The sequence below is a fragment of the Clostridiales bacterium FE2011 genome, assembly GCA_017569305.1.
Taxonomy (GTDB): Bacteria; Bacillota; Clostridia; order Christensenellales; family Aristaeellaceae; genus Aristaeella.
The window spans coordinates 2,878,516-2,993,858 of sequence record CP069418.1 but is presented as its reverse complement, the minus strand read 5'-3'; the positions used below and the strand labels follow the sequence as shown (position 1 = coordinate 2,993,858).

Sequence of the window (115,343 nt, the reverse complement as noted above, 5' to 3'; positions counted from 1 at the left end):
TTTCCAGTGTGCAGCCCTTGACTTCCATCAGTGTCTTTTCCATGCCCCGTTCCAGATAGAAGTCGATTCTGGAGTCCCCATAGGTATATTCCGGAATAATAACGTCATACCCCTGCCGTTCCAGCCATTCCCGCACAACAGCATTCGGTGCCTGGCTGTCAATGTTGACCAGCATGCCGTTCTCCTTGCGGACGGTCACCAGGTCATACTTTGTCTTTCGTCCTTCCGTTCCCGGTGCGGTCAGCCAGACCTCCGCCCCGGGCAGGAGCAGTTCCCTGCACCGTCCCGTATTCTTGACGTGTACCGTCTCCCTGCGGCCGTCCATCTCCACATGGGCAATAAACCGGTTCGGCCTGTCCAGAAAAGTACCTTTTGTAATATTGCTGTATCTCATACACTTCTGTCTTTCAAATCAGTCTTTGGAAAAATATCTGCAGCCGAATCATATCATTGTTTTTGTCCATAGTGCAAGCCATCTGACAAAGGGGCTTTATTCCGTCTGTTGACATCCTGTAAAAGCATGATAGAATGACCGTTGCAATCAGTCGTTTGCCTGCCGGAAAGGTTTTATTTCAGGCCCGGACCGGCTGTTTATCTGGAAGAGGAGTCGTCAGAAACAAGTGCGGGAAAGAAGCAGATTTGACCGGTCCATGCTTGGTACGGTCTTCACCCTGGCCTGGCCTACAATGCTGGAACAGCTGACTCAGACAGCTGTCCAGTATATCGATACGGCAATGGTCGGTTCCCTGGGCACACAGGCCACAGCTGCCGTCGGTGCTACAGGCACGGTAAACTGGTTAATCGGCAGTGTCGTTTCCGCTGTTGGAATCGGTTTTCTCGCCTTTATCGCCAGGAAGATCGGTGCCGGCAGGCCGGACGAAGCCAGGAAAGCCAGTGCCCAGGCCTGTACCATTACCCTGCTGCTTGGTTCACTGCTGACCCTCCTGACGGTCATGGCTGCCGGTCATGTACCGGCCTGGATGCAGGTGGATCCCGCCATCCGCGGTCTTGCCTCTGAATACTTCCTGATCATCTATATCCCTATGCTTTTCAGGACAGCATCCATTCTGCTCGGAACCGTCCTTCGTTCCGCCGGAGACACCCGGACGCCGATGCGGATCGGCCTGATTGTGAACGGCATCAATGTAGTGCTGAACATCCTGCTGATTTATCCTTCCCGTACATTATCCGTTCTGAATCTCTCCATTCCCTTCCCGGGCGCCGGTCTCGGCGTGAAGGGCGCTGCTCTGGCCAGCGCTGCTTCCTTTGTCTATGGCGGCCTGGCCATGACGCGGGCCTTATGGAAGCATCCCTCTATCTCACCGGTCGGCCAGTCCTTCCGGCCTGATCCGGTGATCCTGCGTCCCTGCTTCCGGGTTGCCCTTCCGAATCTGGCCCAGCGCTTCGCCACTTCCTGCGGCTATGTGGTTTTCGCCTCCATGATCAATGCCCTCGGCGGAATATCCACTGCGGCCCATACCATCGCAAACACGGTTGAGAGCGCCTTCTATATTCCCGGTTGGGGTATGCAGACAGCCGCGGCTACCTTAAGCGGAAACGCTTATGGTGCAAAGGATCATGACAGGCTGAAACGTCTGGGAAGTACAATCCTGCCGCTCGAGGTAGGTCTGATGATCGTCTCCGGCGGCCTGCTCTTCCTGTTTGCAGAGCCTTTGGTCCGCCTGTTCAGTGCGGATGAGAATGTAGTCCGCCTGGGAACCACCGTCTTGCGCATGGTTGCGATCTCCGAGCCGTTCTACGGCGTTCCGATCGTCGTGGAAGGCCTGATGCAGGGTGTCGGAAAAACTACAGCACCCTTTGTTTACAACGTTATCTGCATGTGGGCTGTCCGGATTGCCGGAACCTTTGTTTGCACGCAGCTTCTGGGTCTGGGGCTGATTGCAGCCTGGGGCTGTATGATCGGCCATAACATGCTGCTTTTTGTTTTCTTTGTCTGGCATTATCTCACCGGCCGCTGGGATCCCTTCATCAGCCGGAAATAGCAATGGAGGTTACGCAAATGGATTTATCCAACCGGAATACAGATCCCAAAACCCGCAGGGAGCAGCTCAGGCAGCTGTATCTCAGCCAGAAGCAAACCCTGGACACGTTCCTGAATAACGGAGCCATTACAAAGGCCCAGTATGATAAATCCCTGGGTGACCTGACAAAGAAGATGGGAATAACTCCGGAAGAGGAATAAACCGTCTGAAGCCGAAAAAAGGCCTCTGTTTCTGTTGAAACAGAGGCCTTTTGTGTGCAGTTTCGTGGTAATGCCTTATCTTGCTTACACCGTTTCACCTTCGATGATTTTTCCGACTACGGTGACCTGCTTCGGTATGTGGGTATCCGGATACTCTATCGCGTCAATCAGCATGCTGAATACTTCCTGGGCAATCCTTGTGCAATCCTGGCTGAATGTTGTCAGACGTGGGGTAATAATCTGGCTCATAAGTGTTCCGTCATATCCAACCAGGGCAATATCTTCCGGCACCTTGATGCCCTTCGCATGCAGCCGCGCCATCGCGCCCACAGCGCTTCCATCATCCGGACAAAGGACGCAGGTAGGCCGGTCCGGAAGTTTCATCAGCTCAAGGATATCCTCCGTGCAAGCCACAGCGTTCTGGAAAAGTCCTTCACGAACATATTCCACCGGAACCCTGACGCCCAATTCAACACATGCTTTATAGAAACCGGCCAGGCGCTCACGACTGACCATTCCCTTCTGACCCTGGATAATGGCAATTTTCCGGTGCCCATGCAGGTATACATAGCGGACAATCTGTTCCATACTGGCCCGGTTATCACTGGTCACACAATCAACGCCTTCATAGGTGTGGTCAACAATGACCGTGGGAATGCTGCTGGTTGCAAGATGCATAATTCCGGCGGCATCGAAATCCGCCTGGACAACAATTACACCGTCCAGGCATCTTTGCCGGGCATTCTCATAATACTGCTGGCCTGTAAAGTCACCCCGGCCTATAAAGGTCAGGTCATATCCAAGTTTCTCCGATTCACGCCGGAGGGAATCGAAAAGGGTGCTGAAATACACATGGGTCATCATATCTTCATAGATGATACCAATGTTGTTTGATTTGCTTGTCTTCAGCGTCCTGGCGGCTGCATTCGGATAATATCCCATTTCTTTTGCCGTCTGGCAGATAAACGCAGTCCTTTCCTTGCCTTCATTGGTTAAACCGTTTAAAGCGCGTGAAACAGTCGCAATTGAAACACCGCATGCCTCAGCTATATCCTTCAGTCTGACCATATCCGAACCATTTCTTTCTGCTAGATTGTAATCGTTTTCTGCCATTGTTTATTGTAAACCAAGCTTGTTAATCTTGTCAACGATTACATAGTCATACTCAATGGATAGTTTTTGTTCTTTAAAGACAAGGGGACGGTTCTTTTGTCTTGTTGGAGCTCGGCGGGATTCGAATTCCGTTCGCTCAATGGTCGCCTGAAACCCTTGGAGCGGGTTCCGTTCTCCCTTTCGCACTAACAAACTCGCCTCACTTCCGGCTTCGCCGGACAGCACACCGTGCTGACATTCGGCTCCTTTGCCACTCCCTACGGTCGTATGGTTCGGATCCCTGCCTGGCTCAAACCAACAGAAAAAGCTCTCCACAAGGGAGAGCTTTTCTGCTTTATTCGTTTCTGTATTCTGTGTAAAACGGATGCATATCATCCAGCCGCAACAGCATGGGGCTTCCTCCGTCTGCCGCTCCGGTATCAATATCCACCCAGGTTTTCGTCACAAGCATCTGACCGTCTGCACCCACACCATACTCATGCGTCGGCGTATGACCGATAATGACCAGCTTGTTATCCCAGTATCTGTCTTCCAGGATCGGACGCGTCCACATCAGTTCAAACGCATCGTATTCATCCATTCTTTTCTCCGGTGCGAAATCCTTCAGTCCTCCATGCACCAGCACAAAGCGCTTCATCGGCACAGCTGTTTCCACATATATTGGAGCCGACCGGATATAATCCAGCAGCCTGTTCAGCTCTTCCGGATCTTTTTCCTTCAGTTTCATCATGTTTTCTATGGTGATAGAACTGCCGTTCCGGTTCCAGTGTTTCAAAGCGCGTTCCTGCTCCGGCGTCAGTGATTCTTCCTCTGCCTGGCTCTCATCCCTGGTAAACAGGAAATCGCATTTCAGCAGCATATCCTCATGATTGCCCTTGATGAAGGTCACATTCTCCTGCCGCATCATCCAGCGCAGCATAGCGATTCCACCATCGCCGAAGCGGTCAATCACATCCCCGATTACATACAGATGATCTGATGACGAGAAGCCCGCCTTTTCAAGCAATTTAAGAAATTGGTCCAGAGGAAATCCATGTAAGTCCGAAGTCGCAAAAAGCATTGTTGTTTCCAGTCTTTCTGATCGTTCTGGTATCACCGCGTTCATAACGCGTTTATGAATACTATCACACATACGTGCACAAAACAAGCCAACAGGACAAGGGAACGATTCTTTTGTCTTGTTCACAGGTCGTGGGTTCGGATCCCTGCCGGGCTCAAACCAACAGAAAAAGCTCTCCACAAGGGAGAGCTTTTTCTGTTGGTGAGCCCGGCGGGATTCGAACCCACGACCTTTTGATTCGTAGTCAAACACTCTATCCAGCTGAGCTACGAGCCCACATACTGTCCGTGACAGCTAAAGTATAATATCACAATGTTTTTGCACTGTCAACGTTTTTTTGCACCTTTGCATTTAATATCCTTCTCTGTTTTCTTGTAACTGTTCCCTCTTTTGGTTATAATATAAAGGTTGATTGAACTTTCAGGAGGTTTTTCATGGCTGTCAGTCATTCTATTCTTTCCGCCGTCTTCAGCGACGAGTCTCCGGATTACCGCTTCCCTTCCGAGCCGGACTGCGGGGATTCTGTCCGGATCCGTCTGCGGGTCGCCAAGGACAGTGCGGAGCGTGTTATTCTGCTTTTTGAGTCCATCACTGTCGGCACAATGATGTACAAGATCAAAAGTGATGACTTTTTTGATTATTATGAAGCCGGTATCATCTGCAACGAAAATGAGGTTATCTACCGTTTCCTGATTGAATGCCCGGACGGTACTAAAATCGCTTTTGACAAGAGCGGTGTCCGCGCTGATGAACATCATGTCCCGGATTATAACCCGGCATATGCCTTCCGCTTCATTCCCGGTTTTCATGTTCCAGACTGGGCTAAAGGCGCCGTTCAGTACCAGATCTTCCCGGATCGTTTCTGCAACGGAGACCCCTCCAATGATGTTGTGGACAATGAGTACTATTACACCGTTGGCCACTCCAAGCATATTGCTGACTGGGATGCCCTGCCCGGTGATACGGATATCCGCTGTTTTTACGGCGGCGATCTTCAGGGTATCCTGGATAAACTGGATTACCTGCAGGATCTGGGAATTGAGGTTCTTTACCTCAATCCGGTCTTCGTCTCCCCTTCCAGCCATAAGTACGATTGCCAGGACTATGAGCATATTGATCCCCACTTCGGCGTGATTACCGACGATATGGATCATGTCATGCAGGCCTGGGAAAAGCATAACGGTTATGCGCCCAAGTATATCCGCCGCGTCACCAGTAAGGAAAACCTGGAGAAAAGCGATGCGCTCTTTGCCACCCTCTGTCAGGAGCTTCACCGCCGGGGAATGAAGATTATCCTGGACGGCGTATTCAATCACTGCGGTTCCTTCAATAAGTGGATGGATCATGAAGGGATATATCTCGGAAAAGCCGGTTTCCAGCCGGGTGCCTACCAGAGCATCCACAGCCCCTATCGCTCCTATTTCCACTTCAACGACTCCGGCAACGGCAGAACCCCCATGTATGAGGGCTGGTGGGGCTATTCTACCCTGCCTAAGCTGAATTATGAAGATTCTCCCGATCTGTGCGAAGAAGTGTATAAAATCGCCGAAAAATGGCTTTCTCCGCCGTATTGCATCGACGGCTGGCGCCTGGACGTTGCAGCCGACCTGGGACACAGCACTGAATTCAATCATAAATTCTGGCAGACCTTCCGTGCCCGTGTCAAAGCTGTCAATCCCAATGCACTGATCGTTGCGGAGCATTACGGCGATCCTACCGCCTGGCTGAACGGCCGTGAATGGGACAGCATCATGAATTATGATGCCTTTATGGAGCCGGTAACCTGGTTCCTCACCGGTATGGAAAAGCATTCTGACTCTTACCGGGATGACCTGTACCAGAACGGCTCCGCCTTCTTCGGGATCATGGCGGACAAGATGTCCCGGTTCAAATATCCGTCCCTCATGTGCGCGATGAACGAGCTCTCCAATCATGATCATTCCCGCTTCCTGACCCGCACAAACCGGATGATCGGCCGGATCACCACTCTGGGTTCCGGCGCCGCAGCTGCCGGGATTAACAAGGGCGTTTTCCGGGAAGCTGTCACCATCCAGATGACCTGGCCCGGCGCCCCCACCGTCTACTACGCTGATGAAGCGGGTCAAGTAGGCTGGACAGATCCGGATAACCGCCGCACCTATCCCTGGGGACATGAAGACCAGAGCCTCATTGATCTGCACCGGGATCTGATCCGCCTGCGCCGTACCCTTCCCGTGCTGAAGACCGGTTCCATCAAGCCGCTGCTGGCTGATTACGGACGGATTGCCTACGCCCGTTTCACCAGTGATTCCCGCTGCGTGATTGCCGTAAACAACACCGGAAACCTGACGGACTTCAGGCTTCATGTCCGGGATGCCGGAGCGCCGGAGGGGGAAACCTTCCGTTGCTGCATCCAGACCACCCAGGACGGGCATCTGGCAAGCAACGAAGTCTGGGGCATCGTCACGGACGGCTTCCTTACCTTCAATCTCCCCCCGTTCTCATCCATTGTCCTGAGCAACGCGGTAATTGAAGGCAGCGAAAACTGATGAAATAATATGGGGATCGGAACAAGTTCCGATCCCCCTGCTTTTTGCACACCGGATATTACTCATACCTTTCGGTGTGCCTTTTTTCTTTCTGGCGGTACAATTCCTCGTCGCTTCTCTGGATGCATTCCTCAATGGTGGATAATCCGTTCATATGGATAACCACCGCTCCGCAGCTGGCCTCCACATTGAATGCCCTGTCTTCCTGCTTGTTCAGGGCTTTCAGCTGTTTCTGGAAGTCTCTCATAAACCGCTTGGCGGCCTGGTCATCCGCCCTGGGCATCACCGCCAGGAATTCATCGCCGCCCATACGGGCCAGGATAGTGTCCTTCGGGGCAGCCCTGCGGATCGCGTCACCCGTCAGGCGGATGGCGTAGTCTCCCGCCTGATGGCCGAAGGTATCATTGATCTGCTTCAGCCGGTCCATATCAAAACTGATAAAGGCCGCGCTTTCCCCCATGGCACACAGCCGCTGCCAGATTGGTGACAGCTGCTCTTCCAGGCCACGCCTGTTCAGCAGCCGCGTCATCACGTCCGTGATGCTGCTCAGTCTTCTTTCCTCATACAGCACCTTCAGCTCATCACGCTTATGCATATTGCTCAGTGCGCCGGAAAGAATGATATTCCAGTGCTGGAAAAAGTTCGTAGGCACTTCCCCGGGCTGGTAGTGGAACAGTGCATAACCATATGCCTTTTCCCGCTGGTGCAGCAGAACCAGGTACAGCACCTGCGGTTCATCCGCCCGTTCCGCCATCTCCGGCAGCAGCTTGCAGCGGTCAAAAGTAATCATCGGCATCCCGTGATCCTGCCGGTCTTTCATTACATGAACCAGGCAGGCTTTTTCTGTTTGTTCCTCCGCGAAAACAGGCTCGCCGTATACGTCTTTTCCTTTCTCAAACAAACACAGGTAATAGTCCCGCACCATCCTGGTATCATCCATCTTGTTCACCAGCACACGGTGCAGATCCTTCAGGTCATCGCAGGCGTTCAGCTCAATTGTCAGGTAAGTCATGCTGACTTCCCGGGAATTCATGTTGTCCACCAGTTCAGCCCGTTCCATGCTGGTTTTGACGTAGAAGTCTTCCCCGCGTCCGCCGCAGCCGCAGCTTTCCCCGAGGATCAGCTGCCCGCCAATGGCAATCCGCTTTATTTCTTTCTTCCCGTTTTCCCCGTATTCGCCGCGGATCTGCCTGTCCAGTTCCTCCATGGCTTTGGAAGCCATCTCTTCAAAATTCTGTTCAACAGTTGTCAGCATCGGCTCATTCAGCGCAAAGTTCTGCACGTTATCAAAGCCCGTAACGATGACGTCCTCCGGGATTCTCAATCCGTGCTTCTTCAGTGTCCGCATCAGCCCGATTGCCATGAAGTCGTTAGCGCATACCACCGCTTCCGGCCGGCGTTCAGTGTCGGAGAAAAAGGCTTCATAGGCCATATCTCCGCAGTTCAGCCACATGGTCCCATGGGCAATATCCTTCTCCTCGTCCACAGGCAGTCCATGCAGGGCCATTTCTTCTTTGTAAACCTGCAGCCGTTTTTCTCCGTCCGGGTGTCCTTCATAACCGGCAAGGAACACCACCCGTTTCAGTCCGTGATCCTCCAGCAGGTGCTTCATCAGCGGGCGGATTGCCAGGTTCTCATCCGTATAGACACAATCGTATTCTTCTTCCTGGTGTCGGATTGAAACAACGGGACATTTCGCTCTTCTCTTCAGCTCCTCATAAAGCTGGTCCCTGAACCCTTCGATCTCATAAGTGTCAGGCGCTACTATAATCCCGTCCAGCTGTTCAATCGGAGCAAAGGAGAACATTCCCCTTTCCTGGCTGTCATACTCATTCTGGCTGGAGAAAAAGCCAACTGTCGTGAAGATAATCACGTCATAGTTGAGCCGGTGTGCTTCCTCCTCCAGGGCATGATACACCGCATTGTCAAAAACCGTATAGGCTTTGCAAAGGAAGACTCCGATGGTCTTTCTTTTGCCGGCTATCATCTTTCCACCTCGTTCCGGGCACATATACTGTACCGTCCCGGATTCATATCGTTGACATGAAACCGGGAAACCGTCAGCTGGTGCCTTTTTATATTGAATATGCGTCTGATTGCGTGTAGGAAATATGTTGCGAAATCGTCTGGTTACAGCATTTCGTTTTTTCTTTCCGCTTTATGCGTTTTTCTTCTGTATGTCTGTGTTCTAAGTAACTCTTTTTGTTTTCGGATGCACGTTCTCGCTTTTTCTGCATATATTATAACACATTTCGGTGATATGTAAATTACATGATACGGATTTTTATTTGTTTTTCTTGTAACTTTTATGTAACTATGCGCTTTTCCCCACAAAAAAAGCATCCGGTATGATACCGGATGCCTGTTTATCGGTTATTCAGCTCTTCATGAATCGTGCCTGGCGTTCTACCGTTTCAGGATGAATAGCGTACAGGGAAGCCTGCTCCTTGTCGATCTTGCCATCCCTGAGCAGTTTTGCCAGTTCAGTATCCATGGACAGCATATCCGCACCGCCGCCGAAGATCGCGTTATCAATCTGATGCGTCTTTCCTTCGCGGATCAGGTTCTGGATAGCCGGATTGACGCACATGACCTCAAATACCGGATGCAGCGTTCCGTCCTTCGTCAGGATCAGCCGCTGAGATACAACCGCACGGAGCACCATGGAAAGCTGCGCCCGGATCTGGTTCTGCTGGTTGGCAGGGAAAGCGTCAATCACACGGTCAATCGTCTTTGCCGCGCCCAACGTGTGCAGGGAGGACAGCAGCAGATGACCTGTTTCCGCCGCCGTAATGGCAGTGGATATGGTTTCTATATCCCGCATTTCGCCGAGCATAATCACGTCCGGTGCCTGGCGCAGGGCCGCACGCAGTGCACGGGCAAAGCTCGATGCGTCTCCGGGAACCTCACGCTGGCTGACAATGCATTGCTTGTGCGGATGCAGATACTCGATGGGGTCTTCAATGGTAATAATATGGCCGCTGCGGGTTGCGTTAATCTGGTCTACCAGGCAGGCCAGCGTGGTACTTTTACCGTTGCCGGCAGGTCCCGTTACAAGAACCATGCCGCTCCGCAGATCAGCAAGCCGCATAACCACGTCAGGAATATTATAGGTTTTCGGATCCGGAACGCCGAACGCGACAACACGGCAGGTCATCGCAAGGGAGCCCCTTTGACGATACGTATTACAGCGGAAACGGCTCAGGTCACGTACGGCGAATGAAAAGTCATCATCGCCCTCGTTGATGAGCGTATCCTGTTCCCGCCGTGCCAGCTTGTATGCTCTTCCCACCAGCACAGCAATATCATTCGGCAGGGCCTTCTCTTCAGAGATCGGGATCATCTTGCCGTGTGATTTTGTCATGATATGGGATCCGGGCACAACAAACACGTCGGATCCATGATATTCCAATGCTTTTCTCAGGATATCATCGAGCGTTTCTACCATTCCCAATCATCCTCCGGCTCTTCAACTGCCAGCTTATGAGAGATCCATTTGGCCCGCTGCGTATCCTCAATGGGAAGCAGCTGTATGATACACTCAAGGTTGCGGTTGTCCAGGGGTTCGGTCCAGGTGACCCGGTCTTCATCCAGTGTCATGCCTTCCGGCAGCATTTCCTTTACTTTGTCCAGATATGCCTGCATATCCGTCGTTTCCTTCCGGGCAGATACCAGCACGCTGTCCAGCCGGGCGAAGTTCTGTTCGCTTTGCGCGTTCAGTTCATAAACCTTCTGTACCATTTCAGCACTTCTGGTGCAGAGATTATAATCGTTCTTCGCGGCGATCTGTGTCAGCATGGCAAGCATGCACAGGGAAAGCACCACCACAATCAGGATCAGGGACGCGGCGCCTGGTCCCAGGGCTATTTTACGCTTGTTCACGGACTCACCTCCCTGGGAATATACCGGGTGGAAGGCAGGGTAATCAGCGTCTGTTCTCCCTGAACGCCTGTGATTTCATAGGATCGGAGCGTTCCGGATTCGGTTTCTTCGCTTTTGAGAACCACCTTCAACAGGTATCCGTCCTTCTGCAGTTCCCAGCTGCCATCCTGGCCTGTAAATCCGTAAGATGCGAGTACGGCATCCGGATCATCCGAGGCATACAGATCCTCTGCGATGTTTTCGGCCTCCAGCATGGAAGCATTGATTGTGTGGGCCGTCCTGCTCTTCAGCTTGGCGCTGGCAAAGATCTGTACCAGAATCCCCGCGGAGCACATGAAGAAAAAGATTACAAGCAGCAGTTCAATCAGCAATGTATTGGAGCGGCTTCTGCTTTTCATTTCACTGCACCTCCCGTCCGCAATGCCATCCGGATGGTGCTCTTCGTACCGGCTGGTGTTTCCAGCTCCACCGTCAGCATATTGTTTTCTATGGAAGGTACAAAACCGTTCAGTTCACACAGGGACTCGCCGTTGTCAGGTTTGAATTCGACGCCTTCACTGTTATAGCTTTCCCACAGGAAGGAACGGGGTTCCCCGTCCAGGGGATCCGGATCCATCGCGCAGTACAGTCTCTTATAGTACTTCACGCCGTCATATTCATTAACCACTGACAGGGCAGTAATGTCATCACTCAGCTGCTCAATCTGTACGTCCCCGCCGTCCTCAGCCCATACGGCACTGCGGATCACCGCGGATGCGATCCGGGAATGATTGTTTTCTTCAGCACTGTCCACTGTGTTCTTGTAAATCTGAGCACCCATGGTCACCAGGAAGGCGCTCAGGCAGGCGAACAGGGACAGGAGCAGCAGGACAAATACGCTCTGGATAATACGGGGAGAACGGGAAACAACAGGCTTACTCACTTGTCCATTTTCCCTCCCCTCTCTGCAACCTTAATGGAAGGCATCAGGTTGGATGCCAGGGGCTCATAGAATACGTGATACTTTTCTTCGTTGTAGGACAGGTGATAATGCTCGCGCAGATACTCGAGATCGTCCGGATAGACGCCTTCCACGGCGTAGCAGGTCAGCGCCGCGTTTTTGACGGCGTCCCGTACGATCTGAAGCTCCCGTCCGTTGTTTTTGGTTGTGATACTGTTAATCAGCAGGACAAAAGAAAGAATCAGGACAATGAAAATGGCGATGGATGCAACATCTTTTTTATTCATTTTCATCTTCTTCCCTCCTCCCCGCTTTTCTTGTTTTGCACATCACAAATGAACATTGAACGCACACTCATTCAATTCTTCATTTTCATCTTTCATTCTTCACAGCGCTCAATGGCTTACATCGAGCCCAATACACCTGCCATCGGCAGCATGACGCTCAGCAGGATTGCGCCGATCACGATGGACAGCAGCGCAACCAGCGTCGGTTCCACAATGGAGATCAGATGATCCAGACCGTCTTCCACCTGTTCCTCATAGATCTCAGCGATCTTTTCCATCACCTGGGGCTCATGTCCTGATGCAGCGCCGACCTTCAGCATACGGTTATGGAAATCAGCAAACAGTCCGCTCTTGGACAGGGCTTCCTGGAAGGTCTGATCCTTCTTCATTTCATCGCGGATAAAGTTAACTTTATTAATGGATTCCTGGTCTGCCAGGGCGGCGGGTGCCATCTCCAGCGCGTTCTCCATCGGGAAACCGCTGTGCAGCATCAGTCCGAGAATACCGGCTACGCGGGAAGCTGAAAGCTTTTCTGTCAGTCTGCGTACCGGCGGGAAGAGATTCTTCAGGAAATGCATGACCTTGTCTCTCATCCTGGTTCTCATCAGGATCACAATCACGATCGTGCAGATCACAACAAGCGCAATCAGGCCAAGAACGATCCATCCGGCCCAGGAACCGATTTTCATCAGCACGGAGCCGCTTCCGGAAGCGTCAACCCCCAGGGACGCAAGCACCCGGCGGAAGATGGGAAGCACGCGCCAGAGGAGCACGCCGATAATAATCACAAGCATCACGCCGAGCACCAGCGGATAAGTGATCGCGCTGACAGCTGCAGAGCGGATGCGCCCTTCTCTCTGATAGTAGGTGGAAAGACTGACCATAATGTCTTCCAGGCGGCCAGTCTGCTCACCGATATCCACCATTTCGATCATATAGGAAGGCCATTCTTCCTCGTTCTCTTTCATGGCAACATAAAGAGAACCTGTTTCGTCTACGACTTTATACAGATTGGTATAAGGATGAACCTTGTCATTGCCTTTCATTTCGTCCTCGGCCAGCATTTCAATGCCGTCGCGGAGCGTCATGCCGGAGCTGAGCATCAAGGCAATCTGATCGCAGAAGCTGCTAAGTTCCTCCGAGGACATAATTCTCTTTTTCTTCTTTGTATCGGTCGCCATGATGTGATCCTCCAAATATATCGCTTTAACCCTATCGGATTAATAATATCTTTCTGTTGTATAAGCATCCGTCTTGGAGCTGGCATTCATTTCTGCGGTAGGATCGAAGAATTCGTTTTTGCCGTTCACCACCGCCACAACCCAGGCATGATAGGTATTGGAACCAACCGTACCAATCATCAGGCGGGCCGGAACCCCCTGGGACCGCAGCATCGCGCATGTCATTGCCGCCAGGTCCTGGCAAATGCCCATCTTGTTGTTCCAGCAGTCATCGATCTGGGGCAGCAGTCCGGGTTTGACTGTCACGCTCTTGATGTAGTCATACACAAAGTTCTTGAGCACATATTTGCAGATCGTACCGTAAATCTCGGTCTGATCTGTCATACCCTCACACAGCTTCTCAGCTTGCTGTACGCACGCTGTATTTTCATTGTAGGAGACATATTGATTCGGATACAGGAAACAGCTGAGCTCATCGGGCATCTTAACGTTCAGTTTAACGGTGCCCTCTTTGGAATATTTCTTCCCGCTCACGTTTTCAAAAAGAGAGATCTGATATTTTCCGTTGCCAAACTGTAGCGGGAAAACCTCATACTCTCCGTCACTGTTCAGGTCATAATTCAGTTTTGCTCCGGATGTGGCAATCTGCAGTTTCAGCCGCTTGGTAGTCTTTTTGGCCTTGACCATAATATAGCCTTCAGACATATTGCTGCAGTCAATGGTCATTTTGCCGTCTGTCTTGACGGTCTTTCCGGTTGCTTCTGGAAGATTCAGCCCGCATGCGGCAACAATCATTGCCGCACAAACCACAAGAACCAGCGCTGCGCAAATAATGAAGCGCGTCTTGCCCATTCTTGCGATCATAGCTATTTCCTCCCCTGTTGACCATATGTAAACCCAATATAGTCAGTTTAGCACAACTATATGCCTTTTGCAATAAATATAAGCACCAGCATAAACAAAAATCCCGCAGCCTTGCGGCTGCGGGATCGGATAACCGGATTACTTGTTCACAGCGTCCTTCAGAGCTTTGCCGGCCTTGAAAGCGGGAGCCTTGCAGGCAGCGATCTTCACGGAAGCGCCGGTGCGGGGATTGCGGGCAACGCGGGCAGGACGGTTCTTGGCTTCGAAGGTGCCAAAGCCGATCAGCTGCACTTTCTCACCCTTAGCCATGCTCTCAGCGATCACGTCCAGAACGGCGTTCAGAGCGGCTTCAGAATCTTTCTTGGTCATTTCAGTCTTGGCTGCCAGAGCAGCAATCAGTTCACCCTTATTCATTATGGGGACCTCCTTGAAAGAATTTTCAATTGTAGTATAACCATTCCAGTCCTTATGTCAAGTCTTTTTTTGCCGAAACGCCTTATTTTGTGCCATTCTGGGCGTTTTAGACACAAAATATGCCATGTTTTTGCCCTTATCCGTCTCTCTGGCACCCTTGCGCGCCCGGAACCCCTGTGTTATCATCTTTTCCGGGCTTTTTATGTAATTAAAGGAGTGAAAAACATGCTTCCGAAAATGATTGTTATCGAAGGGACCAACGCCTCCGGGAAAAGTTCCCTGGGCGTGAAGCTGGCTGCCCGTTTCGGAGGCGAAATTATATCTGCTGACTCCAGGCAGGTTTTCCGTCGTCTGGATCTCGGTTCCGGCAAGATTACCCCTGAAGAGATGGAGGGTGTTCCGCACCACCTGCTGGACGTCAGGAATCCCGGAGAATTCTTCTCCATGGCCGATTTCCAGCGCCTGGCTTATGAAGCCATAGACGATATTCTCTCCCGGGATCGTCTCCCCTTCCTGGTGGGCGGCACCGGCCTGTATGTGGACGCAGTCGCAGACGGGTATGAAATCAGCGATAAAGCGCCGGACCACAGTCTCCGTGCACATCTGGAAACCTTTGAAACGCCTGAACTCTATGAAATGCTGAAGCAGAAGCTTCCGGATACCGATATAGATCCCCGTAACCGTCACCGCGTCATGCGCGCTCTGGAAAAGCTGGAAGCCGGCGATGACCGTCCTGCCGGGAAAAATCCGCGTTATGAGCTTCTGAAGCTCGGCGTCACCTGGCCCCGTGAAATCCTGAAGCAGCGGATTGATGAACGTCTGGAGCGCAGGCTGCAGGAGGGCATGGTGGAAGAAGTCAAGGCCCTGCTTGATGAAGGTGTCAGCGAAGAGTTCATGGTCAAGCTTGGGCTGGAATACAAATACCTGACCTGGTATCTGACCGGTAAAATCGGTTATGAACAGATGAAGGAAGAGCTCGGCAATGCCATCAAAAAGTTCGCAAAACGTCAGATGACCTGGTTCCGCCGTGATCCCCGGATTCACTGGCTGGACATGTCAGCAGACCCGGTTGCCGAGGCATCCGACCTGATCGAGGCGTTCCTTTCCGAAAACGTATAATATCAAAAAAACTCCTGCGATTACCGCAGGAGTTTTTTTCACCATTCTTCTTTTTCATTCTTCATTTTTCATTGGATGAGCAGCTGATTACCTTAGTTGTTCATCCAAATACTGCGTATTTCCCTGTGCTCTGACCGCATAAGCCTGATACATGGCTTTCCACAGCTGTTCCCGCTGTTCCGGCGTCAGTTTTTCATCCGCCTTCATTCGTTCAATCATCTGTGCGGCCGGCACAGCAAGCCGTTTCTCCTTGTTCCGTTCCAGGGAAAAACCAAACAGCTTTCCCATGACCTGGCTATCGCCCTCCAGGAAGATTTCCGTATACTCACGGCAAAGCCGCAGCAGGTATTCCTGCTGCTTTTGTTTAGGATCCTCAAACTTCTGCAGGCAGCTGACCAGCTGCGGTGCCTCAAACAGCTGGGATCTCATGCTGTTCCGCTTTTCCTCGGAGAATTCTCCAGGCTTGCGATATAATTCCAGCACCCAGCATTTGATGATCGAAAAGTCAAGCGCCCAGCCTTTTTTCGGTCCTTCCTCTCCGATATAAAGGAGTTCCCACTCAATATCACGATCTCCCGGACATGCCTCCAGGCCTTTCAGCAGGATCTTCTTCTTTTCCGGATAACTGTTGATTGCCCGTGCTTTACGGATCCACTTTTCCGCTTCCTCATTCACAGTCTCAGGAGCTTTTCCCGCTGCCAGTTTTGTTCCGCAGTACGGGCAGAAGGCTGCTTCTTCATTCTCAATGGTTTTACCGCATTGTCTGCATATCATACTCATGTTGTCACCTCTGCAAGGCTTTGTTCTTTAACAAGCATATGTCATCGCGACGAAAAAAGCAACAAAAAACGGAAGAGCTTCCGCTCTTCCGTTGAAACAGTACCTTTATCAGCGCTGCTTTTTCTTGGACAGGATGTCAAACACCACGGCAGCCAGCAGCACGAAGCCCTTGACCACACGCTGATAGTTCGCGTCCAGATTGATCTGGAACATGCCCAGGTTGATCACGCCAATCAGAGTAGCGCCGATCACCATGCCCAGCACGGATCCGGCTCCGCCGCTGGCAGATACGCCGCCCACAACGCAGGCGGAGATGGCATCCATTTCGAAGTTCTTTCCGGCGTCAGCGTTTGCCGCGGTATACCGGGAAACAACCGTCATAGCGGAGATTGCTGTCAGGATTGCCATGTTCAGGTAAGCGATGAACATGATCTTCTTGGTGTTTACACCGGACAGGCGGGCCGCTTCGATATTGCCGCCCACCACATAGAAGTGACGGCCGATCGTGGTCTTGCTCGTAATGAAAGCGTAGAACAGAACCACCGCAGCAACCCACAGAAGAACCGTCGGAATACCGCCGGCATAAGCCAGTTTGAACATAACCAGCAGGATCACAGCAGCGCCCAGCACGCTCTTGACGATGTCCATACCGATCGTGTCAACTTCATAACCTTTCTTCAGCCGCGTCAGCCTGTTTTTGAAAATCAGAAGCACAACCAGCAGCGCGGCAACGATGCCCACAATCATGCACGGCACGTTCAACTGACCTTCAGGTGTTTTGAACAGCACACCGGAGAAGATGTTCAGGAAATCAGGCTTATCCTTGAAGGAAATCGAATTCGTAATGGATACGCTGAGAATAGAAGTTCCCAGGCCGCGGAAAGCCAGGTAACCGGCCAGAGTCGCGATCCACGGGGGTACACGCACATAAGCAATCAGGGCGCCCAGGCCGCATCCGTAGATGATACCGACCAGCAGCATGGCTACCAGGGACACTCCCGTGCTCCATCCCCAGATGACCATCATCATACCGCCGATAGCACCCAGCAGGCAGACAAACGCACCGCAGCTCAGGTCGATGTTACCGCCGGTAAGCATGCACATCAGCATACCGCAGCCGAGGATGTAAACATAAGCGTTCTGGTTAATCAGGGAGGCGAAGCTGGTCGGTTTGAACATCCGGCCGTTCGTCATAATTGTGAAGAAAATAAACACCAGGATCAGGATGATGAGCATGGCATTCTTTTTCAGCATGGAAACCGGGTCAGCTTTTCTGATATTGGATTGATTGATAACTTTTCCTTCCATTTTCTTGCCATCCTCCTTTCCTTACCGCTTCTGCCGCTTGGACAGCACGTCGAAGACAACCGCCAGCAGCAGCACGAGTCCTTTAACAACCTTCTGGTAGTTGGAGTCCACGCCGACCATATTCATGCCCTGGTTGATAACGCCCATCAGCACAGCACCGATAATCATACCGGATACCTTGCCGACACCGCCGTATGCGGAAGCACCACCGATGAAGCAGGATGCGATAGCGTCCATTTCATAGCCTTCACCGTAGGTGGGGTCAATACCCTTGGCACGGGCCGCAGTCAGGATACCGGCCAGACCGGCCATCAGGCCGATGCTGGCATAAGCGAACCAATACACGTTCCGGGTCTTGACGCCGGACAGAGCCGTTGCCTTCTCATTGCCGCCGACCGCGTAGAGATGACGTCCCATAGCTGTCTTGGTCGTAATGTACTGGTAAATCCCAAGCACCAGGGCAATCCAGATCAGCACCATGGGAATGCCTCTGTAGCTTGCCATCTGCCAGGTCAGGAAAAGAATCACGGCAGAGATAAGAAGGGTCGTGATGCTCTGTCCAATGATGGACTGATGGATGTTCAGTTTCTTCTGAACCAGGATCTTCCTGACAGTCATCAGGATATAGATCACTGTGGCTGCAATGCCAAAGATCAGACAGGTCAGGTTCAGGCTGCTTTCCGAACCCGTCATTTGCTTGATAAAGTCCGGAATATAGCTTGTCCGGCCGCTGCCGAAGAGGAACAGGAAAGTACTGTTGGTGATATCCACCCGGTATCCCTGCAGCACCACATTGGACAGGCCGCGGAATGCGTACATACCGGACAGGGTGGCAATGAATGCCGGCACATGCAGTTTAGCAATCCAGAAGCCCTGGAAAGTACCGATCGCAAGGCCGATGCCCAGCATAGCAATCACAGCGATCCACATGTTCACCTTGTTGTCCATCAGCACGCAGCCGACAGCCGCAGCAAAACAGACCACAGAGCCAACAGACAGGTCGATATTACCACCGGTCAGGATACACAGCAGCATACCGGCTGCCAGTACGAACACATAACCGTTCTGGGAGATCAGGTTGTTGATACTGCCGGGCTTGAGGGAGCCGCCGCCCGTAGCAATGGCGAAGAAGATCACCACAACCACCAGTGCGATTACCATGGTGTATTTCTGGAAAAAAGCGCCAACGCTCATCTTGTTTTCATTCATCGTTATGCACCCCTTCCCGACTGGAGGATTACAGCCATGATGCTTTCCTGGGTTGCTTCCTCCGCTTTCATTTCGCCGACAAACTTACCTTCGTTCATGATATAGATCCGGTCGCTCATACCCAGCACTTCCGGCAGCTCGGAAGAGATCATGACCACGGACTTCCCGGCAGCTGCCAGGTCATTGATGATGCAGTAGATCTCGTATTTCGCGCCGACGTCGATACCGCGGGTCGGCTCGTCCAGCAGCATGATGTCCGGTTCGGCGAACATCCACTTGGCCAGCAGCACCTTCTGCTGGTTACCGCCGGAGAGGTTGCCCACCAGCTGTTCAACTGTGGGGGTCTTGATCTTCAGCTTGTCACGGTATTCTTCTGCAACGGCGTATTCTTTATCACCGTCGATCACCGTGTGACTGGAGATCGCATCCAGGTGAGCAAGAGAAGTATTAACCTTGATGGACTGGCTCAGCACCAGGCCGTTACCTTTACGGTCTTCTGTAACATAAGCGATCTTATGCTTGATGGCATCTGCTTCGCTCTTCTTCATCTTGACCGGCTTTCCGTCGATCTTCATTTCGCCGGAGATATTGGTTCCGTAGCTCTGGCCGAAAATACTCATGGCCAGTTCCGTCCGTCCGGCGCCCATCAGGCCGTAGATACCGACAACCTCGCCCTTGCGGACGTACATGGAAACGTCGTCCACAACCTTGCGTTCCGGATACAGCGGATGGTGAACTGTCCAGTTGTTGATCTCCAGCTGAACGTCTCCAATGGTGACGCCTTCCCGTTTCGGGAAACGGTTGGTCATTTCGCGGCCGACCATGCCCTTGATGATCCGTTCTTCGGAAACCTGCTCGGTTCCGTGGTTGTCAATCGTCTCGATGGTCGCGCCATCGCGAACCACCGTTATCGTATCCGCTACGTAGGCAACCTCATTGAGCTTATGGGAGATGATAATCATGGTCATCCCCTGCTTCTTGAACTCAAGCATGAGGTCCAGCAGCGCGCGGGAATCTTCTTCGTTCAGAGAGGATGTGGGCTCATCCAGGATCAGCAGTCTCGCTTTTTTAGCCAGTGCCTTGGCGATTTCAACCAGCTGCTGCTTACCGGTACCGATATTCTTGACCTGAACCTTAGAGCTTTCGGAAAGGCCCACCATCTTCAGGTATTTATCGGCTTCGGAATAAGTGGTATTCCAGTCAATGGCAAGTTTATGCCCGCGCTCATTGCCCAGATACATATTCTCACCAATCGTCATTTCCGGAACTAGCGCCAGTTCCTGATGGATAATGACGATGCCCAGTTTCTCAGAATCTTTAATGTTATGGAATTGGCAGACATTTCCGTCGTAGACGATATCTCCCTCATAAGTGCCGTAAGGATAAATACCGCTCAGCACATTCATCAGGGTGGATTTTCCGGCGCCGTTCTCCCCGACCAGCGCGTGGATCTCGCCTTCTTCAACCTTGAAATTCACGTTGTCAAGAGCCTTGACGCCCGGGAATGTCTTGGTGATATTCCTCATTTCCAGCAAAATCTTTGCCATTGTTCTCCTCCAGCCTTTCATTTGGATGGAAAATAAATGTTTTCCTTAAACGATGCAGGCGGGCCAGGCCCGCCTGCATCTTAATTGGTTACCGGGAATTCATTACTGAAGCTGATCCTCGGTGTAGTAGCCGGAATCGATCAGGATTTCCTTGTAGTTTTCAGCGTTCGCGAACACGGGATCGCACAGGAAGGAAGGAACAACCTTCACATTGTTGTTGTAGGTCGTCTCGTCGTTCACGTCAACTGTTTCGCCAGCCAGGATCTGGCCAACCATCTTCACAACCTGAGCAGCCAGAGTACGGGTGTCCTTGAACACGGACATGCTCTGCTTGCCGGCGATCATGTTCTTGGTGTTGGCGATGTCGCAGTCCTGACCGGTGATGATCGGCCAGCCCAGGGTATCAACATCGTAGTTGTCTTCCAGAGCGTTGGTCACGCCCAGAGCGGTGGAGTCGTTGGAGCAGACCCAAGCGTCGATCTTCTTGCCGTCAGCATAGTTGGCGGTCAGGATATCTTCAGCGCGCTTCTGAGCAACGTCGGTCTTCCAGGTGGGGGTAGCAACGTCAGCGAACTCGGTCTGGCCGGAGGTCACAACGATCTTGCCTTCGTCGATGTACTTCTTCAGGACGGACATAGCGCCTTTGAAGAAGAAGCCCGCATTGTTGTCACCGGGGTCGCCGGCGGTGAATTCGAAGGTGAAGGGGCCAGCAGCATTCGCAAGGTCCAGAGCCTTTTCAACAAATTCGCCCTGCACGACGCCAACCTTGAAGTTGTCGAAGGTGGCATAGTAGTCAACGTTCGCGTTGTCCATCAGCAGACGGTCATAAGCGATAACCTTGACGCCCTTTTCAGCGGCCTTGTCCAGAGCGGCGCCGAGGGAGGAACCTTCGATAGCGGCGATAACGATAACTTCGCAACCGTCGTCGATCATGGTTTCAACCTGGTTCAGCTGGGTGGGAACGTCGTTGGAGGCGTACTGGAGTTCAGCTTCGAAGCCAGCTTCGGTCAGCAGCTTTTCCATGTATTCGCCGTCCTGATTCCAGCGCTGCAGGTCTTTGGTGGGCATGGACACGCCAACTTTGGCGGCCAGAGCGGAGGCACAGGACAGAACCAGCGCCAGAGCGAGTACCAGAGCAAGAATCTTCTTCATAGTATGGGTACACTCCTTTTTAATTTTTTTCCCGGATTGTTCATCCGGAAATGAACTGACCATATTTTACACTTTCAGATATCGTTTGTAAAGGCTTTTTCAAAAAAATTGGAAACGATACCGAAAGAAAACAATTATGTATTTCCTTGCTTTTGAGGCAAACGTTTTCACGATTTTGGACCCTGTTCCTCACTTTTTGCTTCCGTCTCTTGTGTCTCAAGGTCTACAGGATTCTGGTCCTGATCTTCCCTTCCTTTTTTCCAGGTTTTCCATGCTAAAACCAGCAGCGCTGCTCCGGCTCCGGCAAAGAAAACGATAGCCAGAATCTGTACCGCACGCGGCATGGTCGTCGGAACATTATCGATCAGGTTTTTCAGAAGCTCGTAGGCCAGGTAAAGAATATAACCGCCGGCGACAGCCATTATTGAAGATCTGCCCGTATTGTTATTCATAAGTGAACACATCCCATCCTGTTTTTTCTTCTTTTGTACCATTTTACATGCATTTCATTCAAATGCAAGCCAGCCCACTGATCTGTCTGCAACAGAAAGCGGTTCTTCCCTTCCGGGTAAGAACCGCCTGTATAACAGCTTCTGTGCCGTAACCGCGTAAAGCGGTTTACAGTTTAAACACTCCGGTGGCTTCCAGGACAATCAGGATCACCACGATGATCAGCAAAAGACTGATTACGCCGATAACCTTGTCCATCGTCTTTACGCTGACGTTGACGTGATCATACAGGGATTCCTTCTTGTCCTTGACTGCCTGGGAAAAGAAGCCCAGCTCCTTTTCCTTCTTTTCCAGTTTCTTTTCCCGTTCTTCCAGCGCTTTTTCCCGCTGTTCGAGTTCCTTTTCCTTATCCATAAGCCTTACTTCTTCGCAATATACTTGCGGATATCCAGGGAGACGGCCAGTACGATAACCAGGCCCTGCACCACATAGTTGTAATACGGGTTGACGCCCAGGAACTGCAGGATGATCTTCAGCAGTTCGAACACCAGCACGCCGATCAGGATCCCGGGAACCGTACCGATACCGCCTGTGGTGGAAACGCCGCCGATGGTGCAGCCCGCGATGGCTTCCAGTTCATAGCCCTGGCCCATGGAAGCGGACGCGCCGCCGGACTTTGCGGCAAGCAGGTATCCGGCCACAGCATACATGATGCCCGCCGTGGTATAGATCCGCATCAGGGTCCGGGTAGTGTTTACACCGGAAACCTCCGCTGCCACGTCGTTGCCGCCGATGGCGTACATGTACTTGCCGAAACGCATCTTATTGTAGATAAACCAGAACACAAGGCCGAATACCGCGGCCACAAACAGCAGGTAAGGCAGGTGGAATCCCCTCACGTTGCCGATGCGGCCGTTGATCAGGGTAGTATAGATCTTCTGGAATCCGCCGATAGGCTGGGCGTCGGAAATGACCAGGGAGATGCCGTAAATGATGGTCTGCGTGCCCAAGGTGGCAATAAAGGGCGGAACATGGAGCTTTGTCACGATAAAGCCGTTGATCAGGCCCCAGATTACGCCGAAGAGAACCACAACCAGGAAAACCAGACCGATGTTCATTTCCGGCAGGAATTTCCACAGGCGGCCGTTATAATCACCCCGCTGACACATAATGCCGGCGATAACCGCCGCGAAACCGACCTGGCGGCCGGCGGACAGGTCCGTACCCTTTGTGATCAGGCAGCCGGAAACGCCCAGCGCGATCAGGAACCGGATGGCGGTATTGCTGAGCAGGTTTGTGAGGTTGCCCCAGGAGAAGAAGTTCTCCACCGAACAGCCCACGATGATTGCCGCGATCAGCAGCAGGAAGACGATGGGATTCCGGGTGACAATCTTTACCAGTTTCGTTCCGAAACCGATTTCTCTGTTAGCTTCCATCTTCATTTCCTCCTTGATTATTGAAACTGCGTCGCGTAAGTCATGATACTTTCCTGCGTAACCTGACCTCCGTCCACAAAACCGGTTACCCGGCCGTCACACATGACCATGATCCGGTCCGACATGCCGATCAGTTCGCCCATCTCGGAAGAAATCATGATGATGCTCTTTCCTTCCTTGGCCAGTTCCGCGATAATGCAGTAGATTTCGTATTTGGCACCGACGTCGATACCGCGGGTCGGCTCATCCAGGATCAGCACGTCCGGATTGTTTGCCAGCCAGCGTCCTACCAGCACTTTCTGCTGGTTGCCGCCGGAAAGGGATTTGATCAGCGTTTTGGACGACGGGGTTTTGATATTCATCTTCTTCACGTTGTCCTGGACCAGCTGTTCCACCTTTTTACCGTTGATAAAGTATCCGTGATCCAGGTACTGGTTCAGTGAGGAGATGGAAATATTATCCGCCACGCTCAGGACACCCATGATTCCGCTTCCGCGCCGGTCCTCCGTCAGCATCGCAATTCCCTGGTCAATGGCGTCCTTCGGCCGGTTGATCGTCAGTTCTTTCCCTTTATAGAAAATCTGGCCGGTAGTGTGGGAACGGATTCCGAACAGGCCTTCCATCAGCTCTGTCCGCTGGGCACCCACCAGGCCGCCTACACCCAGGATTTCGCCTTTGCGCAGCTGGAAGCTGACATTCCGGAAGGACCGCGGATTGATGGAGGTAAAATCCTTCACCTCAAATACCACTTCCCCGGGAACGTTCTCCCGTTTCGGATACAGGTTCGTCAGTTCCCGGCCCACCATCAGGGTAATGATCTTGTCCGTGGTCAGTTCGCTGGCTTCCCAGGTACCGATGTATTTGCCGTCCCGCATGATGCTGACTTCATCCGCAATGCGGAGAATCTCATCCATCTTGTGGGAGATATATACGATGGCAACATTTTCAGCCTTCAGGTCTTCAATGATCCGGAATAGAGCCTCCACCTCATTGGCTGTCAGGGAAGAGGTCGGCTCATCCAGGATCAGCACCCGGCAGTTGGCCGATACCGCCTTTGCGATTTCCACAGACTGCATCTGGGAAACGCTCAGCTCGCCCACCTTCTGCTTCGGGTCAAAGTGCATCCTGACCTTCTTCAGCAGGTCCTCCGTATCGGCGTACATCTTGGCATGATCCACCATCGGAATGAAGCCCAGAGCCTTTTTCATGGGATACCGTCCGAGGAAAATGTTTTCCCCGACCGTCCGGGCGGGAATCGGCTGGAGTTCCTGATGCACCATGGCAATCCCCTTTTTCAGGGCGTCCATGGGGTCGCTGATCGTCACAGGCTCCCCGTCCATCAGGATCTGTCCTTCATCCATCTTGTAGATTCCGAACATACACTTCATCAGGGTGGATTTGCCGGCGCCATTCTCGCCCATCAGGGCGTGTACCTTGCCGGGCCGGAGCTTCAGCTGCACATTGTCCAGCGCCTTAACGCCCGGGAAAGACTTGCTGACGCCTGTCATTTCCAGTACGTATTCGGACATGAGGGCATGCCTCCTCTCATCTTGTTCTGTTCAGTGCCCTTTGATCCGGGTCCTTCCGGGGCACGGATCAAAAGGCGCTTTTGTTCAATATAGTCCTATTATACTCCGAAAAGGTGGGTGAGCCAATAGCCGGCTCACCCACCTGCGAATCATTGAATGATCTGCTTCAGCGGATGATCAATAGTTAGCTTCCGCATAGGCCTTGTCGACCTTCACGTAGTTAACCCAGTAGTAGTTCTGGATTTCTTCGCCGTTCAGCAGCTGCACAGCAACGTCAACCGCTGCATGGCTCTGGCCGATGTGGTCGTTCAGCACGGTACCGGTCATGTTGCCTTCCTTGATCAGGTCGATCGCTTCGGGCAGAGCGTCAACGCCTACCAGGTAGATGTCCTCGCCCACTTTGCGGCCGGCGGCCACAATGGCGGTGTGGGCGCCCAGCGCCATACCGTCGTTGTTGCAGAACACAACTTCAACCTTGTCGCCGTACTTGCTCAGCGCGTTCGCGCACAGTTCCTGCCCCTTGGTCTGATCCCAGTTGCCCACCTGGTCGTCCAGGCATTCCACTTCGATACCGGCATCGGTCAGCGCCTTCACAGAGAACTCGGTACGATACTGAGCGTCGATGTTTTCCGGGTCGCCTTCGATCATGATGTAGGAAACTTTTCCGTCGCCGTTGATGTCGCCCTTATTGTCCAGAGCGGCGATCATTTCACCCTGGTAGGTACCGGACTGACGGGCGTCAGCGCCGACGTAGCAAACCTGGGCGTTGTTCAGGATGCCTTCGTACTTCTCATCCAGCGTGTTGCCGTCAGCGTCATAAGCCAGGGGCTCACGGTTGATCAGCACCAGCGGGATACCAGCCGCCACGATTTCATCGATGACAGCGTCAGCGGAAGAAGTCTGCACCAGGTTCAGGATGATCACGTCCATGCCCTGGGTAATGAAGTTACGGATCTGGTTGGTCTGTTCAGCCATGTCGTTCTTGCCGTCCGCCATGGTGATTTCATACTTCACGTCGTCGGTTTCGAGGGTCTTGAAGTACGCTTCGATTTCATTCCGGTACAGGGTCATAAAGTTGTCAGTGTACTGATAGATGGATACGCCGACTTTGTAGGTCTTGGCTTCCGCGGAAGCGAAGCTGAAGCAGCTCAGCACCAGGATAGCAGCCAACAGGATAGCAAGGGTCTTCTTCATGTTACCGTCTCCTTAAAAATATTATTTTTTCATGCGGATCCACCGCATTGAAACCCGGATCAATCGGTACGCATTGTAACATACATTTGGTGGCAATTCTACCGTTTTGGACAAGTGCGAATGAATTCGAACTTTCGCCAAATAAAAACGTAACGTTTCTCTTTATGTGATTTAGTCTCTGTATTGTACATACAAAAAGGCTTCCCTCCACCACAGAGAGAAGCCAAAAGGAGAAGAATATGAGGATACCCTGCTAACACGCTTACTTAATGACCTTCAGTGCCTTGCGGTCGATGGTCAGTGCAACAAATACCAGGAACACGATACCCTTGATCAGCTGCTGCACCTGCGGCTCATAACCGAGAATGGACAGGCCGCTGTTGAGTACCGCATACATCAGCGTACCGATCACGATGTTGGAGAAGCGCACTTTTGCGCCGCCTGTAATCGGCAGGCCGCCCAGCACCAGGGAGATCAGGATCTGCGTTTCCAGCTGGTTGCCTGCTGTTGCGGTGATGGAACCGACTTTGATTACGTTGACGAAAGCGGCCAGGCCGGTCAGCGCACCGGCACTCACAAAAGCCAGGAACTTCACCCGGGCGGTCCGCACACCGGAGAACCGGGCTGCGGTTTCACCGGAGCCGACAGCCTTCACATCGTTGCCGATCCGGGTAAACTTAAACAGGAAGAAGGCGATCACCAGCACTGCCAGGGTAATGGTAATCTTCAGCCAATCCTGATCCAGCGCCTTGATGGCGTTGCTTGCGGGCACAGCGGTTTCTGTCGTGAAATATGCGCAGACACCGCGGAACAGGTACATAGTACAAATGGTAACAATGAAGCTCGGCAATCTGAACTTCACATGGAAGAATCCGTTCACAGCACCGATGAGCGCACCGGTCAGGATACCGCCGACAATCGCCAGCGGGATGCTGTAGAAGGACAGTGCGCTGACCACGATGGAAGCCACGCCCAGCGTGGAACCTTCCGTAAAGTCGATGGACCCCAGTGTCATGATAAAGAACACACCGGTCGCCACGATTGTCGGGTAATAAATCTGTGACAGCAGCAGCCGCATCTTCTTCGGCGTCAGGATCTTTCCGTTTGTCATGATATGCATGACCAGCAGGATCACCACAAAGCCGATCAGCGGAAGCAGCGCTTTCAGGCGGTCGCCTGTCAGGAAAGCGTGAAGTTTGGATTGTTCATTCTTTTCCACTTTGTTCTTGTCCATTCTTCCCGCCCCCTTTACACCATCTTCGCAATCAGCGCTTCTTCATTCAGATCCGGATCCCGCTGGAATTCACCGTTGATCCTGCCGTCCTTCATGACGAGGATCCGGTCCGACATACCCAGCAGTTCCGGAATCTCTTCGCTGATCATGATGATGGATCTTCCCTGTTCCTTCAGTTCCGCCATCAGTGCGTATATTGCCTGTTTTACCTTCACGTCAATACCGCGGGTCGGGGAATCCAGTACCAGGATCTGGCTGCCTTTGCCCAGCCATCGGGCCAGCACAACCTTCTGCTTGTTGCCGCCGGACAGATCGGAAACAAACTGGTTCACGTTCTGCATTTTGGTCTGCATGTTCTTCGCCTGTTCATTCGCGAAGCGCGTCATTTTCCGTCCATTCAGCAGGCCATGGTTGGACAGGTCCTCCAGGGAAGGCAGGACCACGTTGTTGCGGATGGATTCATTCAGGATAATGGACTCATTGTCCCTGTCCTTGGACGCATAGGCAATGGACTTTTTAATGGCTGTGGGAATGTCGTTGATTTCCGTTCCATCCGCCAGTGTCACCGTACCCTCCCGGTTCCAGGAGGCTCCGAAAACCGCCTTGCCGATCTCGTGCATGCCGCATTCGGACAAACCGCCGAAGCCAAGGATCTCTCCCTTATGCAGGTCAAAAGACACGTCTTCCAGTTCACCGTTCACCGTCACATTCCTCACGGAAAGCACGGTCTCGTCAGATACCGGCTGTCCGAAGTCTGTCCGGTAATAGGCGGAACCGATTTCCCGGCCCACCATCAGGCGCTTCAGGTCATCCTCTGTGACTTCCGAGGAAACCACGGTATCAATATACTCGCCGTCCCGCAGCACGGATACCGTGTCTGTACGGGCCAGCACCTCGCCCAGGTCATGGCTGATAAAGATGACTGTGCGGCCGTCCGCCCGGACAGCGTCCATAATCTTGTACAGTTCCAGACGGCCGTTCTGGCTCAGTGCCGTCGTCGTCTCGTCAATGACCAGGATCTTGGGCTTCATATAGGTTGCCTTGACAATTTCCACCAGCTTGCGGTCTTCAAAGTTGTAGTGGTCTATCATCACACCCGCCTTGATCCGTCCGAAGCCGTATTCATCCAGCAGCTTCTGTGCTTCCCGGTTCATAGCGCGGGTATCTTTGATTCCCTTGTGCATGAAAGGTTCTTCATGCCCCAGATAGATATTTTCAGCCACCGTCAGGCCGGACAGCGTGCCCATTTCCTGAACGATGATCGCAATTCCTGCATTGTTGGCATCCACCTGATTGCGGATATTCAGTTCCTTCCCGTCCAGCGTGAAGGTGCCTCCGCCGATGGAGTAGATCCCGCACAGCATCTGGCAGAAGGTGCTCTTGCCGGATCCGTTCTCCCCGATCAGACCCCGGACCTCGCCTGCGGCCACTGTCAGGGATACGTCATTCACGGCATGCGTAATACCGAAGCGCTTATCAATGTGCTCGGCAACGAGAATTGTCTTCTTTTCCATACGCACTGCCCTCACTTTACGACGCTGCCTCTGCTGCCGCGGGCAGTCAGGGCAACGATAATCAGCAGCGCCGCGCCTGTCACCACATTCTGGATGGTGGTCGGTGCGCCCAGCGCCACAAAGCCGCTGAAAATCATGGCGATGATGAACTCACCCACCACAATGGCGGTAATCGGCATACCGTATTTTTTGAACGCTACGCCGAAGAAAGTTCCCATCAGCGGCTGGAAGTTACGGCTCATGGTGCTCATGCCGGTCAATGCCGTCATTGTCGTGCCGTAAGAGACCGTCAGGATTGCCATGATCCCGACGAAGAAGTGAAGCAGCATAAAGCCGATCAGCTTGTACTTCTTCACGCTGATACCCATGTTCTTCGCGGTGAACTCATTGGAGCCGATCGCGTTGCAATAGGTACCGATCTTGGTATAGTTCAGGATGAAATACATCAGTCCGAAGGCCAGTCCGGCCAGGATGATGTTTCCGGGTGCGCCGCTGAAGAAGCGCAGTTCCGGCGCCAGCGTCTGCTTTACGCCGCCGGCCACAATCACAGCCACACACTCGAAGATCAGCATCAGACCCACCGTAACAATCATGGAAGGCACATTCAGCTGGTTGTACAGCGTTCCGATCAGCAGGCCGATCAGCGTACCGCATCCCAGGCATCCGACCACAAAGCCGATATAGCCGAAGTGCTGTGACAGGATCACGCCCACAATGGAAGACAGTACGATATTGGAACCGACTGCGAAGTCAAACAGGCCCATGACCACGATGAAATACAGGCCGCAGCCGCCGACTGAATAGATGATGGACGATTGCAGATAAGAGTAAAGATTGGCGGGGGAACCGAAATTATCCGGTGTCAGGATCTTGAATACAGCGTAGAAAAACAAAACCATCGCCGCCAGCATCATGACGCCGTAAGCTTTTGTTCCCTTCAGCTTCTGCAGTTTGGTGGGCATGTGCTTCGCTCCCTTTGGCTCCGGCGTAAACAGCCGGCCTGATAATCTGAACCTGTGAAGTTTTTATCGGTCTCTGTACAGTATAACATGAAAAGGTCAACATGAAAAACCGGGACGGTCACCGCGCCTGGTGACCGCCCGGATCAAATCGGATTATTTCGCGTGACGGGCCACGACGTCTTCAACAGACAGTCCGGCGCAGGCGGCAGCCAGGTCGTCGTAGGACAGCTCAGCCAGAGCCTTGATTTCGTCAGCGGTGTAGGGCAGCTGGTCTCCGGTGAAGTACGCGGCATAGTTGGCGTAGCTTTCGGGAGAGTCAACGAACATGTAGGGGAATACCATGTCATAGAAACCATCTTCGCTGGTGGCATAGTTGCCCTTGATGGCATTGTAGACCATCAGGAAGGCGAAGAAGGGGTCAGCATAGTGTCCGCCGGATTCGGCAGCCATCGCGCCGCTTTCGAGCTTGGCGTCCAGGTCAGGCAGGAAGTCGGTGGAAACCACAGCGATCTTGCCGGTCAGGCCCTTGGCTTCGATACCGGCGATAGCGCCCAGCAGGGTGTCTCCGCCGCCGCCGGCAACGATCAGAGCGTCGATGTCGGGATTGGCGTCGATGATAGCTTCAGCGGTCTGGCGGCCGGTGTCAGTGGTGGTACGGCCGTACTGCGGCTCAAGCAGTTCGATCTGATCATCAGCGTGAGCGGCATTCCACTCTTCAACGCCGGCCTTGTAGCCTTCCCAGCGGCCCAGGAACGTAGCATCGCCGGGTTCCCAGCCTTCCAGGCCGATCTTGCGGCAGCCCTTGTTGCCCAGGATGGTCACGAGGGTTTTGCCATTGTCGAATTCAGATTCATGCACAGCGCCCACATAGTACTTGGAAGCCTTGGCCTGAGCATATTCATCGGGGTTGGCTTCTTCGTTGATGACGCGGAAGAACTGGGCGACATACACTTCGTTCTCATCGCAGGTCTTGATAACAGAGCCCATTTCAGCGGAGGCGGAGTTGCAGATGATGATACCATCGCAGTCAGCCATCGCCAGGGTTTCGGCGGAAGCAGTCACCTGCTCAGAGATGTGAGCCTGGTCAACCCACTGGGTTTCAACGCCCAGCGCGTCGGCAGCGGCGTCAATCAGGCGCTTGCATTCGCTGCCCAGGGTGTCAGTGGAACTCCAGATGGAGATACCGATCTTGATTTTGTCTTCCGCATGAACGGCGCCGACGAGGCCGAGCACCATTGACAGTGCGAGTACGAGAGCAATGATCTTTTTCATAATACTTGTCCTCCTTGTTGATTATGATACTGTTAAACGAAGATAGATCATCTCCACTGAAGGCGCTCTGTATGAATTTGATCCATCCGTTTGATTTAGTAAAATTATAACAGACGCAAAAATGCGGTTCAACGAACCGCAAGTTGAATATTATTGGTTTGGTTTGTTTTCATTCGACGCGCCGGGTAGAAAAAACATATACCAGGTATAAAAAGCTTATACCTGGTATAAAAAGCTTATACCCTTTTTCTGAGTAATCAGTCGAACAGGTATCTGTGCAGTTCATCCACCGTTTTGAAATAGAGACCGCAGTTTGTTTTCATGAAGGTTTCAATCTGTGGAATATCGTTGGCCCATCCGGCTGCGGCGAAAGGAACGCCGGCTGCCTTTGCCATGTCATAGCCGGGCTTCAGGTCATCCACAACCAGTAGTTCTTCCGGTTTCAATCCGTAATTTTTCATGATCTGTTCCAGCGGATAAACGGACGGCTTACGCTGTTCCGGCGGGCATTCCCAACCGAAGATCAGATCCGGTTCCGGCAGGTTGTTTTCCCGGTAATCCCGCCTGATATAGTCTGCGAAGGAATGGCTCACTACGCAGATCTTCCCGCCCCTTCTCTTCTGCTCCAGCAGGATCTCCCGGATGCCGGGATAGGCTTTGGGAATATGATGCTTCACATATTCCTTCCAATATTCTTCCTCATCCATCATCTGCTCCCAGGTCATCCCACAGATGTTTGTGAACAGCTCGATCACGCCCGGGTCAAAGTTGTACCGGAAGTATTCCTCCAGCGTCAGGTGGACATTCGGAAAGTATTTTTCCATGTACTCGACAAAGCAGGGATAATGAACCGTCGCGGTGGAATTCACCGTGGTATCGTCATGATCCAGCACCAGGCAGGGATATTTCAGTTTCATTCGTTCATCCATAGTCTGATCGATTCCGTCACTTTCTGTGCCAGCAGGCGCTGGGTGATTTCGTTAGGATGGTAATCGGAGCCGTAGCCATCCCTGGCGGCATTCTGGTCTTCCAGCAGCAGCAGGCGGATCCGGTCATCCCCGGTTTCCCTGCGATACTGTCCGACTGCCTGTTCCAGTTTCGGGTTCAGGAGGGTGCCCATCACACCCAGCGCGCACAGGATCCTGGCTTGGGGATTATATTTCCGCACCACTTTCAGGAGCCGGACATATCCTTCCGCGTACTGTGTGCCTCTCGACTCGTCCGTTCCGCACCAGCTCATGTCGTTTGTTCCCAGGTTGATCACAATGTAATCCGGCTGGAACGCGCTGAAATCCCGGCTGATTTCCTCCGGAAGCTTTCCGTTTGCCAGCCGGTATCCGTTTCTTCCCTCTTTCTCATAGTAGGGAGGAAGCAGCTCCGATCCGTTGCAGACAGAAGGATCTCCCGTATAGCCGGATACAATGCCGTGGCCGGAAAAGCAGGTCATCACCGCGTCTGCTCCCAGGGCTTCCGCTGTGAGGCAGGCATATCCTTTCTCGGCGTTTTCCGTGGCAGTGGTGAAGTTTTCCGCTTCGCTCTTCCCTTCCACCCCGTATCCGCAGGTAATGGAATCACCGATAAATTCCATTTTCAGCGGTTTTGCCGGCAGCGGTTCAATGCTGCCGTCCGTCTCAATCTGCTTCAGGCACATCAGGCTCTGGGTGCACTCGCTCAGCTTGATCAGCCGGACCTCCACGCTCCGCTTTTCTTCTCCGGCAAAAGCCGTCACTGTTTTTTCCTTTGCGGTCATCCGGGCGTCCAGGACCTTCTCCCCGTCCACCCTCACCGCAAAGCGCGGCAGTATCGTTTCCATAGCCGGATTCAGCACCGTGTCATCTGCTCCCAGGACCAGCTTCACCTGTGTAGCGTCTGTCACCCGGAACCCGATCTCCGCTGCCGACGAGAGCAACCACAGTGCTTCCCCGTCATCCACAATATGTCCTAAAGTCTTTATCTCCATTTTGTTACTCATCGTCCAGGTTGCCCTTTCATAATGATGAATTATGAATCACTCTTCCGGCTTCTTATTCGTTTCTTCCAGCAGCTTCAGCGTCTCACCGAAATACTCTTCCACTTCCGCGTTCGTCAGCTTCATGGCTTTCTTCAGCATCTCCGGGATCTTCTTCGGTCTCACCCTGGCATAGTACTTTGTGGCATGAATATTCTTTTTCCAGTTTTCCATCTTCATATTCTTCCAGCGCTCTATGTGTCTCGGAAGAATCGGCTTAAGCACGTCGATCACATCGTCAAAATGCTTTTCCACGTTGTCCCAGCGGAACACCCCGGCCAGCAGTTCGCTTACTCTGTTCAGGAAACGTGCCTTCATTTCCGGCACCTTGAACAGTGCGTTCAGCGGTTCATGGCGGAAGCCCTGGATTTTGGCATTCAGGGGTTTGATATAGTATTCAATCGGTGTGGGATCAAGGTTCCGCCAGCAGGCCTCCACGTCAAAGAGCAGGTATTTCCATTTGCCGCCGGGCACCCGGTACACCCGGACGTTTGTAAAGTCCACATTGCCCAGGATAATCTCGTAGGCGGCATGGGTGAACATATTGTCAATATCCAGCCGTTCCTCCAGCCAGGACAGGTTCTCCGGTTTGTTCAGGTCGTTCTTTTTGCAGAAGTCACACAGTTCAAGCCAGTCCTTGTTATCCCCGTTCTGCAGGAATTCGTCCGTCCCTGTTCGCGCCAGGATATCAATATTGTCGATATCCGCTTCCTCTGTCACACCTTCATAAGCCGCAACAAAGTATTTGTTGATCTTTTCCCGCAGGTTGTAGTGCCCCCAGTACCGGCCGTTGATATAGACCTGGATCACCTCATGATCCTGGTACAGGATGTCCTGTCCCTCCGCCAGGCTGCTGGCGACAATATCCCGCAGCCGCGTCGCGTAGGTATCGCTGTTGGCCGCCCGCAGGAGCAGGCTCTTGTATCCCGCATAGTCCCTCGTCGGGAAAGGATTGAATGCAAACTGATCCGCTCCCCAGGCTTTCCGGGCATACAGGGCAATACTCTTCTGGCTGTTGATCCGTGCGCTGTGTCCGGAGCAGGTCATCGTCCCCGTCTGGCTGATCTCCTGCTTTCCGTCACTGTTGAAATATTCAATATGGACCGGATACTCATACCCCTTGGAATAATTGGGCACGCTGCCTGTTCCCTTTACCAGCATACCCGTCTTTTTGCTGAACAGGTATTTGTCGTCTGAAATCAGGGATACAATTGCGGTTTTAGGCGCGTCATCAATAAAATAGGTAGCCCCGGCAACCGGTGACGACACCGCGTTCTTCCGGAAGGCTTTCACCCGCAGAGGGGTGGTTTTTTTCAGTTTCAGTCCCTCTGCCGGGAAAGGTTTGCTCTTTTTCGTTGGGGTTTCTCCGTCCGTGGTGTAGTAAAGCTCTGTCCCGTCTTCTCCCCGGACTTCCACTGTCACGCCGCCTTCATAGAATCCGGCAGCCGTGATAATCTCCGGCTCCTGCAGCCGCCCGGAAAAAGCTTCCGCTTCATTCTTTTTCCCCCGGGTCGGGTTTTCAAAGAATCCGTACTCCCCGCCCCCGGACGGCAGTCCGTAGCTGACGTTGCCGTACTGCTCCGGCATTTTCAGCTTCTGGACTTCCTCCTCGTCCCGATCCGTCAGCCTCAGCGTCTCCCCGCTGGAAGAAATCTTGAAATCAGCGTAGAAGGTATCCCCCTTGCCGGGTGTTTTGTTTTCCGTCCCGGTACACCAGAGGGTCAGGTATTCTCCCGCCTTGATTTTTGTTCCTTCCGGAAACGTAAACTTGAACAGATCCTTCTTGCTGTCTGTAAAACCCCAGCCGGAAAGATTTTCCGTGCTGTCTCCGTCGTTATACAGTTCCACCCAGTCCCAGGCATGTCCGTTCTCATAATATCCGTTGGAGGCCATCACCTCATTGATGATCACATCCGCCCGTGCTGCGCTGGCAAATCCCAGAACAGCTGCAAATAAAAACAGACAGATGACAATGCCCACCCCTTGTTTGATCTTCATCTGCCTGACCCCTTTCGTATTGGTATAACAATATATCATTATGAATTATGAATTATGAATTGTGAATTAGTCTTTTCATTTCACATAATAATGCCGCGCGATCCATTTACTCAGTCCTTCCAGTCCGGGATACAGCAGCCGCTCGCTGATGTTCAGGCTGTCCAGCATATCCCGCACCCGCCACCGCAACTGCCGGTCAATCACATATTTGACCGTATGCTGCGTATATGCGTCCAGGAATGCCTCAATGTCTGTCATGCCCATCGGGATCACCGAGAAGAAGGAATACTGCATGATGATCCGGTCATTCGTGCTCGGCGGTTCGATAATGACCATGGACCGGTCTCCCATATCTTCGTCATACTGGTACAGGCTGTCCGTAATCTTCGTCAGCATCTCCACGGAGAACAGCGTCGTCTGTTCCCGCCCGATGGCCAGCCTGTACTTCTCCGGCAGGTGTTCAATCTGCTCATTCATGTCAATCCGCCATACCACGCAGTCATGGGCGTCCATTTCCTCCAGGCATTCTTCTGTCATGGCGAAATGCAGCGCCACCAGTGCGGAATGGGTCCAGTCCAGCAGCCTTGTCGGCAGGCCGTTGTGCTGTCCGGTAATCATCTGGTACCAGACGTTCCGGGCTACCGTAGGATCCTCCCGTACAGCATATTTGGCAAAATTGTTCAGGATAGCCGGTTCCAGCGTTTTCTGTTTTTCCTTGCAGCAGCGGCTCAGGCTGGTCGCCATTTTGTACTCGGAATCCGGCATTCCCCGGTACAGAAAACCGGACCGGTTCCGTTTCAGTTCCGGTCTGTAATCCTGTTCAGAAAGCAGCGGCATCAGGTCTTCCAGTGTCGTAATTCTAATCTCCTGAATCATGCCGTTTCACTCCTTCCATACAGGTTATTTTATCATAAAGGACGCATAAACAAAAGCGGCGCGTTCAGATCGAACGCGCGTTTTCTTTTCTGATCAGGAAGGAAAAATGAAAGTCTTTTGTCATGGGGTATTGGTATGAATCGCCGGCAATCGGTCCGCAGCTCCCGCTTCCGATCCCGGCCTGAAACAGGGAAACAGCCGCGTAAGTACCGCTGCGAACGATATCTTCCCGGTGACGCATTGAGATCAGTTCTCGGTCTGAATAGGGTTTAATGCCCAGTTCAAACGCGTTTCCGACCGCCTCAAAAATGTAAGTCTCCCGGCCGTCCGAGAGCGCGGCGAACCTTGTATCCGCCCGGTTTCCGGATTCCTGGGGCCGGATATAGGGTTCAGTCATATCGGATACGCTGCATTCCACATGAGCCACTGGCGCATGCTCTTTCATGTCCGCATAGCTTTCGCTGTCGCGGCCGTAGTAGGATATGCGGTCAAAGGTTTCGTCCAGACGGAACGCTTTGGCGTATCTCGGAAGCAGTGTCCTGCCCTTCACCGGGTGAAGCGTGCACTGTACAAGGACGCCGTCTTCGGTGCCGGTATAGGCTGTTGTTTCCTCAAAGCGCAGCTTTCCGCAGGCAAGAACCTTCCTGACCTCAATCCGCCCGCTTTCCCTGTCGATACCGGTAATCTTTTCCTTTGTGTCATAGAACCGCTGAACATGCAGAGCCTGGGGAATCATTCCCAGAAGCAGTGCGTCGTTATCCGTGGCCGCCCGGTAAAGCAGTGTATCCTCCCGCGCGGAATTCAGCGTGCCGAATGAAACACGTCCCTGTGCATCCACGGCAAAGTCCTTCGGAAGCGCCGTTCTTTTCAGCTCACCGGCTTTTCGGAAACACTCGTTCAGAATGAGCTGCTCGACAGACGCGGTCCGGCCTGTGACTGTATCCACCGTTTCTATATCGACGAAAAAGTCAGCTCCGCCGTCATGCTCCGGCAGTGGAATGCAAATGACTTTTTTGCTGAGAGGCGGCACGGAATAAGCTTCTTCATGGAAAAGCTCCCCGCCCGCGGAGAAGCGCAGAAAATACCGGCTTCCGTCAGAAAAAGCGGTTGTATTGAAGACCTCAAATCGGTTCTGACCGCAATAGCTGACCCGGATCGGCCGATAGACGAACCGTACATGCTTTGCTCCGGAAGACGGCGTCCTGTCCGGGAAGAAGAGCCCGTCGACGCAGAAATTCCCATCGTGCATATACTCGCCATGATCACCGCCGTATGTATAGCTCCCGTCCTCATGCCGGACCGCGTGGTCGTTCATCTCCCACACGCAGCCTCCCAGCAGGTTGTCATAGGCATAGATTTCTTTCCAGTAGCTCTCCACGCTGCCCGGACCAAGTCCCATGGCATGGGCATACTCACAAAGGAAATACGGCCTGTCCATAAACGCGCGCTGTTTATGCGTGCCCTCTCCGATCCTGTGCAGGTCTTCGGCCGGAGGATACATCTGGCTTGCTACGTCGTAAGCAACCTTTTTGGAGTGTACCGCTCCTTCATAATGAATCGGGAGTTCGGAACAGGATTTGATAAAAGCCGCCATCTCATCCTGGCAGGCATGCCCGCCGGATTCGTTTCCCAGGCTCCACATGATAATGGACGGATGATTTTTGTCCCGTTCAAACATCTGCTCAGCCCGTCTCACGTAGTGGGAAGTCCATTTGCGTTTTTTGCTGATCCTGCTGAAATCAGGCGGAAAAGTCATGGTTTGGGCGCCGTGCGTCTCGATATCCGCCTCGTCGATGATATAAATACCCAGTTCGTCGGCTAATTCCAGCAGAAGCGGGTCCGGCGGATAGTGGGAGGTGCGGATGGTGTCGATGTTGTACTCCTTGCACAGTTCCACATCCCTCACGATTTCCGCGGCGGTCATCGTATAGCCGGCGCCGGGCGTAGTATCGTGATGATTGACTCCTTTGAGCTTCAGCAAACGCCCGTTCAGCTTAAAGAGATTTCCCTCAATGCTGACGCGCCTGAAGCCAACCTTCGTGCTGACCGCGCAGCTTTCGGTTTCAAGCAGCAGCTCGTAAAGAACGGGGTATTCGGCGTTCCATTCCACTGGCTCAAGGTCTCCGAAGCTGACAATACTTGATTGTTCTCCGCAGATGGCAAGTGTCGCTTCTTTTTCAATGCCCGGACCTTTCAGCGAGATCCGGCAGGATGCTGCGCCAATACCTTGTACACTGATCTCTGCGCGATATCTTCCCCCGGAATAAAAAGGCGCGAAAGAGAAATCGAAAATATCCGTTTCATCACAGAGGAACAACAGCACGTCCCGGAAAATACCGTTGTTCCGGAACATATCCTGGCACTCCAGGTATGTTCCGGTGCACCAGCGATGAACAACGCAGACAAGCTCGTTCGCGCCCTCCGTAAGGAAGGGGGTCAGGTCGAACTCACAGGTATTGTGGCTTCCTTCCGAATAGCCGACATATGCGCCGTTCAGGTACAGGTCAATGCAGCTGGCCACGCCCAGGAAAGAAATAACGGCCTTTCCCGGCTTGTCCGTTATGTGGATAAAACGGCGGTACACGCCGACAGAATTGTATTCATCCTCCGGTGTGACCCAATGAAATCCCGGTCTGGTATCTGCGCCCATTGTGAAGAAGATCCAGCCGGTTTTTTCGGTCGTAGGAATCACTGGCGGTCTGAACGGAAACTGATATCGGGTGTTGAGATAGAATGGCTTTGCATAACCGGTAAACTGCCAGCAGGACGGAACCTGTATCCGGTCAAACGCCAGATTGTCCGTATCAAGCACCGCGGGCAGTTCCTTCGGATCCCGGTAAAAGCGGAAATCCCACTCACCGCTCAGCACCTCAGCCTTATCAGATCGGTATCTCTTTTCCCTGGTTTCTATTCCCTCCATCCGTTCCTTTCGGCTGAAGGGGATGAAATAGCTTCTGGAAGGCAGAGTATTGTCCTGAATCATATCAAAGTTATGATAATTCTCAGTGTTCAATACATATTTCATGTTCCGATCCTCCGCCCTGATGGTGCTCAGGTCAGCAGATTCCTGCCGATCTGCGTGGTTTCCCCGTCAATCACGTTTCTGACCCACTGCAATCCGGTGCAGCCTTCGCGCTCAAAGCGCATGAATTCCGGAATCCAGAGGCAGCAGTGGGAAGTCGCCCCGTTGGATTCGACCGGACGCCCTTTGATATCGTTGAAGTTGTAGTTATAAAGGAAATAGCTGATGTCGGGAATGGCGGCGGACAGGCGTTTCACCGTGCCGCAGATGATGCGTTCCATACGTTCCCCTGCTTCCGGCGGCCAGCCCATCTCTTTTTTCGTATCGATATAGTTCTGGTACCGCATCAGGACGCAGTCGCGCAGGGAGATCACATAACCGATCTTCACCCTGCCTTTTTGATGCGCATAGAGGTATTCCAGCCCGTCAGCCACCGGATCGCCGGTATGAAGCGCGGCGCCGATGGATTCCGGCACCTGCCAGAGCGTCTCGGCACATTCCTTTAAGTCAAAGTCTATGGCTGCCCCATCCACGATGCAGGTACAATCATCGCAGTCAGGGAAGCTCTCCAGGATGTCATTGCCGACCAGTGCCGTACCGAAACCGCCCGCGCTGCTGCCCAGCACAACCAGTTTCTCCGGATGCGGGCAGAATTGCTTTGCAAAATCGATACACTGATGCAGATTGATATTCCCGTGAGCACGGAAGATTCGCTCCTTCCCTTCCGGATCCGTATAGGTAAACTCCCCCGCCCCGCCGTGGAAATCGCCGGTGGCGTAGGGTACACACAGGAGACTCCAGCCGTAAAAGGGGCTCTTTTTGCTCTTCTCGTGGAACATGCCCAGCCGGGCATAGGCGTCCTTGCTGGGTTTGCACCAGCTGTCATAAAAGGTCGGATTGTTCTCATCGAATGTATCGCCGGAGGGGCGTGCAGCGGTATATTTGTCATAGGCGAAGCCGCCGCCGTCCAGCATAATGAGCAGCTTGTTTTCCCTGCCCATACGGAATAACCCGTGATAGCGGCTGCCGTCGCTGCAGACGGTGCCTTCCGGATAAAACCGGAAAAGATGATCCGGTCTGGCCGTTCCGTCATAGTCGTCCACCTTCTGGTAACGCTTCATATCGTACAGCAGGCGAATCCATTCCAGATACTTGAATATCATAGACTTCTCCTCTCAATGCCCGGCAAACGCCTTGAAAAATGCATTCCTGTCCTTTAATTCCTCAACGGTCCCTTCATCCTCGACGGTTCCGTTGCGCATCACGATCACATGCTGGGCCTCGGCTACGGTCCGATAGTTATGTGCAACGATGATGGCTGTCCTGCCCTGGATAAGGGCCTTCATACCGGTCCGGATCTTTTCTTCCGTCACGGGGTCCAGGTTGGCGGTCGCCTCGTCCAGGATCAGATAGTCCGGATTTTTCAGCATCGCCCTGGCAATGGCGATCCGCTGCTGTTCGCCGCCGGAGAGCTTCTCTCCGTTGAAACCGACGTTGAAGTCGAGTCCTCCCTCATGGGAGGCGATCAGGTCTTCCAGGCAGGCCAGGGAGATGACAGCCTGCAGCTCCTCTTCCTTAACATCCCTGACGCCATAGCAGATATTGTCGCGGATACTTCCTTCGAAAAGGCCGGCGTTCTGGCTGACAACGCCGAAGCGGTCACGCCAGGCGCGCAGGGACACCTCGTTTCCGTCCTCGCCGATCCGGATGTTTCCGCCGAAATCCGGATACAGGCGATTCAGCAGGCGCAATACTGTTGTTTTGCCGCTGCCGTTCGGGCCGACAATCGCTGTAATCTTTCCTTTGGGGATATGCGTACTGATGCCGTGGATGACTTCCCTGTCGTTGTAGCCAAAGGAGACCTTGTCCATACACAGATCCCCGGCTGCCGTAAACTCACTTTTTCCCTGATCCGGATCCTCTTCTTCTTCCTCCAGGATGGAGACGATCTTTTTGCTACCGCCCTTTGTAGCGGAGAACACGGACGGGAACTGAGCGAAGAACTGAAACACCAGAACCAGATTGTTTCCGTAAGCATAGAACGCAGCCAGCGCCGCACCGGACTGAACACGGCCGTTCCGGATGAGCATGCTGCCGATGAGAAAAGCAACGGTAAACAGAACGAAGATCAGAAAAGTCTGGCCGAACATAACAAGGGTATTGGCCATGGCGTTGTATTTGTCCGCCTCGTAACGATCCTCAATACAGCGAAGACCTGCCGCATTCTCCTTTTCCTCGCTGTTCATGGCTTTGATGAAGCGGATTCTGCCGAAGCGTTCTGCAAGAAAGGCGGTAAAAGCGGCAAGTTTTCCGGCCACATACACAGCCCCCCGTTCGCTGAAGCGGGCGGAGAAAAGCATAATGCCAATGGTGGCGATAAAGCCGATGAGCAGGTACGGAGTCAGTTCCCCGATGGCCGCCTCACCCGCCAGCACAATCGGAAGGAAAGCCAGCAAAGTAAAAATGAGCTGGAGCAGTTTAAAAGGCAGATAGGAATACTCCGGGTCTGATGTGACGCGGCTCAGAACCCTGTTGGGGCTTTCCCGGTCGTAGTAGCTGAACGGGAGCCGCATAACTTTCTTCCAGATCTTTTTCCGGATATTTGCCGCCAGCTCCACAAAGCCGAGATCAGCCACCACGCTGGCATAGGAAAACACATAGCCGAGGATACACATCAGCGCATAGGTGACAATGGGCGAAAAATTCTGGAATTTACCGACAGAGATCGCGGCCACAGTGTCAGCCTGCGACGCAACAATCAGTGTACCGACCAGGTACAGCAGCGATCCGAACAAGGTACGGAGCACGGGCAGCTTCACGCCCTGATAGAGGGTTCTCAATGGCTTCTTCGTCCTGATCGTGACGTTTTCCATTGCAAGGCTGGACTTGTTCTTCATTGTTTCGCCCCCTCTCCGGCCGACAGCAGGCTCCGGTATTCCGGACAGCAGTTCTTCAGCTCTTCATGGGATCCGCAGCCCATAACACGGCCCTTGTTAAGCACCAGGATCGTGTCCGCGTCCTGCACGGTGGAAAGATCGTGCGCAACAATGATCCTTGTCTTCCCTGCCGCGTATCGGTCGATCAGCGCGGCAATACGCCCGGACCCTTCATAATCCAGCGCGCTCGTAGCCTCATCCGCAAGAACCATTTTAGTTCCTGCCAGCAGCATTCTGGCCACGGCCAGCCGCTGTCTCTGTCCGCCGGAGAGCTTCGACGCTCCCGGCCCGACCTCGTAATCCAGGCCGCCGTTCAGCTCGACTGCCTCCAGCATATCGACTTCCTTCAGGAACTTGTTCAGTTCCTCATCGGAATGAGGCGTCCCGGATCCGTAGCAAAGAAAATCGCGCACGGTTCCGTCAAAGCCCGGGGCATTCTGCGGAAGATAGGAAAACAGGTTCCGGTAGCTGCTGATCTCAAATTCGCGTATATCCACGCCGCCCAGTGTGATACGGCCCTGCTCCGGACGGTAAAACTGTTCAATCAGGTTCAGCAGCGTTGATTTCCCGGCTCCGCTTCCGCCCACAATGGCAAACTTGCTGCCGTTCTTCACCGTGAAGGAGACATCTGAAAGCGTTTTAGTTCCGCCGCGGGAGAAGCTAACATGTTCAAACCTGAGATCATCCGGCCGGCCAGCCTTCTGTTCACCGCCGCTGTCCTCATTGAGCGTCAGGATTTCAGAAATACGCAGTGTTGCGCCCTGTGCTTTCTTGCCCAGCACCCACAGGGTAAGATGGTCCGCAATATACCTCTGATAGGTCGCGCCGAGGCCGAAGTATGCGATAAACTGAGCCGTAGTGATATCCCCGCCCAGAAGCAGGATTGCACCGGCCGTCATAATGATCAGCGTCGGCACTGCGTACAGGATGTTTGCGATCAGCTGGTTGAAAGCGGCGGCCAGCGTGGTCTTCTTCTGCGCAGCCTTCATCTCGTCAATGAAGCCGTCTCCGTCTGCAATCTCATCCTCGGTCTTGTTGTATGCCTTGATGATCTCCACATGCTCCACCTTTTCGGCAAGCCTGGCTGTCAGGCGGGCAATGGAGTTTTGAAGCCGGGTCTGGCTTTTGTATGTTACGCGGCCGGACCAGAGGGCGCCGAGAACAATGACCGGAATAATCAGGATAAAGCCAAGCAAAAGCGATCCGTTGCCCATACGGGAAACCTTCACAAGCGTACTTGTGATGAAATACAGTCTTGGAATCTCAATGACCAGCAGATCAATCAGAAAATCACTTACAAAGCCGGTATCCGTCGTGATGCGGGAGATGAATTCCTTGGGATCACGTGCCTCCGCCTCCGCGGCAGTCAGGGAAAACACCTTGCGGGAAGCCGCCGCCTGAAAGTTCCGATGGATGCGTGCCTTGGCGATATAGGTAATATAAGTCGAAACAAGTCCGCCGACAAACTCTGCCAGGGCCAGGGCAAAAAGCGTAAGGCAGATACTGACCGCGGTTTTTACCACAGGACTGTTTACGGCGGTAAACTCCAGGTCAGCCAGACCGGCGATTTTTTCAGGAATTGTCAGCTCAATTGCAGCTTTACCCAAATTGAGCAGAAACGCAGACGCAAGGAATAAAACAGGCAGCCGGATCTGTCGGATTAAGTGGATAAAGTTTTTCCAGATGGATTGATTCCTTGTCTCTGTCATTTGAATCCCCTCAAGCATTCATCAAAAATATCCGCATTAATCGTCGAACAGTTTTCGACTCTTCCTGCGGATATCCTATCATATTCATTGTTGAAGCAAAACCTATCCCGGTTTTATCGTACCGAAACACGAAAAAGTGTTCAATAACTCCAGATACTATTCCCCCGCGCAGCCGTCAACCGCGTTTACGGAAGCATAGAGGGCGGATCGGTAAAGCTTTCTATGATCTCCATCAGCGTGTCAATTCCCCTTCGGTAGACCTCCTCTTTGATCCGCGGTTCACCCTGAACAGCCAGCAGATTCTGCAGCACGCCGAAGATGCCGAAAGCATGGTAAAGCGTAGCGACGTTGACGGAGATATCCCCGGGATCCCGCTGATGTATGGCTGAAATCTCTTCCTGAACGATCTCACGCAGATACAGGCTGAATTCCCGCCCGAACATACCGCTGTCCAGCAGCAGTTTCAGCTCGTCGCCTTCGTCCTTCAAAGAATCAAAGAATTCCCTGGTCAGGCGCCTGCCCCGGAGCTTTTCCATATATGCTTCGCTCATTTCCACAACCACATCATTGAAAAAGCGGTAATTGTTGTAAAACGTGGAGCGGGACACTTTTGCTTCCCGGCATAACTCCCTGACGGAAATTTCAGTATAGGGCTTGGTTCGGGACAGCCGAATCAGCGCTTCGCGGATTGCCTTCTTCGAGTATTCGTTTCTCTGGTCCACAGGACAGCCCCCTTTTGTGCCAGGTTAATCCCTTCTCGTGCTTCAGTTCCTGATCCCGCAGGGAGATGATGGAGCACTGTAAAATTTTACACGATTCATACAAATCCGGCAAGAAAAGGCGGTACATATCCTGTTTCCAAGCCAGTCAGCACTTATGGCTGCTGTCCGTTTATTTTTTTACACAAAAAAGCAGCGCATTTTTGCAAATGCGCTGCCTGGAGTAATCTCCGGATTACTTCTTGTACTTCGGGCGGGCTGTATAGTGGGTATGCAGCAGCTCGTGAGCCAGATGGCTGTTGGGCTCGCCCAGGTAGTCTTTGTAAACCGCCATGATGGAAGCGTTCTCGTGGGACTTCCGCTGCGGCTTGTTCGCGTCCTCGTTGTACAGGGCCGCGGCACGCAGGGTCTTGGGATCGCATTCCATCCGCTTCTGGGCGGATACGATGGGCTGACCGCCGCCGGTCACGCAGCCGCCGGGGCATCCCATGACCTCGATGAAGTGGTAGGTTTTCTCACCGCTGCGGACGCTGTCCAGCAGCTTCGCCGCGTTGGCAGTGCCGTGGGCAACCGCCACGTTGACGTCCAGATCGCCCACCTTGATGGTGGCTTCCTTCACGCCTTCGATACCGCGGACCGCTGTGAAGTCGACCTTGTCCAGCGTTTCCTTGGTCACGATTTCATAGACGGTACGCAGGGCAGCTTCCATAACGCCGCCAGTCGCGCCGAAGATGACGCCCGCGCCCGTGCTTTCGCCGAGGACGGGATCAAAGTCTTCATCGGGCAGGTTTGCGAAGTCGATACCGGCTTCCTTGATCATCTTGGCCAGTTCACGGGTGGTGATGACTTCATCAACGTCTGCCAGGCCGTTGTGGCCCAGTTCGGGACGCTTCGCCTCGAACTTCTTGGCGGTACAGGGCATCACGGACACAACCTTGATGTCCTTGGGATCGATGCCGACCTTCTCCGCCCAGTAGGTCTTGATCATCGCGCCTTCCATCTCGTGGGGAGATTTGCAGGAAGACAGGTTCGGAATGAAGTCCGGATAGTAGGTTTCGCAGAACTTGATCCATCCGGGAGAGCAGCTGGTGATCATCGGCAGCACACCGCCGTTGGTCAGGCGGCCGATGAACTCGGTGCCTTCTTCCATGATGGTCAGGTCAGCAGCCCAGTCGGTGTCAAACACCTTGTTGAATCCCAGGCGGCGCAGGGCAGCGGCCATTTTGCCGGTCACAGCAGTGCCCATCGGGATGCCGAACTCTTCACCCAGGGCGGCGCGGACCGCGGGAGCGGGCTGCACAACCACTGTCTTGGTTTCGTCATTCAGCAGATCCCAGACAGCCTTGGTGGAATCCTTCTCATACAGAGCGCCGGTCGGGCAGGCCGCGATACACTGACCGCAGTTGATGCAGGCCACGTCGTTCAGGGGCTGCTCCCAGGCGCTGCCGATCTTGGTCTTGAAGCCGCGTCCCATGGGGCCGATCACGCCGACGGCCTGGGTGTTGTTACAGGCGGCCACGCAGCGGCGGCACAGGATGCACTTGTTGTTGTTGCGGACGATGGAGGGGCTCAGATCGTCAATGTCATATTCGTTCATCTTGCCCTTGTACTTGTCCACGTCATCCACGCCCAGGTCCTGGCACATCTGCTGCAGTTCACACTTCTGGTTGCGGGCGCAGTCCAGGCACTTCTTGTCATGGTTGCTCAGCAGCAGTTCCAGGTTCACCCGGCGGGCTTCCCGGATCTTGGGGGTGTTGGTCTTGACGTTCATGCCGTTGCTCACGGGCAGCACGCAGGCCGCGCCGAACGCGCGGGCACCGGTGTCAACGATACACATACGGCAGGCGCCGATCTGGTTGATATCCTTCAGGTAGCACAGCGTGGGGATGTTGATCCCGGCTTTTTTCGCCGCTTCCAGAACCGTCGTGCCGGCCGGAACTTCAACACTGACGCCGTCAATCGTAAGCTTAACGAGATTTTCCATTTGTGTTGTTCCTCCTCGCGCGATTATTCCTTGATGATAGCGCCGAACTTACATGTCGCCATGCAGCTTCCGCACTTGATGCACTTGTTCTGGTCGATCACGTGCTGTTCCTTGACGTTGCCGGTGATCGCGTTCACCGGGCACTTGCGGGCGCAGGCAGTACAGCCGCGGCAGGCGTCGGTGATCTTGTAGTTCAGCAGGGCCTGGCAGTGATGTGCCGGGCAGCGCTTTTCCTTGATGTGCGCTTCATACTCATCGCGGAAGTACTTGATGGTGGAAAGCACCGGGTTCGGAGCCGTCTGGCCCAGACCGCACAGAGCGCTGCTCTTGATGTTTTCGGCCAGGGTTTCCAGCTTCTCGATGTCGCCTTCTTCGCCCTTGCCCTGGGTGATCCGTTCAAGGATCTCCAGCATGCGGCGGGTACCAACGCGGCAGGGTGTGCACTTACCGCAGCTCTCATCAACTGTGAAGTCGAGGAAGAAGCGGGCGATGTCCACCATACAGTTGTCTTCGTCCATGACGATCATACCGCCGGAACCCATCATGGCGCCGATCTTGGTCAGGCTGTCATAGTCCACGGAGATGTCCAGCATGCTGGCGGGGATACATCCGCCGGAAGGACCGCCGGTCTGAACGGCCTTGAACTTCTTGCCGTTCGGGCAGCCGCCGCCGATGTCTTCGATGATGGTGCGCAGCGGGATACCCATGGGAACTTCCACCAGACCGGTGTTGTTGATCTTGCCGCCCAGGGCGAAAACTTTTGTACCGGTGGAGGAAGGAATACCAATGGACTTAAACCAGTCCGCACCCTTCAGGATGATCTGGGCGATGTTGCCCAGGGTTTCAACGTTGTTGATGTTGGTGGGGCTCTCAAACAGACCCTTCACAGCCGGGAACGGGGGCTTCGGACGGGGCTCGCCGCGCTTGCCTTCGATGGAGGCCATCAGAGCGGTTTCTTCGCCGCACACGAACGCGCCGGCGCCCAGGCGGATGTGAATGTCAAAGTTGAAGCCGGTGCCGAAGATATTCTCACCCAGCAGGCCGTATTCATGAGCCTGCTCGATGGCCTTCTCCAGGCGTTTCACGGCGATGGGGTACTCAGCACGGACGTAAATCCAGCCTTCATCAGCGCCGATGGCGTAGCCGCCGATGGCCATGGCTTCCAGGATCGCGTGGGGATCGCCTTCCAGCAGGGAGCGGTCCATGAACGCGCCGGGGTCGCCTTCGTCAGCGTTACAGACGAAGTACTTGTGCTCAGCCTGGCTGGCACGGGCGAACTGCCACTTCTTACCGGTGGGGAAACCGGCGCCGCCGCGGCCGCGCAGACCGGAATCCAGCACTTCCTGGCAAACCTGCTCAGGAGTCATTTCGGTCAGGGCCTTTGCCAGGGCCTTATAGCCGTCGAAGGCAATGTATTCATCGATGTTTTCAGGATCGATCACACCGCAGTTCCGTAGTGCGACGCGCTGCTGCTGCTTGTAGAAGCCGATCTCATTCAGGCTCTTCTGAACGCTGCTCTCGTGGGTCTTGTGATCCACATAGACCAGGTGCTGAACCTTACGGCCCTTCAGCAGGTGCTCGGATACGATCTCATCCACGTCTTCTTCCTTAACGCGGCTGTAGAAAGTTCCTTCGGGATAAACGATAACAACGGGACCGGCTTCGCACAGTCCGAAGCAGCCCGTGCGGACTACCTTGACTTCCTTGTCAAGGCCCTTTTCCTTCAGCTGCTCCTCGAAGCGTTCAATCAGCTTCGCGGAACCGGAAGAAGAACAGCCGGTGCCGCCGCAGACCAGCACATGAGAACGATAAAGCTCCATCTGGGTTTTCCTCCTCTTTGTCGTTAATTAGTCTTTTGCGGCGCCGATGGTATATTCTTCCACAGGCTGACCGTTAACAATGTGCTCAGCTACGATCCGCGGCACCATTTCAGGCTTCACGTGGATGTAGGTAACCTTTTCCTTGCCGGGCAGGATCACGTCCAGCATAGGCTCATAACGGCACATACCGATGCAGCCGGTCTGGCTCACGGTCACGTGCTGCAGGTTCCGCTTCTGGATTTCTTCCATAAAGGCAAGCATCACGGGGCGGGCGCCGGCGGCAATACCGCAGGTGGCCATGCCGATTACAACGCGGCAGGCGTCCGTGTCCTTGCGCATGTTAATGCTTTCCAGCGTCTTTGCGCGGATGGCTTCCAGATCTGCCAAAGATTTCATATCAATACACCTCCAAAGATTGAGTTGATTTCCTCGTCCAGCGCTTCCTTCAGCCATGCGGCCACGGAAGGCTCGTTAAAGGGGATGTCGCTGCCCAGCGCATTCCTGACCTCTCTCGTATCGAAGCTTCCCTCTCCTTTCGGGCTTTTACCCTCGAAAAGGAAATCCGGAAACAACGGATTGGTCAGCATCAGACTCAGCAAAGTACCGGATAAATCCCCAAGCGGAAGACAGTCGATGTTGCCGGTATCCATGGAACAGGTCAGGGTTGTTCCCTTTCCTTCCTCACTTTCCAGATGGAAAGTGCCTCCGGCTCTTTCGGCGTTCTCCTTCATCATGGGAATTCCCAGTCCAACCTTGCGGGTTGTCCTGGTTGTGGCAAAAGGACTGGTTACCCGGGCCAGCAGCTCCGGGCTCATTCCTTTACCGTTATCCGCGAGTTCCATGGTCAGCATCCCGTTCTCTTCCAGGGTCAGACGGATGGTCACCAGGCTCGCGCCGGCTGTGATACTGTTCTGCGCCAGATCCAGCAGGTGAAGACTCAGATCACGCACGATAGGTTTCGAGAATACCGGGGACCTGATCCGGCGTCAGCCGGCCGTATACCTCTTCGCCGATCATCATAACGGGAGCAAGACCGCAGGCACCCAGGCAACGGGTAGCGTTCAGTGTGAACAGACCGTCGTCCGTGGTATCTCCGGGCTGGATTTTCAGCTCCTCGGAAAGCTTTTCGATGATCTTCTGGCTTCCCTTGACGTAGCAGGCCGTGCCCAGGCACACACCGATCACGTGTTTTCCCTTAGGCTTCAGGGAGAACTGGGAATAGAAAGTGGAAACACCGTAGACTTCAGACAGGGTTACGCCCAGTCCGTCCGCGATCATTTCCTGAACATCCTGCGGCACATAGCCGAAAATGTTCATGGCCTCCTGCAGGCAGGGCATCACGGCACCGCGTTCACCCTTGTGCTTCTCGATCACTTCCTGCAGCTTTGCATACTTTTCCTTGTTGTCAGGCATACAGTCCTTGACCTCCTTGGGATGTTTTTGAGACTTATGTAAAGGCAGACTCTGCCCATTACAGCTATCCGATTGATTTTATCATATTCGCCCTTGAAAGAAAAGGGCTTTAACGGTTGAAATATTAAACTTTTTGGTTAGACGCGACTAACTAACCCCTTGTTTTTCAAGGCTTCCGGCCTTCGCTCCTGTCCAAAACGCAGGAGGCGCGCCGGTCATCCTCGCCCGGCACGCCTCAACAATAACCCCTGTACATTATCTGTATCTTAACTCTTCATTTTTCATTTCTGATTAGATCAAACAATCCGCCCAGTGAAAAACGGTCAGTATCAAGCTCGCTCACTGCCTCCAGGATATCCCCTAAATGATGGGCGTCTGAAGACCACAGCCGCTTTTTCCCGGCGATCAGTTTTTCGTTGACCGGCAGTTCCGGCCGTACCTCCACCACCGGGAAATCCGGTTCTTCCGGAAAAAGTCCCAGGTTCACCAGCAGCCCGTGGCCCCGGTTGATATGCGCCGGTACCGCCGCGCCGCCGTGTTCCCGGATAATCCGGGTACATTCCGCCAGGTCCAGGTCAGTCGCACCGATCAGCAGCCGTTCTTCCACGTCAACCGTTTCATCGTCCGTGTTCATCACCAGCTGATTACCAAAGAAATCCGGCTTGTTTTTCATCGGCGGCAGATGGCTGGAAAAGATCTCCCCGACCTCCACAGCTGTATCCACATCACGGAAATATCCCAGCAGGTGCACTTCTTCCTTTGTGGTGATCTCCATTCCCGGCAGCAGTATCAGGCCGTAATAATCCGCTGCCTCTTTCACAAAAGGCAGATTCCGGGCTGTATTATGGTCTGTCACCGCAATCGCGTCCAGTCCCTTGATATGCGCCATGCCGCAGATATTCGCCGGCGTCATGTCGTCATCCGCGCAGGGACTGAGACAGGAGTGAATATGAAGATCCACCCACATATTTTATACCTCCCGGTTCTTTCCGGGCAATCCTGCCTCCGCCAGCCGCGCGCAGATCTCATAGGCCGTCAGCGGCGTCTGAAGCACGTTGATTCCTTCACTCTGGGCTTTTTCCAGCGAGGGTGCTTCCATCTCAATATCTTCGGGGATAATCACTGCAGCCATCTCCATCAGGCTGGCTACAGCAATAACGTTCATATGAGTCTGCACAGTCACCCACGCCATCCCTGCTGTACCGTGAGCCATCACCCAGCTCAGCAGGTCGCAGGTATACCCGCAGGAAACCTCCACGCTCTTATCCGCTTCCGGCGTCATATCCTTCGCTTCAATCAGCTCGCACAGTTCCTTAACAGTCATGGTCGTATCCTCCCCCAAACGCATAATGCACAATGCATAATGTTATTTACTTTGATTATCCTTTGCTGTTTTGACAATAGTCATTATCATCTTGATGAGTTCCTGACAGTCTTCAAGCAGGCTCGCTCCAGCTTTTTCAGTAATATATTGCGTTTCCATCAGCAATTCGATCCAATATTCTGTTTCACTTGCTTCTTTCAGAGCTATCTGCATCTTTGCAATAAAATCCGCCTTGCTTTGTGCTCTGGATGCTTCTTTTACATTCGCACCAATGCTGGTTCCGCTTCTAAGGATTTGTTTTGACAAAACAAATCCTTGCTTTTTGTCTTCAAGATGCTGGTACAAACGAATCACTCTGATCGCAAATTCTTTGCTTTTGTCAACAATCAGATTATCCGTTTTCATCTTGTCCTCCACTTCTGGCGGCTGACCATCTGTAATTATGCATTATGCATTATGCATTATGCATTCGCGAAAGCAACGTCGCGATCACTCGCGCGTTGTTTTCGCAAGATCAACCATCTGCTGGGCCATTACACGAAGTTGTTCCTTCATCATGTGTATACAATCCATTTTGGTTGCAACGCCTTGAACAACGTCTTCTGCAAACGTCCTGCACGTCGGACTTCCGCAGCTTCCGCAGTCGAAGCCCGGCAGTTCCTTATAGATCTTGTCAATGCGTTCCATCTTGCGCATGGCTTCCATCAGATCTTCATCCAGCTTCATCGCGGAGTTCGGCAGGATGCTCAGGTCGTCGTACAGCGGATACTTCGTCATCATACCATTGTCCACGTTGAGTTCCGGGTTCTGATCCCGGCTGGCAAGGCGACGGACGTTGGACCGTGCCACATAGTTGTTTTCAAAGTTCAGCGGTCCGCCCACACAGCCGCCTGTGCAGGCAGCGCCCTCAAAGAACTCAAGGTGTTTCAACCTGTTATCTTCAATTTCTTCCAGCACATGGATACAGTTTTCAATTCCGTCCACAGACATGGAGTTCTCCGGGCTTACAGCATTGCATTCGCCGCCGCTTCTGGCCCAGCCCACGCCCAGGTCCGATGCTGTTTCCAGACTGATATCCACCGGAGCATTCCGGATCTGGCTGGAAAGCAAGCCATAGATCTCGAGCACGGAAATGGCTCCATCCACCGCGCTCTTCGCGTGGCCGATCGGTCTGCGGATTGCCGTCACCTTTGCCGGACAGGGAGTAATAAAGAAACAGCCAATTTCTTCTTCCTTCACACCGTGCGAACGGGCATATTCCCGCTTGGCAATCATAGCCGCCACTTCCATCGGCTGGCGTACGTCCACAATATGATCCAGCAGATCCGGGAAACGGACCTGGATCAGTCGCACGATAGCAGGACAGGCAGAAGAGATCACCGGTCTGGGCAGATCCGGATTCTTCAGGCGTTCCCGGATAGCCTGGGATACAACGTCCGCTCCCCTCGCCACCTCAAACGCGTCATCAAAACCCATCTGTTTCAGGCCGTTCAGCACCTGGCTGATGCTCTTCAGGTTCTGGAACTGTCCATACAGGCTCGGTGCGGGCAGTGCAATCTTATACTTGAAGCCGCTGATGGAGGACAGCGGATCCGTCACGGCCACCTTGGCATGATAACCGCACACGCGGATACATTCGCCGCAGTCAATGCAGCGCTCATCAATAATGTGCGCCCGTCCGCCTCTGACGCGGATTGCCTCTGTCGGGCACCGCTTCAGACAGTTCGTACAGCCCCTGCATTTATCGCCTTCCAGCCTCACCGAATGAAACCGTTTCTGTTCCATAGCCTGTCTCCTGTATAACCGAATTGATGATCTGTTCACCCTGGGGAAAAGAATCACCTTCGGAGTTACTCATCTTATTCTCTGTCTTTGCTTAATACTCAATCTCCAGACAATACTTCAAATTATGAATTGTGAATGATGAATTATCCTGCAAGAGCAAACGACATCGTTATCGTCGTTCCGACGCCCACTTCACTCTGGATATCGAATTCTGTCGCGTTCCGCTTCATATTCGGCAAGCCCATGCCGGCGCCGAATCCCAGCGTCCGTGCCTCCGCACTGGCTGTGGAGAATCCCTCCGTCATGGCCATATCAATATCCGGAATGCCGGGACCCACGTCCTTGGATATTAGCGTCACCTTTTCCGGATCCACCAGAAGCGTCAGCGTTCCGCCCAGTGAGTGGATAACCAGGTTCAGCTCCACCTCATAGCAGGCAACAGACACACGCCGAAGCACTTCCGCACTGATGCCAAGCTGTTTCAGAGTCCTTTTGATGGTTGTGGATGCCTCGCCGGCTGTGGTATATGCGCCTGCTTCCACAGGAAAGCTTTTCTCAAGGATGTACGCCAACGCTTACACCCCCTCTGTTACGCCTGTCTTCCTTTTCGTACCAGGCAGGCCGTGAACATACAGTTCTCCGCACGCGGTATAAGTTGTCAGCGGACTGGAAATCACCGTGATACCGATTTCCTCCGCCATCTCCAGCATCTCTTCGCTGGGCATTTTCCCCCGCGAGAAGACGATGCAGGTAATGTCCAGCATCTCAGATGTCCGGAGCACATGGGGATTAATCAGTCCTGTGATCAGCACGGCTTTTTCTTTCACAAAAGCCAGCACGTCGCTCATCAGGTCGGATCCGCAGGCCGTATCCACCCGTTCATCCAGTCTGTCTGCCCCGACAAGCACCTTTCCATCCACAATTTCCATGACTTCCCTGATGGTCATCATCTGGCATTCTCCCTTCTCATTTCCGGGACACGCAATGGTCATTGTTAATTATTCATTGTTGTTTGGTTCTTTCCCTACGCACCAGCCTCGCACCTTGTTCACCGTGCGTTCAACCGCATCTTTGCTGTTCTTCCAGCTTTCGTTTTCATACCGGTAGTCAAACTTTTTGATGAACCAGGAGATGTCCTCCTGTATCCGGTCCATGTTTTCCTTTTCCATCTTTGTCAGTGTCTCAACAAACCGGCCCAGATCCTTGGCACCAAGCTCCTGCGTCGCGGTCTCCAGCAGTTTCCCCAAATGCGGCAGGCACAGTCCCTTGCTTTGCTCAAACCGGCTGCGGAATTCCCCGTCATTCTGATAAAGATGGAAGAAGGTATGAAGATACCGGTTCATGTTCTCTTCAATGGTATCACACATCAGGCAGCTTCCTGCCATTTCGTTCACTGCCTGCGCCTGCTTCAGGATTTCATCTGTAGCAGTTTTTGTTTTTCCGCTCAGCTTATCCCCGATTCCGGCATTCTTCAGCTGAGCTGCGGTTTTCTCCAGTTTATCGGAAATCCCGGCCAGTTTCTCCCGGATTTCAATGGTGTGGCTTTCCAGCATCAGGGCATGACCCAGGCGGTTGCTCATGGAGAAAAGCATAGCATGATGCTTCCTGCAGAAGCCCCGGTCATTTACCTTTACACGCACGTCTGGTTCCATAACTGACGCGCCCAGATAACGATCTGCTTCCCCCAGCTCCGTCTTGCGCTCCAGGGCACAGAGAAAGCACTCACCGTCCAGTTTCATGGCATCCCATACAGGAATTGTGTCGATATGATATCTCACTTATTGTCCAACCTTTTTCTCTGAATTCAGATGTCCTCTTCGAATCTCTCCAGCTGTACGCCTGCCTCCGCAAACAGTTCCAGCGTGAAGGGATCCGGATAGCCTTCTTTGTAAATCACTCTCCGGATACCGGAATTGATAATCATCTTGCAGCACATGGAACAGGGCTGATGGGTGCAGTACAGCGTGGCACCGTCAATGGAAACACCCAGCTTGGCAGCCTGAACAATCGCGTTCTGCTCCGCATGCACTGCATAGCAGGTTTCCATCTGCGTGCCGCTGGGAATCCCCAGTTTATCCCGAAGGCATACGCCCTTGTCCCGGCATGTTTTGATACCCGCCGGTGCTCCGTTATATCCGGTGGTCATGATCCGCTTGTCTTTGACGATCACACAGCCAATTTTGCGACCTGCGCGAAAGCAGCTGGACCAGTCTGCGATTGTAAACGCCATCTGCATGAACCGCTTGTCCCATTTATCCATGTATTTCCCACCTTTGCAGTTGTGTTGATGATTGTCTTGACTTATCTTTTTTATTATAGAAGAAGGAAAACAATTGGTCAATAAAAAACGAGACCATGAAGGTCTCGTTTTATTGTTTGGGGTAGATATGAGTCGAACCTGTCCCGCAACCTGATATCCGACACGGACTCGAACCTATCCACGCAACCTGATATCCGGCACGGACTCGAACCTATCCCGCAACCTCAATCGTCGCGACTGTCCCCCGGACAGATCGCTCGTTTCGGTTGAGACAGCTGCCGACGAAATTTCTGCCACTGGCAGTCCTCGGCGGCTGTCCCCCGGGTCCCGTCGTGTCATAGGTCGAGTCCTTTTGAGCCAAAAACATAAGAAAACAGACCCTTGAAGGGTCTGTTTTCTTATGTGGCTCAAATAGGACTCGAACCTATGACACTCCGGGTATGAACCGAATGCTCTAGCCAACTGAGCTATTGAGCCATATGGTTGCGGGGGAGGGATTTGAACCCCCGACCTCCGGGTTATGAGCCCGACGAGCTGCCAACTGCTCCACCCCGCGTCATCCGCTCCTGCGAGCGCAAGGGATATAATACATGACCCGGATTAAAATGTCAAGCAAAAAAATATAAGCCCCCGGACATTTCTGTCCGGAGGCTGAAATAAACGCTTTTACTGTGCGGCGGTTACGCTGGTGATATGGGGGTTAGCACCATTGTACCAGTAAAGGAATCCTTCCAGATCAACCACATCGCCGACCTTCAGGGCTTCCACAGCCTTGTACACTTCAGTATCATTGCCGCAGAGATAGAACTCAACGCAGAAATCATAGGTCTGTCCATCCTTGGAAACCTTGAAGTACAGGTCATCGGTCTTGCCTTCTGCATCTTTGTAAGCAAAAGCAGCGCCGCTGTCGTCATAAGCTTCCACAGTCATGCCCTTGAAAGCCACCAGTTCGTTCTGATGATTGATCAGTTCGTCAGTGCCCAGCAGAGCGGTCACATCGGTAGCGGTCGCGATGAAGGGATCGCCCTCAAGGATTTCATAAGTCGCATCGAGGATTTCAACCTCGCCGCTCCACTCGCCCTTGAAGCCCTTCACGGCAATCTTGGTGCCGGGAACCAGCTTGGCAGCTTCATCCTCTGAGATGCCCAGTTCATAGATGAAATATGCACCGTCTTCGCTCTGGGCATAAATGGTCATCTTGTCGTTCCACCAGTTCTGGTGTGCCTGCACATAGGTCTCCACATACACGGGAGCGTCCATCTCGGCCAGAACATAATCCTCATGGGACATCAGTACCAGTTCGCTCGCTTCCTCATCGGCGGCTTCTTCTTCAGCCAGCACAGGAACCAGGCACAGTGCAAGGGCAAGAACCAGAATCAGGCTGATAATCTTTTTCATAATAGCTGTTCTCCTTTCATTATTCCAGGAGGGATTCCCCCCTCCGCTTTCCGGGTTTATCATACATCAAACATCGTAAAAACACAACGGACCTCATCCGTTTTTACGTTTTCTTACGGTTCTTCCGCTTGGTCAGGAATGCGTACAGACCAATCAGGATCCAGATGCACGGAATGACAATCAGCAGCGTTTTTGATTCTGAAGGAAGCTCCCCGAAGGACACCTTCTTCCCTGCTTTGACTTCAATCTGATCCAGCTGGAAAAGGCTGGTCACGTCAGCGTACAGCTTTTCGATATACGCGTCGCTCATCTTTTCTTTCCGGCGTGCGCTTTTCGCAGTGCTTTCAATCAGCTGTCCGGCAGCGGAACGCAGGCTGTTGCTGCCGTTGAACACCGGCGTAACAAAGGTATCCGAGGTGTACTTTTGCAGCAGCTCGCTGGCTTCAATCTTCACGGAATAATGGTCGTCGTCCTCGCCTTTCCTGCTCAGGTAATCCTGATACTCTGCGCTTTGCTGAGCCTTCAGGGTCACCGGCAGATAACCTTCTGTCTCCGCATAACCCAGCTGAACCTTATTGCTGATCAGATACTGGGTAAACAGCCAGCTGGCCAGCACTTCCTGGGGATCATCCTTGTTGAAGATACAGATGCTGGGACCCTGGCTGATCATCTTCGGTTCTTCCGGTTTGAACTGCGGAATCGGCATCACCCGGATATTGAACGGAACCACCTGTTCCTCATGAATGTCCAGCATCGGCGCTTCGCTTCCCATCCAGGTAGCGCCGGCAGTGGAGTCGATCGCAAAGATGCACTGCCCGGCATTGAGGAAGTTGCCCGGGTAGCTGCTGATAGCAAACGTGGAGAACGCCCGGCTCTTTGCGTGCTTATAGATTTCTTCCAGCAGTCCCTTGGTGGTGTCGTTAAAGAGCAGCACTTCCCCCTCCGCTGTGGAATACGGAGCGTCCAGCTGTTTGAGCATGGTAATCATCATATTGTCCGTGCTCTTGTAGATAAAGGGAATCATCACCTTCTGGCCGTTAATCTTAAAGGTGCCGTCTTCGTTTTTCTCCATGGCCTTTTCGCTGACTTCCCACACAAAGTCCCAGGTTACCACTTCAGGCAGTTCGTATCCCAGCTTCTTTACCATATCCTCATTGACGTACAGGGCTTCTGTGGAGCGCATATAGGGCATAGCGTAATAATGGTCTTCCAGCACGCACTCTGCCAGGAATTCCGGTACAATCTCCTCCTGTTTCGGGGAATCAAAGCGGACCTCGCTTCCCCCAAGCCCGTACCGGCTGTCTTTCATCCAGTCATCCATCTGCAGCACAACGTCCTGGCCTGTCATATACGTGGCGATATGGTCCGGATAGGTAATGCATACATTCGGTGTTGTTTTCGTCGCAATATTGGTAATCACGTCAGCAAAGATCCGCCCGTAATCCGCGTACAGGCGCAGATTAATCTTCACATTCGGATACATTTCTTCAAATTCTTTGATGGCGTTCGTATAAACAGCCGTCTGCACCTTGTTGGTATCATTCTTGGCCCAGAAGACCAGTTCAATCGGCTTGGAATCATCAAACGCTTCCGGGATCTTCGCATTCCCGGCTCCCGTCGCTTCCCGGCTCTCCAGCCGTCCATGGCATCCGGACAGCAGAATCAGTGATATAACAAGCATCGCACAAACTGCGATCCGCTTTACATTCTTTCTCTTCACTGCCTGTACCTCCTACTTCCTACTTCCTACCTCCTGCCTCAACTTATCCCTTTGTTCCTCCCCTGGAAACTCCCGCCATAATCTTGTCACGGAACACCAGGAAAAGCACAATCAGCGGGACGCTGACGACCACCACAGCCGCCATCATCGCCGGAATATCCTGACGGCCGAATCCGCTTTCCCGGATCGCCTGGATGCCGTTTGATACCAGGAAATACTTTGATTCTTTGGTAATCAGTCTCGGCCATACATAGCTGTTCCAGCATTCAATTACTTTCAGGATGGCTATGGTCACAATCGTCGGCTGGCTGATGGGCACCATCACCTTAAGCAGGTACTTCAGGTCGCTGGTGCCGTCCACCTTTGCCGCATTGTACAGTTCGTCCGGAATGGCTTCAAAGTTTTCCTTCAGCAGGTAGATATAGAACACACTGGTTACCGAAGGAAGGATCAGGCCAAGGTAGGTCAGGTCGCCCTTCTGGAATCCCCAGTTGACGATCGTCACATAGTTGGTGATAATCACCAGCTCCGTAGGAATCATCATCAGGCTCAGGAACAAAGCAAACAGCAGGTTTTTCCCCTTGAATTCCAGTCTGGAGAATGCGAATGCCGCCGGCACAATCACCAGCATCATCAATCCCGTAGTCGCCACAGTGAAAATCAAAGTATTCGCAAAATACCTTCCGAGGCTGACCTCAGTAAAGGCTTTGACGTAGTTCTCCCCTGTCGGTTCCATGGTGATGAACTCAGGGGTTTTTTCATTGTTGTAGGATGCGGTGTTTTTGACGCTGGTCAGCACCATCCAGTAAAAGGGAAACAGAACGATAACCGCCCAGATCACCAGGAACAGGTAAATCAGTCCCCGTGATACCCTTGCGTTCTTTTTCTCAATCATATTTCTTCATCCCCAAACACCTGTATACTCATCTTCGCAGCTCATGGTCAGGATTCCATTCATAATGATGAATTATGAATTGTGAATTATGAATTGATTTACATATACTGTACCTTGTTTCTGCTGAACTTCAGGTTAATGTAGGTAATCGTAAACACAATAGCAAACAGGATCAATGCCGCTGCCGCCGCGTAGCCGGGATATCCTCCCTTATCGCTGTACAGCATGTCATAGACATAACCGACTATCGTGTTCATGCCTGCTTCATTCAGATTTACGCCAAACAGCGCGACCTCGTCGCTGTAAGCCTTGAAGGCTCCGATAAAGCCGGTAATGACGAGATAGAAAACAGTCGGGCTGATCATGGGCAGGGTAATCTTCCGGAAAATCCGTCCGCTGCTTGCCCCGTCCACCTTGGCAGCTTTGTAATAATCCTGGTTGACGCTTGCCAGCGCGCTTGTCAGGATCAGGATCTTGAAAGGCATAACAATCCAGACCGTATACAGGCAGGTCACCAGCATCTTTGCCCAGTACGGTCCGTTAATGAAGTCAACCATGTCATATCCCATCGAACTGATCAGCGCGTTGATCAGGCCATCCGTGTATTCCGTCCGTGCGAACAGGATCATGAACACCAGGCCGACAGCCAGCGTATTGGTCACATACGGCAGGAAGTAAATGGTCTGGAAAGCTTTTTTCAGCGTTTTGATTGAGCTGAGGCCCAAGGCGATCAGCAGGGAGATTCCTGTGCTCACAGGCACTGTAATAGCCACCAGGATCAGGGTATTCTTCAGCGCCTGGATAAAGAACGGATCGCTCAGCACATGGCCGAAATTGCCCAGTCCGATGCCGGTATAGGTTTGTGCAATGGATTGGTAGTTTTCCTCAACGGAATAGAAGCATACGTCGATCAGCGGATAGACCATGAACACGCCCAGAAAAAGGATCGCCGGCAGCAGATACAGCCAGGCCTTCAGGTTGTTCTTTTTCATACCCGTTCCTCGCTCTCCTTGTCAAACAGGAAAACCTTATACGGTTTCAGGTTGAAACGCACGGTTTTCTGGTCCGGATCGAATTTGTTTTCGGCGCTGACAATGGAACGGATACTCCTGCCTGTCATCTGCGGATGTGTGGAAACAACGCTCACGTCCCGTCCCATCACTTCCACCCGGTCCATCTGGCAGGTCATGCGCCCTTCATTCGCGTCCGGGATAAAGCCTTCCGGCCGGATGCCGACCCATACAGGCATGTCCTTCCGTCCGGGCACGTCCAGTACGTCTTCCTCACCGATATACAGCTTTTCGTTTTTCACCTCGCCATGGAACACATTAATCTGCGGCGTCCCCAGGAACTGGGCCACAAACAGGTTCGCAGGCTCATCATAAACATCCTGGGGCTTCCCGATCTGGTGCACCACGCCGTCCTTCATAACGATGATCAGGTCACTGATGCTCATGGCTTCTTCCTGGTCATGCGTCACGAAAATCGTGGTAACCCCTGTCTCCCGCTGAATCCGGCGGAGTTCTTCCCGCGTCTGCAGCCTCAACCTGGCATCCAGGTTGCTCAGCGGCTCATCCAGCAGCAGAACCTTCGGGATTTTCACCAGGGCCCGGGCAATGGCCACGCGCTGCTGCTGGCCGCCGGAAAGCTCCTTCGGTTTCCGTTCCATAAGGCCATCCAGCTGCACCAGTTTCGCGGTCTCCACCGCCTTCTGGTGCATGGCTTCCTTGGACATCTTCTGTGCGCCCTTCAGGTTCTGCAGCGGAAAGATGATGTTCTCCTCCACCGTCATATGCGGATAAAGGGCATAATTCTGGAATACAAGACCGACGCCCCGCTCTTCCGGCGGAAGGTTCGTCACGTCTTCATCCCCGAAGTATATCTTTCCCTTTGTCGGCGTCTCCAGTCCGCTGATCAGGTTCAGCGTCGTGCTTTTTCCGCAACCGCTGGGGCCCAGCAGGCCGATCAGCTTACCGTCCGGGATTTCAAAATTGAAATTGTTGACAGCAATGACCTCCGCCCCCTTCTTATTTCGGGACGGGAAACACTTTGTCAGGTTTTCCAGCACTACTTTCATGGCATCCGCTTCCTTTCGACAATCCCTCCGCGCTCTTGTGCGGAAAGGTTCGGATGATGTATACTTACTTTGCTTGATTTTACCATATCATGGCTGGAAAAACAACGGAAAGGATGGTCCCGTATGCGATCCGCACAGTCAAAATACGGATATGGAATGACCCTTTCCGCCTGTCTCTGGCTTGGGCTGTTTCCGCTGCTGGGCGGATCCTATGCCCATATCACATACAATAAATGGATCATCATGCTGATCCTGACTGGCATAACCCTGCCTTGTTTTCTCTTTGACCTGGTCCGGGACCGTATCCTGAATAAAGAACCCGGCCGGAAGCTGTCGTTTCGTGACGTCTTCCCTGCCATCATCGCTTCTTTACACATCCTTTGGATCTTGATCACCTGCCTGCTCTGTACCGGCTCCTATGATCCGGATGTCTGGTGGCGGGGAAAACCCGTACATTATGAGGGGCTGGCTTCACAGCTGTGCTATTTTTCCCTTTTTATTTGTTTTTTCTTTTCACGCGTACATCTGAAACCCGTCCTGCTTTCCGCAGCCGCCGGTGTAGCCGTTTTCTTTGTCATTGTTATGCTGCAGCGAAGCGGCGAAAATCCTTTGGGGCTATACCCGCCCGGAAGAAGCTATGCGATGAATCCGGAGTTTCAGGGCACCATCGGCAACATCGATATGGGCACCGGCTATCTCCTGCTCCTCGCAGGTCTCTTTCTCTATGGGCTGCTGTCAAATCTTCCCAAATTCCACACATCCAACAACTCCCGTCAAACTTCCTACATCCTACCTCCTACCTCCTACCTCCTACCTTTTTCTATTGCTTTTCTCCTCTCCCTCTATCTGATCATCACCATGGATGTCCAGTTTGGTGTCATTTCCCTGGCCGTCCTGTTCCTGGTTACCTTGCTGCGCTTTATACCGAAAAAGTATCGCCTGCTGGTATTCATCCTGCTGATTATCGCCGTCCTGCTCGTCGTCTGGTTCTGGCCATTGTATGGCGGCGGCATCTGGGAACTTCATGAAATCCTTCACGGACGGATACGTCTTTCCTTCGGCAGCGACCGGATTGCTGTCTGGTACTACAGCCTGCTCCTTTCAGGGGAAAGTCTTCTCACCGGCGGCGGTTCGGGCACGTTCGCTTCCCGCTTCAATCACTTCATACAAGAAAACAATCTGATCATTCCCGCCGAACAGGATGGGCATCCCCTGCCGAATGTCTTTGATGCTCCTCATAGTGAGTATCTGAACCAGCTGGTCAATCACGGGCTGCCTGCCCTGATCCTGTTCGTCCTGCTCCTGCTCCTGTCCATATTCCGCAGGCACGACAGATGCCTTCCGCTTCTTACCCCCTGTTCCGCGTCCGTTTTGTGCTATGCAATCCAGGGCATCTTTTCCTATCCTGTTTGCCTTGTTGCTCCTATGTTTTGGATTCTTTTGGCTCTCTCATTCGCAGAACCAAAAGAATCCAAAACATAACTTTTCACTCTACACTCTACACTAAGACCCGCTCCGGAGTTTTCCGGAGCGGGTCTTCATCTTCATTTTTCATTCTTCATTGTCATTTCTGACTGCTTCATCGCTGTATAGCAAGGCTTGCGTCTTTTCCCCTGCATAGCCGTCAGCATCAAGCCCGTTCTTCATCTGGAACGCAATGACAGCCTCCTGTGTCCCCTGTCCGAACTGGCCGTCGATCTCGCCGTCATAGTATCCCAGGGCCTTCAGCCGTTCCTGCAGCCTGGTTACCTTGTCTCCCCTGGATCCTGTCCCCAGTGCCGGTTCCGGAGTGTCCTGCTCCACATAGCCCGCAGCACGTACCGAACCAGGCACAGGCGGCAGTGGTGTCGGTGTCAGGCTCATTTCCCGCCGGACCTCACCAATGGTCGGAATCATATAAGTTGCCAGGACAACAGCCAGGATCAGCATCACTGCCAGCCCGGCAATTCCAGCAATCATCTTCGGATTCTTGTTCATCAATCAGCTGTCCTTTTCTTCTTTCCGCATGAACATCAGTCCAAGGGTGTCCGGTCCGCAGTGGGTGCAAATCGTGCAGCCTGCCATGGCCTCCAGCACTTCCCGGAACAGACCGTAGCTCTTCACCGTATCAATGGCAAACCGTACCAGGCCTTCCTCGCTGGGAGAATGAACCACCACGACCCGGCTGAAGTCGATATTCTGATCATTCTCCAGTACGTCCCGGATGTAATGCTTCAGGTAATGTTCATACCGTCCGCGGTACTTCTGGCCGGGATGCATTTTGCCATCCGCAACCACAATGGAAGGACGGATATGCAGCATCTTTGCGCCCAGCGCCTCCAGTCCGCTGCAGCGGCCTCCGCGCCGCAGGTAGTCGATTGTCCTGACCACGAAGCTGGAGCAGACCAGGCCGGTCTTGGCGCGAAGCGCTTCAGCAATGGCTGCTCCGTCGTCCGCACCCTCCTGGATCATTTTAATGCCCTCCAGCACCAGCAGTCCACTGCCCGTGGAAAGATTGCGGCTGTCCACCACAAACACATTGCCGACTTCCTTGCTGGCTTCCACAGCGTCGCCATAGCTCGTGGAAAACTCACTGCTCAGGCAGATATGCACCAGCTGATCGCAGTTTTTCAGCTGTTCTTTGAAGAATTCCTTGTACTCGTACGTATTTACTGCGGCCGTACGGACAGACTTACCGGCTTCAGTCGCACGGAAGATATCCCGGGGTGTCACGTCCACTCCGTCATGGAATACTTGTCCGTCAATGATTACGCTCAGCGGTGCAACACCGATCTGATACTTCCGGATCCAGTCCGGCGTCAGGTCGCATGTGCTGTCTGCGGTCATTCTGATCTTCATAAATTTCCCCCGTATCCTACTGCAGCAGGATGAAGTATTAATTGTTGAGGAGTCATCCGTGCTTTAGCACGGCTAATGACTCCCATGCTCCAGCTGTCAAAATGCCAATGGCATTTTGGTAACAGCGATCGCAGAATTCTGAATTATATTTACCTTTCCTCGCGGAAATAACTCAATCCAAGAGAAGCCGGCGGTTGATTCTCCCGCTTGTTCCGGATGCTGGAAATCACCAGCACAATAATGGTTACCACATACGGCAGCATCTTCAACAGCGGTTTGGTGGCCATGGTCACCTGAATCCAGCTGATATTGGTGATATAGCTGGAGCAAGAGAACAGGAACCCGAACACAAAGGATCCGATAATCGTCAGATGCGGCCGCCACAGCGCAAAGATAACCAGCGCGATGCTCAGCCATCCAAAGGCTTCCAGGCTCAGATATGCTTCCTGGGACACCATATAGTCGATAATGTAGTAGAATCCTCCCAGGCCGGCAATACCGCTTCCTATGCAGGTGGCCATGTATTTATAACGGGTCACGTTAATGCCCACCGCGTCCGCAGTCGCCGGGTTTTCACCCACAGCACGTAGCTGCAGCCCGACCCGGGTACGGAACAGCACCCAGCTGCTCAGCAGTACGATAATAATCGCCAGGAAAAAGAGTACGCCAAGGCACTGCAGACTATCCTGCCTGCCTGCGAAAGGCCAGCGATACATCATTTTCGGTCCGATCAGGTATACAGTCGCGTCCAGTTTGCTCATGATCACCTTCATCAGGCCTACGCCAAAGGTGGTCAGAGCCAGGCCGGTCACATTCTGGTTTGCCCGGAGCGTTACCGTCAGGAAAGAATAGATCAGGCCGCAGAGCATGGACAGGAGCACGGAGCCCAGGATCCCCAGGAGCACAATCAGGAACGGCGGAAGGCCGCTCTTGCCGATCATGTTCAGGATCAGGCACCCGCCAGCGCCGCCCATGCACATGATACCGGGAATACCCAGGTTCAGGTGTCCGGCTTTCTCCGTCAGGATTTCGCCCGTGGAGCCGTACATAAATGTCGCGCCAAAAGCCAGCGAGTCAATCAGAAAGTTCAGCCAGATATTCATTTGACGGCCTCCTTTCCGGCTTCCGCGTGGCTGTGATGTCCGCGGAAATGAATCTCATAGTTGATAAAGAATTCACTGCCGATAATAAAGAACAGGATAATGCCGACAATGACGTTCGGGAAAGCACCGGACACGTCGAAATCCTGGCTGATCTGGGCAGCACCCTGATTCAGCAGCTGAATTAGTCCGGCTGTCAGGATCATCGCCAGCGGATTGAATTTGCCGAGCCAGGCAACCATAATGCCGGTGAATCCCTGTCCTCCGGCGGACTCCGTTGTCACCGTCTGGTCCAGGCCGGCAGCAATCAGGTATCCGGCCAGTCCGCACAGTGCACCGGAAAGGATCATGGTCCGGATAATAACCTTCTTTTCGTTGATGCCGACGTACTGGGCTGTCCGTACGCTTTCACCCACTACGTTAATCTCATATCCGTGCTTGGTATAGTTCAGGTAGATATACAGTGCGACGGCCAGCGCCACCACAACCAGGATAATCAGCAGGTAATCATTGCCGATGGAAGGCAGCTTGCCGTATTTCAGCTTGCCCAGGGAAGAAGATCCGCTCGGCACCCAGACCACCAGGAAATAGCTCACCAGGAATGTTGCCACATAGTTCATCATCAGGGTAAACAGGGTCTCATTCGTTCCCCACTTCGCCCTGAACAGCGCCGGAATCACACCCCATACCGCACCGGTCAGCAGTGCCGCAATAAACATCAGGATCAGCAGCAGCCACTCCGGGATCTTACCGCCCAGGTAGAAGTCCACCGCGATCGCGCCCAGTACGCCGACCAGCGTCTGTCCTTCTCCGCCGATGTTCCAGAAGCGCATCCGGAAAGCCGGAGTCAGCGCCAGGGAAACACAAAGCAGGATTGCGATATTTTTCAGGAATTTCCATAGTTTACGGCTGGTTGAAAAAGATCCTTTGATAAATGCGGCATAGAAATCGCCGATCTTCTCCGGGTGTGCATTCAGCTTTTCAATCAGCAGGAAAGCCACCAGTCCGCAGACAATCAGGCCCAGCGCGATAGCCGCGATGCGGATCGCCCACGCCCTCACCGGATTGACGGAAGTCCGTTTACTGAGGTGGATCAGCGGTTCACGGACTTCATTTTTCTTGACTGTGCTCACGCGTCCTCCTCCTTCCGCTCATCCGTTTTGGTCATCAGCAGACCGATTTCTTCTTTCGTGGTTGTTCTGGCATCGACAATACCTGTAATTGCGCCGCCGTTGATGACCATAATCCGGTCGCACAGCTCCAGCAGCACGTCCAGGTCCTCACCGACGTAGATCACAGCTACTCCGTTTTCCTTCTGCCGGTTCAGCAGGTTGTAAATCGTATAGCTGGAGTTGATATCCAGTCCGCGCACGGGATAGGCAGCCATCAGCACTTTGGGGGTGTAGGCAATTTCCCGGCCTACCAGTACCTTCTGGACATTACCGCCGGACAAACGGCGCACCGGTGTGGAAACGCCGGGTGTGGAAACTTCCAGCTCCCGGATAATCTCTTCAGCCTGCGCCTTCGGCTTTTTCCGGTTCAGGAAGCCCAGCTTGCCCTTCCGGTAACTGCGCAGCATCATGTTATCTGTAATATCCATGCTGCCGACCAGGCCCATGCCCAGCCGGTCTTCCGGCACAAAGCTCAGGTGAACGCCCAGCTGACGGATCTCCAGCGGCGTCTTGTCCCGCAGGTTCATGACTTCATCCTCACGGAACAGCACGTCCCCGTTCTGTACCCACTTCCGGACGGCCTTGTTGCTCATGCCATGGAAAGTAACGTCATTCAGGTTCCGGTCATGAAACGCGCCTTTTTCGGCCAGCGCCCTGACTTGTTTCATGCTCTTGTGGAAGAAACTGACAGGCCGGTCTTTTTTCGGGTTATAGAAAGTGATCTTTCCGCTTTCAACTGGCTGCAGGCCGGAAATGGATTCCAGCAATTCCTTCTGCCCGCTGCCGGCGATGCCGGCAATGCCCAGGATTTCCCCGCCATTGGCGGTAAAGGAAATATCCTTCAGCACATGGATGCCTTCTGCGTTGTACAGGTTCAGGTCCTCCACCACCAGGCGCGGAATCGCATTTACCGGCGTGGAACGGTGAATATTCAGGTCGATCTTCTTACCGACCATCATCTCTGTCAGTTCTGCTTCAGAGGTCTCCGCCGTATTGACGGTGGCAACATGCTCACCCCGGCGCAGGATGGCCACTCTGTCGCTGACTTCCATTACTTCATTCAGTTTGTGGGTAATGATAATGATGCTCTTGCCGTCTTCCTTCATCCGGCGCAGCACGTCAAACAGCCGGGTGATTTCCTGGGGCGTCAGTACGGCGGTCGGCTCATCCAGGATCAGGATATCCGCGCCGCGGTACAGCACTTTGATGATTTCCACTGTCTGCTTCTCGGAAACAGACATGTCATAAATCTTCTTGGCCGGATCCAGCCGGAAGCCGTAGCGTTCCGCAATCTGGGCCACCTGGGCATTAACGGCCTTCAGATTATACTTTTCCTTCGACTCTGTACCGAGCACCACATTCTCGGCAGCCGTAAACAGATCCACCAGTTTGAAATGCTGGTGAATCATACCAATCTTATGCTCAAACGCATCCTTTGGAGAGCGGATCACGACTTCTTTCCCGTCGATCAGGATCTGGCCTTCATCCGGGAAATAGATACCGGCAATCATATTCATCAGGGTAGTCTTGCCGCAGCCATTCTCTCCCAGAACAGCCAGGATTTCTCCCCTGTAAACGTCCAGGTCCACATGGTTGTTCGCCACCACCGGGCCGAACCTTTTGGTAATTCCGCGCATTTGAAGCGCAAGCTGCTTCTCCACGATCTGTCCTCCGAAAAATGCGTCCTATAGTACTCGTTTTATCTTATCATAAAAGGATACGGACTGCCACTGGAAATGAGTGGCAGTCCGTATATTTACTTCACAGGGCTCTCTTCATCAGAAAGCGGTGTTCAGCAGTTCGATACCGTCGATGTTCACATCGAAGTAGGGAGCGCTGCGGAATTCGGATTCATGGAAGTAGCCGTCAGCAACCACTTCGGTATCGGGAGTGTAGGCAGGATCGGTATCAACATCAGCCAGGTAGGAGGTCAGGGGAGCCTTGTCCTTGGTGATGAAGCCTTCGGTAGCGGTGTCGAACACCTTCAGGGTGCCGGCTTCGAACTGAGCCTTCACTTCAGCCAGCTTCTCAACGGTGCCGGCAGCAGCAGCCTGCTCGTTCACGTCGGTCAGCTTCACAGAACCGGTAGCAATGGTGCCGGTCCAGTCGGTGTCGATGGCTTCACCGGCAACCTTCTGTCCGATGATGTACTGGAAGTAGGGAGCCCAGTCAATACGGCTGGCCACGATGAAGGTGTTGGGGCAGCTTTCCACGGTGGAGCCATTGTAGGAAACATCCGGGATACCGGCGTTCTCGCAGGCAGTGGGAGCACCCATGGAGTCAGCGTGCTGGGAGATCAGGTCAGCGCCGGCAGCGATCAGGGCTTCGGCAGCAGCCTTTTCTTCCTTCTCATCGTACCAGGAACCGGTGAACTGAACCTTCATGATAACATCGGGGCAAACGCTCTTGGCGCCCAGGTAGAAGCTGGTGTAGCCGGAAACCACTTCAGCATAGGTGAAGGCACCGACGTAACCCATCATGGGAACTTCGCCCTTCAGCTTGCCGGCTTCCTTGATCTCGTTCAGCTTCAGACCGGCGGCAACGCCAGCCAGATAGCGGCCTTCATAGATCGCGGCGAAAGCATTGTGGAAGTTAGCCAGCTTCTCGGTGTGAGCCATGGTGCCGGTGGCGTGGCAGAAGTCCACTTCGGGCTTATCCTTGGCAGCCTGCAGCATGAAGGTCTCATGACCGAAGCTGTCGGCGAAAACGATCTGGCAGCCTTCATCGGCCAGGTCCAGAGCGGCTTCATAGCAGTCATTGGATTCGGGAATGTTGCGCTTGATGATCACCTGGTCATCAGACAGTCCCAGAGCAGCGGCGGCATCCTTCACGCCGTTGATGAAGTTCAGGTCATAGGTGGAGTCTTCGTCGTGCAGCAGGATGACACCCAGTTTGATGTCTTCCTTGGCAACGCCGTCAGCAAAAGCTGCAAAAGCGGTCAGGCACAGGGCCAGAGCCAGAACCAGGGCAAGAACCTTTTTCATGTTGTTTTTCCTCCTCTTACTCTTTGGATTACGGAGTTTTGTTTTTTTCTATTGGATCAGTCGTCCTCCGGCCGGAGAACGATGTTTCCGTTCTCAATGCCTTCCACAACTGCCAAAGACTTAAGATGAATGCCGGACTCCCTCAGGGCTTTGCCACCGGGCTGGAACCCCTTTTCAACAGCGATACCCACGCCGACGACTGTAGCTTTCTGCTGTTCGCACAGGCTCATCAGGCCGTGTACCGCCTGCCCGTCCGCCAGGAAATCGTCGATGATCAGTACTCTTGTACCTTCCGGCAGGTATTGTTTTTCAATGCGGATAATGTTCTGTTTCTTATGGGTGAAAGAATAAACAGGTGCCTGGACCGTCTCGTCATTCTGCACCGCGGTCGCGCTCTTCTTGGCAAACACCACCGGGATATCGCCCAGTGCGTGGGCTGCGGCCACAGCCATGGCAATGCCGCTTGCTTCCACAGTCAGCACAATTTCCGGTTTTTCATTCCTGAATTCGTCCGCCCATGCTTCGCCCATCTGGAACAGCAGGGCCGTATCGATCCGATGATTCAGGAACATATCCACTTTGACGATATCGTTCCCGATTCCCTTGCCTTTTTCCAGGATCATCCGGCGCAGTGCTTCCATGGTGCCTCCAAAAACACGAACATTCCCTCTTGGGATAGGCAAAATTATACGCCATTTAACCGCATAATTCAATGAAGATTATATGCCAAAAGTGTTACAATCCATCCAAAATCCGAAGGAACCCTTATATCACCTCACTTCCCCAGCATTGTATACATTTATCAGCAAAACTTTGTCCCCCATCCATTTATTTCAAATCAAAAACACAGCTTCCGAAAATCGGAAGCTGTGTTCTCCATCATTTTTAAGTTTTAAGTTATTGAGCAGTTGTCCAAATCTTGATTTGAGTAACAACTGCCATGCTACAGCCGTCCATTTCTGCGAGCTGTAGGCGACGAAGAAATGGAATACAGCGATCGCAAATTATTCATTACTTGATTGATTTTTTTCCCCCCCTGGGAAATCAATCAAGCTCTTTCTTCCCCGTGTACAGCTCATAGTACCTTCCCTTCATCTCCAGCAGATCGTCATGCGTTCCGCGTTCGATGATTTCGCCTTTCTCCAGTACCATGATGGCATTCGCGTTCCGGACTGTACTCAGCCGGTGGGCAATCACAAAGGTTGTCCGGTTCTTCATCAGCCGGTCCATACCATGTTCAATATGGCGCTCCGTACGGGTGTCAACACTGCTGGTTGCTTCGTCCAGCACCAGGATCGGTGCCTTGCTCACAGCTGCCCGCGCGATATTCAGCAGCTGGCGCTGGCCCTGGCTCAGGTTGGCACCGTCGCCTTCCAGCATCGTGTCATAGCCGTGCTCCAGCCGCATGATAAAGCTGTGGGCACTGGCCAGCTTGGCTGCCGCCTCCACTTCCTCATCTGTGGCATCCAGCCGGCCGTAGCGGATATTCTCTCTTACCGTACCGGTAAACAGATGGGTATCCTGCAGGACCATGGCAATGTTCTTCCGCAGCCATTCCCTCGGATAATCCTTGATATCCTTCCCGTCAATGGTGATGATTCCCTCTTCTATATCATAGAAGCGGTTCAGCAGATTCGTCACCGTGGTCTTGCCCGCGCCGGTGGAACCGACAAAAGCAATCTTCTGACCGGGATGGGCATACAGTGAGATGTCTTTCAGCACGATCTTATCCGGCACATAGCCGAAGGTTACATGCTCAACCACCACGTCACCGCGGATTTCAGTCTCTTCGACTCCTTCCCTGTCCGGAACTTCCGGTTCCGCATCCATCACCGCGAAAACGCGTTCCGCTCCGGCCAGTGCCGCCAGGATGGTGGTCGCCTGCTGGGACATCTGGTTAATCGGCATGGAGAACTGCCGGCTGTATCCGGCAAAGACTGTCAGTGCGCCGGGAGTGAATCCGCCTGTGCACATCAGGATGCCGCCCACACCGATGGTCACCGCATAGGTCACCTGACCCACGTTGCCCATCACCGGCCACATGATGCCGCCCCAGAACTGGGCGCCGAACTGTTTATCCTTCAAGTCGCCGTTCAGCAGGCTGAACTCTTCCTCGCACTCGCTCTCGTGGTTGAAGACCTTGATAACCTTCGCACCGGTTACAGTCTCTTCGATATAGCCGTTCACCGCGCCCAGCGCCGCCTGCTGCCAGGCATAGTACTTGGCGCTCTTCTTCGCGATGGTCATTCCGCCGAACAGGAACACCGGGATGAACAGGATCGTGATCAGCGTCAGGATCCAACTGGTGGTGATCATAAAGATGAATGTACCGATCAGGGTAATCAGACCGGATACCAGGCCCACCAGGGAGTTGTTGATCATTGTATCGATGTTGTCGATATCGTTGGTGTATCGGCTCATCAGTTCACCCGTCGGATGCCCGTCATAATAGCGTACCGGCAGGCTCTGCATCTTCCGGAACAGATCATTCCGGATCGTCTCGATCACCTTCAGGGAAACAGACATCATCAGCCGCGCCTGCAGATAGGTGGTGCACACGCCCACCAGGTAGATGATGGCCAATACAATCAGCGCAACCGCCACATAGGCGGACACAGCCTGGATCGTACCGGAAGCGATCCAGTTCTGCACCATTTCACCTGCGGTGATCTTCGACAGAATCCCGTCCGCGATTTTCTCAATCGGGCTCATGGTAATCACTGTATCCGGATTCACTGCCAGTGCCAGGTGGTCGACAATCGGCGCCATCAGGTAACCGCCGCACAGGCTCGTCACCGTGGTAACCAGCATGCACAGCAGCACCAGCACCAGCTTGTACCAGTACTTGCCCACGTAGCCCAGCAGCCTTCTGATGGTCTGTCCCGCATTCTTGGGTTTGCCTGTCATGCCGCGGCCGGGCGGGCCTCCGCGGGGACCTCCTCCCATTTTTCTCATATCCCCGGGTTTGGACGCGTATTGCTTTCTCAGTCTTTCAAGTGACCTTGCCATGCCTTACGCCCCCTTCTTTCCGAGCTGGGACTCGGCAATCTCACGGTATTCCGTATTGGAGGCCAGCAGTTCATCATGAGTGCCCACACCGGTGATCCGGCCTTCATTCATTACGATAATCTGATCCGCGTCCATCACGGAGGCAATCCGCTGCGCGATGATGATCTTTGTGCTTCCAGCCAGTTCATTGGAGAAGGCATTACGGATCTGCGCCTCTGTCGCCGTGTCCACGGCGGATGTGGAGTCGTCAAGGATCAGGATCTTCGGTTTCTTCAGCAGTGCCCGGGCAATACAGAGCCGCTGCTTCTGGCCGCCGGACAGGTTGTTGCCGCCCTTGTCCAGGTTGCTTTCATATCCGTCTGCAAAAGAAGAGACAAACTTATCCGCCTGGGAGGACTTCGCAGCGGCAATCATCTCCTCGTCCGTGGCATTTTCATCGCCCCAGCGCAGGTTTTCCGCCACGGTGCCGGAGAACAGCACGTTCTTCTGCAGCACCATGCCCACGCCCTCACGCAGGTTGTACAGGCTGTAGTCTTTTACGTTCACGCCGTCCACCAGGATTTCACCCTCATCCGGATCATACAGCCGCGGGATCATGGAGACCAGTGTGCTCTTTCCGCAGCCGGTGGACCCGATGATGCCCACAATGGTGCCGGGTTCAATCTTCAGGTTGATATCTTCCAGCACGCTGTCTTCGCTGTGCTTGTAGTACCGGAAGGATACATGGCGGAATTCGACGCGGCCTTCCTTCACGGTCAGTTCTTTCCGTCTCGCGTCATTATCGTTCAGGTCCGGTTCCTCTTCCAGCACTTCACGGATGCGCTTGGCGCTCGCCATAGCACGGGAAGACATCATGAACAGGAAGGTGACCATGATCAGGGAGGACAGGATCTGAATCACATAGTTGACAAACGCGGACAGATCGCCAACGGCCATCTCGCCGTTCAGCACAAGCGCGTGGCCCTGCCAGGCTACCCCGATCACCGTGATATACATCATCAGTGTCGTGACCGGCTGCATCTGGATCACAATCCGCATGGCGCGCATCGCCGCATTTTTCAGGTCGCTGTTGGCTTTGCCGAATTTCTTGATTTCATCTTCTTCCCGTACAAAGGATTTCACCACCCGCACATTGGTGATGTTTTCCTGCACGGTGGAGTTCAGTCCGTCCACTTTGGCTTGCACTTCCTTGAAGCGCGGGAAAGCGGTCAGGATGTTTCCGCCCACAAACAGAAGCAGCGCTGGAATACTGACCCAGAAGATCGTCGCCAGGTCAGGCCGCAGGCGGATCGCCATGATCAGGCCGCCGATCATCATGCCGGGGGCCCGCAGCGCCATCCGCATCAGCATTGCCACAAAGTTCTGCATCTGCGTCACGTCATTGGTCACCCGCGTCACAAGGGAACCGGTGGAAAACCGGTCAATATTGCCAAAAGAGAATCTCTGGATCTTGCTGTACAGATCGTTGCGGATATCGCCGGCAAAAGCAATACTGGCTTTGGAACTGAAATAACATCCGCCGATGCCGCCAGCCATCATGAAAACAGCGATCAGGATCATCAGTCCTGCCGTCCCGATGCTGGACCCGACCGTCAGCGTTCCCATATTCCCGGCGTTAATCACGCGTGCCAGAAGCATGGGCATCAGCACTTCACCGATGACTTCCACGATCATGCACAGCGGACCGAGAATAAACCAGGCCTTGTACGGCTTGATATATTTCATCCAGTTTCTCAAAAGGACATCTCCTTCCGGTACGTACAAATATATGTCGAAACCAATTTAGTCTTATCCCGCCCGGTTGTCAAGGCAGAATGATTCTTGCGCCTTGACAACAACTCTTCACTGCCCGCAGGGCAACTGTACACTCTTCACTCTTCACTATACACTCCGCCATCAGGCGGCATCTCCTCCCTCCTACTTCCTACCTCCTACCTATCTTTATTGTCTTTCTCCCGTTCTTATTCTATAATCTCCCTGTAGCCACAGACTATTTCATTATGCATTTTGCATTATGCATTATACATTGGAGGATTCTATGAAATCCCTTCACCTTATCATCAACCCCAACGCCGGCATGCGTCAGGCGCGTCGTTTCCTGCCGGAAATGATCTCCCTGTTCAACCGGGCAGACTGGCTTTGCTCTGTTTATGTCACGGAGAAGCGCGGCGATGCCACAGACTTTGCCCGCCTTCATGGCGGAGAAACTGATCTGGTTGTTGCCTGCGGCGGCGACGGCACCCTGAATGAGGTCATCACCGGCCTGCTTCAGGGCGGATATAAGACTCCGCTGGGATACATCCCCTGCGGCAGCACCAACGACTTTGCCAACGGCCTCGATCTGCCCCTGGAGCCGCTTCCCGCCTGCGATTCCATTATTTTCGGCCAGCCTCGTCCCCTGGATATAGGTCTCTTCGGTGCCGACCGCTATTTCAGCTATACAGCCTCCTTCGGTGCTTTCACCAGCGTCGCCTGGTCCACACCCCAGAATGTGAAAAACGTGATCGGCCACGCCGCCTATATCCTGGAAGGGATTCGTTCCCTGGCGGATATCCATCCCATTCACATGAAGATCAGCGCTGACGGCCGGGAATATGAGGATGACTACATCTTCGGTGCCGTGTGCAATTCCACTTCCCTGGGCGGCGTCCTGAAGCTGGACGATACCGAGGTCCATATGAGCGACGGTCTTTTCGAGGCACTGCTCATTCCCTTCCCCCAGGACCTGATTGCCCTGAACCGGATCATCACAGCCCTGCGTACGCGTCATTACGATGATCCTTCCCTGCTTTTCCTTCGGGCTTCAGTGTTCACTTTCTCCGGTTCATCCGATGTCAAGTGGACCCTGGATGGTGAGGAAGCAGAGGGAACGCCCGCGGTTGAAGTCCGCAACATCCACAATGCCGTCACCCTGCTGTGCAGGTAACTTCATACTTTCAACGTAAAAACCGGCGAAGCTTTCATTCAGCTTCGCCGGTTTTTCATATCGTCTTATGCTTCATAGCCGCGGTCAAAAGCAGCCTTATTCATTTCAAGGAACTTCGGATTGATGACCTTTTCCAGGGCCGCCAGCCACTTTTCCTTCGGGATCTCAGTACACTTCGCGAAGTGTCCCATCAGCACAATATTGACTGCCTTGGAGCTTCCCGCTTCCACCGCGGGTGTCAGCGCATCAAAGTCATCAATATCAAATCCCTTTGCCTTCAGTTCTTCCAGCACGCCTGCCGGATATTCCGCGGCGCCGGTAATCACCGGCATCGGATCAATTTCCTGGGTGTTTACGATAATCTTGCCGCCCTTGCGCAGGCATCCCGCGTAACGGGCAGCTTCCAGTTTTTCGAAGCTGATGATATAGTCGCACTCGCCCTCGGTCACGATGGGGCTGTATACTTTCTCTCCGAATCGCACATAGGTCACGACGCTGCCGCCGCGCTGGCTCATGCCGTGCACTTCGCTGACCTTCACGTCATAGCCTTCATCCGTCAGCAGGGTACCCAGCAGTCTGGAGGCCAGCAGGCTTCCCTGTCCGCCGACGCCGACGATCATTACGCTCGTTGTTTTCATTCGTTTTTACCTCCGATCGCGCCGAAGGCACACAGCTGTTCGCACACGCCGCAGCCTACACAAAGTGTCTTGTCAATCCGGGCTTTGCCTTCCTTGAAGCTGATGGACGGGCAGCCCATCTTCATGCACTTTTTGCAGCCCCGGCACTTATCCGTATCCACCTGCAGCGGTGTTTTCGGCTTCACATATTTCAGCAACACGCAGGGCCGGCGGGAAATGATGACGCTCGGCTCCTCAACAGCCAGCTCTTCCAGCACCGCTTCTTCGCAGGCCTTCAGGTCATAGGGATCCACGACCCGCACCCGGTTGATGCCCAGCGCTTTACACAGGGCTTCCAGGTTCACCTTTGCCGCCGGATCGCCTTTGATGTTGTATCCGGTCGTGGGGTTCTGCTGGTGGCCGGTCATGCCGGTGATGGAGTTATCCAGGATAATCACCGTGGAGTTGGTTGCGTTGTAGGCAATGTTAACCAGTCCGGTCATACCGCTGTGCATGAAGGTGCTGTCGCCGATCACGGCCACAGTCTTTTTCTCCGTTTCCTTGCCGCGGGCTGCATTGAATCCATGAATACCGGAAATGCTGGCACCCATGCACAGGGTGGAATCCAGCGCGTTCAGCGGTGCAACCGCGCCCAGCGTATAGCAGCCGATATCACCCAGTACGGTGATATGGTTCTTCACCAGTGTGTAATACATACCGCGGTGCGGGCAGCCGGAGCACATCATCGGCGGGCGGCCGGGAACTGCGGGAGCATCTCCCTGGGCTTCCGGAATATCCTTTACCGCATAGCCCTCCTTCAGGAAAGCTTCGCGGATCGTCTTCTGGCTGAACTCGCCGATGGCGGAGAACAGGCTCTTGCCGGTTACGGCAATGCCCAGCGCCTTCACATGGTTTTCGATCACCGGATCCAGCTCTTCAATCACATAAAGCTTCTTCACCTGTGCCGCAAAGTCCCGGATCATCTTCTCCGGCAGCGGATTGGGCATGCCGATCTTCAGCACGCTCACGTCGTCACCGAAGACTTCCTTCACATACAGATAGCTGCAGCCGGAAGTGATAATGCCGATCTCGCGGTTGTCCGCCAGCTCGACCTTGTTATACATGCAGTCTTCCGCCAGCGCCTTCAGCTTCTCTGTCCGTTCTTCCACAATGGGATGGCGCTGTTTGGCATAACCGGGCATCATAATATACTTGGAAGGCTGCTTCACATATTCCTTCAGCGGCACTTCTTCCCGCTCGCCGATGTCTACCACGCACTGGCTGTGAGCGATGCGCGTGCACATCCGGAGCAGTACCGGCGTGTCATATTTTTCGCTCAGTTCAAAAGCGGAACGGGCAAATGCATAAGCTTCCGCGGAATCGGAAGGCTCCAGCATCGGCACCTTCGCCGCAATGGCATAATGCCGGGAATCCTGCTCGTTCTGGCTGGAATGCATCGCCGGATCGTCCGCCACGCACACCACCATACCGCCGGTCACGCCTGTATAGCTCAGCGTGAACAGCGGGTCCGCCGCCACGTTCAGTCCCACGTGCTTCATGGCGCAGACACTCCGCATCCCCGCCAGGCTCGCACCGAAAGCCGCTTCCATAGCCACTTTCTCATTCGGTGCCCACTCGCTGTGGATATCATCATGCTTGGCAAGGAATTCCGTGATCTCCGTACTCGGAGTACCCGGATAACTGCTCACCAGGCCGATTCCGCCGTTGTAAAGGCCCCAGGCCACTGCTTCATTACCAATTAACAGTTTCTTCATGACATGCCATCCTCAACCATTAATTCTTCATTTTTCATTCTTCATTGTTGATTCCCAGAATCGCTTAACTGCGGTTCTGAGAATCAACCAGCCCTTCTCCGCCGTACATCCGGCGAAGCTTGGGCTTTTCAATCTTCCCTGTCGCGTTCCGCGGCACGGGAGCCAGGATGATCTTCCTCGGCCGCTTATACCGCGGCATGCCCAGGCAGAACTCCTGGATATCTTCCACTGTGGCGGTACTGCCCGGTACCAGTTCCACAATCGCCGCGGCAATTTCGCCCAGGCGTGCGTCCGGGAGACCGATCACGGCCACGTCCTTGATCGGCGGATAGGCCGCCATAAAGTTCTCAATTTCAACAGGATACAGGTTTTCACCGCCGGTGATAACCACATCCTTCTTCCGATCCACCAGGTAGATGAAGCCTTCTTCATCCTGCCGTGCCATATCGCCCGTCAGCAGCCAGCCATCCTTCAGGGTTTCGGCTGTTGCCTGGGGGTTGTTGTAGTAGCAGACCATTACGCCAGGTCCTTTCAGGCACAGTTCACCGACTTCACCCGGTGCCACTTCCGCGCCGTCCGGACGGATAATCTTCGTCTCCCATCCGTATCCGGGAATGCCGATTGCACCGACCTTGCGGACGTTCTCAATGCCCAGGTGTACCGCACCGGGGCCGATGGACTCGCTCAGGCCGTAGTTGGTGTCATACTGATGGTTCGGGAAATATTCCAGCCAGCGGTGGATCAGGCTCTGGGGCACCGGCTGTGCGCCGATGTGCATCAGCCGCCACTGATCCAGTTTATAGTCGGACAGTTTCAGTTCTCCGCTGTCCAGCGCCGTCAGCACGTCCTGTGCCCACGGAACCAGCAGCCACACAATTGTGCACTGTTCGCTGCTGACTGCCTCCAGGATTGTCTGGGGGCGGGTACCCTTCAGGATCACGGCTTTGCCGCCGGAGATCAGGCTGCCGAACCAGTGCATCTTCGCGCCGGTGTGATACAGCGGCGGAATGCAAAGGAAGCAGTCATCCTTCGTCTGGCCGTGATGGGCCTGCTCCACCCGTGCGGAATGGATCAGGCTGCGATGCTTATGCAGGATTGCCTTCGGAAAGCCGGTGGTGCCGGAAGAGAAGTAAATCGCAGCGTCGTCATCCTCTGTCAGGTCGCACTTCGGGAAGCTGGAGCTGCTCTCGTTGATCAGCTCCATCAGGTCATCCGCAAAGCTCGGACAGCCGGGGCCTTCAAACACCAGTGCCACATGGGGAATCTTGTCTGCTATTTCTTCAATACGGCCGATGAATTCCGGTCCGAAAATGAGCATATTGCTTTCGGACAGGTTCAGGCAGTACTCAATTTCATTGGATGCATAGCGGAAGTTCATGGGAACCACCACCGCGCCGGTCTTCAGGATACCGAAGTAGATCGGAAGCCAGTCAATGCAGTTCATCATCAGGATGGCAACCTTCTTGCCCTTGCCGATGCCGTGGCTCCGGAGCATATTGGCCACCCGGTTGGCCTTTTCATCAAAAACCGCCCAGGTAATTTCCCGGCGGTAGTGCTTCTGTTTTGCGCTGGGTTCCACCAGTTCAAAATCGTGCCAGGTAACCCGTCTGGTTTCAGGCTGATCGGGGTTAATCTCAACCAGTGCGGTATCGTCAGGCCATTCTCTGGCATTTCTTTCCAACAATTCAATAATGGTCATAAGTGTTAAATCCCCTTGTCTTTTTGCACATACTGAAATCTCATCCTCAAAAAACGGGCGTCCGCCATATTCATGAGAATGAGAATCCTGTAATTGTGAATTATGAATTATGAATTATGAAATGTCAATTAAAGTCCATGAAAAGAACAGAAGGTTCCATCCCGTCTGCCCATTCCGGAAGACTGGTCAGGCGGATGATCTCTCCTGTAATCGGGTGCCGCAGTTCCACCATGGCGCTGTGCAGGGCAAAGCAGCCCGGAAACTCTGCTGGCTGCTCCTGCCCGTAAAGGAAATCGCCCCTCACCGGGCATCCGATATAGCTCAGGTGCACCCGGATCTGATGTGTTCTGCCTGTTTCCAGTTCCAGCAGGATCAGCGCACCTTTGCCCTGTTCCTTCAGCACCCTGTATCGGGTCCTGGAGGGTTTCCCGTCAGGACTGATCATCCGCTTGATGGTCGCACCCGGCACCTTGTCAATCGGGAAATCCAGAATGCCTTCCTTTTCAGCCGGCATTCCGTCTGTCAACGCCAGATAGCGTCTCCTGAATGCCGGCGTATGCAGTTCCCGCTGCAGGAGATGCTGCGTATGCGGTGTCTTGGCAACCACCATCAGCCCGCCCGTTCCTTTGTCCAGCCTGTTTACCGGGCGGTATACAAAGTTTTCCGGGCATCCGAAATAGGAATATACTGCGTTTTCAAGCGAATCATCCGGATGGTTCCGGCTGCTCTGGCTGGCAATCCCTCCTGGTTTCGCCACAACCATCAAATGTTCATCCTCATAGGGAATCTCCAGCGGCAGCTCAAACGGATTCAGCTGATAAACCGGAATATCCTCTTCCCATTCTATACTGACCAGATCGCCTTCCGCCACTTTCGCGTCCGCGCGAACCGATTCTCCGTTCATCCGGATCCGGCCGTTCCATTTGGCGCTCTTCATCGCAGAATAGCTTACACCCATGGATCGCCTCAGGATATCGCGAACCTTTCTTCCGGTTTCTTCCGGTCCGACCCGGTACTCCATTCCCCCGCTCCTCACTTTGTTTCCCTATGCGTACTGAATAATCCGCACTGTTCGAGGACAGCATAATTATGAATTATGAATTGTTTTTCCTTCCGATTTCTTCGTAGGCCGGAAATACTCTCGGATACACTCCGAGAAGCACAAACAGCATAATGGCATACCGCGCGGAACGGATCAGGTTTGCTCCCAGCGTTCCGCTGTTCAGCCATTCCTTGTCAAAAGGCAGCTTCAGCACAGTGTTCATCACCGCGTATACCGCAAAGGCACCGGCCACCCGCAGGATCATCGCCCATACATTCTTCGTATCCTGGAAGTTGATATACTTCTTTTCATAGGGGAAAACCGTTATCATGCCGATCAGCAGTCCCAGGGAAGTGAAATAATCCCGGCTTGTACACCAGAAGATTCCGGGCACGGTCACCGCCAGCAGGATCAGGCTGCGAACCCATTCCTTCTTCACTTTCTTTTCCAGCAGCATGCTGAATCCAAGTGCTGCCAGGCCCACCAGCCATCCGGCCAGCACGTCCGTGGGATAATGCACTCCAACAACAAAACGGCTCACGCCGATCAGCAGCGGCACAATCACCGCCAGCCACCACATCCACTTTTTCCGGATTTCCCGGGCAATACTTCCATACATTGCCACCGCATTCGCGCTGTGGCCGCTGGGAAATGAATATCCCTGCTGGATAATATCCAGGGGATCCGCGTCCTCCTGGACAACCGTCAAGGCTTCAATGCTTTCAGGATGCGCCATGTACGGCCTGATCCGCAGCACAATGTTTTTGATCATCGGAAACCACATGCTGGCCGCTACCATCGTAAAGCCGCAGCGTTTCCCCGATTCTTTTTTGTAGCAAAACAAAACGACCAGCAGCACCAGAAGCATCACGGTTTCCCCGCCGATAAACGTAACCGCTTTGGCTATCGCCTGCCCGGCAGATCCGATGGTTTTCTGCAGCCACTCAATCAGGTCTACTTCCCAGTCAAAATAAAAAACATTGCCCATGTTGCCTCAACTCCGATCCGGGATATTATATCTGATTTGCTTATTTACCGCAACAAAAAGCCCTTGACGAGGCACATCTCTCATGGTAATATAATCGGGCTGGTTAGCTCTGGAGCGATGGCCGAGCGGTTGAAGGCGCTGGTCTTGAAAACCAGTGATACCGAAAGGTACCGGGGGTTCGAATCCCTCTCGCTCCGCCAGCCTTGACATGGAGAAGTACCCAAGTGGCCGAAGGGGCTCCCCTGCTAAGGGAGTAGGATCCGTTGAGGGTCGCCCGGGTTCAAATCCCGGCTTCTCCGCCAATAAGACCTCAGGAAAATCAACGCTCCTGGGGTTTTTTGATGCCAAAAAACAGGCTTGTACCTTTTACTGTACCCTTTAGAGAGAATGACCAAATTGTACAAATTATTACGCTTGAATAACAAAATCGCGCGGCGTTAGTGTTGTCAAACCGCTCGCACCGCGCTATATCATCCTATTGTTCCAAGCGAAATTTATAACCGGGAATAGATTTGTTGACTCGCAGATCCAATTTCAATCTATTATTTCAAATCTGTCCGAATAATATATACCGTCTCTTCATCCATACCCTCCGGTTTGAGGTCATATCCGGTATCTGTCAGATGATCCTTTGTCGTCTTCCAGGCGTTCAAAACACCAGTCAGATTCTTTTCCACGAGCGGAAGGAGATTCACGGCCGCACTCTTTTCGGCGGTAAGAATGCTGTCTTTCAGCGTTTTTGTTCCGGTTTCCTGCAGTGTGGACGCGCCGGTTGATACCAGCGTTGCGCCGGCGGAAAGCGTTACTGCAGCGTCAGAAGCCTGGGCCACACCGTCCGTATAATCTTTCAGACCGGTTACAAAAGTGTTCACCTGATCAAGCTTCTCTTTCAGAGCCAGGAGCTGCTCCCGGGCCGCTGCCGCCTGTGCCAGTTTCGCAGTAATCGTTTCGTCCTTCGCCAGATAAGCCTCTGTGTTCTCAGTCACCAGTTTTTCAATCTGTTCCTGTACGGCCGCTTCGGTCTGAGCCAGAATTGCTTCGCTTTTCATCTGAGCTTCCACAGCGGTGTCTACCTGTGCGGCCTGTTCCTTTGACACCAATCCGCCTTTCAGGGCGGCGGCATACTGTTCGGCAGTCATCTCAAACCCGGCAGCCTTCAGAACGGCTTCCAGCACCTTGCCTTTTACGGCCTCCAGAACGCCTGCCCTGATCTGGTCTTCTTTGGCTGCGACCTGTTTCCGGACTTCCTCCGCGATTTTAGCGGAGGCAGCGGCTTTCAGCGTATCGGGATCAAGCTGCGCTATCACACCATCCAGGATTTCGGCATAATTCTCTGCGGTCAGCACCGGTATCGTGATGCCGGCGTCAGCCAGGCCGGAAGCAGCGATCTGGTCATTGGCCGTGTTCAGGATTGCTGCAAAGAGTTGTTCCGCTCCGTTGTTCAGTGTATCATTATTCCCTTTCAGCGCAGCAAGGCCTGTGTCCAGAGCAGCTGAGCCTTCCGCCACCTGCTGCGCGCCTTCTGCCAGTTGTAAAGCGCTGGCATCCAGATCCTTCAATCCTTTATTCAGTTCATTAATCTTACCGACGATTTCTTTCGTCATTCCTTCGGTCTCGGGCAAATCAGCACCGTCCTTCAGCGCTGTCAGTAGCGCTGTGACATCCTTCAGCAGCGCTTCAGGATCCATACCGTCGATCCGCGCGTCCAATTCCCTGCAGGAAGCTTCCAGCGGATCGGAGGAGCAGAATGTCATCATCCAGCCAAGATCCGCGTGATCCGAATGGAACACTGCGGAAAAGGATACCGGCAGCTGCAGGGACGGATCCATGTTCGGCACAGCCCATCCTACCAGTACGGACCGTTCCGCTTCCGTAAGCACGGCCGCGTTTTCCGTTTTCAGGTCTGAAATGCCTTCTTCGGGAAGCAGCAGCGCGGAAAGCACCAGTGCGGGTGCCTGCCCTTCTGTCCGGTAAGTTACGGTCAGGACAGCTTCCCCGGTCTTTTCTTTCAGGTCTGCCGCGGAGATCTCCTCCCCGTCCAGCGTCAGGGTCACAACCGGCACTACAGCCGGGGCTTTAGCCGATGCTCCCTGATAGATCACGTTCTTTCCGTTTGCTTTCCAGACGAGTGTTTCGCCTTCCAGGGTAAAGGTTTCATTCCCGCCAACGTTCAGAATGTCTGTCAGCATAGTACGGTCAGTCAGTTCATCCAGCCCGTCCGTGTTCTCCAGGCGGATACTGTCGGTAATGCTTTTCACAGAGCCGTCAGCGCCTGCGACCACATAAACCCTCTCATGCTTCGTATTCTCGGCCAGCGCGCCGGTACATCCGAGTATCATGACCAGCGCTGTCAGCATCGCAATAATCTTCTTACTCATAATGATCCTTCCTTTCCAAATCAGCAGGCAGCTTTTTTCATTCCGGCTGTCGTGTGTACAATGACTTTATCCATGATCAGCAGTACCGCCGGCAGGAGCAGCAATACAACTGCCACGCTCAGCAGCGCGCCGCGGGCAATCAGCCTGCACATGGAGGAGATAATAGCCACGTTGGAATAGAGGCCCACGCCGTAGGTGGCCGCAAAGAAGCCCAGGCCGCTGACCAGCACGCTCTGCGCGGCGGAAGCGACAGCGTCCTGAACCGCTTCTTTTTTATCCTTGCCCGCAAGCCGGTTCTGCTTGTAGCGGGTCGTCATCAGGATGGCGTAGTCCACCGTGGCGCCCAGCTGGATGGTGGAGATCAGGATTGGTCCCACGAAGGGCAGTTCCTGCTTCAGGTAATACGGGATGCACAGATTGGCCGCAATGGCCAGTTCGATCACTGCCACCAGCAGTACAGGCAGCGAGACGGACCGCTGTACCAGCATGATGATCACAAAGATCGCGATAATCGAGATCAGGCTGACAACCGTGAAGTCCCGGTCCGTACAGGCAATCAGGTCCTTCGTGCAGGGTGCTTCGCCGATCAGCATGCCGCCCTTGTCATATTTCTTCAGGATTGCGTTCAGGCTGTCGATCTGCGCATTCACTTCATCCGAAGAGATAACGTAAGCGCTGTTCACCAGCATCAGCTGGTACCGGTCTCCTTTTACCAGGGACAGCACGTCCTCCGGCAGGATCGATTCCGGAATCCCGGCGCCCAGCAGGCTGTCAATCCCGATGACGCTTTTCACGCCGTCCACCTGCTGCATTTCTTTCGTCATGTCCCGGACATCCTTCTGGGATACATCCGCGTCGACAAGCAGCAGATGCGTGGTGGACATATCAAAGGTTTCTTCCAGCTTTTTATTGGCCTGGACAGACTCCAGTTCCGGCGGCATGACCTTGCTCATATCGTAGTAGACATTCACATTCCGGTATCCGTAGAACGCCGGGATGATCATAACCAGCAGGATCACAGCCAGCACTTTATAGTGTTTCGTAACGAACCGGCCGATGCCGCTCACATCAGGCAGCAGCGGTTTGTGGCTCGTTTTTTCGATCGCGCCGTCCAGCGCCCGGATCACACAGGGCAGCAGCGTCACCGTGCCAAGCACGCCCAGGATTACGCCCTTGCTCATCACAATGCCCAGGTCTTTGCCCAGGGTGAAACTCATGAAGCAGATGCTCACAAAGCCGGCGATCGTGGTCAGGGAGGAGCCCAGGATGGAAGTGAAGGTCAGCCGGATGGCATTCGCCATGGCTTCATCCTTGTCGTCCGTCAGGGCTTTCTGCTCCTTGTAGCTGTGCCACAGGAAAATGGAATAGTCCAGCGTCACAGCCAGCTGCAGCACGGCAGCCACCGCCTTGGTGATATAGCTGATCTCGCCCAGGAAATAATTGCTGCCCATGTTCCACAGAACGGAAACGGCAATGCAGAGCAGGAAGATCATCGGCAGCAGGAACGAGTCCATTGTCAACATCAGCACAACGGCGCACAGTGCCACGGCAATGGCGACATAGATCGCTTCCTGGTCCTCCACCAGCTGCCTGGTATCGGTCACGACCGCAGAAAGGCCGCTCACAAAAGTTTTTTCACCGGCAACCTTCCGTACCTGACTGATAGCTTCCATGGTTTCCTCAGAGGAGGAACCTTCATCAAAGAAGACGGCAGAAAGCATACAGTCGCCCCGCTGGAACTTCTCCCGAATATCATCCGGGATGATTTCCACGGGCAGCGTTCCCTTCGTCAGTGAAGCGTACCCGATGACGGAGTCCACATGCGGTATTTCCTTCAGGGCGTTTTCCATATCCGCCTGGTCCTTCAGGTTCATACCCTCCGTAACCAGCAGGGAAAAAGCGTCCTTGCCGAAATCCTTCAGCAGAATCTCCTGGCCCTGGACGGTCTCCAGGTCCTGCGGCAGGTAATACAGCAGGTCATATTTGGTCTTTGTCCGGACCATGCCCAGCACAGACGGCACCACCAGCGCAATGCACAGGATGATGATCAGTATCCGGTGCTGAACCAGTCCCTTGGTAAATCCTTTCATGTTTGTCTTCCTCCTGTTCGGTGCTTGTTTTGAACACCGTGTTGACTTTCTCAACGCCGTGAATTATAATGACCCCCGTGATCGAAATCAATAATCAGATTGATTATCGATCGTTTGTTAATCAACACCGGTTCAACCGCCATCCGGATAATCAACAAAAAAGCCAATATTGTTCAGGAAAGAAGGAGACCCATGGAAGAGCAAAAAAAAGAAGACCGGCGTGTGAGGCGCACCAAAAAGATGCTGACCCAGGCCCTGACTCAGCTCATGCAGGAAAAACAGATCAAGGAGATCACAGTCAAGGAGCTGACAGGCCTTGCGGATATGAACCGGGGGACTTTCTACCTGTATTACAGGGATGTGTACGACATGCTGGAAAAGCTGGAGGACAGCATGTTTGAGGCCCTGGACAGCATTGCCGCCCTGCATGAAACTGACGCGGCCCGACAGGAAACCAAACCGATCCTGCTGGATGTATTCCGTTTTATCGAAGAAAACCAGGAGATTGTCCGGGTATTGCTCAGCCCCTACGGTGACATGAAATTCCTGCACCGCCTGTACGATGTGATCCGGGAAAAATGTCTCACCGGATTTCCATACGCCGCCGCGGTGGACAAAAAAAATGAAGCGGATTTTGATTACCGCTTCAGTTTTGTGATCTATGGTGCCGCCGGGCTGATCCGCGCCTGGGTAAACCGGAACTGCGCCGAACCCGCCGTTCAGATGGCCGAACTGGCCGACGCTCTGATCCGCCGCGGGAGCCTGTGATCCCGCGCCATCGCGTCGTTTCCTTCCCGCCTGCGCAGCCCCGGCTTCCCTGCCATGCAAAAACGCCGTATCCGATACGGCGTTTCAGACTGTCTCTTTGACAGCCTCTTTTGTAAGCAGAGAATTGTATCCTTATCTGTACCCTTATAAAACTATAACATTTGGCGTGAAAATGAAACTATTGTCCCCTGAATTGATTGATTTTACTACGTTCCCCAATAAATTAGCATTGAGTAATATAGTTCAAATCCCGGCTTCTCCGCTTACATAGAAAGACCTGTGAACACAAGGGTTTTCTTTCATAAGGAACTAATCCTTGGGGATACCGCGTAGTCGATGCTACGCGGTTTTCCTTTGCTTTGGGGTTGCTTCCAGGGTGACCGGCTCGGTCAGAATAGGGATTTCGATCTGGCCGACGAAGTTGAAGATGATCTCCACCGTCTGCCTGCGGTGACCAGAGGACTTGTCCGCTTCGTGAACGATGATCTTCTTGATGAATTCATTCACAATGGCGGTGGTCAGTTCGGGAATGTCCACGTACTTTTCCACCAGAGCGGCGAAGCGATCGTAGTTGTCGCTGTCCTCCTGCTGCTGGTCAATCAGTTCCTCCATGACGGTGATCTCGGTCTTGAGCCGTGCCTGCTCTTCTTCATAATCCACCATCATTTTCTGATAGCGATCATCGGAAAGCGTGCCGAGAACGTGATCTTCGTACAGGCGGGAGATCAGCTTGTCGATGTCCTCCAAGCGTTTCTTCGCTTGCGCCAGCTGCTTCCGGTTCTGCTGGATGCTGCTGTCCTGCGCTTTGCGGGTGGATTGCATCCACTCCTGTTGGAAACCCTCCGCATCCTCCCGGACATAGGCGGTCACAGCGCGAATCCGTTCCAGCACGATGTCTCGCAGCACTTCCTCCCGGATATAGTGGCAGGAGCATTCGCCGCGACCGCTTTTGTAGGCGGAACAGGAGTAACGATCTTGCCTTCCTTCATACGCCTTGCAGGTTGCAAAGTGCATCCGTCTTCCACAGTCTGCACAGAAGGTGATACCCGCGAACATACCCTCTCGTTCAGCGCGCTGAATACTCCGGTGGCGCTGCTGCCGCAGATCCTGCACACGATCCCACAGCTCTTTTGAAATGATTGGATCCTGTGTGTCAGGTGTAATGTGCATGTCCTCCGCATGGTTGGCAATTCGCTTCTTCAATTTGTAGGATTTGGAGTATGTCTTGAAGCTGCATGTGCAGCCTGTGTACTCCATCCGTCCCAAAATTTCAGCGGTTGTGCTGTCCTTCCACCGATACGGATGAGCAGGCAAAGGTTTCCCATGACGGCTGTTATAGATAGCTGTTGGGGTAAGAACTTGCTCTCGTTCCAACAAGGCAGCAATGCTCTCCGGCCCCTTGCCCTGCATAGACAGGTCGAAGATGTGTCTTACCACGGGCGCAGTTTCCGGATCAGTGATCCAGTGTCCTTTCTGCATCGGATCCTCCAGGTATCCGTAAGGCGGGCGGTTGAGATGCTCGCCACGCATACCTTTTGCTCGGATAACCGCACGCACTTTCCGGCTGGTGTCCTTGGCATAGAAGTCGTTGAACAGGTTACGGACCGGGGTGAAATCGCTGTCTCCGTGCTCGGAATCCACGCCATCGTTCACGGCGATGAAGCGTACATTCATGCTGGGAAATACGATCTCGGTGTAGTGACCCACTTGCAGATAGTCTCTCCCAAAGCGGCTCATGTCCTTCACGATGATCGTACCAATCTGCCCAGCTTCTACCAGGGAGAGTAATTCCTGCATAGCGGGACGGTTGAAGTTGGTGCCGGTATAGCCGTCGTCCACGAAGAATCTCGTGTGGGGGAAGCCGTGATCGTCAGCATACTTTTGGAGCAATGCTTTCTGATTTTGGATGGAGTTGGACTCTCCATCCAGGTCGTCTTCGTTGCTGAGTCTGCAATATAACGCGGTGATCTGCTGCTGATTCAAATCATTTTCCTCCTTTCGGGAATCAGCCGGCAGTACCGTAGTGCTCATAGGAATCATAGCATAGTTCAGGGAATTCATCATCTGGGAATTGCCTCCATACGGGGTAAAGGTTCAGAGAAAATCAGGCGTTTAACCTTGCCATCCAGGCTTTCTTTGCCGTCGCAATCGGTGAGGATCGTGTACCAGGTGTTGCCGATCTTTCGCTCAATAATGCCATGGAAGGTATCGTATGCTGACCAGATTTTCTCCCAGGCTTCCACCAATTCGGGCGGCGGAATGTCGGGCGGATAATCATAGACAGCTGCCCAATCGAAGGGCTCATAGCCGGAAGCGATCAGGTCATTGAGATACTCGTAGTCCATTTCTTGGGGGATAGTGTAGCGCATGCGTTCGATAAAAACCTTCTTAAAAGTAGTTTCGCATATTTGCTAAATACATAGTATCACATCAAAAGAAGTCTGTCAACAAGCATTTCGCAAATATGATAAATTTTCCTTGACGAGATTTTGGTTCGCCTGTATAATGCACATGGAGCTACAAACGATTTCATCGTAAGCCGCGCAAGTCATCTTTACATCAGGATCGGAGGATCACATGAAGACCGGAGAGAAGCTGAAGCGCATCCGCAAGTTTCGTGGATACAACCAGCCGGAGTTTGCCATTATGGTCGGTTTAGGCGAAAACACAGCGCCGAGAATTGCACAGTATGAGTCCGGCTATCGTGTTCCTTCACCGAAACTGCTGAAGACAATGGCGGAGGTTTTGGATTGCAATCCGCTGGCGCTCATGGACGTGACTGGGCAGAATGTCGAAGAACTGATGATGATGTTTTTCTGGTTGGAGGAAGAGCATCCCGGCATGTTCCATGCGTTTCAGATGCAGCGAACTGAACTCACCGATTATGATTCCGAAGCCACGGATGATGCAAACATTTATTATCACGATGGCGATTCCTGGCCTGCTCATTCTCCGTGTGGATTGTGGATCGACAACAATTTGATGAATGGATTCTTCCGGGAATGGCTTTATCATCAGCAGGAGCTGAAGGCAGGAACCATTACAAGGGAAGAATACTTCGAGTGGAAAATCAGCTGGCCTTACACTTGCGATGAATGCGGGAAGCGTGAGCCTATGAAAAAGTGGCGCAAGGAAAACGCTGTCCTTGATTCAGGCGAATCATAAACAGCGAAGTCATGCCGCGAAAGCACGGATCACAAATTTGTGATCCGTCCAAATTGTAACACTGTCCAGGCTGGAAAACTGTAGCGGCAAGCAATGCAGAGTTAATAACTTCTGCAAAAGCTTGTTGGTAGACTCCGCCCCCAAGCCCCTGCCAGCCAGCGCAAGCGCTGTGGTTATCTTCACGAAAAGAGAAAGCCGCCATGCCAGTATTGCGTGTAAAGCGCAAGAGTCCGGCATGACGGCTTCTTTCATGTCTGCCCATTGGCGGAAACGAATCTGACGCAGAAAGATACTACAACCACAGAACGCAGTTCTGGTTTTCAGGGGCTTGGGGGCGGAGCCCTCAACAAGCTTTTTGCAATTCGGCCCGGATTGCATTGCTTGCGGCTCTTTTCAAAAAGAAAACTGCCTTGTAACTGTCCTTGCTTTTGTACTTGGTGCCAAGGCCAGAGCGCAGGCGAAGTGTGCCTTTGCGGGTCTATGCACCGGAGAAGTCTGTGTTGATCCGCCAGACTTCCGTCCTGCTGTCGTCGCCCGGCGCGGAGAAATTCACACGGGGCGTCATGGCGGCAGGCACAGGTGCGCGGAGAATGCAGCCCTCCACCAGCCGCTGCCATTTCCCGGCTTCATCGATGGGATGCACCAGTTCCAGTTCATACTCGCCGTTCAGGGTTTCCGTCACGGTCGCTGTCAGCGGAGCCAGGGTGCCGTTGCCGTTGGTGGAGAAGTCGGTGCAGTCGGCGGGATAGACACAGATCATGGGAATCATCTCCAATCCTGAAGAATTTAAAAAAGTGTCCTCTTCGGACACTGATCGATTATCTTAGGTGTGAGCATGCACTAAAGAATGTCCATATCGTTTTTTAGTACCGAAAACTGTTCTCTGATAATTTCAATAATCTCATCCGCGTTTTCCTTTCTGCCGCCTTTCAGCCAGGCAAGCAGGATGCTGATTGTGAATCCTGTTCTGACAGACACATAGTATTCCGTATGTGCCCGAGGCAAATTAGGAAGAACGCCGTATTTTTCTTCCAGAATATAAGCATTTTTCATGTGGCAGGTAAAAATGATGTCCAGACGATTGATCCTCATGAGTATTTCGAGGATTTTGTAATTCTGTATCCAGTAATTGACAAAATGCCGAGCCAGATCGAATTCGCCACGAAAGGCTGGCGGATGGTATGTGCTGAAAGCAGTATGAAATGCTTCATCGCATTTCCAGAGAAACACATCAGATATGTTGTCAAAGCAGCGATAAAAAGTAGTTCGCGCAATTCCTGATTTACGCTGTATATCAGTCACCGAAATCAGGTCATAGGATTTTTGATCCATCAATTTCAGAATACACTGATATATGAGTTCCGCCGATTGTGCTGATCGCTTGTCTTCCCGAATATGGTACATGCTATTCCTCCTGATGCGCTACAATTTTGTTATGACTGTAGCAGATACATGCGCTACTATTGTAGCGCAAAGTATCGAATGATACAATCCCTTTGTTGAAGCGCGAAGGGAGGCTTTGCAATGTTCACTCTTTCCTGTGAATCCACGGTAGATTTACCCTGGTCTTACATACAGTCCCGAAAGATCTCTGTGATCGAGTACTCCTATCTGGTAAACGATCAGGAGTATCCTGATGATATGGGAAGAAATCCCGACAGTATGCCTCAATTTTATCGCTTTCTGGAAGATGGCGTGATCCCGAAAACATCTCAGATTACAGAGATGGCGTATGAGGCATATCTCGAAGGACTCCTTCAGAAGGGGGATGTGCTTCACCTCGGATTCGGGACAGGGATGACGCCATCCATTCTGAATGGAATTGCAGCGGGAGAAAAACTGCAGGCGAAGTATCCGGATCGTCGGATTATTGTCATTGATACAACCTGTTCCTCTTCCGGTTATGGTATGCTGGTGGATGACGTTGCGGATCTGCGTGACGCAGGGAAAGACCTGGACGAAATTGTCGAATGGATCAAATGTCATAGCCGAAGACTGCATCATCAGTTTTTCTCAACCACGCTCAGTTATTATCGCCGCAGTGGAAGACTTTCCGGCCCTGCTGCTGCCATTGGCACATTGCTTAGCATTTGTCCGATCATGCGGCTGGACTATGATGGTAAAATTGTTGCTTACAATAAAGTCCGAACAAAGAAAAACGCGATTCTGCGCACAGCGGATGAAATGGAACAGCATGCTGACAGAGGGAAAGAGTACAGCGGGAAATGCTGGATATGCCATTCAAACTGTCTTTCTGTAGCAGAACAAATGAAAGCCGTCCTCCAGGAACGTTTCCCCAAAATCCACGGGGATATCCGCATTTGTGATATAGGCACGATTATTGCTTCACACTGCGGGCCGGGAACTGTAGCGATATTCTTCTATGGAGATGAACGTCCCCAAATGAATGATTCATCAAAAAACGAAGGTGAACATGAATGAGATCTGCTGAACAAAAAAACGATATTTGGAAAGCCATCCGAATTATGACGGCTGCACCCATTCTGGCAATGGCTTCTCTCGCGTTGCTTTGGATACACAGGAGGAATGTTTTTTCAAACGTGCTGCAGTTGTGGGCTTTGATTGCTTGTCTTGGTCTCTTGCCGCTAATGGCATACCCGCTTCAAAGGTTCATACCGCATTTTAAAGATCAAGGTCGTATTGGGCAAAGATATCTCGCCATGATATTTGCGGTTGGAGGCTATATTCTTTCCATTCTTGTGTGCGCACTAAGCAATGCTTCACGTTCAATCTGGTTTTTCTGCCTTGAATACCTGTTGAGTGGAATCATAATCATCCTGTTCAACAAAGCTTTTCAACTGAAAATCAGCGGACATATCTGCGGCGTATTCGGGCCTATGCTATTATTGATTCAAAATGGTTTATGGCCAGCATTTCCCATCGGTTGCATCATTTTAGTGCTTGTTGCCATTGCAAGTTTAAAAACGAACAGACACACTATAATGCAGATTGTTGGCGGAGGCGTAGCGTCGTTGTTGGCATTCGTCATTTTATCATATCTGCTTGGTAAGTGACATTATAGATATCGCCAATTTGGCTGGATGACCACCTTTGTCACCGTTCCTGCCCAGCTGATGGCATTCGCTCCCGGCTTCAGCACTGGGAATTCTCCGGTCATGTGGTCGTTCATCAGGGTGCTGCCCTGATAGGCTTCCTGCAGGGCACAGTCGAGGACGATGCTCCCGGAGATATTTTCCAGTTCTACTATGGTCGTGCCCACCATGAGCGTAATGTCTCCGGAGCCTGTAACCGTCAGGATAGGCTCGGAATACACGCTTCCCGGATTCGTGATGATCGTCCCGGATGTGGTGACCGTGATGTCAACGGCGGCATTGGCATAGATGAACGGATAGCGGTGAAAGATGACGGCAAAGGTCCAATGCGGATTGCCATGTATGAATCAAGATCAATACTCCCAATTTCCCTCTGAAATCGATTTTGCACCATCCAGATGAACAAATCCTCGTTCGCTTGAGTTTCAGCTCCTTAGAATCGAAAATCGGTGAAGAATATACTATATATTGTATTTACAAGTCAAATCAGATACAATATATCGTACGAATTTAAATTGCTAAAACACTCCAGATAAATTTTACAGAAAAATATCGCCATAATTATGCCGGCACAACCTTGATGGCCGTGCCGGCATGTTGTGGTTATAAGGTTAGAATGACGTCATGCAGGATGACCTCTTCTGCTCTGCTGCGGATGCTGTTCATTCTGCCTACCCATTCAATCGGCTGCTCTGCCTTCAGGCGCTCCGTAGCACCCTCCTGCGCAGCCATCTGAGCAATCAGCCTTTCCAGCATGGCTGTTGCTCGCTCGTTTGCATCAGCCAAGTGCCTGTGAATTGTACCATTCAGAATTAGCCGCTCATACAGCCCCGGATGTTCCGCCTCGAGGTAGTTCATGTGCATCCTGCCCCATTTTCCAATAGGACGCTGCTCTTTATCGCCGATTACCAAATCAGGGTACAACATGCCATCATTACCAAGAGTGTAGGCGCCACCAAGTTCTTCATATAGGGACTTCATCATCGTTTCCTCCTTCATGTGTGGTCGTTTAGTGTGAAATAGGTTAAGCACTACAGTTGCCGACTTGTTGTGTTGAGGTTGGATGATTAGTTCCTTATGACAATGAATGCAACGTTCACAGGTCTTTTTATTTCCTGTTCGGGAATAGGATCCCTTCCCGGGATTATTTGCAGCATGCGCAGGAAACGTCCCTGTGCAGGTACTTCATTTTCGCCGTAATATCGTCCCGGGAAATCGTCATCACCTTGTTGATCGGAATCTGTGCGTCCGAAAGCAGGTAGTACAGGTTCCTGTCCTTGATGTAGTACAGGGTACGGATGATAAAGAAGGCAAACAGATGCCAGACCGCCTGGTCCAGGAAGCTGTTTTCTCCCGGATAATACTCCGTCAGGACATCCTGGCTCTGCATGCACCGCAGGCATGCGCTTTCCCCGCCAATCACAAGGGGCCCGATCACAGCTGCCTTGTTTGTACTGTTATAAAATAATGCCACAGCTTTGCGTTCAACAATAAAATCATTGATCTCTGCCAGCCGGTCCGCGTCCAGTCCTGTTCCGTCAATCAGGAACAGGTCATCCTGTCCCACGCTTCGTTCTGTCATATCCTTTTCTGCAATGATCTGTTCTTCCGGGATGGCCGCCTCCATCCGTTTCTCTCCGTCCAGGCCAGCAAAGCTGTTCACATCCGCCAGGTCCTCTTCTTTCCGGATCACACAGGCTGCCGGAATGGTTTCCTTCAGGGTTTCATACAGCAGCATGTTCAGCGCCGTAACGCCCCACAGGTAAATCTTTGTCTGCCGGAACGAAGTGTCCGCCTGGAAGCCCTCTGCAAAGTGAGTCGGATTGACAACCGAGAAAAAATCTGATTTTTGTACTGCCCGGTCTGTTTCCGCCTCGCTCAGTTCCTCAAAAAGGTCCTGGTATTTCAGCATCAGGAGACCAAGCCAGTTCCAGTATGGCTGTTTTGCCAGCCACTGCACCTGATGCGGCCTGTTCAGGTCTTCCTTTACAGCGTCGTTCCAGGCATTCTTTCCCGCCTTCAGTTTCAGCATGACCAGCTTGGTACTTTTCCGGTATACGCAGATATACTCGTCCTCCTGAAAGAATACATAATCGTCTTTCAGCCTCACAACGGACAGTTCATTCATTGCCGTCTCTCCCCTCTTGTTTATCCCACCACAAAAACGTACAGCACTCTTTTCGGCGTATGCCGGATCTCAAGCATTTCCCTGATCCGATCTTCAAAGAACCCGCCTAACGGAACAGTGTTCAGGTTCATCATTCCCGCTGCCAGCATCATGTTCTGGCCGATGTGTCCGCATTCATCATGCATCAGCCGGTATGTCAGCGCGTGGTACTTTTTCTTCATCACTTCCGGATTTCCCACCAGGCATACGAGAAACTGTGCTTTCGAGAAAGTAAACGGGCCAATATCTGTCGAGGAGATCAGTGAATCCACCTTCCCCGTATCTGAAAGTGCCTGTTTCTCCAGGTTTCGGGTACGCACGTTGTATTTCAGGCAGTAACTCCCGGCAAAAATCCTGTTTTCCCCAACCGTTTTCTCTGTGGGAATCAGGTAGATCTCAACAGGATAAAGCCGTCCCCCGGATGGATAGGTCTTCAGGTTCTGTTCCCTGTCATTGATTCCAAAGGAATAAGCCAGGTACTTTTCCAGTTCCGCGTCTGTCAGGACATCTCTCCGGAAATCCCAGGATGTCCTCCGTTTCATCAACGCATCCTTCAGCGTGAACCCGTCATCCGGGATATCTTCCAGATACGGCACTGTCCAGACGATTTCCCGTTCTTCTTCCCGTTTTTCCGGCAGTTTGTAATCCATCTTGGGTGCATTAAAGCTCTGTGTCCTGGGAGTATGCTCCGAGTTCAGATGGTAAAACTCATAGGTCTCCGCTTTTCTGTCCGCCTGCTCTCTGAAGTCCCATATTGTTGCTTCCATTTCAGCTCTCCTCGCACACGTTCAGCAGCACCTCTGCCAGCACAGCCTCCAGTTGTGGCACAATGCCAAGTCTGTTGTTGGTCATATGGATCTGGGAAGCCAGTATCAGGTGCCTGGCTGTATTCTCATCCGGATAGGCAGTCTGGCATGCGCAGGCTTTCCGTATGCCTTCCCGGATTCCGGACTCCCACTCAGAATAAAACTCCCCCGCCTTCCTCATCAGTTCCCTGAAATGTTCCCTGTATTTCACGCTGAGTTCATCCACGGACAGGAGTTTCTTCCCATCACCTGGCGCAAACCCTGACCAGTACTGACGGTACCCGGACAGGAAGCCCCTTGGGTTCTCCAGGCCTTTAATCGCCAGTGCGAACATATCCAGGGCTCCGATAATCCGTCTGATCATACTATCCCCGGCCTGTTCCCTGATCTGCAGTGCGTACTTCGATGACAGGGAAAAGATCTTTTCACAATGCTTCAGGCTTTCCGGCCCGCCGTAGCGGTCTGTTTCAGGCTCATACGGTATCCTGCGGATGCTCCTGTCCGGAATGAATGTGATGTCCTCCACCTTTTCCTTGTTATGGCTGTATATCGCGTAATAGTCTTTTTCCGACAGCACGTAGTGCGGCTCATAACTCTCGAGGAAGTTTTCAAAGCCTGCGGTCATCCGTCTTTCCACTGTTTCCGGTTCTGTACTTTTATACCGGAAGCGGATATGGTTTCCGCCCTGCCAGTACACAATGTAAAAATACTGTGCCAGGATTCCGTCTCTTTCCAGCTTCTCAATCTCCGGCTTGAAAAAATCCACCAGGAACCGGTTGTGGGTGGTACTGTCATGGATGAAAAAGTGAGTCGCGTTCCATTCCATCGTTCTGCTTCCTTTTCTGATCACAGTCTGTATACGTAATTCCGCGTATTTGCTTTCCCCATAATCAGGCTGTAGATAAACCGCTCCTTTTTCTGCGCCTGAAGCGTTTTCTCCAGGTAGTCATCATTCAGGTTCCGCATCGGCCGGCCGAAGTATCCGTCTGCACACCCGTTCAGTGAAAACCAATGACAGATTTCAGCCGCCCCGATATGCGCGTTGTAAATGTTTTCCTGCTCTGTCAGCGCTTCATCATACAGATAGGAGATATACAGGATCACCGGCATGCTCTCCATATCGATCATTCTCGCGGTGTCATGCAGCAGTTGTTCCTTTTCAATTGCTGTGGTTTCAGTTTCTCCGGCTTTTCCACTTTCAATCCGCCGCAGGCGCTGGCCTTCTTTCGTTGTGTACAGCATATGCACCCGGAACCTGTCCGTATCGTCCATGTAATGGTTCATGTATGTTTCCAGCTCTTCCAGGTACCGCTTGGCTCTTTCCTCCGGAATCGTCCTTTCCAGGCTGCATACGCCGATATGGTTATGGGCGGATTCCCTCTCCCCGGTTTCTGTAAAAGGTTCCGGCTGCTTCCTGTCCATTCTCAGTTTTCTGGAACGGAATCCGTTTTTACTCGCCAGAAGCTGTTTTGCCGCATCATAGACGGATACTTCCTCGTCATAGTTCATGATCCGCCGGAACCGTCTGCTGCTCTCCGGTTTCTTGGCGGAATGGATATTCCCCAAATCCGCTTCCAGCGTAATCATGTGACATTTGGGGCTCAGCCCCAGCCTGGCGTATTCCTCCTGTTCCGCTGCGCCATACCGGATCATAACCTCCGTTCTCCCTGCAGTTTCCAGTTCTGTCCTCAGGTCTGCCAGGATATGTCCTGCATCCAGCAGCGGCAGCGCCAGGCCGAATTCTCCATAGTACTTCATCAGCCGCCACAGTTCCGCAGCCACGATCAGGCGGCACCTGCCCTTTTCCTCCGGGCTGAAGCCAACCCGCTCAAACGCGTCCCGCTTGCAGTTATACCTGCTGATGATTCCGTCCCGGATCAGGAACGCTTCATTGGCATGTATATTCCTGGCCGCGGGAACCCTTTTGTGAAACCCGTAGGGGTTCGTCGGCTCATACCGTGAGTAACCGAAAATCTTCCGGATAATCCTGCAGATATCCGCCGGTTCCTCCGGCAGCATCTCTTCCGCACCTTCCTCCAGGTCTGTAATCATATAGTCAATAAACTTTACCGAAGAGTACCGGTTCGGCCAGTCATACCGATAGCGGGTCAGCCTGTCAAACAGTTCCATTGTCATTTCCTTTTTTTACGGAAAAGGATGCGGTGTCACGTTGATCTCCTCTTCCGGAATTTCCCGGTCCGCGATACCTGCCGCCACAGCGCCCTTCCGGATCCTGTCCAGGTTCAGCCGCTGGTTCTTCACTCCGAAGGTCATGGTCAGCATGGATGGAACCACCGCCTTCACGCACCACAGTCCCAGCTCCCGGTTTACTTTGCTTTCCAGTACCCCGACATAGATATCCCGATGATATTTCCGGAAGCGTTCAGCAAACTGTTCCAGCGTGAAGGTACGGTCTTCCCTTCCGTACCAGTCCCGGAACCGTTCTGTGAAATCCACCTTCTGCTCGTTCAGGTAGTAAGGCTCAATATTGTGGAAATTCTCCTCCAGCGCGTAGAAGAACACATGATCCTCAATCCCGATTACAGCTTCCGGATGTCCCTTAAGCTTCTCCAGCTGTTCATCCAGTCTGCCGCTCCTGATCATCCGGTCATAGATACCGATGCTCGTGGCCACTTCCACCAGGGCGCCCTCCAGCGCCTTTTCCGGGTTGATGTGGGCACCGGCCGCGTTGTAGCATTTCATCTTTCCGTGGTAGTTTCTGTCAATCGCCGCTACCCAGATTGCCGGTATCCCGGTCTCCATGGTGATATCCATTACCCGGATCTCGTATCCGATACAGGTCATATACCGTACCACGTCCCGCAGGTAATCGTTCTTTACCCCGGAAATATCCAGCTGCTTCGGCGCAATCCGGTTATACCAATGCATCATGAACGCGTCCCTCTCCACCAGTTCCAGCATCGCGTATACAACTGCTTCTTCATATGTCCCGCCCATGGCACAGCCGTTGGAGGTTTCATACATGAAGCGTTTTTCTCCGCTCACCATCTGTGCGTCGTAATACATCACCTGCTCCGGCAGATAATAATCCAGTCCGTCTGCCAGGTTAACCACCCTGCGCCAGCGGTAACTCTTGTCTTCAGAAAAGGTATCGAATCCATACTGTTCCTTCACCTCATCATTTACCGTGTTCATGCTCAGCTGTTCCGGTGAAATCATCCGGTAACCCGCGTTCACCAGTTCCCGGAAGCTTCCCGCCAGTTCGGGCTTTGTATGTGGCACAATGGAAGCGTACCTTTCCAGCATTTCAAATTCTGCGGACATGCGTGAAACTTCCAGCGTTTCTGACCGGCCATATGAGTAGTACTTGTTCGTGATCATATGGCTTTTCACATAGTACATGGGGATAATCCGGCTGTCTGAATCCCGGATAATCTTCCCGCCGATGCCGCTGTGGGGGCTGATCAGCATCCCGTTGTGTTCCTCGTTGAAGATATCGCTTCCCTTTTTGGCACGTTTCTCCGTATCCAGCCGGTAATTCCAGTCAATCTGCGGAATATCCGCAGCTTCCTTTCCCTCCGCGCACTGCGCGAGCGGATGGCAATGAACCGGCAGGTACTCTACCGTGTAATCCTTCCGGGAAATCAGCGCTACTTTCTGTTCCAGCTCCTCCCGGTCCAGGCTCTCCAGGCACTCAAGCTCAAAATCATTCAGCCCGTCCCGGTCCTCCGTTCCATTCTGCAGGATGCCGGCCAGGTAGCTTTCGTTGTCCTCCAGGCTCCGGCGGAAACACTGGAAGCAGTCTTTTCCGGGCTGAACTGCGGGCCCTGCGAAAATATAGGAAGCCGTTATCCTGATTGGAATATCCCGGGTGTTTTCCCTTTCCATTGTTTCCACGGTTAATGTTGCTTCCCGTGCCATCTTTCATTCCTCCCCGAGCCGTTTTGTCTCACTTTACAAAGTAGAATTTGCCAACATGCATTCCCGTATCCTGGATCTGGATCTGGTACGCCCAGATCTTTTCATCAATGATCCTGCCTTTTGCGCCGAAGAAACCCTGCAGTTCCCGCATCGTGTCCTCCGCGTTTTTCCCGGCGGGCAATGCCTGGCTTTCCTCGGCTATGTCATATTCCGCCGCCAGCTTCCGCCGGCCGGGACGGTCTGTCTTCTTCCCGTTCTGGACCTCGCCCGTCACTTGCCAGATGGCTTCCATCAGATTCTTTTCCGGGTTATAACCGTAGGGCCCGTCATACAGGATGCCGCCGTCTCCGCCGCACAGGATAATTCCCCCGATGCCCTCCGCCGGTGACGGACGCCAGTACACCTTCACCCGGTCCCCCGTCATTTCTTCCAGGAACTTTTGTCTTCCGTCAGCCTCTTCCGGCAGCTCCGTTACTTCAAAGCACCTGTTTCTCTTTTCCAGAAGGGAAATATAGCCCTTGGCGTAATAGTCTTCTTTACTGCTTCCGCAGCACCATATGCTCCCGGTCGCATCCTTCAGCAGCTTCTCCAGGCCTTCGCAGAAGGCTTTGATTCCGGCGGATTCATAGTCCTCGTGATATGCCGTATAGCTCTTCCCGCTGAAGTCGCTGCCGAACACAACTTCATAATTGCACACCGGGCTTTGCCGGGTCTTCAGGTTGTCCCGGTTGCAGGCCTCCACCAGCCAGGGCGCCCGTTCTGCCAGTTCCTCCATTTTCAGCAGTGCTTCCCGTGTGGTTCTTCTCGGCGTCAGTTCCCGGTTATAGTAGGTTGCCGTCTCCGTGTACAGGCTGCCGATGGAGAAAAGCTGAATCGTCCCGTCTCCTGCCAGGCACAGCAGTTCCGGAGCCCCGCTGTTCCGCCTGCATCCACAGCAGTGCATAAACAGGTGAATCGGAATCATCTTCTCCTTGGCATAAAAGCGGCTGTTTTCTTTCCATTCAAACGTCCGAAAACGGTCATATTTCTCCACGTCAAACCGGTTCATATACAGCATGTAGGTCGTTCCTTCGCTCTCCCGAACCAGCACTGCCGCGTTCTTTCCGTCCAGTATTTTCCGGCACTCTTCTGCGGAGAAGTCACCGATATAAAGTTTCTCGCCGTTGTCCTCAGGAGGTGCTTCATAGTTCCCGCAGGCGATGCCGTATTCCATCATCGCTTTCCGGATCCTCTCCAGGCCGGCAAACAGCACTTCTGTCTCCGTCCAGTACCGGATCAGTTCCGGATCTGCGTCATAATTGCTTCTCAGCAGATCCAGGATATCCGGACTCAGTTTCTGGCCATCCCCGGTATCCTCCACCAGGATCCGTTTCTGCCACAGCAGCTTGGCAAACGCGTAATACTGTCCCCTTTTTTCTTCCGGGATCATGTCGAAAGCCTGCTCAATCTCACAGCCTCCGCCGCACAGCCGCATAACGTCCCGGATTGTCTCCATGTCTTCCCGCGGCCGTTTCAGCAGAAAGTGCTTCCCGCGCTTCGCCAGCACAATGGCTGCCTCCCGGGCGTCATAATAAATGTCGCAGTTCCTCGCATACGTCAGCTTCATGTCTTATATCACCCTTTCTGCCATAATCTCCTGCCAGCTTGTGTTATATTTCTCCGTTATGTAACGTACAATCCCATAACAGCACAGGTTCTTTTCCAGGAACGAGATGTTCAGCGCCGGCATCAGGTTGTACAGGATATTCGTCACAGACCGGAATGTCAGGTGAATCTTCCCGCTCACCATCTCATGAAGGTGCTGATCCTTTCGGAGTGCCTGGTGAAACGGGCTGTCCAGGTCTCGGATGTTGCTTTGCATCTGTGTCTCCTGGTCTTTCAGCTTCCAGTATCCTTCCTCCGAAAACTGACCTTTTTCCGCCAGTTCAGCGCATTTTGCGTAGATCTGCTTCCAGGCCTGTGCATATCGTTCTTCCAGGTTCCCCGGCAGCTGCATCGTGTCAAAGTGTGCCAGGTCATACTTCCGATATTCTGATTCAAAATACTTTCGGAAGCTTTCTTCCTTTCTGTATTGCCTGGCAATTCCGAAAAATCCCTCGATGTTGGAAAAGTACACCATGCTGGCATATTTCTCTCCCTGGTCAAAAAGCAGCATCGTCATCCGGAACAGCTTCATGCCCAGTTGCAGCATTCCTTTTTTATCACGCACCGTTCGCAGCGACTCTTCAATCAGGGGCTGAAGCAGAAATTTGCTTTCAAAGTGCAGCTTCACGTGTTCTGAGGAGTTATACATCCTGTGATAGTAATCAGCGTCCGGTGCCCCCTGGACTATCTTCAGGTGGTTCCGTGCGCTTATCGGCACACGGTTCTTTCTTTCCATCTTCAGCAGGGTCTCCTGGTTCTTTTTATAGCTCGCCAGATTGGCCTGGATCTGTTCCGGTGTCCACTGGAGTTCCTGTTCCCGGCAATAATGCCTGACAGCCCGGCGCAGTGTGTTACGGTCTATCTCGTTGCCGGCATACACGACCTCAACGTTCGGGCCTCCGTTCCATTCCCGGGTGGCATAATACTGTCCTTTCCTGTTCTCCTCCATAAATGGGCAGATGCAGTCCAGATAGAACGCCCTTTTTTCCTCCTCGTTTCCGAAAAAGTAGATGTTCATCTTCCGGAACCCCGTCAGTTTGTCCATGTTGCTCTTCCTTTCGTCTCTCTTACCGGTACAGTGTCTGTTCTGCCTGATATTCACAGATATATTCGTCTTCCGGATTGTCCGGATAGATTTCCTCCAGCACAAACTGCTTCTGGTTTTCCATTTCCCTCAGCAGCTCCTGGAACAGCAGCGGGCTGTCCAGGTCGATATACTGCGGTTTCAACGCCGTCCGGCCCATGTTATAAAAGTCAAAATCTGCTCCGTTAATGTAAGGCCGGATAAAAAACCGCTTCGGAAGTCCTGCTTTTTCAAAATCTGCCAGGATTTCCAGGTACAGCTCATCTGCCGGTTTTTTCAGGTCATAAATGCTGTTCAGCAGATACTGTTCCCGGATGAACACCAGCTTGCCGTACTTTGTACGCGGAATATGATCCGCGATCAGGCCTTCATTTTTGTCCTTCTCCCACAGGTTCAGGTACGAAGGATCAAACCGGGTGGATGGCTGCATACCGTTCACCGTCCGCAGCGGGATCGGCATCAGGTTGATCGCCAGGCTTCCCAGGAAAACACCGTTTACTTCGCCCAGGGTTTCATGCCCCAGCTTCACCAGTTTCTTCTCCGGATCATAGTAGAAGTAGCACTCACCAATCGGGATATCTCCCTCTGTAGCGTCATTCTGGTCCGTCAGGTTCAGGACCAGCCGCTTATCAAAAATACGCCGGTGTACATTGGCGTTAAATCCAAAGCTCTCCGTGATCTCCGCCGGGTTCGTCCCGAAAGCATAGCGGCAGTAATCTTTTATTTTTCCGCTGTCTTCTTCAAACAGCTTCAGGAATCGTACAAAGAACAGCAGCTGTCCCTTGTACACCTTATTGATTACCAGGTCTCCTTCCTTTTCCGCTTTTTGCAGATAGAAAGTAGCACTGTCAATATCCGCATCAAATATCTCCGGGTGTTTTGCCACCTCCGCGTCGATGAACTCCCTCAAATCCTGCGGTTCTTTCCGGTCCTTCCGTCCCAGGATCTCGGCATACATCTCCTTCTTCATTGCGGTGATGGTCCGGATCTTCTCTCCTGTCTTAAAGCTGATCGCACTGAAGTTGTCCATCCAGATGCCCGTCAGCTTCGTTGCTGCTTCCACAAACAGCTTGTAAACGTCCAGGTCATCCGCCGGCACTTTCTGCTCCCCGTACTTTTCCAGGAACATTTCGCTGAACAGTACATAGCCCAGCACACTCTGGTCAAAAATCTGGAAGTACTTCTGCAGTTTTTCCAGCTCTCTGTCCTTCAGTTCCGCTGCTGTCAGCGGTTTCTTCGGCCGGTCGTATACGCTGTCCTCGTATACCTGGATATTGTGAACAAATTTTCTGTCCAGTACTTCCTCTATTTCGGCCACCAGCCGGTCCATTTTTTCCACTGCGCTGAAGCGTCCGCGCCAGTCGGCGTCCCGGAACTCCTTTACCAGCTTTTCGTATTCCATTACCCTGTCCCGGACCTTCGCCAGCGTACCTGCCTCGTCGTCCGTCAGGGGGGCGGTCTTCTCCTCAAACTCGCGGAAAATGTTTTCTTTCGTATCGTCAATACAGACATGAGGCGTCAGCACATGATTCCGGATCAGTTTATCCTGGATGAACTCTGTGGCTCTTTCCTCCTCCATCCCGTTTTCCATCAGCAGGCCAAGCAATTCTTCATACCGGAACACACGGTTGCCAAACTGCTCGCAGATCAGTTCGATGATACCCTTCCGTGCCAGTCTCACTGAGCCGTCCACCGTCTTGTAAACCTTGCCCTTTTCATAGTCCCTCTGGTACAGGAATATGCAGCTGTCCCCGTAATTCTGATGGGCATTCAGCCGGTAGCTCACCTGGCAGGCAAAGTGCGGCTTTCCCAGGATAAAATCATATACAGCCTTGATGATATAGTTGTTTGCTTCGCAGATGGAGCGCAATCCTTCTCCCTTTTCCTGGTCCCCGGTTTCCGGATCATACAGGCATACTGAGGTCAGGAAACTGAAGGGACTCGTCTTCATTGTTGCCCGGGTAAACAGGCGGATCAGTTGATGATCCAGTTTGCGTATATCTGCATTGTGCTGTTTCACAGGCACGTCCAGGTATTTGTTCAGCTTAAAGATGAAGTCCTTGTTGATCAGCGGCAGCGTTTTCAGCACATAGGGATTGTCCGCGAAAAAGCTCCGCATGGCGTCTCTGTTTCTGTCCAGGCATTCTGTGAAAAGAGTCCTGTAATTACCTTCCGCACGCTGGGTTTCTTCGACCTGCCGGTTATACCGGTTGATCAGGTCTTCATACTCACTTCCCTCGAATTTCTCCCCGTTGGTTACAGTCTTTCCGGCCATCATCTTCCGCTTTGCTTTCAGGTAGTCCGGATTCTGGCACAGGCTGTAAGCATGTTCCAGGGTTTGAATTCCTTCCGCTCCCACGGCCTGCAGCTGCAATACGGCAGTCCGGTATGCCTTTGCCGCCTCCGGCAGTTCCGGACACTCAATCGCCTTCAGTGCTGCCTTGGGCACGTTCGTGCTCCGTTCCAGAAAGTAAGGAAACAGTTTCACGCCGTCCATCTCTTCTCGTCCTCTCTTTAAATCACTTATCTGATGCAAATCCTTTCTGGAACTGGATCAGTACCAGGCAGACTGCCACCCAGATTGCCAGGGCAATCAGGTTAATGATCTGCTGCGGCGTCCCGAACCATACACGGACCAGGATCTGGTTCATGTGATATACGGGATTAATGTAGATCAGCCAGCGCAGCACTACAGGCATTTTCTCCACCGGCATAATCAGTCCGCTGGCAAACAGCACATACTGGAAACCGATGATTGTAAAAGGCATCACCTGCCGGCTGTTCTTAAAGAAACCATGCAGCGTCAGGCTCAGCAGCATCATGATGATAACTGTCACCAGGAAGGCGAAGAAGAATAGCACCATATGGCTGCTCATCGGGATTTTGAAAACAAACACCGCGATTGCGATCATTTCAAAGAATCCCAGGACGGAGATCAGCAGACCCCGGAGGGAATAGGTCAGCACCACATTGAACAGGCTGATTGGGCTCAGCAGCAGCCGTTTGAAAATACCGCTCTGCTTGTCTGTCACATACTGGGTACCGATATTGAAGAATACTGTCAGGAATGAAATCAGGAGCATATACATCGGCAGATACTGCGCAAATCCTTCTATACTCGCGGCGTCCTTCGCCATGGATCCGGCATAGATAATGAAGAACACACCCGGCAGCAGCAGGATCGGCAGCGCGAAGAAGGGCTCCCGGAAAAAGATCACCAGGTCATACCAGAATTGTTTCCAAATGCTTCTTATGGAGAATCTCACAGCGTTTCTCCTCCTTCCACCAGCTTGAAATATGCGTCCGAGAAGAACTCAACGCCCAGGGCTTTCTTGATGTTTGCGGGAGAATCGTTCGCGGCGATCTTTCCCTTGTTCAGTACGATCACCCGGTCGCAGAATTTGTCCACCTCTTCCATCGAATGGGTGGAAAGCAGGATCGTTTTATTCTTCTCTACCCCGCCCCGGATCTTTTCCCACACAAGCTGTGTCGCCTTGGGATCCAGTCCCGTGGTCGGCTCGTCCAGGAAAACAAGGTCAGGATCATGCAGGAATGCGATTGCCAGCAGGAACCGCTGTTTCCAGCCGCCGGAAAGCTTTTCATACTTGCTGTTCAGATAGGGCTGCAGCTCAAAGTATTCCACCAGCCGGCTGATTTTTTCTTTTCCGACGGAGTAGAAGGACGCAAACAGGTCCAGTGCCTCCTTCAGCTTGATAAAGCTGTACATTCCGCCTTCCTGGAGCATTACTCCGATCTTTGCGCGGATCGCGTCCACAGACCGTTGTTCGTCTGTGTTCTTTCCCAGGATCGTCACTGTACCGCTGTTCACCTTTCGGATCGTCATCAGGATCTCCAGCAGGGTTGTTTTTCCCGTTCCGTTAGGGCCAACAATGGCTACGGTCTCCCCTGCGGGGATTTCGAAGCTGATGTCATTCAGTACGGTTTTCTCACCGTATTTTTTCGTGATGTTCTGAACATCAATAATACTCATACGCTTCCACAGCCTTTCGTTTGAATTTGGGTTTTCCCTCACTTGATCTTCTTCAGCTTGTTCAGCGCCTTGGGTTCCTTCGGCTGATAGCCAAACAGGATACAGCAGCTGTTTGCCTGGACGGTTGCCATCTTCACGGCGGCCTTCACGATGATCTGCTTTCCGATGTTCATGTTCTTCATTTTCTTTTTCTCCTTTCAGTCTCTTCGTTTGTTTTTCTGTTTATGTTTCTTTTCCGCCTCAGCGGATTCTATTTCGTTCCTGGTTGTTTTCGGGAGGTCCCGCAGGGGGCGATCGGCTGTTCAAAAATTTTTTCTCGTCCCCTCAGCAGGTTCTTACTACTGATCTTCGGCTTAGTTAGCGGAGCCGCCGTTGATGCCGCAGCTGACGCAGCTGGTGCTTCCGCAGCAGGAACAGCTGCCGCTGGAGCTGGATCCGCTCGTTGCTGCGGTCTCACCCAGCAGGGAAGCTTCGGATACTTCCATGACCTCGATGTCTTCCATGTTCTTGACAGCTTCTTTCATTTTTCTTTCCTCCTGTCTTTTTACTTGGCGTTTGCGCTGCTGTCATTCATACCGCAGCTGATGCAGCTGGTAGATCCGCAGCAGGAGCAGCTGCCGCAGGCGCTGGATCCGCTTGTCGCGGCGGTCTCGCCCAGCAGGGATGCCTCGGAAACTTCCATAACCTCGATGTCTTCCATCGTCTTGAAAGTGTTTTTCATTTCCGTAACCTCCTTTTACTGTTAGTTCACGCTGGAACCGTTGATACCGCAGCTGACGCAGCTTGTGGAGCCGCAGCAGGAGCAGCTGCCGCTGGAACTGGATCCGCTAGATGCGGCGGTCTCGCCCAGCAGGGATGCCTCGGATACTTCCATAACCTCGATGTCTTCCATGTTCTTGATAGCCTCTTTCATTTGTTTGTCCTCCCTTTCTTTTTGTTTGATTTCGGTCTTGAACAGCCGATCTGGTGTCATTGTAACGACAAAAAAAAGATTGTGGCGATCATTGCCACAATCCAATGTTTTATTGCCATCATCCAAGATAAAGCATTATTTTCACCTGGAAAATCATGCCTTCAGCATTCATTTCCAGCAGCCCGTGATACTTTTCCACCACCCGCTTCACATTCTCCAGGCCTATACCGTGGCTGCCTTCATCCGCTTTCCGCGTCAGAAGCCTGCCCTGATGCCTCCGGAGTTGTCCGTCAAAGGAATTTTCTGTCCTGATAAACAGTTGGTTTTTCACCATCCGGATGGAAAGCAGGATCTTTCGCTGCTCCTTCTCCAGCTTTTCACATGCTTCAATGGCGTTATCCAGCAGGTTTCCGAGTATAACCGTAATATCAAAATCGTCGATATTCAATTTCTCCGGTATGCTGGTTTCGATCTGGATAGGAACTTCCTTTGCGTTGCTGATCTTATAATGCAGCATGCTGTCCACTGCCGGCTGGCCGGTATAAACCTGCGGAACAGCAGCCCGGGTTTCCTCCTGCATTCGCTGCAGGTAGTCATCCAGTTCCTGGTAGCGTTTCTGTTCTGAATAAGAACGCATAATCAGGATATGATTCTTGATGTCGTGATAGATTCCCCTTATTTTTTTCCGGCTGTCCAGCAGGATCTCCATCTCCCGCTCATAGCTTTCCTTCTGTTCCACCAGCAGCAGGTTCCTGACCCGTTCTTCCTCCGAAAGAATCAGTTTGTCATAGATGTATATCACTACATAATCAATGACCGCCAGCATCAGCACCGAACGGATCAGCTGCACACCTCTCAGGTGCATCACCAGCATCACCATAAAGCCAACCAGCATAATCTGCATCAGCACAACGCCGCCCCAGCAGAACCAGTCGCCTTCAGTGCTTTTGGCCACCCCTTTGAATTTTTTCAGCACCTGGACAATCAGCGACAGCACCACACACTGCACAACCATTGCCGTCTCGGAAAAACCGCTCTGCTGCTGCCACACGTCCTGTGGCACAAAATTACACACCCACATAGCGATCATTTCGCATGGAATCATAGCCACATAAGTCAGTACAGCCATCAGGATATTCTTTTTCAGTTTTTTTTCGTACAGTCTCGTCAGCAGTAACAAGCCTGTCAGGTTCATCACCATATTCAGGATCGGGATGCCGAATGCCAGATAAACGGCATTCGTAATCAGGTAATAAATGGCATATGCAGCCAGTTCTTTCAGGAATAAAGGCTTTTCTGCTGCATAGTAACGGAAAAGCCGTGCGATACACAGTATGCTTAATGCGTCTGTGATCAGATATACTATGATCGTACTCCGTTCGCCCATCATTCCATCCCCATTTCGCCGCTCAGTTTACGCACTTCTTTCCGTTTTGCCTGGCTGATTTCCAGTTCTTCACCATTATCCAGCACCAGTTTGTCATAGTGGAATTCCGCCACCCGGTCATAGTTCACCAGGATACTCTTATGGCAATAGAAAAAACGCTTATCCTTCAGTTCTTCATAGATATCTTTCAGCGAAGCATAGAATTCGTCTGTTTTTTGTCGTGTTACGATGATCGTTTTCTTCAGATGGCTCTCAAAATACAGAATATCCTCCATTTTACAGCGCGCGGTTTGTCCCTTTTTGCGGTAGACATACATTTCCCCGCTTCTGTTCAGGGTGTTCATCAGCTTTTCCATAACGGCTTCCAGCTCATTATACGCAACCGGCTTAATCAGGAAATCAAAGGTATCCACCTTGAACAGGTCCATAGCGTAGCCGCGCTGGCTGGAAACATAAATAATCTTAAGGCCGTAGTTTTGCAGCTGTTCCCTTACCCGCGTACCAACTTCCACCCCGTTGATATTTGGCATTTCAATATCAAGGAAAAGCACGTCCCATTGCTCTTCTTTCAGTTTTGTCAGTGCTTCTTCCCCATGATTCACCACGTGAATATCAAACTCATCCCGATGATTGATCTCATACTGTTCCAGTTTCTTCTCCAGGTCCTCGCTGAACAGTTCGTCATCATCACAGATCAGGATTTTCATCATAGTCCAGCCGCCTCCTCAGTTTGTTGTTCGCCAGGCCAAACGCAAGATTCACCGCCATAAATATCAGGCAGACGCTCACACAGCGTATTCCTGTTTCCCAGCCAAGCAGTGCTGAAATAAAATAGATACCCGCCTCTGCCAGCACAATTCGCCGTGCTTTCCGGCCATAGGTTTGTTTCTCTTCCTCTTCCAGTTCTTTGTTAGCCGTATCTACCGGTGCGGCAAGCAGAATGAAAAGCCCGGCTCCCAGTGTCAGAACATGCAAAAGCAGTTTCGGCAGCGAAATATACTTCAGGCATAAAAAGCAGATCAGGATGGATAATGCCGATATAATCCCGCACCGCAGCGGTGTTTTCGCATGATATCCTCCTGCATAAATCCGCAGAATATAAGTAAGCGTAAGGAAAAGCACCGCGAGCAGCGGAATACCCATCACCCAGCCCGCAATCACAGCCAGCCCCAGGCCGCCAACCAGCACCAGTCCCTGGCTCAGGCCGTATTCCGCTATTTCTCTTTCATCCTCCGGCAAATCAGATAAGAAATTGTTTTTCACACAATCCCCTCCGTTCTGTGAAATTATGTCCCTCCGTAGTGCCGGATTCCGGGAAACGTTTTCTTTTTACGATATATTTTCATTCTATGACCACTTTCCCTTATGTCAATATTTTCCAGTGTCCTTTTGCAGTTCTTTTTTCTTTTGGCCGTATATATTTTCACCTCAATATGATTCTGTCACATATCCCGGATTCATTATTTCATTATTCATCAGTTTGAGCTTTCTCATTGACGGCCGATCGGTTTTTCGCTAGAATAGTGCGGTTTCCGCGCGGTGCGAAACGGAAAGGAATGAAGGTAATGAAAAGAATCCTCAGCTTCCTGAAAAAGGAACTGATGCTGACACTGTCTCTCCTGGCTGCGGGAATTGCGCTGATCATCACGCCTCCCTCCGCGCAGCTGATTCGGGATATCGACTGGCATACCCTGGGCACACTCCTGATGATGCTGTGCGTTCTGGAAGGGTTTAAGCAGGAGAACGTCCTGCGTCCCCTGGTTGGACTGGCTTCCAACCTGAAGCGGATGACTTCCCTGTCCCTGTTCCTGATCTTCGGCGTTTTCTTCTGCTCCATGTTTGTGACCAATGACGTATCACTGATCATCTTTGTTCCGCTGACCATCATGCTGTTCCGGGATGGCGGAAAAGAAAAGTATATCCTCCCGGTTATTTCCATGGAGAATATCGCGGCCATCCGCGGTTCCCTCCTCATGCCTTTCGGCAGTCCGCAGAACCTTTTCCTTTACGGGAAGGCCGGTGTATCCGCCGGTCATTTCATGCTGCACATGCTGCCGCTGTGCGCCATGTCTGCCCTGCTGCTGATCGTTTTCGTTTTCGTGCTCTACCGGAAAGACCCAAAAGAAGAAATTTCCGCCAGGGCTGACCGGATGGTCTGGACTCCTGACGGAAAAGTACGCCGTATTGGCTATGTCTGTTTGTTTGTCCTGATCCTGGCAGTCATCGTCACCCGGACTACTCTCTGGCCCTGGGCGGTGGCTGTGGTGCTGATCGGCATGCTGATTCTGGACTGGAAGATCCTGCTGAAGGTGGACTATGTCCTGCTGGTAACCTTCCTTTGTTTCTTTGTTTTCTCTTCCTCCATCGCGGCCAATCGGGAAATTGCCGGAGTGCTGAAGAAGGCTGTGGCCGGATATGAATACTGGTGGGCCATCGGCGTCAGCCAGATCATCTCCAACGTTCCGGCAAGCATCGTGCTTTATCCTTTTACAGAGAACTTTGCCGGGCTGATCTACGGTGCAGATACCGCCGGTCTCTGCTCACTCATCGGTTCCCTGGCTTCTGTAATCAACTACCGCATCTACGTCCGGGAATACCCCGGCAATGGCGGCAGGTTCATCAGGGTTTTCACCCTGGTCAGCTGGGCTTTCTTCCTGATCGTGGTCATCCCCGGCTTCCTGCTCTCCCACTGGAGTTTCTTCTGATTACTGCGGATCTGTTTCCTCCGCGCAGGTCATATGTTCCGCTTCCAGCGCCTCGTTGGCCGCGGTTCTCATAATGATTTTCTTCACCAGTGTATCCAGGGCGGATCCCTCGGTGTAATCTGCCGGTGAATAGTAGCGGATCCGGTTCTCCCGGATCATCTTCTTCACTTTCTCCATATTGCCGGTGGAAGGATCATAGACCCCGATAGCATGCCCGCCATAGGAATTCACCAGCTTCATACAGGGGATATCGGTATCGCTGTCCCCGATATAAACCATATTGCGGAAAGGAATCCTGATCCGGTCCTGCGGATAATAATCATTCACCGCGGGATCGTTGACGTCCAGGGTTCCTTTTTCAATCCGGAAAAGAAACTGTGTCTTGTTGGTATAGTTGACCGCCTGCGCCGGCCAGATGGCTACGCCCCGGTCATTGTAGCAGAAGGAGCTGGCATAGATCCGTTCAAACGCCCCCTGCTTTGCCATTTCCGTTCCTTCAATCATTTCCTTCAGTCCGGAGGAAATGATATAGTGCTCCACCAGCACGCCGTGCTGTCTGCCGTATTCCCGGATGCGTTCAAACCATTCCTCCACACCGGGAAACACCTTTACCTTCGCCCCGTATTCCATCAGGGCTTTGCGGTTCAGGATCAGGTTGCCTTCTGCTTCCTTCACCATCTTGTACATATAGGCCAGGTTGGAGTCCATCTCCTGCTCATGGGCCAGGATGTTCGTTTCTTCCCAAAACTGGTCCACATTATAGCCCACAGACTGGATATAGCCCTGCGCCTGCATGTCGTCCGGCGTCAGGGTTTTATCAAAATCATAGCAAATTGCCAGTACCGGCAGCTGCTCTTTTTCTTTTCTTTCATATCGCATCATATTCACCCGCCTGATTCTTTCACAGCTCTTCCGTCAGCCGAATGCCATTTCCCCGAAGTATTCCGGCCGGTGATAATCCGGTGTGGGAGTACCGACCGGCTGCCAGGCAAGATAGTGAGGATGAACCGTCTTGTCTCCGCATTTGTAGACGTTTGCCTTCAGGATGCCGGAAAAGGCGAAACCCGGAAAGTATTTCCGGAGGAACGCAGCAGGAATCCTGTATCTCGTTTCCCAGCCCTCCGCCGTCCGCGCAGTCCGGATGCTGAACAGTTTCTCCGGGTTTTCCGGCACAATCCGTTCCCTGTCATTTCTGTTCCTGCCGAAGCCGATGTGAAGGCATCCGTTGGGATTGATTTCAAAGTTCAGGTAACGTTCTTCCCCCTCCGGCATGAAGAAGAACTCCAGGCAGCTGTCCTCGTGCACGGGCGAAAGCGGTGCGGTGTATTCCGCACGGATATCCTTTTCTTTTGCCCATAGGTGCACCAGCAGGTTTTCCCCGTCATGGCGGATGCTTCCGCCTGCCCGGACGCCGCAGTCCGGCTCCCACAGAATCTGGTCAAGATACAGTTCCCGGCCTGTACCGGTATCCTGTTCATCCCGTATAATCACATATCGGTCGTTCACGTTCCGTTTACCCTCCGGTTATTCTCAATAGCCTCTTTGCCTGTCCACCAGGTGTCCGGGCGTTTTCCCAGCACAGTATCTGTCCAGGTCTTCCACAAACATCTCAACGATCCTGTTCACCGTGTGCTCCAGCGTCATATTTCCGGCCGTATGGGGCGTAATGAGCAGGTTCGGCAGTTCCCATACCGGATCGTTTTCTTCCAGTGGTTCCTTTTCAAACACATCCAGCCCGGCATACAGCCGACCGTTCTTCAGTTCCCTGATCAGTGCCTCCTGGTCAATTACGGTGCCGCGCCCCACATTGATGATCACCGCACCGTCCGGCAGCTGCGCAAGCTGCTTTTCACCCACCATATGGAATGCTTCCTTTGTTCCGGGCAGAGAGATCATCAGCACGTCCGTTTCCGGCAGCACTTCCTCCCACTGATCCTGCGTCAGGATCCTGTCGAAACAGTTGTCAGGATTCCTGCCGCTCCTGTTTACACCGATCACACAGGCCGGCAGAAATGCTTTCAGTCTCCTGGCTGTTTCCAGTCCGATATCTCCCGTACCAAGCAGGGTAATCCGGGCATCCTTGATGGAGCGGACCAGCAGGTCCCGTCTCCATTCATGCCGTGCCACAATCTGCCTGTATTCCGGCTGCCGGCGCAGGATGTCCAGCAGCATCATAATGCTATGTTCCGAGATGGTCACGCCGTATGCGCCGGAGGAATTGGACAGCATCGCGTCCGGATTGGCGAAGGAATCCGGCTTCAGGAACTGGTCCACCCCCGCAAACGGGGTACAGATCCATTTCAGGGTGGACGATGCGCGCGCGGTCTCCGGCAGCTGGCCGAAAATCACTTCGCACTCCATCAGGTAATCCTTGTCCTTCTCCGGCTCATCCACGAGCCGGACCTCAAAACCGTGCCGCACGGCAGCTTCGCGGATCGTTTCCTTGTGGTTCGGTTTCAGAAATGGCTCATAAACCGCCATTTTCCTGCTCATAAGTTTCTCCTCTTCTGTGCTTTTTATTGCTTACTTAAGATACGGACCGAAGAACGGATCCAGCCTGTCCCGGTTATATTGCAGGAACAGGTTCCCCCGCATACCTTCCGTGAGTTTTATGAAACTGTCTGCCCGGATCCCCCGCAGGCAGGCATCGCAGTAGTCCAGGATTGTCTGCATATCTGAATGCAGGATCGCATGTCCGTCCAGGTGAATGATCATGTTGTTCTGTTCACTGCATTCCAGCAAATCCCACACCGGCTGGGACGCGGCATAGGCCAGGCACTGTCCTTCCGTATTGTTCCATCCTTCTGAAACAATGCCTGTCACAATAATCATATGGCGGTTCTTTCCCGCCGCCAGTGCGCAAAGCATATGCTGATCCACCGGCAGCGTCCGGGCAGACAGGAGCCTTGTGAAATTGCCGCAGAACCAGTATCCTTCTCCGCCCTGCAGATTCGAAAACGGTTCATTCACCGATTCGTTCTCCCATTCTGCCGGTCCGCCCAGGCTTGTGAGATCATAGGTCTTTCCATGGTTGTCTGTCCGGAACACAGCGACGCCTCCCGCACCTGAGCAGGACGGGATCGTCACACGGATCCGCTCGTCCCAGGCACCGGCCACCGCTGCGCTTTTCCCGTACCGGGATACGCCGCCAACCAGTGAAAGCTCCGGGTTGATCCCCAGTTCCCTGCCCGCTCCGGCTTCCATGGCGTCAATAATCTTGCTCACACCCCATGCCCATGCCAGCAGCACACCTCGCTGCTGTGCGGAATCTGTCGCCTTGTATGGATAAAGGGTGAAGAATGCGCCGGTCCGTGTCTCGTTGTCCGCAGATACCTGGGAGCAGTCATACTGGAAACAGGCATATTCTCTTTCCATGGCATACCGGCAGTTGTCCGAAAAACCGGTCACCCATTCCTTCGTGAACCCGTTCTGATAGTGCCACGGCCAGTACTCTATATAAAAAGGAAAACCGCCTTCCGGCGCCGTGCCTTCCGGAAGCCCCGCCAGTACGGAAAAGGACGCACTGCGTCCCTCCGCGGAAATTGTGATTGTCAGCAGTTTCCCGCCGGTCTCCGCGTCTTCCCGCAGCTGCCATTCTATGGTTTCCTTTGCTTTATCCGGCATGTATCCGTACACATATTCCGAGTACAGGCTGATCAGCTCTGCCCTCCTGCGTTTCCAGTCCCCGGGTGTCTGTACAGCGTCTCCGTTTTCAAAGCGCAGAAGATCGGGAAGGTTCCCGATCTCCGGCAGCTGGGTCACACTTTTCATTTCATGCTCCCTGCGGATCCAGACGGCTCCGCCTTTTGCTTACTTTCTCAGGAATAATACATAATCGCTGTTCTTCGGATATACCTGCGGCGTCTGCCTGTGGATGGTATGTTTATACACATACTGATACAGTTCATTCATCGTCAGCTTTCCGTCTCCATTGCCGTTTTCGATATCCGCAGGCATTGCGCCGGCTGTTCCCACACCCTTTGTCAGCCAGTACGGGAACACATTATAGGTATGCTC

The 115,343-nt window shown here is 52.8% G+C and carries 108 protein-coding genes and 5 tRNA genes (2 of these 113 only partly in view); 13 read left to right on the top strand and 100 right to left on the bottom strand.

Annotated elements, in window-relative coordinates; all coding sequences use genetic code 11:
• On the bottom strand, positions 1-394 hold the 5' portion of the coding sequence (gene sfsA / locus JRC49_13455; protein ID QTE70779.1) for a DNA/RNA nuclease SfsA. It extends 260 nt beyond the left edge of the window; only the first 394 of its 654 coding nucleotides appear in the window; the start codon lies at positions 392-394; the stop codon falls past the left edge of the window.
• A 256-nt stretch (positions 395-650) separates the two neighbouring features.
• Between sfsA and JRC49_13450 the strand changes: the two genes are divergently transcribed.
• Together JRC49_13450 and JRC49_13445 are read left to right on the top strand one after the other, a co-directional pair.
• Positions 651-2,003, top strand: a complete 1,353-nt coding sequence (locus JRC49_13450; GenBank protein QTE70778.1) for an MATE family efflux transporter — start codon at positions 651-653, stop codon at positions 2,001-2,003.
• 17 nt (positions 2,004-2,020) lie between these two features.
• Positions 2,021-2,203 (top strand): hypothetical protein, encoded by a 183-nt coding sequence (locus JRC49_13445; protein QTE70777.1) that lies wholly within the window; start codon positions 2,021-2,023, stop codon positions 2,201-2,203.
• Between the two features lie 84 nt (positions 2,204-2,287).
• On the opposite strand, the gene JRC49_13440 is transcribed toward JRC49_13445, so the two are convergent.
• The 3 genes from JRC49_13440 to JRC49_13430 form a co-directional block, all read right to left on the bottom strand.
• The gene (locus JRC49_13440) at positions 2,288-3,271 is read right to left on the bottom strand and encodes a LacI family DNA-binding transcriptional regulator (protein ID QTE70776.1); all 984 of its coding nucleotides are present in this window, start codon (positions 3,269-3,271) and stop codon (positions 2,288-2,290) included.
• 379 nt (positions 3,272-3,650) lie between these two features.
• The gene (locus JRC49_13435; protein QTE70775.1) at positions 3,651-4,376 is read right to left on the bottom strand and encodes a metallophosphoesterase; all 726 of its coding nucleotides are present in this window, start codon (positions 4,374-4,376) and stop codon (positions 3,651-3,653) included.
• Between the two features lie 199 nt (positions 4,377-4,575).
• A tRNA-Arg gene (locus JRC49_13430) sits at positions 4,576-4,652 on the bottom strand.
• Between the two features lie 158 nt (positions 4,653-4,810).
• On the opposite strand from JRC49_13430, the gene JRC49_13425 reads away from it, so the two are divergent.
• Positions 4,811-6,904: an alpha-glycosidase gene (locus tag JRC49_13425; protein ID QTE70774.1), complete on the top strand. Its 2,094-nt coding sequence runs from the start codon at positions 4,811-4,813 to the stop codon at positions 6,902-6,904.
• A gap of 58 nt (positions 6,905-6,962) precedes the next feature.
• On the opposite strand, the gene JRC49_13420 is transcribed toward JRC49_13425, so the two are convergent.
• The 9 genes from JRC49_13420 to JRC49_13380 form a co-directional block, all read right to left on the bottom strand.
• Positions 6,963-8,891, bottom strand: coding sequence for a GGDEF domain-containing protein (locus JRC49_13420; GenBank protein ID QTE70773.1), 1,929 nt, complete (start codon positions 8,889-8,891; stop codon positions 6,963-6,965).
• A gap of 390 nt (positions 8,892-9,281) precedes the next feature.
• On the bottom strand, positions 9,282-10,352 hold the full coding sequence (locus JRC49_13415) for a PilT/PilU family type 4a pilus ATPase (GenBank protein QTE70772.1): 1,071 nt from the start codon (positions 10,350-10,352) through the stop codon (positions 9,282-9,284).
• The gene (locus JRC49_13410) at positions 10,346-10,786 is read right to left on the bottom strand and encodes a hypothetical protein (protein QTE70771.1); all 441 of its coding nucleotides are present in this window, start codon (positions 10,784-10,786) and stop codon (positions 10,346-10,348) included. Before JRC49_13410 ends, JRC49_13415 begins: the two co-directional genes overlap by 7 nt.
• On the bottom strand, positions 10,783-11,184 hold the full coding sequence (locus JRC49_13405) for a hypothetical protein (protein ID QTE70770.1): 402 nt from the start codon (positions 11,182-11,184) through the stop codon (positions 10,783-10,785). Before JRC49_13405 ends, JRC49_13410 begins: the two co-directional genes overlap by 4 nt.
• A complete protein-coding gene (locus tag JRC49_13400) occupies positions 11,181-11,708 on the bottom strand; it encodes a DUF4860 domain-containing protein (GenBank protein QTE70769.1) in 528 nt (175 codons plus the stop codon). The genes JRC49_13405 and JRC49_13400 overlap by 4 nt, the downstream gene beginning before the upstream one ends.
• Positions 11,705-12,019 carry a hypothetical protein gene (locus JRC49_13395; protein QTE70768.1) on the bottom strand — a complete coding sequence of 105 codons (315 nt, stop codon included), beginning with the start codon at positions 12,017-12,019 and terminating at the stop codon, positions 11,705-11,707. The genes JRC49_13400 and JRC49_13395 overlap by 4 nt, the downstream gene beginning before the upstream one ends.
• 110 nt (positions 12,020-12,129) lie before the next feature.
• Complete coding sequence (locus tag JRC49_13390) at positions 12,130-13,194, bottom strand: type II secretion system F family protein (GenBank protein QTE70767.1); 1,065 nt, start codon at positions 13,192-13,194, stop codon at positions 12,130-12,132.
• 39 nt (positions 13,195-13,233) lie between these two features.
• On the bottom strand, positions 13,234-14,058 hold the full coding sequence (locus tag JRC49_13385) for a transglutaminase domain-containing protein (protein QTE70766.1): 825 nt from the start codon (positions 14,056-14,058) through the stop codon (positions 13,234-13,236).
• A 138-nt stretch (positions 14,059-14,196) separates the two neighbouring features.
• Complete coding sequence (locus JRC49_13380; GenBank protein ID QTE70765.1) at positions 14,197-14,472, bottom strand: HU family DNA-binding protein; 276 nt, start codon at positions 14,470-14,472, stop codon at positions 14,197-14,199.
• 225 nt (positions 14,473-14,697) lie between these two features.
• On the opposite strand from JRC49_13380, the gene miaA reads away from it, so the two are divergent.
• Positions 14,698-15,591, top strand: coding sequence for a tRNA (adenosine(37)-N6)-dimethylallyltransferase MiaA (gene miaA / locus JRC49_13375; GenBank protein ID QTE70764.1), 894 nt, complete (start codon positions 14,698-14,700; stop codon positions 15,589-15,591).
• Positions 15,592-15,678: 87 nt separating this feature from the next.
• Here miaA and JRC49_13370 read toward each other — a convergent pair whose 3' ends face one another.
• The 43 genes from JRC49_13370 to JRC49_13160 all read right to left on the bottom strand — a co-directional run bounded on the left by JRC49_13370 (position 15,679) and on the right by JRC49_13160 (position 61,122).
• Positions 15,679-16,371, bottom strand: coding sequence for a zinc ribbon domain-containing protein (locus JRC49_13370; GenBank protein QTE70763.1), 693 nt, complete (start codon positions 16,369-16,371; stop codon positions 15,679-15,681).
• A gap of 108 nt (positions 16,372-16,479) precedes the next feature.
• Positions 16,480-17,625 (bottom strand): sugar ABC transporter permease, encoded by a 1,146-nt coding sequence (locus tag JRC49_13365; protein QTE72888.1) that lies wholly within the window; start codon positions 17,623-17,625, stop codon positions 16,480-16,482.
• Between the two features lie 75 nt (positions 17,626-17,700).
• Positions 17,701-18,840, bottom strand: coding sequence for a sugar ABC transporter permease (locus JRC49_13360; GenBank protein QTE72887.1), 1,140 nt, complete (start codon positions 18,838-18,840; stop codon positions 17,701-17,703).
• A gap of 50 nt (positions 18,841-18,890) precedes the next feature.
• On the bottom strand, positions 18,891-20,435 hold the full coding sequence (locus JRC49_13355) for an ATP-binding cassette domain-containing protein (protein QTE70762.1): 1,545 nt from the start codon (positions 20,433-20,435) through the stop codon (positions 18,891-18,893).
• 102 nt (positions 20,436-20,537) lie between these two features.
• The gene (locus JRC49_13350) at positions 20,538-21,587 is read right to left on the bottom strand and encodes a sugar-binding protein (GenBank protein ID QTE70761.1); all 1,050 of its coding nucleotides are present in this window, start codon (positions 21,585-21,587) and stop codon (positions 20,538-20,540) included.
• 167 nt (positions 21,588-21,754) lie between these two features.
• On the bottom strand, positions 21,755-22,081 hold the full coding sequence (locus JRC49_13345; protein ID QTE70760.1) for a hypothetical protein: 327 nt from the start codon (positions 22,079-22,081) through the stop codon (positions 21,755-21,757).
• A gap of 124 nt (positions 22,082-22,205) precedes the next feature.
• Positions 22,206-22,451 (bottom strand): hypothetical protein, encoded by a 246-nt coding sequence (locus JRC49_13340; protein QTE70759.1) that lies wholly within the window; start codon positions 22,449-22,451, stop codon positions 22,206-22,208.
• A gap of 5 nt (positions 22,452-22,456) precedes the next feature.
• A complete protein-coding gene (locus JRC49_13335) occupies positions 22,457-23,473 on the bottom strand; it encodes a beta-methylgalactoside transporter (GenBank protein QTE70758.1) in 1,017 nt (338 codons plus the stop codon).
• Positions 23,474-23,490: 17 nt separating this feature from the next.
• Complete coding sequence (locus JRC49_13330; protein ID QTE70757.1) at positions 23,491-25,002, bottom strand: sugar ABC transporter ATP-binding protein; 1,512 nt, start codon at positions 25,000-25,002, stop codon at positions 23,491-23,493.
• A gap of 177 nt (positions 25,003-25,179) precedes the next feature.
• A complete protein-coding gene (locus tag JRC49_13325) occupies positions 25,180-26,196 on the bottom strand; it encodes a galactose ABC transporter substrate-binding protein (GenBank protein QTE70756.1) in 1,017 nt (338 codons plus the stop codon).
• A 262-nt stretch (positions 26,197-26,458) separates the two neighbouring features.
• Positions 26,459-27,430 carry an ABC transporter permease gene (locus tag JRC49_13320; GenBank protein QTE70755.1) on the bottom strand — a complete coding sequence of 324 codons (972 nt, stop codon included), beginning with the start codon at positions 27,428-27,430 and terminating at the stop codon, positions 26,459-26,461.
• A gap of 14 nt (positions 27,431-27,444) precedes the next feature.
• Entirely contained in the window at positions 27,445-28,944 is a 1,500-nt protein-coding gene (locus JRC49_13315; protein QTE70754.1) for a sugar ABC transporter ATP-binding protein, read from the bottom strand.
• Positions 28,945-28,955: 11 nt separating this feature from the next.
• The gene (locus JRC49_13310) at positions 28,956-29,906 is read right to left on the bottom strand and encodes an ABC transporter permease (protein ID QTE70753.1); all 951 of its coding nucleotides are present in this window, start codon (positions 29,904-29,906) and stop codon (positions 28,956-28,958) included.
• A gap of 153 nt (positions 29,907-30,059) precedes the next feature.
• Positions 30,060-31,178, bottom strand: a complete 1,119-nt coding sequence (locus tag JRC49_13305; protein QTE70752.1) for a sugar ABC transporter substrate-binding protein — start codon at positions 31,176-31,178, stop codon at positions 30,060-30,062.
• 257 nt (positions 31,179-31,435) lie between these two features.
• Positions 31,436-32,089, bottom strand: coding sequence for an HAD hydrolase-like protein (locus JRC49_13300; protein QTE72886.1), 654 nt, complete (start codon positions 32,087-32,089; stop codon positions 31,436-31,438).
• Positions 32,090-32,091: 2 nt separating this feature from the next.
• Positions 32,092-33,138, bottom strand: a complete 1,047-nt coding sequence (locus JRC49_13295) for a hypothetical protein (protein QTE70751.1) — start codon at positions 33,136-33,138, stop codon at positions 32,092-32,094.
• Positions 33,139-33,186: 48 nt separating this feature from the next.
• Positions 33,187-35,184, bottom strand: coding sequence for a CotH kinase family protein (locus tag JRC49_13290; protein ID QTE70750.1), 1,998 nt, complete (start codon positions 35,182-35,184; stop codon positions 33,187-33,189).
• Between the two features lie 75 nt (positions 35,185-35,259).
• Positions 35,260-36,060, bottom strand: coding sequence for an FRG domain-containing protein (locus JRC49_13285; GenBank protein QTE70749.1), 801 nt, complete (start codon positions 36,058-36,060; stop codon positions 35,260-35,262).
• Positions 36,061-36,124: 64 nt separating this feature from the next.
• Positions 36,125-39,085, bottom strand: a complete 2,961-nt coding sequence (locus JRC49_13280; protein ID QTE70748.1) for a hypothetical protein — start codon at positions 39,083-39,085, stop codon at positions 36,125-36,127.
• 26 nt (positions 39,086-39,111) lie between these two features.
• Positions 39,112-40,245: a hypothetical protein gene (locus JRC49_13275; GenBank protein ID QTE70747.1), complete on the bottom strand. Its 1,134-nt coding sequence runs from the start codon at positions 40,243-40,245 to the stop codon at positions 39,112-39,114.
• A gap of 12 nt (positions 40,246-40,257) precedes the next feature.
• The gene (locus JRC49_13270) at positions 40,258-41,979 is read right to left on the bottom strand and encodes an ABC transporter ATP-binding protein (GenBank protein ID QTE70746.1); all 1,722 of its coding nucleotides are present in this window, start codon (positions 41,977-41,979) and stop codon (positions 40,258-40,260) included.
• Positions 41,976-43,625, bottom strand: coding sequence for an ABC transporter ATP-binding protein (locus JRC49_13265; protein ID QTE70745.1), 1,650 nt, complete (start codon positions 43,623-43,625; stop codon positions 41,976-41,978). The genes JRC49_13270 and JRC49_13265 overlap by 4 nt, the downstream gene beginning before the upstream one ends.
• 287 nt (positions 43,626-43,912) lie before the next feature.
• Positions 43,913-44,449, bottom strand: coding sequence for a TetR/AcrR family transcriptional regulator (locus JRC49_13260; protein ID QTE70744.1), 537 nt, complete (start codon positions 44,447-44,449; stop codon positions 43,913-43,915).
• 232 nt (positions 44,450-44,681) lie between these two features.
• Positions 44,682-46,430, bottom strand: coding sequence for an iron hydrogenase small subunit (locus JRC49_13255; protein ID QTE70743.1), 1,749 nt, complete (start codon positions 46,428-46,430; stop codon positions 44,682-44,684).
• A 23-nt stretch (positions 46,431-46,453) separates the two neighbouring features.
• Complete coding sequence (gene nuoF, locus JRC49_13250) at positions 46,454-48,250, bottom strand: NADH-quinone oxidoreductase subunit NuoF (GenBank protein QTE70742.1); 1,797 nt, start codon at positions 48,248-48,250, stop codon at positions 46,454-46,456.
• A gap of 27 nt (positions 48,251-48,277) precedes the next feature.
• The gene (locus tag JRC49_13245; GenBank protein QTE70741.1) at positions 48,278-48,646 is read right to left on the bottom strand and encodes a (2Fe-2S) ferredoxin domain-containing protein; all 369 of its coding nucleotides are present in this window, start codon (positions 48,644-48,646) and stop codon (positions 48,278-48,280) included.
• A complete protein-coding gene (locus tag JRC49_13240) occupies positions 48,643-49,203 on the bottom strand; it encodes a sensor histidine kinase (GenBank protein QTE72885.1) in 561 nt (186 codons plus the stop codon). Before JRC49_13240 ends, JRC49_13245 begins: the two co-directional genes overlap by 4 nt.
• The gene (gene nuoE / locus JRC49_13235) at positions 49,193-49,663 is read right to left on the bottom strand and encodes an NADH-quinone oxidoreductase subunit NuoE (protein QTE70740.1); all 471 of its coding nucleotides are present in this window, start codon (positions 49,661-49,663) and stop codon (positions 49,193-49,195) included. Before nuoE ends, JRC49_13240 begins: the two co-directional genes overlap by 11 nt.
• A 274-nt stretch (positions 49,664-49,937) precedes the next feature.
• On the bottom strand, positions 49,938-50,630 hold the full coding sequence (locus tag JRC49_13230; GenBank protein QTE70739.1) for a PHP domain-containing protein: 693 nt from the start codon (positions 50,628-50,630) through the stop codon (positions 49,938-49,940).
• Positions 50,631-50,633: 3 nt separating this feature from the next.
• Positions 50,634-50,987: an AraC family transcriptional regulator gene (locus JRC49_13225; GenBank protein ID QTE70738.1), complete on the bottom strand. Its 354-nt coding sequence runs from the start codon at positions 50,985-50,987 to the stop codon at positions 50,634-50,636.
• A 42-nt stretch (positions 50,988-51,029) separates the two neighbouring features.
• Entirely contained in the window at positions 51,030-51,392 is a 363-nt protein-coding gene (locus JRC49_13220; GenBank protein ID QTE70737.1) for a four helix bundle protein, read from the bottom strand.
• Positions 51,393-51,476: 84 nt separating this feature from the next.
• Complete coding sequence (locus JRC49_13215) at positions 51,477-52,772, bottom strand: 4Fe-4S dicluster domain-containing protein (protein ID QTE70736.1); 1,296 nt, start codon at positions 52,770-52,772, stop codon at positions 51,477-51,479.
• Between the two features lie 143 nt (positions 52,773-52,915).
• Positions 52,916-53,344 carry an anti-sigma regulatory factor gene (locus JRC49_13210; protein ID QTE70735.1) on the bottom strand — a complete coding sequence of 143 codons (429 nt, stop codon included), beginning with the start codon at positions 53,342-53,344 and terminating at the stop codon, positions 52,916-52,918.
• A gap of 3 nt (positions 53,345-53,347) precedes the next feature.
• On the bottom strand, positions 53,348-53,719 hold the full coding sequence (locus JRC49_13205; protein QTE72884.1) for a hypothetical protein: 372 nt from the start codon (positions 53,717-53,719) through the stop codon (positions 53,348-53,350).
• 51 nt (positions 53,720-53,770) lie between these two features.
• Positions 53,771-54,550: an ABC transporter substrate-binding protein gene (locus JRC49_13200; protein QTE70734.1), complete on the bottom strand. Its 780-nt coding sequence runs from the start codon at positions 54,548-54,550 to the stop codon at positions 53,771-53,773.
• A gap of 26 nt (positions 54,551-54,576) precedes the next feature.
• Positions 54,577-55,032 (bottom strand): cytidine/deoxycytidylate deaminase family protein, encoded by a 456-nt coding sequence (locus JRC49_13195; protein QTE70733.1) that lies wholly within the window; start codon positions 55,030-55,032, stop codon positions 54,577-54,579.
• A gap of 403 nt (positions 55,033-55,435) precedes the next feature.
• Positions 55,436-55,509 (bottom strand) — tRNA-Met (locus JRC49_13190).
• 3 nt (positions 55,510-55,512) lie between these two features.
• Positions 55,513-55,588: transfer RNA gene (locus JRC49_13185), tRNA-Met, on the bottom strand.
• A 110-nt stretch (positions 55,589-55,698) separates the two neighbouring features.
• Positions 55,699-56,430, bottom strand: a complete 732-nt coding sequence (locus JRC49_13180) for a hypothetical protein (protein QTE70732.1) — start codon at positions 56,428-56,430, stop codon at positions 55,699-55,701.
• 103 nt (positions 56,431-56,533) lie between these two features.
• Positions 56,534-58,111, bottom strand: a complete 1,578-nt coding sequence (locus JRC49_13175) for an extracellular solute-binding protein (GenBank protein ID QTE72883.1) — start codon at positions 58,109-58,111, stop codon at positions 56,534-56,536.
• Between the two features lie 82 nt (positions 58,112-58,193).
• On the bottom strand, positions 58,194-59,045 hold the full coding sequence (locus JRC49_13170) for a carbohydrate ABC transporter permease (protein ID QTE70731.1): 852 nt from the start codon (positions 59,043-59,045) through the stop codon (positions 58,194-58,196).
• 98 nt (positions 59,046-59,143) lie between these two features.
• Positions 59,144-60,037: a sugar ABC transporter permease gene (locus tag JRC49_13165; GenBank protein QTE70730.1), complete on the bottom strand. Its 894-nt coding sequence runs from the start codon at positions 60,035-60,037 to the stop codon at positions 59,144-59,146.
• Entirely contained in the window at positions 60,034-61,122 is a 1,089-nt protein-coding gene (locus tag JRC49_13160) for an ABC transporter ATP-binding protein (protein ID QTE70729.1), read from the bottom strand. Before JRC49_13160 ends, JRC49_13165 begins: the two co-directional genes overlap by 4 nt.
• 582 nt (positions 61,123-61,704) lie before the next feature.
• Between JRC49_13160 and JRC49_13155 the strand changes: the two genes are divergently transcribed.
• On the top strand, positions 61,705-62,604 hold the full coding sequence (locus JRC49_13155) for an O-antigen ligase family protein (GenBank protein ID QTE70728.1): 900 nt from the start codon (positions 61,705-61,707) through the stop codon (positions 62,602-62,604).
• A gap of 69 nt (positions 62,605-62,673) precedes the next feature.
• Here the strand turns inward: JRC49_13155 and JRC49_13150 are convergent, their stop codons facing one another.
• The 9 genes from JRC49_13150 to JRC49_13110 all read right to left on the bottom strand — a co-directional run bounded on the left by JRC49_13150 (position 62,674) and on the right by JRC49_13110 (position 73,962).
• The gene (locus JRC49_13150; GenBank protein ID QTE70727.1) at positions 62,674-63,099 is read right to left on the bottom strand and encodes a peptidoglycan-binding protein; all 426 of its coding nucleotides are present in this window, start codon (positions 63,097-63,099) and stop codon (positions 62,674-62,676) included.
• Positions 63,100-63,102: 3 nt separating this feature from the next.
• Positions 63,103-63,960 (bottom strand): DegV family protein, encoded by an 858-nt coding sequence (locus JRC49_13145; protein ID QTE70726.1) that lies wholly within the window; start codon positions 63,958-63,960, stop codon positions 63,103-63,105.
• 149 nt (positions 63,961-64,109) lie between these two features.
• Positions 64,110-65,063: an ABC transporter permease gene (locus tag JRC49_13140; GenBank protein ID QTE70725.1), complete on the bottom strand. Its 954-nt coding sequence runs from the start codon at positions 65,061-65,063 to the stop codon at positions 64,110-64,112.
• Positions 65,060-66,193, bottom strand: a complete 1,134-nt coding sequence (locus tag JRC49_13135) for an ABC transporter permease (protein QTE70724.1) — start codon at positions 66,191-66,193, stop codon at positions 65,060-65,062. Before JRC49_13135 ends, JRC49_13140 begins: the two co-directional genes overlap by 4 nt.
• Positions 66,190-67,869, bottom strand: coding sequence for an ABC transporter ATP-binding protein (locus JRC49_13130; protein ID QTE72882.1), 1,680 nt, complete (start codon positions 67,867-67,869; stop codon positions 66,190-66,192). Before JRC49_13130 ends, JRC49_13135 begins: the two co-directional genes overlap by 4 nt.
• 141 nt (positions 67,870-68,010) lie before the next feature.
• Complete coding sequence (locus tag JRC49_13125; GenBank protein ID QTE70723.1) at positions 68,011-69,216, bottom strand: BMP family ABC transporter substrate-binding protein; 1,206 nt, start codon at positions 69,214-69,216, stop codon at positions 68,011-68,013.
• 56 nt (positions 69,217-69,272) lie between these two features.
• Complete coding sequence (locus JRC49_13120) at positions 69,273-69,857, bottom strand: xanthine phosphoribosyltransferase (GenBank protein ID QTE70722.1); 585 nt, start codon at positions 69,855-69,857, stop codon at positions 69,273-69,275.
• 403 nt (positions 69,858-70,260) lie between these two features.
• The gene (locus tag JRC49_13115; GenBank protein QTE72881.1) at positions 70,261-72,123 is read right to left on the bottom strand and encodes an ABC transporter ATP-binding protein; all 1,863 of its coding nucleotides are present in this window, start codon (positions 72,121-72,123) and stop codon (positions 70,261-70,263) included.
• Between the two features lie 105 nt (positions 72,124-72,228).
• On the bottom strand, positions 72,229-73,962 hold the full coding sequence (locus JRC49_13110; GenBank protein QTE70721.1) for an ABC transporter ATP-binding protein: 1,734 nt from the start codon (positions 73,960-73,962) through the stop codon (positions 72,229-72,231).
• A 301-nt stretch (positions 73,963-74,263) separates the two neighbouring features.
• Here JRC49_13110 and JRC49_13105 point away from each other — a divergent pair, with 301 nt between their 5' ends.
• Positions 74,264-75,151, top strand: a complete 888-nt coding sequence (locus tag JRC49_13105; protein ID QTE70720.1) for a YegS/Rv2252/BmrU family lipid kinase — start codon at positions 74,264-74,266, stop codon at positions 75,149-75,151.
• Between the two features lie 65 nt (positions 75,152-75,216).
• Here JRC49_13105 and JRC49_13100 read toward each other — a convergent pair whose 3' ends face one another.
• The 5 genes from JRC49_13100 to JRC49_13080 all read right to left on the bottom strand — a co-directional run bounded on the left by JRC49_13100 (position 75,217) and on the right by JRC49_13080 (position 81,272).
• Complete coding sequence (locus JRC49_13100) at positions 75,217-75,789, bottom strand: indolepyruvate oxidoreductase subunit beta (protein ID QTE70719.1); 573 nt, start codon at positions 75,787-75,789, stop codon at positions 75,217-75,219.
• A complete protein-coding gene (gene iorA / locus JRC49_13095) occupies positions 75,786-77,543 on the bottom strand; it encodes an indolepyruvate ferredoxin oxidoreductase subunit alpha (protein QTE70718.1) in 1,758 nt (585 codons plus the stop codon). The genes JRC49_13100 and iorA overlap by 4 nt, the downstream gene beginning before the upstream one ends.
• Positions 77,544-77,607: 64 nt before the next feature.
• Positions 77,608-79,242 (bottom strand): acyl--CoA ligase, encoded by a 1,635-nt coding sequence (locus JRC49_13090; GenBank protein QTE70717.1) that lies wholly within the window; start codon positions 79,240-79,242, stop codon positions 77,608-77,610.
• 124 nt (positions 79,243-79,366) lie between these two features.
• A complete protein-coding gene (locus JRC49_13085; GenBank protein QTE70716.1) occupies positions 79,367-80,263 on the bottom strand; it encodes an RluA family pseudouridine synthase in 897 nt (298 codons plus the stop codon).
• A gap of 73 nt (positions 80,264-80,336) precedes the next feature.
• Positions 80,337-81,272 (bottom strand): phosphatase PAP2 family protein, encoded by a 936-nt coding sequence (locus JRC49_13080; protein QTE70715.1) that lies wholly within the window; start codon positions 81,270-81,272, stop codon positions 80,337-80,339.
• A 111-nt stretch (positions 81,273-81,383) separates the two neighbouring features.
• Between JRC49_13080 and JRC49_13075 the strand changes: the two genes are divergently transcribed.
• Together JRC49_13075 and JRC49_13070 are read left to right on the top strand one after the other, a co-directional pair.
• A tRNA-Ser gene (locus JRC49_13075) sits at positions 81,384-81,472 on the top strand.
• Between the two features lie 10 nt (positions 81,473-81,482).
• Positions 81,483-81,574: transfer RNA gene (locus JRC49_13070), tRNA-Ser, on the top strand.
• Positions 81,575-81,814: 240 nt separating this feature from the next.
• On the opposite strand, the gene JRC49_13065 is transcribed toward JRC49_13070, so the two are convergent.
• Positions 81,815-83,650, bottom strand: coding sequence for a hypothetical protein (locus JRC49_13065; protein ID QTE70714.1), 1,836 nt, complete (start codon positions 83,648-83,650; stop codon positions 81,815-81,817).
• 20 nt (positions 83,651-83,670) lie between these two features.
• Entirely contained in the window at positions 83,671-85,740 is a 2,070-nt protein-coding gene (locus tag JRC49_13060) for an MMPL family transporter (protein QTE70713.1), read from the bottom strand.
• 192 nt (positions 85,741-85,932) lie between these two features.
• Here JRC49_13060 and JRC49_13055 point away from each other — a divergent pair, with 192 nt between their 5' ends.
• Positions 85,933-86,508 (top strand): TetR/AcrR family transcriptional regulator, encoded by a 576-nt coding sequence (locus JRC49_13055; protein QTE70712.1) that lies wholly within the window; start codon positions 85,933-85,935, stop codon positions 86,506-86,508.
• Positions 86,509-86,847: 339 nt separating this feature from the next.
• Here JRC49_13055 and JRC49_13050 read toward each other — a convergent pair whose 3' ends face one another.
• Positions 86,848-88,572: a DUF4368 domain-containing protein gene (locus JRC49_13050; GenBank protein QTE70711.1), complete on the bottom strand. Its 1,725-nt coding sequence runs from the start codon at positions 88,570-88,572 to the stop codon at positions 86,848-86,850.
• Positions 88,569-88,853 carry a hypothetical protein gene (locus JRC49_13045; protein ID QTE70710.1) on the bottom strand — a complete coding sequence of 95 codons (285 nt, stop codon included), beginning with the start codon at positions 88,851-88,853 and terminating at the stop codon, positions 88,569-88,571. Before JRC49_13045 ends, JRC49_13050 begins: the two co-directional genes overlap by 4 nt.
• A 232-nt stretch (positions 88,854-89,085) precedes the next feature.
• Here JRC49_13045 and JRC49_13040 point away from each other — a divergent pair, with 232 nt between their 5' ends.
• Positions 89,086-89,673 (top strand): helix-turn-helix transcriptional regulator, encoded by a 588-nt coding sequence (locus tag JRC49_13040; protein ID QTE70709.1) that lies wholly within the window; start codon positions 89,086-89,088, stop codon positions 89,671-89,673.
• 478 nt (positions 89,674-90,151) lie between these two features.
• Here JRC49_13040 and JRC49_13035 read toward each other — a convergent pair whose 3' ends face one another.
• Positions 90,152-90,433 carry a hypothetical protein gene (locus JRC49_13035; GenBank protein ID QTE70708.1) on the bottom strand — a complete coding sequence of 94 codons (282 nt, stop codon included), beginning with the start codon at positions 90,431-90,433 and terminating at the stop codon, positions 90,152-90,154.
• Positions 90,434-90,513: 80 nt separating this feature from the next.
• Positions 90,514-91,077, bottom strand: coding sequence for a hypothetical protein (locus JRC49_13030; protein ID QTE70707.1), 564 nt, complete (start codon positions 91,075-91,077; stop codon positions 90,514-90,516).
• A gap of 120 nt (positions 91,078-91,197) precedes the next feature.
• Between JRC49_13030 and JRC49_13025 the strand changes: the two genes are divergently transcribed.
• On the top strand, positions 91,198-92,115 hold the full coding sequence (locus JRC49_13025) for a DegV family protein (protein QTE70706.1): 918 nt from the start codon (positions 91,198-91,200) through the stop codon (positions 92,113-92,115).
• Positions 92,112-92,708: a hypothetical protein gene (locus tag JRC49_13020; GenBank protein QTE70705.1), complete on the top strand. Its 597-nt coding sequence runs from the start codon at positions 92,112-92,114 to the stop codon at positions 92,706-92,708. The genes JRC49_13025 and JRC49_13020 overlap by 4 nt, the downstream gene beginning before the upstream one ends.
• A 2-nt stretch (positions 92,709-92,710) precedes the next feature.
• On the opposite strand, the gene JRC49_13015 is transcribed toward JRC49_13020, so the two are convergent.
• The 19 genes from JRC49_13015 to JRC49_12925 all read right to left on the bottom strand — a co-directional run bounded on the left by JRC49_13015 (position 92,711) and on the right by JRC49_12925 (position 109,884).
• On the bottom strand, positions 92,711-92,968 hold the full coding sequence (locus JRC49_13015; protein QTE70704.1) for a hypothetical protein: 258 nt from the start codon (positions 92,966-92,968) through the stop codon (positions 92,711-92,713).
• Positions 92,969-93,350: 382 nt separating this feature from the next.
• Positions 93,351-93,731, bottom strand: a complete 381-nt coding sequence (locus JRC49_13010; GenBank protein QTE70703.1) for a TnpV protein — start codon at positions 93,729-93,731, stop codon at positions 93,351-93,353.
• A gap of 160 nt (positions 93,732-93,891) precedes the next feature.
• On the bottom strand, positions 93,892-94,875 hold the full coding sequence (locus tag JRC49_13005; protein ID QTE70702.1) for a hypothetical protein: 984 nt from the start codon (positions 94,873-94,875) through the stop codon (positions 93,892-93,894).
• Between the two features lie 20 nt (positions 94,876-94,895).
• Positions 94,896-95,681 (bottom strand): SagB/ThcOx family dehydrogenase, encoded by a 786-nt coding sequence (locus tag JRC49_13000; protein ID QTE70701.1) that lies wholly within the window; start codon positions 95,679-95,681, stop codon positions 94,896-94,898.
• Position 95,682: 1 nt separating this feature from the next.
• Positions 95,683-96,546 carry a thiopeptide-type bacteriocin biosynthesis protein gene (locus JRC49_12995; GenBank protein ID QTE70700.1) on the bottom strand — a complete coding sequence of 288 codons (864 nt, stop codon included), beginning with the start codon at positions 96,544-96,546 and terminating at the stop codon, positions 95,683-95,685.
• 20 nt (positions 96,547-96,566) lie between these two features.
• Positions 96,567-97,850 (bottom strand): hypothetical protein, encoded by a 1,284-nt coding sequence (locus JRC49_12990; protein QTE70699.1) that lies wholly within the window; start codon positions 97,848-97,850, stop codon positions 96,567-96,569.
• Between the two features lie 15 nt (positions 97,851-97,865).
• On the bottom strand, positions 97,866-99,602 hold the full coding sequence (locus tag JRC49_12985; GenBank protein ID QTE70698.1) for a YcaO-like family protein: 1,737 nt from the start codon (positions 99,600-99,602) through the stop codon (positions 97,866-97,868).
• Between the two features lie 28 nt (positions 99,603-99,630).
• Positions 99,631-101,208, bottom strand: a complete 1,578-nt coding sequence (locus JRC49_12980; protein QTE70697.1) for a hypothetical protein — start codon at positions 101,206-101,208, stop codon at positions 99,631-99,633.
• Positions 101,209-101,211: 3 nt separating this feature from the next.
• Positions 101,212-102,291 (bottom strand): hypothetical protein, encoded by a 1,080-nt coding sequence (locus JRC49_12975; protein ID QTE70696.1) that lies wholly within the window; start codon positions 102,289-102,291, stop codon positions 101,212-101,214.
• Positions 102,292-102,313: 22 nt separating this feature from the next.
• Positions 102,314-104,827 carry a lantibiotic dehydratase gene (locus JRC49_12970; protein ID QTE70695.1) on the bottom strand — a complete coding sequence of 838 codons (2,514 nt, stop codon included), beginning with the start codon at positions 104,825-104,827 and terminating at the stop codon, positions 102,314-102,316.
• A 22-nt stretch (positions 104,828-104,849) separates the two neighbouring features.
• Positions 104,850-105,596, bottom strand: coding sequence for an ABC transporter permease (locus JRC49_12965; protein QTE70694.1), 747 nt, complete (start codon positions 105,594-105,596; stop codon positions 104,850-104,852).
• Positions 105,593-106,321, bottom strand: a complete 729-nt coding sequence (locus tag JRC49_12960) for an ABC transporter ATP-binding protein (GenBank protein QTE70693.1) — start codon at positions 106,319-106,321, stop codon at positions 105,593-105,595. Before JRC49_12960 ends, JRC49_12965 begins: the two co-directional genes overlap by 4 nt.
• Positions 106,322-106,359: 38 nt before the next feature.
• Positions 106,360-106,494, bottom strand: a complete 135-nt coding sequence (locus JRC49_12955) for a cyclic lactone autoinducer peptide (protein QTE72880.1) — start codon at positions 106,492-106,494, stop codon at positions 106,360-106,362.
• Between the two features lie 180 nt (positions 106,495-106,674).
• Positions 106,675-106,845, bottom strand: a complete 171-nt coding sequence (locus JRC49_12950) for a thiazolylpeptide-type bacteriocin (GenBank protein QTE70692.1) — start codon at positions 106,843-106,845, stop codon at positions 106,675-106,677.
• Between the two features lie 20 nt (positions 106,846-106,865).
• The gene (locus tag JRC49_12945; GenBank protein QTE70691.1) at positions 106,866-107,042 is read right to left on the bottom strand and encodes a thiazolylpeptide-type bacteriocin; all 177 of its coding nucleotides are present in this window, start codon (positions 107,040-107,042) and stop codon (positions 106,866-106,868) included.
• Positions 107,043-107,063: 21 nt separating this feature from the next.
• Positions 107,064-107,234, bottom strand: a complete 171-nt coding sequence (locus JRC49_12940; protein ID QTE70690.1) for a thiazolylpeptide-type bacteriocin — start codon at positions 107,232-107,234, stop codon at positions 107,064-107,066.
• A gap of 118 nt (positions 107,235-107,352) precedes the next feature.
• Positions 107,353-108,624, bottom strand: a complete 1,272-nt coding sequence (locus tag JRC49_12935; GenBank protein ID QTE70689.1) for a GHKL domain-containing protein — start codon at positions 108,622-108,624, stop codon at positions 107,353-107,355.
• The gene (locus JRC49_12930; GenBank protein QTE70688.1) at positions 108,621-109,331 is read right to left on the bottom strand and encodes a response regulator transcription factor; all 711 of its coding nucleotides are present in this window, start codon (positions 109,329-109,331) and stop codon (positions 108,621-108,623) included. The genes JRC49_12935 and JRC49_12930 overlap by 4 nt, the downstream gene beginning before the upstream one ends.
• The gene (locus JRC49_12925; protein ID QTE70687.1) at positions 109,309-109,884 is read right to left on the bottom strand and encodes an accessory gene regulator B family protein; all 576 of its coding nucleotides are present in this window, start codon (positions 109,882-109,884) and stop codon (positions 109,309-109,311) included. Before JRC49_12925 ends, JRC49_12930 begins: the two co-directional genes overlap by 23 nt.
• Before the next feature lie 302 nt (positions 109,885-110,186).
• Between JRC49_12925 and JRC49_12920 the strand changes: the two genes are divergently transcribed.
• Positions 110,187-111,326 (top strand): hypothetical protein, encoded by a 1,140-nt coding sequence (locus tag JRC49_12920; protein QTE70686.1) that lies wholly within the window; start codon positions 110,187-110,189, stop codon positions 111,324-111,326.
• Here JRC49_12920 and JRC49_12915 read toward each other — a convergent pair whose 3' ends face one another.
• The 5 genes in view from JRC49_12915 to JRC49_12895 are tightly spaced (at most 39 nt apart) and all read right to left on the bottom strand, a layout consistent with a single transcriptional unit that may run on beyond the window.
• Positions 111,327-112,208, bottom strand: a complete 882-nt coding sequence (locus JRC49_12915) for a haloacid dehalogenase-like hydrolase (protein QTE70685.1) — start codon at positions 112,206-112,208, stop codon at positions 111,327-111,329.
• Positions 112,209-112,241: 33 nt separating this feature from the next.
• Entirely contained in the window at positions 112,242-112,832 is a 591-nt protein-coding gene (locus tag JRC49_12910) for a hypothetical protein (protein ID QTE70684.1), read from the bottom strand.
• A 24-nt stretch (positions 112,833-112,856) separates the two neighbouring features.
• Positions 112,857-113,819, bottom strand: coding sequence for a D-2-hydroxyacid dehydrogenase (locus JRC49_12905; protein QTE70683.1), 963 nt, complete (start codon positions 113,817-113,819; stop codon positions 112,857-112,859).
• A 30-nt stretch (positions 113,820-113,849) separates the two neighbouring features.
• Positions 113,850-115,097 carry a hypothetical protein gene (locus JRC49_12900; GenBank protein ID QTE70682.1) on the bottom strand — a complete coding sequence of 416 codons (1,248 nt, stop codon included), beginning with the start codon at positions 115,095-115,097 and terminating at the stop codon, positions 113,850-113,852.
• Between the two features lie 39 nt (positions 115,098-115,136).
• On the bottom strand, positions 115,137-115,343 hold the final stretch of the coding sequence (locus JRC49_12895) for a DUF4214 domain-containing protein (GenBank protein ID QTE70681.1). 2,622 nt of this gene lie beyond the right edge of the window; 207 of the gene's 2,829 nt are visible here — the last part of the coding sequence; its start codon lies beyond the right edge, outside the window — the gene reads right to left on this strand; its stop codon occupies positions 115,137-115,139.

Bases quoted from the DNA above. Each gene is read 5' to 3' on its own strand.
- JRC49_13140 (QTE70725.1), bottom strand. From the start codon at position 65,063: ATGAATATCTGGCTGAACTTTCTGATTGACTCGCTGGCTTTTGGCGCG.
- JRC49_12970 (QTE70695.1), bottom strand. From the start codon at position 104,827: ATGGACGGCGTGAAACTGTTTCCTTACTTTCTGGAACGGAGCACGAAC.
- JRC49_13365 (QTE72888.1), bottom strand. From the start codon at position 17,625: ATGCTGAAAAAGAATGCCATGCTCATCATCCTGATCCTGGTGTTTATT.
- nuoF (QTE70742.1), bottom strand. From the start codon at position 48,250: ATGGAGCTTTATCGTTCTCATGTGCTGGTCTGCGGCGGCACCGGCTGT.
- JRC49_13440 (QTE70776.1), bottom strand. From the start codon at position 3,271: ATGGTCAGACTGAAGGATATAGCTGAGGCATGCGGTGTTTCAATTGCG.
- JRC49_13335 (QTE70758.1), bottom strand. From the start codon at position 23,473: ATGGAAGCTAACAGAGAAATCGGTTTCGGAACGAAACTGGTAAAGATT.
- nuoE (QTE70740.1), bottom strand. From the start codon at position 49,663: ATGCCTGACAACAAGGAAAAGTATGCAAAGCTGCAGGAAGTGATCGAG.
- JRC49_13330 (QTE70757.1), bottom strand. From the start codon at position 25,002: ATGTCCGAATACGTACTGGAAATGACAGGCGTCAGCAAGTCTTTCCCG.
- iorA (QTE70718.1), bottom strand. From the start codon at position 77,543: ATGAAGAAACTGTTAATTGGTAATGAAGCAGTGGCCTGGGGCCTTTAC.
- JRC49_13445 (QTE70777.1), top strand. From the start codon at position 2,021: ATGGATTTATCCAACCGGAATACAGATCCCAAAACCCGCAGGGAGCAG.
- JRC49_13025 (QTE70706.1), top strand. From the start codon at position 91,198: ATGTTCACTCTTTCCTGTGAATCCACGGTAGATTTACCCTGGTCTTAC.
- JRC49_13080 (QTE70715.1), bottom strand. From the start codon at position 81,272: ATGGGCAATGTTTTTTATTTTGACTGGGAAGTAGACCTGATTGAGTGG.
- JRC49_13325 (QTE70756.1), bottom strand. From the start codon at position 26,196: ATGAAGAAGACCCTTGCTATCCTGTTGGCTGCTATCCTGGTGCTGAGC.
- JRC49_13380 (QTE70765.1), bottom strand. From the start codon at position 14,472: ATGAATAAGGGTGAACTGATTGCTGCTCTGGCAGCCAAGACTGAAATG.
- JRC49_13005 (QTE70702.1), bottom strand. From the start codon at position 94,875: ATGAATGAACTGTCCGTTGTGAGGCTGAAAGACGATTATGTATTCTTT.
- JRC49_12940 (QTE70690.1), bottom strand. From the start codon at position 107,234: ATGAAAGAGGCTATCAAGAACATGGAAGACATCGAGGTTATGGAAGTA.
- JRC49_13385 (QTE70766.1), bottom strand. From the start codon at position 14,058: ATGATCGCAAGAATGGGCAAGACGCGCTTCATTATTTGCGCAGCGCTG.
- JRC49_13150 (QTE70727.1), bottom strand. From the start codon at position 63,099: ATGAACAAGAATCCGAAGATGATTGCTGGAATTGCCGGGCTGGCAGTG.
- JRC49_12905 (QTE70683.1), bottom strand. From the start codon at position 113,819: ATGAGCAGGAAAATGGCGGTTTATGAGCCATTTCTGAAACCGAACCAC.
- miaA (QTE70764.1), top strand. From the start codon at position 14,698: ATGCTTCCGAAAATGATTGTTATCGAAGGGACCAACGCCTCCGGGAAA.
- JRC49_13340 (QTE70759.1), bottom strand. From the start codon at position 22,451: ATGGATAAGGAAAAGGAACTCGAACAGCGGGAAAAAGCGCTGGAAGAA.
- JRC49_13290 (QTE70750.1), bottom strand. From the start codon at position 35,184: ATGAAGATCAAACAAGGGGTGGGCATTGTCATCTGTCTGTTTTTATTT.
- JRC49_13120 (QTE70722.1), bottom strand. From the start codon at position 69,857: ATGGAAGCACTGCGCCGGATGATCCTGGAAAAAGGCAAGGGAATCGGG.
- JRC49_13065 (QTE70714.1), bottom strand. From the start codon at position 83,650: ATGAGTAAGAAGATTATTGCGATGCTGACAGCGCTGGTCATGATACTC.
- JRC49_13085 (QTE70716.1), bottom strand. From the start codon at position 80,263: ATGGAGTACCGGGTCGGACCGGAAGAAACCGGAAGAAAGGTTCGCGAT.
- JRC49_13060 (QTE70713.1), bottom strand. From the start codon at position 85,740: ATGAAAGGATTTACCAAGGGACTGGTTCAGCACCGGATACTGATCATC.
- JRC49_13255 (QTE70743.1), bottom strand. From the start codon at position 46,430: ATGGAAAATCTCGTTAAGCTTACGATTGACGGCGTCAGTGTTGAAGTT.
- JRC49_13010 (QTE70703.1), bottom strand. From the start codon at position 93,731: ATGATGAAGTCCCTATATGAAGAACTTGGTGGCGCCTACACTCTTGGT.
- JRC49_13130 (QTE72882.1), bottom strand. From the start codon at position 67,869: ATGCGCGGAATTACCAAAAGGTTCGGCCCGGTGGTGGCGAACAACCAT.
- JRC49_13040 (QTE70709.1), top strand. From the start codon at position 89,086: ATGAAGACCGGAGAGAAGCTGAAGCGCATCCGCAAGTTTCGTGGATAC.
- JRC49_13035 (QTE70708.1), bottom strand. From the start codon at position 90,433: ATGATCTGTGTCTATCCCGCCGACTGCACCGACTTCTCCACCAACGGC.
- JRC49_13090 (QTE70717.1), bottom strand. From the start codon at position 79,242: ATGACCATTATTGAATTGTTGGAAAGAAATGCCAGAGAATGGCCTGAC.
- JRC49_12975 (QTE70696.1), bottom strand. From the start codon at position 102,291: ATGGACAAACTGACGGGGTTCCGGAAGATGAACATCTACTTTTTCGGA.
- JRC49_13175 (QTE72883.1), bottom strand. From the start codon at position 58,111: ATGCTTGTTATATCACTGATTCTGCTGTCCGGATGCCATGGACGGCTG.
- JRC49_13275 (QTE70747.1), bottom strand. From the start codon at position 40,245: ATGATATTCAAGTATCTGGAATGGATTCGCCTGCTGTACGATATGAAG.
- JRC49_13155 (QTE70728.1), top strand. From the start codon at position 61,705: ATGCTGCAGCGAAGCGGCGAAAATCCTTTGGGGCTATACCCGCCCGGA.
- JRC49_13115 (QTE72881.1), bottom strand. From the start codon at position 72,123: ATGACAGGCAAACCCAAGAATGCGGGACAGACCATCAGAAGGCTGCTG.
- JRC49_13320 (QTE70755.1), bottom strand. From the start codon at position 27,430: ATGGACAAGAACAAAGTGGAAAAGAATGAACAATCCAAACTTCACGCT.
- JRC49_13020 (QTE70705.1), top strand. From the start codon at position 92,112: ATGAGATCTGCTGAACAAAAAAACGATATTTGGAAAGCCATCCGAATT.
- JRC49_12985 (QTE70698.1), bottom strand. From the start codon at position 99,602: ATGGCACGGGAAGCAACATTAACCGTGGAAACAATGGAAAGGGAAAAC.
- JRC49_13285 (QTE70749.1), bottom strand. From the start codon at position 36,060: ATGATTCAGGAGATTAGAATTACGACACTGGAAGACCTGATGCCGCTG.
- JRC49_13100 (QTE70719.1), bottom strand. From the start codon at position 75,789: ATGAAAACAACGAGCGTAATGATCGTCGGCGTCGGCGGACAGGGAAGC.
- JRC49_13145 (QTE70726.1), bottom strand. From the start codon at position 63,960: ATGAAGATCAGAATGACCGCAGACAGCACATGCGACCTGACGCCGGAC.
- JRC49_13215 (QTE70736.1), bottom strand. From the start codon at position 52,772: ATGGAACAGAAACGGTTTCATTCGGTGAGGCTGGAAGGCGATAAATGC.
- JRC49_13205 (QTE72884.1), bottom strand. From the start codon at position 53,719: ATGACCATCAGGGAAGTCATGGAAATTGTGGATGGAAAGGTGCTTGTC.
- JRC49_13350 (QTE70761.1), bottom strand. From the start codon at position 21,587: ATGAAGAAGATTCTTGCTCTGGTACTCGCTCTGGCGCTGGTTCTGTCC.
- JRC49_13360 (QTE72887.1), bottom strand. From the start codon at position 18,840: ATGGTAATCGCACTGGTGGTTGTGGTGATCTTCTTCGCCATTGCTACG.
- JRC49_12945 (QTE70691.1), bottom strand. From the start codon at position 107,042: ATGAAAAACACTTTCAAGACGATGGAAGACATCGAGGTTATGGAAGTT.
- JRC49_12915 (QTE70685.1), bottom strand. From the start codon at position 112,208: ATGATGCGATATGAAAGAAAAGAAAAAGAGCAGCTGCCGGTACTGGCA.
- JRC49_13405 (QTE70770.1), bottom strand. From the start codon at position 11,184: ATGAAAAGCAGAAGCCGCTCCAATACATTGCTGATTGAACTGCTGCTT.
- JRC49_13170 (QTE70731.1), bottom strand. From the start codon at position 59,045: ATGATTGAGAAAAAGAACGCAAGGGTATCACGGGGACTGATTTACCTG.
- JRC49_12950 (QTE70692.1), bottom strand. From the start codon at position 106,845: ATGAAAGAAGCTGTCAAGAACATGGAAGACATCGAGGTCATGGAAGTA.
- JRC49_13315 (QTE70754.1), bottom strand. From the start codon at position 28,944: ATGGAAAAGAAGACAATTCTCGTTGCCGAGCACATTGATAAGCGCTTC.
- JRC49_13195 (QTE70733.1), bottom strand. From the start codon at position 55,032: ATGGATAAATGGGACAAGCGGTTCATGCAGATGGCGTTTACAATCGCA.
- JRC49_13125 (QTE70723.1), bottom strand. From the start codon at position 69,216: ATGAAAAAGGTTCTTGCCCTGGTTCTGGCTCTGGCCCTGTGCCTGACC.
- JRC49_13415 (QTE70772.1), bottom strand. From the start codon at position 10,352: ATGGTAGAAACGCTCGATGATATCCTGAGAAAAGCATTGGAATATCAT.
- JRC49_13220 (QTE70737.1), bottom strand. From the start codon at position 51,392: ATGAAAACGGATAATCTGATTGTTGACAAAAGCAAAGAATTTGCGATC.
- JRC49_13435 (QTE70775.1), bottom strand. From the start codon at position 4,376: ATGCTTTTTGCGACTTCGGACTTACATGGATTTCCTCTGGACCAATTT.
- JRC49_13230 (QTE70739.1), bottom strand. From the start codon at position 50,630: ATGTGGGTGGATCTTCATATTCACTCCTGTCTCAGTCCCTGCGCGGAT.
- JRC49_12990 (QTE70699.1), bottom strand. From the start codon at position 97,850: ATGGAACTGTTTGACAGGCTGACCCGCTATCGGTATGACTGGCCGAAC.
- JRC49_13390 (QTE70767.1), bottom strand. From the start codon at position 13,194: ATGGCGACCGATACAAAGAAGAAAAAGAGAATTATGTCCTCGGAGGAA.
- JRC49_13000 (QTE70701.1), bottom strand. From the start codon at position 95,681: ATGGAAGCAACAATATGGGACTTCAGAGAGCAGGCGGACAGAAAAGCG.
- JRC49_13310 (QTE70753.1), bottom strand. From the start codon at position 29,906: ATGCCCACCAAACTGCAGAAGCTGAAGGGAACAAAAGCTTACGGCGTC.
- JRC49_13180 (QTE70732.1), bottom strand. From the start codon at position 56,430: ATGAAAAAGATTATCAGCCTGATTCTGGTTCTTGCCCTTGCACTGTGC.
- JRC49_12935 (QTE70689.1), bottom strand. From the start codon at position 108,624: ATGATGGGCGAACGGAGTACGATCATAGTATATCTGATCACAGACGCA.
- JRC49_12930 (QTE70688.1), bottom strand. From the start codon at position 109,331: ATGATGAAAATCCTGATCTGTGATGATGACGAACTGTTCAGCGAGGAC.
- JRC49_12955 (QTE72880.1), bottom strand. From the start codon at position 106,494: ATGAACATCGGAAAGCAGATCATCGTGAAGGCCGCCGTGAAGATGGCA.
- JRC49_13295 (QTE70751.1), bottom strand. From the start codon at position 33,138: ATGGAGATAAAGACTTTAGGACATATTGTGGATGACGGGGAAGCACTG.
- JRC49_13450 (QTE70778.1), top strand. From the start codon at position 651: ATGCTTGGTACGGTCTTCACCCTGGCCTGGCCTACAATGCTGGAACAG.
- JRC49_13420 (QTE70773.1), bottom strand. From the start codon at position 8,891: ATGATAGCCGGCAAAAGAAAGACCATCGGAGTCTTCCTTTGCAAAGCC.
- JRC49_13160 (QTE70729.1), bottom strand. From the start codon at position 61,122: ATGAAAGTAGTGCTGGAAAACCTGACAAAGTGTTTCCCGTCCCGAAAT.
- JRC49_12900 (QTE70682.1), bottom strand. From the start codon at position 115,097: ATGAAAAGTGTGACCCAGCTGCCGGAGATCGGGAACCTTCCCGATCTT.
- JRC49_13355 (QTE70762.1), bottom strand. From the start codon at position 20,435: ATGGCAAAGATTTTGCTGGAAATGAGGAATATCACCAAGACATTCCCG.
- JRC49_13055 (QTE70712.1), top strand. From the start codon at position 85,933: ATGGAAGAGCAAAAAAAAGAAGACCGGCGTGTGAGGCGCACCAAAAAG.
- JRC49_13280 (QTE70748.1), bottom strand. From the start codon at position 39,085: ATGAAATATGTATTGAACACTGAGAATTATCATAACTTTGATATGATT.
- JRC49_13395 (QTE70768.1), bottom strand. From the start codon at position 12,019: ATGAAAATGAATAAAAAAGATGTTGCATCCATCGCCATTTTCATTGTC.
- JRC49_13425 (QTE70774.1), top strand. From the start codon at position 4,811: ATGGCTGTCAGTCATTCTATTCTTTCCGCCGTCTTCAGCGACGAGTCT.
- JRC49_12960 (QTE70693.1), bottom strand. From the start codon at position 106,321: ATGAGTATTATTGATGTTCAGAACATCACGAAAAAATACGGTGAGAAA.
- JRC49_13245 (QTE70741.1), bottom strand. From the start codon at position 48,646: ATGAAATCTTTGGCAGATCTGGAAGCCATCCGCGCAAAGACGCTGGAA.
- JRC49_13105 (QTE70720.1), top strand. From the start codon at position 74,264: ATGAAATCCCTTCACCTTATCATCAACCCCAACGCCGGCATGCGTCAG.
- JRC49_13270 (QTE70746.1), bottom strand. From the start codon at position 41,979: ATGAAGAACAAGTCCAGCCTTGCAATGGAAAACGTCACGATCAGGACG.
- JRC49_13165 (QTE70730.1), bottom strand. From the start codon at position 60,037: ATGAAAAAGAACAACCTGAAGGCCTGGCTGTATCTGCTGCCGGCGATC.
- JRC49_12920 (QTE70686.1), top strand. From the start codon at position 110,187: ATGAAAAGAATCCTCAGCTTCCTGAAAAAGGAACTGATGCTGACACTG.
- JRC49_12995 (QTE70700.1), bottom strand. From the start codon at position 96,546: ATGGAATGGAACGCGACTCACTTTTTCATCCATGACAGTACCACCCAC.
- JRC49_13045 (QTE70710.1), bottom strand. From the start codon at position 88,853: ATGGACTACGAGTATCTCAATGACCTGATCGCTTCCGGCTATGAGCCC.
- JRC49_13050 (QTE70711.1), bottom strand. From the start codon at position 88,572: ATGATGAATTCCCTGAACTATGCTATGATTCCTATGAGCACTACGGTA.
- JRC49_13030 (QTE70707.1), bottom strand. From the start codon at position 91,077: ATGTACCATATTCGGGAAGACAAGCGATCAGCACAATCGGCGGAACTC.
- JRC49_12980 (QTE70697.1), bottom strand. From the start codon at position 101,208: ATGAAGCTGACGTATGCGAGGAACTGCGACATTTATTATGACGCCCGG.
- JRC49_13225 (QTE70738.1), bottom strand. From the start codon at position 50,987: ATGACTGTTAAGGAACTGTGCGAGCTGATTGAAGCGAAGGATATGACG.
- JRC49_13370 (QTE70763.1), bottom strand. From the start codon at position 16,371: ATGAGTATGATATGCAGACAATGCGGTAAAACCATTGAGAATGAAGAA.
- JRC49_13305 (QTE70752.1), bottom strand. From the start codon at position 31,178: ATGAAAAAGATCATTGCTCTCGTACTCGCACTGTCAATGGTGCTCGGC.
- JRC49_13345 (QTE70760.1), bottom strand. From the start codon at position 22,081: ATGGTACAAAAGAAGAAAAAACAGGATGGGATGTGTTCACTTATGAAT.